General features: G+C 56.1%; 110 protein-coding genes, 2 other RNA genes, 3 pseudogenes and 1 riboswitch (1 of these 116 only partly in view). Of the genes and pseudogenes, 59 read left to right on the plus strand and 56 right to left on the minus strand.

From position 1 onward, the window contains the following. The first annotated feature begins 16 nt into the window (after positions 1-16). The 4 genes from AAE045_RS08320 (at position 17) to pnuC (ending at position 2251) form a co-directional block, all read left to right on the plus strand. Positions 17-141: non-coding RNA, RtT sRNA (locus AAE045_RS08320), on the plus strand. Between the two features lie 8 nt (positions 142-149). Further along, positions 150-273: non-coding RNA, RtT sRNA (locus tag AAE045_RS08325), on the plus strand. Positions 274-449: 176 nt separating this feature from the next. Continuing rightward, positions 450-1511: a quinolinate synthase NadA gene (gene nadA / locus AAE045_RS08330; protein ID WP_455547308.1), complete on the plus strand. Its 1062-nt coding sequence runs from the start codon at positions 450-452 to the stop codon at positions 1509-1511. A 23-nt stretch (positions 1512-1534) separates the two neighbouring features. Further along, positions 1535-2251 (plus strand): nicotinamide riboside transporter PnuC, encoded by a 717-nt coding sequence (gene pnuC / locus AAE045_RS08335; RefSeq protein WP_455547309.1) that lies wholly within the window; start codon positions 1535-1537, stop codon positions 2249-2251. Here the strand turns inward: pnuC and zitB are convergent, their stop codons facing one another. Continuing rightward, complete coding sequence (gene zitB / locus AAE045_RS08340) at positions 2252-3184, minus strand: CDF family zinc transporter ZitB (protein WP_455547310.1); 933 nt, start codon at positions 3182-3184, stop codon at positions 2252-2254. Between the two features lie 121 nt (positions 3185-3305). Then, the gene (locus AAE045_RS08345; RefSeq protein WP_455547311.1) at positions 3306-3674 is read right to left on the minus strand and encodes a YbgS-like family protein; all 369 of its coding nucleotides are present in this window, start codon (positions 3672-3674) and stop codon (positions 3306-3308) included. Between the two features lie 323 nt (positions 3675-3997). Between AAE045_RS08345 and aroG the strand changes: the two genes are divergently transcribed. Beyond that, positions 3998-5050: a 3-deoxy-7-phosphoheptulonate synthase AroG gene (gene aroG, locus AAE045_RS08350; RefSeq protein WP_455547312.1), complete on the plus strand. Its 1053-nt coding sequence runs from the start codon at positions 3998-4000 to the stop codon at positions 5048-5050. A 60-nt stretch (positions 5051-5110) separates the two neighbouring features. Here the strand turns inward: aroG and gpmA are convergent, their stop codons facing one another. The 7 genes from gpmA to modE all read right to left on the minus strand — a co-directional run bounded on the left by gpmA (position 5111) and on the right by modE (position 12886). Beyond that, the gene (gpmA, locus tag AAE045_RS08355) at positions 5111-5863 is read right to left on the minus strand and encodes a 2,3-diphosphoglycerate-dependent phosphoglycerate mutase (protein WP_455427421.1); all 753 of its coding nucleotides are present in this window, start codon (positions 5861-5863) and stop codon (positions 5111-5113) included. 208 nt (positions 5864-6071) lie between these two features. Continuing rightward, entirely contained in the window at positions 6072-7112 is a 1041-nt protein-coding gene (gene galM / locus AAE045_RS08360; RefSeq protein ID WP_455547313.1) for a galactose-1-epimerase, read from the minus strand. Next, a complete protein-coding gene (gene galK / locus AAE045_RS08365) occupies positions 7106-8254 on the minus strand; it encodes a galactokinase (protein ID WP_455547314.1) in 1149 nt (382 codons plus the stop codon). The genes galM and galK overlap by 7 nt, the downstream gene beginning before the upstream one ends. Positions 8255-8256: 2 nt before the next feature. Continuing rightward, entirely contained in the window at positions 8257-9303 is a 1047-nt protein-coding gene (gene galT, locus AAE045_RS08370) for a galactose-1-phosphate uridylyltransferase (protein WP_455547315.1), read from the minus strand. Positions 9304-9312: 9 nt separating this feature from the next. Further along, positions 9313-10329, minus strand: coding sequence for a UDP-glucose 4-epimerase GalE (gene galE, locus AAE045_RS08375; RefSeq protein ID WP_455547316.1), 1017 nt, complete (start codon positions 10327-10329; stop codon positions 9313-9315). A 220-nt stretch (positions 10330-10549) separates the two neighbouring features. Then, a complete protein-coding gene (gene modF / locus AAE045_RS08380; RefSeq protein ID WP_455547317.1) occupies positions 10550-12019 on the minus strand; it encodes a molybdate ABC transporter ATP-binding protein ModF in 1470 nt (489 codons plus the stop codon). 75 nt (positions 12020-12094) lie between these two features. Then, a complete protein-coding gene (gene modE, locus AAE045_RS08385) occupies positions 12095-12886 on the minus strand; it encodes a molybdenum-dependent transcriptional regulator (RefSeq protein WP_455547318.1) in 792 nt (263 codons plus the stop codon). A 129-nt stretch (positions 12887-13015) separates the two neighbouring features. Here modE and AAE045_RS08390 point away from each other — a divergent pair, with 129 nt between their 5' ends. The 4 genes from AAE045_RS08390 to modC all read left to right on the plus strand — a co-directional run bounded on the left by AAE045_RS08390 (position 13016) and on the right by modC (position 15835). Beyond that, the gene (locus AAE045_RS08390; RefSeq protein ID WP_455547319.1) at positions 13016-13168 is read left to right on the plus strand and encodes an AcrZ family multidrug efflux pump-associated protein; all 153 of its coding nucleotides are present in this window, start codon (positions 13016-13018) and stop codon (positions 13166-13168) included. A gap of 143 nt (positions 13169-13311) precedes the next feature. Continuing rightward, the gene (gene modA / locus AAE045_RS08395; protein ID WP_455547320.1) at positions 13312-14088 is read left to right on the plus strand and encodes a molybdate ABC transporter substrate-binding protein; all 777 of its coding nucleotides are present in this window, start codon (positions 13312-13314) and stop codon (positions 14086-14088) included. Beyond that, the gene (modB, locus tag AAE045_RS08400) at positions 14085-14777 is read left to right on the plus strand and encodes a molybdate ABC transporter permease subunit (RefSeq protein ID WP_455547321.1); all 693 of its coding nucleotides are present in this window, start codon (positions 14085-14087) and stop codon (positions 14775-14777) included. The genes modA and modB overlap by 4 nt, the downstream gene beginning before the upstream one ends. After that, complete coding sequence (modC, locus tag AAE045_RS08405) at positions 14777-15835, plus strand: molybdenum ABC transporter ATP-binding protein ModC (RefSeq protein ID WP_455547322.1); 1059 nt, start codon at positions 14777-14779, stop codon at positions 15833-15835. The genes modB and modC overlap by 1 nt, the downstream gene beginning before the upstream one ends. Before the next feature lie 55 nt (positions 15836-15890). Here modC and AAE045_RS08410 read toward each other — a convergent pair whose 3' ends face one another. Then, positions 15891-16709 carry a pyridoxal phosphatase gene (locus tag AAE045_RS08410; RefSeq protein ID WP_455547323.1) on the minus strand — a complete coding sequence of 273 codons (819 nt, stop codon included), beginning with the start codon at positions 16707-16709 and terminating at the stop codon, positions 15891-15893. A gap of 141 nt (positions 16710-16850) precedes the next feature. Here AAE045_RS08410 and pgl point away from each other — a divergent pair, with 141 nt between their 5' ends. Beyond that, complete coding sequence (pgl, locus tag AAE045_RS08415) at positions 16851-17849, plus strand: 6-phosphogluconolactonase (protein ID WP_455547324.1); 999 nt, start codon at positions 16851-16853, stop codon at positions 17847-17849. Between the two features lie 66 nt (positions 17850-17915). On the opposite strand, the gene AAE045_RS08420 is transcribed toward pgl, so the two are convergent. From AAE045_RS08420 to bioA, 3 genes are all read right to left on the minus strand, one after another. Continuing rightward, complete coding sequence (locus AAE045_RS08420) at positions 17916-19214, minus strand: putative acyl-CoA thioester hydrolase (RefSeq protein ID WP_455547325.1); 1299 nt, start codon at positions 19212-19214, stop codon at positions 17916-17918. Between the two features lie 112 nt (positions 19215-19326). Then, positions 19327-19803: a kinase inhibitor gene (locus tag AAE045_RS08425; protein ID WP_455547326.1), complete on the minus strand. Its 477-nt coding sequence runs from the start codon at positions 19801-19803 to the stop codon at positions 19327-19329. Positions 19804-19867: 64 nt separating this feature from the next. Then, positions 19868-21157, minus strand: coding sequence for an adenosylmethionine--8-amino-7-oxononanoate transaminase (gene bioA / locus AAE045_RS08430; RefSeq protein WP_455547327.1), 1290 nt, complete (start codon positions 21155-21157; stop codon positions 19868-19870). A gap of 89 nt (positions 21158-21246) precedes the next feature. Between bioA and bioB the strand changes: the two genes are divergently transcribed. The 6 genes from bioB to AAE045_RS08460 all read left to right on the plus strand — a co-directional run bounded on the left by bioB (position 21247) and on the right by AAE045_RS08460 (position 25825). Continuing rightward, a complete protein-coding gene (gene bioB, locus AAE045_RS08435; RefSeq protein ID WP_455547328.1) occupies positions 21247-22287 on the plus strand; it encodes a biotin synthase BioB in 1041 nt (346 codons plus the stop codon). Next, the gene (gene bioF / locus AAE045_RS08440) at positions 22284-23438 is read left to right on the plus strand and encodes an 8-amino-7-oxononanoate synthase (protein ID WP_455547329.1); all 1155 of its coding nucleotides are present in this window, start codon (positions 22284-22286) and stop codon (positions 23436-23438) included. Before bioB ends, bioF begins: the two co-directional genes overlap by 4 nt. Beyond that, the gene (bioC, locus tag AAE045_RS08445) at positions 23419-24177 is read left to right on the plus strand and encodes a malonyl-ACP O-methyltransferase BioC (RefSeq protein WP_455547330.1); all 759 of its coding nucleotides are present in this window, start codon (positions 23419-23421) and stop codon (positions 24175-24177) included. Before bioF ends, bioC begins: the two co-directional genes overlap by 20 nt. After that, positions 24170-24853, plus strand: coding sequence for a dethiobiotin synthase (gene bioD / locus AAE045_RS08450; protein ID WP_455547331.1), 684 nt, complete (start codon positions 24170-24172; stop codon positions 24851-24853). The genes bioC and bioD overlap by 8 nt, the downstream gene beginning before the upstream one ends. Positions 24854-25026: 173 nt before the next feature. Continuing rightward, positions 25027-25287, plus strand: coding sequence for a hypothetical protein (locus AAE045_RS08455; RefSeq protein WP_455547332.1), 261 nt, complete (start codon positions 25027-25029; stop codon positions 25285-25287). 16 nt (positions 25288-25303) lie between these two features. After that, entirely contained in the window at positions 25304-25825 is a 522-nt protein-coding gene (locus AAE045_RS08460; RefSeq protein ID WP_455547333.1) for a helix-turn-helix transcriptional regulator, read from the plus strand. Positions 25826-25837: 12 nt separating this feature from the next. On the opposite strand, the gene AAE045_RS08465 is transcribed toward AAE045_RS08460, so the two are convergent. Then, positions 25838-26548 carry an ABC transporter ATP-binding protein gene (locus AAE045_RS08465; protein WP_455547334.1) on the minus strand — a complete coding sequence of 237 codons (711 nt, stop codon included), beginning with the start codon at positions 26546-26548 and terminating at the stop codon, positions 25838-25840. 874 nt (positions 26549-27422) lie between these two features. Between AAE045_RS08465 and uvrB the strand changes: the two genes are divergently transcribed. Next, entirely contained in the window at positions 27423-29438 is a 2016-nt protein-coding gene (gene uvrB, locus AAE045_RS08470) for an excinuclease ABC subunit UvrB (protein ID WP_455427444.1), read from the plus strand. Between the two features lie 70 nt (positions 29439-29508). On the opposite strand, the gene AAE045_RS08475 is transcribed toward uvrB, so the two are convergent. Next, positions 29509-30417, minus strand: a complete 909-nt coding sequence (locus AAE045_RS08475) for a gluconeogenesis factor YvcK family protein (protein WP_455547335.1) — start codon at positions 30415-30417, stop codon at positions 29509-29511. A 202-nt stretch (positions 30418-30619) separates the two neighbouring features. Further along, positions 30620-30754: riboswitch (molybdenum cofactor riboswitch) on the plus strand. Between AAE045_RS08475 and moaA the strand changes: the two genes are divergently transcribed. From moaA to AAE045_RS08505, 6 genes are all read left to right on the plus strand, one after another. Continuing rightward, a complete protein-coding gene (gene moaA, locus AAE045_RS08480) occupies positions 30742-31731 on the plus strand; it encodes a GTP 3',8-cyclase MoaA (RefSeq protein WP_455547336.1) in 990 nt (329 codons plus the stop codon). It overlaps the preceding riboswitch by 13 nt. A gap of 24 nt (positions 31732-31755) precedes the next feature. Beyond that, entirely contained in the window at positions 31756-32268 is a 513-nt protein-coding gene (moaB, locus tag AAE045_RS08485; protein ID WP_455547337.1) for a molybdenum cofactor biosynthesis protein B, read from the plus strand. A 3-nt stretch (positions 32269-32271) separates the two neighbouring features. Continuing rightward, positions 32272-32757, plus strand: coding sequence for a cyclic pyranopterin monophosphate synthase MoaC (gene moaC / locus AAE045_RS08490; RefSeq protein WP_455547338.1), 486 nt, complete (start codon positions 32272-32274; stop codon positions 32755-32757). Next, positions 32750-32995: a molybdopterin synthase sulfur carrier subunit gene (moaD, locus tag AAE045_RS08495; protein WP_455547339.1), complete on the plus strand. Its 246-nt coding sequence runs from the start codon at positions 32750-32752 to the stop codon at positions 32993-32995. The genes moaC and moaD overlap by 8 nt, the downstream gene beginning before the upstream one ends. Position 32996: 1 nt before the next feature. After that, entirely contained in the window at positions 32997-33452 is a 456-nt protein-coding gene (gene moaE / locus AAE045_RS08500) for a molybdopterin synthase catalytic subunit MoaE (RefSeq protein ID WP_455547340.1), read from the plus strand. A gap of 89 nt (positions 33453-33541) precedes the next feature. Next, positions 33542-34252 carry a Bax inhibitor-1/YccA family protein gene (locus AAE045_RS08505; RefSeq protein ID WP_202303864.1) on the plus strand — a complete coding sequence of 237 codons (711 nt, stop codon included), beginning with the start codon at positions 33542-33544 and terminating at the stop codon, positions 34250-34252. A 59-nt stretch (positions 34253-34311) separates the two neighbouring features. Here the strand turns inward: AAE045_RS08505 and AAE045_RS08510 are convergent, their stop codons facing one another. Genes AAE045_RS08510 through AAE045_RS08520 form a run of 3 tightly spaced genes read right to left on the minus strand, consistent with a single transcriptional unit; the run spans position 34312 to position 37282 of the window. Beyond that, the gene (locus AAE045_RS08510) at positions 34312-35280 is read right to left on the minus strand and encodes a lysylphosphatidylglycerol synthase domain-containing protein (RefSeq protein ID WP_455547341.1); all 969 of its coding nucleotides are present in this window, start codon (positions 35278-35280) and stop codon (positions 34312-34314) included. Beyond that, positions 35280-36524, minus strand: a complete 1245-nt coding sequence (gene clsB / locus AAE045_RS08515; protein ID WP_455547342.1) for a cardiolipin synthase ClsB — start codon at positions 36522-36524, stop codon at positions 35280-35282. The genes AAE045_RS08510 and clsB overlap by 1 nt, the downstream gene beginning before the upstream one ends. Further along, positions 36521-37282 carry an endonuclease/exonuclease/phosphatase family protein gene (locus AAE045_RS08520; protein ID WP_455547343.1) on the minus strand — a complete coding sequence of 254 codons (762 nt, stop codon included), beginning with the start codon at positions 37280-37282 and terminating at the stop codon, positions 36521-36523. Before AAE045_RS08520 ends, clsB begins: the two co-directional genes overlap by 4 nt. Before the next feature lie 134 nt (positions 37283-37416). On the opposite strand from AAE045_RS08520, the gene AAE045_RS08525 reads away from it, so the two are divergent. Next, positions 37417-37824: a YbhQ family protein gene (locus tag AAE045_RS08525; RefSeq protein ID WP_455547344.1), complete on the plus strand. Its 408-nt coding sequence runs from the start codon at positions 37417-37419 to the stop codon at positions 37822-37824. Here the strand turns inward: AAE045_RS08525 and AAE045_RS08530 are convergent. From AAE045_RS08530 to hlyD, 4 genes are read right to left on the minus strand one after another with little or no spacing between them, the layout of a single operon-like run. Beyond that, positions 37786-38892, minus strand: coding sequence for an ABC transporter permease (locus AAE045_RS08530; protein WP_455547345.1), 1107 nt, complete (start codon positions 38890-38892; stop codon positions 37786-37788). The two genes, AAE045_RS08525 and AAE045_RS08530, sit on opposite strands and share 39 nt — an antisense overlap. Before the next feature lie 9 nt (positions 38893-38901). Further along, the gene (locus AAE045_RS08535; protein WP_455547346.1) at positions 38902-40041 is read right to left on the minus strand and encodes an ABC transporter permease; all 1140 of its coding nucleotides are present in this window, start codon (positions 40039-40041) and stop codon (positions 38902-38904) included. After that, the gene (locus AAE045_RS08540; protein ID WP_202303872.1) at positions 40028-41776 is read right to left on the minus strand and encodes an ATP-binding cassette domain-containing protein; all 1749 of its coding nucleotides are present in this window, start codon (positions 41774-41776) and stop codon (positions 40028-40030) included. The genes AAE045_RS08535 and AAE045_RS08540 overlap by 14 nt, the downstream gene beginning before the upstream one ends. Further along, positions 41763-42770, minus strand: coding sequence for a secretion protein HlyD (gene hlyD, locus AAE045_RS08545; RefSeq protein ID WP_455547347.1), 1008 nt, complete (start codon positions 42768-42770; stop codon positions 41763-41765). The genes AAE045_RS08540 and hlyD overlap by 14 nt, the downstream gene beginning before the upstream one ends. A 305-nt stretch (positions 42771-43075) precedes the next feature. On the opposite strand from hlyD, the gene rhlE reads away from it, so the two are divergent. Both rhlE and dusC read left to right on the plus strand, forming a co-directional pair. Continuing rightward, positions 43076-44446: an ATP-dependent RNA helicase RhlE gene (rhlE, locus tag AAE045_RS08550; RefSeq protein ID WP_202303874.1), complete on the plus strand. Its 1371-nt coding sequence runs from the start codon at positions 43076-43078 to the stop codon at positions 44444-44446. Positions 44447-44520: 74 nt separating this feature from the next. Then, positions 44521-45453: a tRNA dihydrouridine(16) synthase DusC gene (gene dusC, locus AAE045_RS08555; protein ID WP_455547348.1), complete on the plus strand. Its 933-nt coding sequence runs from the start codon at positions 44521-44523 to the stop codon at positions 45451-45453. Positions 45454-45553: 100 nt separating this feature from the next. Here dusC and AAE045_RS08560 read toward each other — a convergent pair whose 3' ends face one another. The 3 genes from AAE045_RS08560 to AAE045_RS08570 form a co-directional block, all read right to left on the minus strand. Continuing rightward, positions 45554-46450: a LysR substrate-binding domain-containing protein gene (locus AAE045_RS08560; RefSeq protein ID WP_455547349.1), complete on the minus strand. Its 897-nt coding sequence runs from the start codon at positions 46448-46450 to the stop codon at positions 45554-45556. Positions 46451-46557: 107 nt separating this feature from the next. After that, entirely contained in the window at positions 46558-46641 is an 84-nt protein-coding gene (yohP, locus tag AAE045_RS08565; protein ID WP_124023456.1) for a small membrane protein YohP, read from the minus strand. 113 nt (positions 46642-46754) lie between these two features. Continuing rightward, complete coding sequence (locus AAE045_RS08570) at positions 46755-47492, minus strand: class I SAM-dependent methyltransferase (protein WP_455547350.1); 738 nt, start codon at positions 47490-47492, stop codon at positions 46755-46757. Between the two features lie 305 nt (positions 47493-47797). Between AAE045_RS08570 and mdtQ the strand changes: the two genes are divergently transcribed. Beyond that, positions 47798-49231, plus strand: a complete 1434-nt coding sequence (gene mdtQ, locus AAE045_RS08575) for a multidrug resistance outer membrane protein MdtQ (RefSeq protein ID WP_455547351.1) — start codon at positions 47798-47800, stop codon at positions 49229-49231. A 71-nt stretch (positions 49232-49302) separates the two neighbouring features. Then, positions 49303-50076: an SDR family oxidoreductase gene (locus AAE045_RS08580; RefSeq protein WP_455547352.1), complete on the plus strand. Its 774-nt coding sequence runs from the start codon at positions 49303-49305 to the stop codon at positions 50074-50076. Here AAE045_RS08580 and AAE045_RS08585 read toward each other — a convergent pair. Then, positions 50073-50642, minus strand: coding sequence for a DedA family protein (locus AAE045_RS08585; protein ID WP_455547353.1), 570 nt, complete (start codon positions 50640-50642; stop codon positions 50073-50075). The two genes, AAE045_RS08580 and AAE045_RS08585, sit on opposite strands and share 4 nt — an antisense overlap. A gap of 167 nt (positions 50643-50809) precedes the next feature. On the opposite strand from AAE045_RS08585, the gene AAE045_RS08590 reads away from it, so the two are divergent. Then, a complete protein-coding gene (locus AAE045_RS08590) occupies positions 50810-51397 on the plus strand; it encodes a Yip1 family protein (RefSeq protein ID WP_455547354.1) in 588 nt (195 codons plus the stop codon). 149 nt (positions 51398-51546) lie between these two features. Then, complete coding sequence (gene pbpG, locus AAE045_RS08595) at positions 51547-52491, plus strand: D-alanyl-D-alanine endopeptidase (protein ID WP_455547355.1); 945 nt, start codon at positions 51547-51549, stop codon at positions 52489-52491. A 140-nt stretch (positions 52492-52631) separates the two neighbouring features. Here pbpG and AAE045_RS08600 read toward each other — a convergent pair whose 3' ends face one another. Together AAE045_RS08600 and dld are read right to left on the minus strand one after the other, a co-directional pair. Then, a complete protein-coding gene (locus tag AAE045_RS08600; protein WP_455547356.1) occupies positions 52632-53198 on the minus strand; it encodes an N-acetyltransferase family protein in 567 nt (188 codons plus the stop codon). A gap of 117 nt (positions 53199-53315) precedes the next feature. Further along, positions 53316-55061: a D-lactate dehydrogenase gene (gene dld, locus AAE045_RS08605; RefSeq protein WP_455547357.1), complete on the minus strand. Its 1746-nt coding sequence runs from the start codon at positions 55059-55061 to the stop codon at positions 53316-53318. Between the two features lie 200 nt (positions 55062-55261). Here dld and bglX point away from each other — a divergent pair, with 200 nt between their 5' ends. The 5 genes from bglX (at position 55262) to AAE045_RS08630 (ending at position 61746) form a co-directional block, all read left to right on the plus strand. After that, a complete protein-coding gene (gene bglX / locus AAE045_RS08610; protein ID WP_455547358.1) occupies positions 55262-57559 on the plus strand; it encodes a beta-glucosidase BglX in 2298 nt (765 codons plus the stop codon). A 174-nt stretch (positions 57560-57733) separates the two neighbouring features. Beyond that, positions 57734-58645 carry a glycine betaine ABC transporter substrate-binding protein OsmF gene (osmF, locus tag AAE045_RS08615; RefSeq protein ID WP_455547359.1) on the plus strand — a complete coding sequence of 304 codons (912 nt, stop codon included), beginning with the start codon at positions 57734-57736 and terminating at the stop codon, positions 58643-58645. A 287-nt stretch (positions 58646-58932) separates the two neighbouring features. Then, positions 58933-60090: an ABC transporter permease gene (locus tag AAE045_RS08620; RefSeq protein ID WP_455547360.1), complete on the plus strand. Its 1158-nt coding sequence runs from the start codon at positions 58933-58935 to the stop codon at positions 60088-60090. After that, complete coding sequence (locus tag AAE045_RS08625; RefSeq protein WP_455547361.1) at positions 60087-61031, plus strand: ABC transporter ATP-binding protein; 945 nt, start codon at positions 60087-60089, stop codon at positions 61029-61031. The genes AAE045_RS08620 and AAE045_RS08625 overlap by 4 nt, the downstream gene beginning before the upstream one ends. Beyond that, positions 61015-61746 (plus strand): ABC transporter permease, encoded by a 732-nt coding sequence (locus tag AAE045_RS08630; protein ID WP_455547362.1) that lies wholly within the window; start codon positions 61015-61017, stop codon positions 61744-61746. The genes AAE045_RS08625 and AAE045_RS08630 overlap by 17 nt, the downstream gene beginning before the upstream one ends. On the opposite strand, the gene AAE045_RS08635 is transcribed toward AAE045_RS08630, so the two are convergent. From AAE045_RS08635 to AAE045_RS08645, 3 genes are all read right to left on the minus strand, one after another. Further along, on the minus strand, positions 61727-61834 hold the full coding sequence (locus tag AAE045_RS08635; RefSeq protein ID WP_237391380.1) for a hypothetical protein: 108 nt from the start codon (positions 61832-61834) through the stop codon (positions 61727-61729). The genes AAE045_RS08630 and AAE045_RS08635 overlap by 20 nt on opposite strands. Before the next feature lie 59 nt (positions 61835-61893). Next, positions 61894-62661 (minus strand): MerR family transcriptional regulator, encoded by a 768-nt coding sequence (locus AAE045_RS08640; protein ID WP_455547363.1) that lies wholly within the window; start codon positions 62659-62661, stop codon positions 61894-61896. A 165-nt stretch (positions 62662-62826) separates the two neighbouring features. Continuing rightward, positions 62827-63951, minus strand: a complete 1125-nt coding sequence (locus AAE045_RS08645) for a ribosomal protein uL16 3-hydroxylase (protein ID WP_455547364.1) — start codon at positions 63949-63951, stop codon at positions 62827-62829. A 168-nt stretch (positions 63952-64119) separates the two neighbouring features. Between AAE045_RS08645 and dinG the strand changes: the two genes are divergently transcribed. Together dinG and ybiB are read left to right on the plus strand one after the other, a co-directional pair. Continuing rightward, the gene (gene dinG, locus AAE045_RS08650; protein ID WP_455547665.1) at positions 64120-66276 is read left to right on the plus strand and encodes an ATP-dependent DNA helicase DinG; all 2157 of its coding nucleotides are present in this window, start codon (positions 64120-64122) and stop codon (positions 66274-66276) included. Positions 66277-66291: 15 nt separating this feature from the next. Further along, a complete protein-coding gene (ybiB, locus tag AAE045_RS08655) occupies positions 66292-67263 on the plus strand; it encodes a DNA-binding protein YbiB (protein WP_455547365.1) in 972 nt (323 codons plus the stop codon). Positions 67264-67401: 138 nt separating this feature from the next. Here ybiB and ybiJ read toward each other — a convergent pair whose 3' ends face one another. From ybiJ to AAE045_RS08685, 6 genes are all read right to left on the minus strand, one after another. Beyond that, complete coding sequence (ybiJ, locus tag AAE045_RS08660; protein ID WP_455427482.1) at positions 67402-67662, minus strand: YdgH/BhsA/McbA family protein; 261 nt, start codon at positions 67660-67662, stop codon at positions 67402-67404. A gap of 318 nt (positions 67663-67980) precedes the next feature. After that, on the minus strand, positions 67981-69282 hold the full coding sequence (locus tag AAE045_RS08665) for a TRAP transporter large permease (RefSeq protein ID WP_455547366.1): 1302 nt from the start codon (positions 69280-69282) through the stop codon (positions 67981-67983). Continuing rightward, positions 69282-69779, minus strand: coding sequence for a TRAP transporter small permease (locus tag AAE045_RS08670; RefSeq protein WP_455547367.1), 498 nt, complete (start codon positions 69777-69779; stop codon positions 69282-69284). Before AAE045_RS08670 ends, AAE045_RS08665 begins: the two co-directional genes overlap by 1 nt. Positions 69780-69829: 50 nt before the next feature. Then, the gene (locus AAE045_RS08675) at positions 69830-70816 is read right to left on the minus strand and encodes a TRAP transporter substrate-binding protein (RefSeq protein WP_455547368.1); all 987 of its coding nucleotides are present in this window, start codon (positions 70814-70816) and stop codon (positions 69830-69832) included. A gap of 337 nt (positions 70817-71153) precedes the next feature. Continuing rightward, positions 71154-71414 carry a DUF1471 family periplasmic protein McbA gene (gene mcbA, locus AAE045_RS08680; protein ID WP_455547369.1) on the minus strand — a complete coding sequence of 87 codons (261 nt, stop codon included), beginning with the start codon at positions 71412-71414 and terminating at the stop codon, positions 71154-71156. A 180-nt stretch (positions 71415-71594) separates the two neighbouring features. Further along, positions 71595-72221, minus strand: a complete 627-nt coding sequence (locus AAE045_RS08685; protein WP_455547370.1) for a flavin reductase family protein — start codon at positions 72219-72221, stop codon at positions 71595-71597. A 90-nt stretch (positions 72222-72311) separates the two neighbouring features. Between AAE045_RS08685 and rlmF the strand changes: the two genes are divergently transcribed. Further along, on the plus strand, positions 72312-73250 hold the full coding sequence (rlmF, locus tag AAE045_RS08690) for a 23S rRNA (adenine(1618)-N(6))-methyltransferase RlmF (protein ID WP_455547371.1): 939 nt from the start codon (positions 72312-72314) through the stop codon (positions 73248-73250). Here rlmF and ybiO read toward each other — a convergent pair whose 3' ends face one another. From ybiO to rhtA, 6 genes are all read right to left on the minus strand, one after another. Continuing rightward, positions 73251-75512: a mechanosensitive channel protein gene (gene ybiO / locus AAE045_RS08695; RefSeq protein WP_455547372.1), complete on the minus strand. Its 2262-nt coding sequence runs from the start codon at positions 75510-75512 to the stop codon at positions 73251-73253. Between the two features lie 181 nt (positions 75513-75693). Further along, on the minus strand, positions 75694-76416 hold the full coding sequence (glnQ, locus tag AAE045_RS08700; RefSeq protein WP_455427486.1) for a glutamine ABC transporter ATP-binding protein GlnQ: 723 nt from the start codon (positions 76414-76416) through the stop codon (positions 75694-75696). Next, positions 76413-77072, minus strand: a complete 660-nt coding sequence (gene glnP / locus AAE045_RS08705; RefSeq protein ID WP_455427487.1) for a glutamine ABC transporter permease GlnP — start codon at positions 77070-77072, stop codon at positions 76413-76415. The genes glnQ and glnP overlap by 4 nt, the downstream gene beginning before the upstream one ends. A gap of 82 nt (positions 77073-77154) precedes the next feature. Beyond that, entirely contained in the window at positions 77155-77901 is a 747-nt protein-coding gene (glnH, locus tag AAE045_RS08710; protein WP_455547373.1) for a glutamine ABC transporter substrate-binding protein GlnH, read from the minus strand. 361 nt (positions 77902-78262) lie between these two features. After that, positions 78263-78766 (minus strand): DNA starvation/stationary phase protection protein Dps, encoded by a 504-nt coding sequence (dps, locus tag AAE045_RS08715; RefSeq protein ID WP_455547374.1) that lies wholly within the window; start codon positions 78764-78766, stop codon positions 78263-78265. Positions 78767-79075: 309 nt separating this feature from the next. After that, on the minus strand, positions 79076-79963 hold the full coding sequence (rhtA, locus tag AAE045_RS08720) for a threonine/homoserine exporter RhtA (RefSeq protein WP_455547375.1): 888 nt from the start codon (positions 79961-79963) through the stop codon (positions 79076-79078). A 369-nt stretch (positions 79964-80332) separates the two neighbouring features. On the opposite strand from rhtA, the gene ompX reads away from it, so the two are divergent. After that, positions 80333-80833 carry an outer membrane protein OmpX gene (gene ompX, locus AAE045_RS08725; protein ID WP_455547376.1) on the plus strand — a complete coding sequence of 167 codons (501 nt, stop codon included), beginning with the start codon at positions 80333-80335 and terminating at the stop codon, positions 80831-80833. A 78-nt stretch (positions 80834-80911) separates the two neighbouring features. Here the strand turns inward: ompX and AAE045_RS08730 are convergent, their stop codons facing one another. Together AAE045_RS08730 and mntS are read right to left on the minus strand one after the other, a co-directional pair. Then, positions 80912-82495: a phosphoethanolamine transferase gene (locus AAE045_RS08730; protein WP_455547377.1), complete on the minus strand. Its 1584-nt coding sequence runs from the start codon at positions 82493-82495 to the stop codon at positions 80912-80914. A 322-nt stretch (positions 82496-82817) separates the two neighbouring features. Next, entirely contained in the window at positions 82818-82946 is a 129-nt protein-coding gene (gene mntS, locus AAE045_RS08735; protein WP_455427493.1) for a manganase accumulation protein MntS, read from the minus strand. 191 nt (positions 82947-83137) lie between these two features. Between mntS and mntR the strand changes: the two genes are divergently transcribed. From mntR to AAE045_RS08765, 6 genes are all read left to right on the plus strand, one after another. After that, positions 83138-83608, plus strand: a complete 471-nt coding sequence (gene mntR, locus AAE045_RS08740) for a manganese-binding transcriptional regulator MntR (protein ID WP_202307525.1) — start codon at positions 83138-83140, stop codon at positions 83606-83608. Continuing rightward, a complete protein-coding gene (locus AAE045_RS08745; RefSeq protein ID WP_455547378.1) occupies positions 83609-84721 on the plus strand; it encodes an SLC13 family permease in 1113 nt (370 codons plus the stop codon). It begins immediately after the preceding gene. A 101-nt stretch (positions 84722-84822) separates the two neighbouring features. Next, entirely contained in the window at positions 84823-85932 is a 1110-nt protein-coding gene (locus AAE045_RS08750) for an HlyD family secretion protein (RefSeq protein ID WP_455547379.1), read from the plus strand. Next, complete coding sequence (locus AAE045_RS08755) at positions 85929-87509, plus strand: DHA2 family efflux MFS transporter permease subunit (RefSeq protein ID WP_202307541.1); 1581 nt, start codon at positions 85929-85931, stop codon at positions 87507-87509. Before AAE045_RS08750 ends, AAE045_RS08755 begins: the two co-directional genes overlap by 4 nt. Position 87510: 1 nt before the next feature. Beyond that, on the plus strand, positions 87511-89040 hold the full coding sequence (locus tag AAE045_RS08760; RefSeq protein ID WP_455547380.1) for an efflux transporter outer membrane subunit: 1530 nt from the start codon (positions 87511-87513) through the stop codon (positions 89038-89040). Between the two features lie 122 nt (positions 89041-89162). Continuing rightward, positions 89163-90200 carry an aldo/keto reductase gene (locus AAE045_RS08765; protein ID WP_455547381.1) on the plus strand — a complete coding sequence of 346 codons (1038 nt, stop codon included), beginning with the start codon at positions 89163-89165 and terminating at the stop codon, positions 90198-90200. A 77-nt stretch (positions 90201-90277) separates the two neighbouring features. On the opposite strand, the gene AAE045_RS08770 is transcribed toward AAE045_RS08765, so the two are convergent. Together AAE045_RS08770 and AAE045_RS08775 are read right to left on the minus strand one after the other, a co-directional pair. Next, the gene (locus AAE045_RS08770) at positions 90278-91090 is read right to left on the minus strand and encodes a Cof-type HAD-IIB family hydrolase (protein WP_455547382.1); all 813 of its coding nucleotides are present in this window, start codon (positions 91088-91090) and stop codon (positions 90278-90280) included. 19 nt (positions 91091-91109) lie between these two features. Continuing rightward, on the minus strand, positions 91110-92324 hold the full coding sequence (locus AAE045_RS08775) for an MFS transporter (protein ID WP_455547383.1): 1215 nt from the start codon (positions 92322-92324) through the stop codon (positions 91110-91112). Positions 92325-92444: 120 nt separating this feature from the next. Between AAE045_RS08775 and AAE045_RS08780 the strand changes: the two genes are divergently transcribed. Next, on the plus strand, positions 92445-92990 hold the full coding sequence (locus AAE045_RS08780; RefSeq protein ID WP_455547384.1) for a TetR/AcrR family transcriptional regulator: 546 nt from the start codon (positions 92445-92447) through the stop codon (positions 92988-92990). Between the two features lie 154 nt (positions 92991-93144). After that, positions 93145-94368 (plus strand): hypothetical protein, encoded by a 1224-nt coding sequence (locus AAE045_RS08785; RefSeq protein WP_455547385.1) that lies wholly within the window; start codon positions 93145-93147, stop codon positions 94366-94368. Positions 94369-94439: 71 nt separating this feature from the next. On the opposite strand, the gene AAE045_RS08790 is transcribed toward AAE045_RS08785, so the two are convergent. From AAE045_RS08790 to AAE045_RS08820, 7 genes and pseudogenes are all read right to left on the minus strand, one after another. After that, complete coding sequence (locus tag AAE045_RS08790; RefSeq protein WP_455547386.1) at positions 94440-94883, minus strand: hypothetical protein; 444 nt, start codon at positions 94881-94883, stop codon at positions 94440-94442. A 327-nt stretch (positions 94884-95210) separates the two neighbouring features. Beyond that, positions 95211-96230 carry a DUF4917 family protein gene (locus tag AAE045_RS08795; protein ID WP_455547387.1) on the minus strand — a complete coding sequence of 340 codons (1020 nt, stop codon included), beginning with the start codon at positions 96228-96230 and terminating at the stop codon, positions 95211-95213. A 179-nt stretch (positions 96231-96409) separates the two neighbouring features. After that, positions 96410-96655: pseudogene (locus tag AAE045_RS08800) on the minus strand (tyrosine-type recombinase/integrase); the annotation flags it as partial. A gap of 533 nt (positions 96656-97188) precedes the next feature. Further along, positions 97189-98169, minus strand: a complete 981-nt coding sequence (locus tag AAE045_RS08805; protein ID WP_455547388.1) for a DUF4917 family protein — start codon at positions 98167-98169, stop codon at positions 97189-97191. Positions 98170-98323: 154 nt separating this feature from the next. Next, a pseudogene (locus AAE045_RS08810) lies at positions 98324-99343 on the minus strand (phage integrase). A gap of 71 nt (positions 99344-99414) precedes the next feature. Further along, on the minus strand, positions 99415-100896 hold the full coding sequence (locus tag AAE045_RS08815) for a hypothetical protein (RefSeq protein WP_455547389.1): 1482 nt from the start codon (positions 100894-100896) through the stop codon (positions 99415-99417). Positions 100897-100975: 79 nt separating this feature from the next. Then, positions 100976-101485, minus strand: a complete 510-nt coding sequence (locus tag AAE045_RS08820) for a phage repressor protein CI (RefSeq protein ID WP_455547390.1) — start codon at positions 101483-101485, stop codon at positions 100976-100978. Positions 101486-101608: 123 nt separating this feature from the next. Between AAE045_RS08820 and AAE045_RS08825 the strand changes: the two genes are divergently transcribed. The 3 genes and pseudogenes from AAE045_RS08825 to AAE045_RS08835 all read left to right on the plus strand — a co-directional run bounded on the left by AAE045_RS08825 (position 101609) and on the right by AAE045_RS08835 (position 103103). Continuing rightward, positions 101609-101830, plus strand: coding sequence for a regulator (locus AAE045_RS08825; RefSeq protein ID WP_455547391.1), 222 nt, complete (start codon positions 101609-101611; stop codon positions 101828-101830). Positions 101831-101868: 38 nt separating this feature from the next. Then, a pseudogene (locus tag AAE045_RS08830) lies at positions 101869-102795 on the plus strand (phage late control D family protein); the annotation flags it as partial. Between the two features lie 89 nt (positions 102796-102884). Beyond that, complete coding sequence (locus AAE045_RS08835; RefSeq protein ID WP_455547392.1) at positions 102885-103103, plus strand: ogr/Delta-like zinc finger family protein; 219 nt, start codon at positions 102885-102887, stop codon at positions 103101-103103. A 239-nt stretch (positions 103104-103342) separates the two neighbouring features. On the opposite strand, the gene AAE045_RS08840 is transcribed toward AAE045_RS08835, so the two are convergent. Further along, complete coding sequence (locus AAE045_RS08840) at positions 103343-105022, minus strand: aspartate:alanine antiporter (RefSeq protein ID WP_455547393.1); 1680 nt, start codon at positions 105020-105022, stop codon at positions 103343-103345. A 297-nt stretch (positions 105023-105319) separates the two neighbouring features. Here AAE045_RS08840 and AAE045_RS08845 point away from each other — a divergent pair, with 297 nt between their 5' ends. Continuing rightward, positions 105320-105709: an inner membrane protein YbjM gene (locus AAE045_RS08845; protein WP_455547394.1), complete on the plus strand. Its 390-nt coding sequence runs from the start codon at positions 105320-105322 to the stop codon at positions 105707-105709. A 22-nt stretch (positions 105710-105731) separates the two neighbouring features. Here AAE045_RS08845 and AAE045_RS08850 read toward each other — a convergent pair whose 3' ends face one another. After that, positions 105732-106004, minus strand: coding sequence for a glutaredoxin (locus AAE045_RS08850; protein ID WP_455427548.1), 273 nt, complete (start codon positions 106002-106004; stop codon positions 105732-105734). A 141-nt stretch (positions 106005-106145) separates the two neighbouring features. Between AAE045_RS08850 and AAE045_RS08855 the strand changes: the two genes are divergently transcribed. The 8 genes from AAE045_RS08855 to potF form a co-directional block, all read left to right on the plus strand. After that, entirely contained in the window at positions 106146-106478 is a 333-nt protein-coding gene (locus AAE045_RS08855; protein WP_455547395.1) for a YbjC family protein, read from the plus strand. Then, positions 106462-107184, plus strand: coding sequence for an oxygen-insensitive NADPH nitroreductase (nfsA, locus tag AAE045_RS08860; RefSeq protein WP_455547396.1), 723 nt, complete (start codon positions 106462-106464; stop codon positions 107182-107184). The genes AAE045_RS08855 and nfsA overlap by 17 nt, the downstream gene beginning before the upstream one ends. Before the next feature lie 149 nt (positions 107185-107333). Next, positions 107334-108164 carry a xanthosine phosphorylase gene (gene xapA, locus AAE045_RS08865; protein ID WP_202302802.1) on the plus strand — a complete coding sequence of 277 codons (831 nt, stop codon included), beginning with the start codon at positions 107334-107336 and terminating at the stop codon, positions 108162-108164. A gap of 43 nt (positions 108165-108207) precedes the next feature. Continuing rightward, complete coding sequence (locus AAE045_RS08870) at positions 108208-109464, plus strand: nucleoside permease (protein WP_455547666.1); 1257 nt, start codon at positions 108208-108210, stop codon at positions 109462-109464. A 66-nt stretch (positions 109465-109530) separates the two neighbouring features. Then, a complete protein-coding gene (locus tag AAE045_RS08875; protein ID WP_455547397.1) occupies positions 109531-110463 on the plus strand; it encodes a LysR family transcriptional regulator in 933 nt (310 codons plus the stop codon). 48 nt (positions 110464-110511) lie between these two features. Then, positions 110512-111414 carry a 30S ribosomal protein S6--L-glutamate ligase gene (gene rimK / locus AAE045_RS08880; RefSeq protein WP_455547398.1) on the plus strand — a complete coding sequence of 301 codons (903 nt, stop codon included), beginning with the start codon at positions 110512-110514 and terminating at the stop codon, positions 111412-111414. A 124-nt stretch (positions 111415-111538) separates the two neighbouring features. After that, the gene (locus AAE045_RS08885) at positions 111539-112018 is read left to right on the plus strand and encodes a YbjN domain-containing protein (RefSeq protein WP_202302795.1); all 480 of its coding nucleotides are present in this window, start codon (positions 111539-111541) and stop codon (positions 112016-112018) included. A gap of 343 nt (positions 112019-112361) precedes the next feature. Beyond that, positions 112362-113269, plus strand: partial view of a type 2 periplasmic-binding domain-containing protein gene (gene potF / locus AAE045_RS08890; protein WP_455427554.1) — the 5' portion only. It continues 202 nt past the right edge of the window; the window shows 908 of its 1110 coding nt (coding positions 1-908); the start codon lies at positions 112362-112364; the stop codon falls past the right edge of the window.

Genomic DNA, 113269 nt, shown 5'->3' on the forward strand with positions numbered 1-113269 from the left:
ATCATTTAGATGGATTGCATAAAGTGAAGCGTGAAGGGTTTGAACCTGCAGCAGGTTCGAGTGGAGCGAAGCGACACAGCGTTGCGCAGCAACGACCCGAAGGGTGAGGCCAAAGGCCGAATTATCCTGCACGCCCCACCATCATTTAGATGGAATGCATATGTGAAGGGTTTGAACCTGCAGCAGGTTCGAGTGGAGCGAAGCGACACAGCGTTGCGTAGCAACAACCCGAAGGATGAGGCCAAAGAACGAATCATCCAGCACGACCCACCAAATTCAGATAAAGGCGCCTTACAGGCGCCTTTGTTGTTTTTCCCCTTTAAATTCCCCACGACAAATCCCTCATAATTGGCTATCTTGTTTAGCATATAAAACAATCTTCGCCGAAAATGGCTTGCGGAAGCCCGGATTGCGTAGATTTTGTTAAGCCCGCAAAACGAGAATGCATAATGAGCGTGATGTTCGATCCCCAGGCAGCCATTTATCCTTTTCCCCCGAAGCCGATGCCCCTGAGCGTTGACGATAAGCAGTTCTATCGTGAAAAGATTAAGCGCCTGCTTAAAGAGCGCAATGCGGTGATGGTTGCTCATTACTACACGGATCCTGAAATCCAGTCTCTGGCCGAAGAAACCGGCGGCTGTATATCCGATTCGCTGGAGATGGCGCGCTTCGGGGCAAATCATCCCGCCACGACGCTTCTTGTCGCGGGCGTACGCTTTATGGGTGAGACCGCGAAAATCCTCAGCCCGGAAAAAACCATTCTGATGCCGACGCTTAACGCCGAGTGCTCGCTCGATCTTGGCTGCCCGATTGAAGAGTTCAGCGCCTTCTGCGACCAGCACCCGGACCGCACCGTGGTGGTCTATGCTAATACTTCGGCTGCGGTTAAGGCCCGTGCGGACTGGGTGGTAACCTCAAGCATTGCCGTTGAGCTGATTGAACATCTGGACAGCCTGGGCGAAAAAATTATCTGGGCGCCGGATCGCCATCTTGGCAACTACGTGCAAAAACAGACCGGGGCAGACGTCCTGTGCTGGCAGGGCGCGTGCATCGTACATGACGAGTTTAAAACGCAGGCGCTGGGGCGCATGAAAGCCCTCTATCCTGATGCAGCCGTGCTGGTGCACCCGGAATCACCGCAGGCGATAGTCGATATGGCGGACGCGGTGGGGTCTACCAGCCAGCTGATTGCGGCGGCGCAGACCTTGCCTAACCGGCAGCTGATAGTGGCGACCGACCGTGGGATTTTCTATAAAATGCAGCAGGCGTGCCCGGATAAAGAGTTACTGGAAGCACCGACGGCGGGCGAAGGCGCAACGTGCCGCACCTGTGCTCATTGTCCGTGGATGGCAATGAACGGCCTTAAAGCCATCGCTGAGGGGCTGGAGCAGGGCGGAGCGGCTCACGAGATTCATGTGGACGCCGCGTTGCGTGAGGGGGCTCTGGTGCCGCTTAACCGGATGCTCGACTTTGCTGCCGAATTAAGACGTTCGATTAAAGGCAACGCGTAAGGACATTACGCTCAGGGGAAAATATGGATTTTTTTAGCACGCAAAACATTCTGGTCCACATTCCGATTGGGGCCGGAGGTTACGATTTATCATGGATTGAGGCGATAGGCACGCTGGCAGGGCTGTTGTGCATCTGGCTGGCCAGCCTCGAGAAAATCAGCAACTACGCGTTTGGCCTGGTCAACGTCACGCTGTTTGCCATTATCTTCTTCCAGATACAGCTCTACGCCAGCCTGCTTCTGCAGCTGTTCTTCTTTGCGGCAAATATTTATGGCTGGTACGCCTGGTCCAGGCAGACCAACGATAACGAAACGGCCCTGCGCATACGCTGGCTCCCTTTGCCGAAGGCCATCGCATGGCTGGCGGTCTGCGTGGGTGCTATTGGCCTGATGACGGTATTCATCGATCCGGTTTTCGCTTTCCTGACCCGCATCGCCGTAAACGTCATGAACGCGCTTGGCATCAGCGTCACAATGCCGGAACTGCAGCCGGATGCCTTCCCGTTCTGGGACTCCTGCATGATGGTACTGTCCATTGTGGCGATGATCCTGATGACGCGGAAGTACGTTGAGAACTGGATCCTGTGGGTGGTAATTAACGTAATAAGCGTGGTGATCTTTGCAAAGCAGGGTGTTTACGCCATGTCGCTGGAGTACCTGTTGCTGACGTTTATCGCTCTGAATGGCAGCCGGATGTGGATCAAAAGCGCACGAGAAAGAGGTTCCCGGGCGCTTTCCTGATCAGTGATGATGATGAGCATGGCCGCTGTGGCCGTGCTCATTCAAATCGCAGTTCGGCCCTTCGCAGGGCTGATATTCCATCTGCACCGTGGCATGTTCAATCTGGTATTCATGTGCCAGGAAATGGTGTATGCGACCCAGAAGCCCGTCATGGTCGTGCGGGGGAATCACCTGGACGTGCAGCGTCATCAGCGGTTTTTCACCCACCAGCCAGACGTGAACATGATGCACATTGCGCACTTCCGGAATACTCCGCGAGAGTTTTCTCTTCAGGGCTTCAATATCGATAGCCCCCGGCGCGCCTTCAAGCAGTTCGTTCACGCTCTCTTTCAACAGGCTCCAGGCGCTGCGTAAGACTAAGCAGGAAACCAGTACGGAAAGAATAGGATCGATGGGCGTCCAGCCGGTCCACAGAATCACCAGGGCGGCAATTATCGCCCCTACGGAACCCAGTAAATCCCCCATCACATGCAGTGCGGCAGCGCGAACGTTCAGGTTTTTCTCTTCACTCCCCCGATGCAGGATCCAGAAAGATGCAATATTTGCCGCAAGCCCGGCAAACGCCACGATTAGCATCATGCCGCCCGCGACCGGCTGGGGCTGATAGAAGCGCTGTATCGCCTCCCAGACTATTAAGATAGTAATGACCACCAGCGCAATGGCGTTCACAAAGGCAGCGAGCGTGGTCAGGCGGAGCCAGCCAAAAGTGTGGCGTGCATTAGGCGGGCGGCGAGCAAACTGAACGGCGACAAGCGCAACCAGCAAAGCTGCGGCATCGGTGAGCATATGCCCGGCGTCGGCCAGCAGCGCCAGGGAGCCGGAAACTAACCCACCAATAACTTCGGCGACCATAAAAAGCGCGGTGATCGCGAATGCGCAGAACAGGCGTCTGGCGTTAGAATCCTGAGGAGTATGTGAGTGTGAGTGAGCCATGTCTTTCCGCAAGCAGAGTTAGCAATGCGGTAATTATAACCCTGTCTCGTTCAACCTCTTGAATATAATCTCATAAAAAAGGAGAGCCTCAGCTCTCCCGTTGATTATTGATACAGCCAGGTTACTGGGTGGTACCGTCAGTTTTGGTATCCACGTTGTTCCCGCTGCCGGTTTCAACTTTTTTGTTCATATCCGGACAGCGACCATCTTTACACATGGTGTTTTTATGGATGTCCTCTTTCGACATATTGTCGCCGGACGTCGCGCCGCTGTTGTCAGGGTGCAGCATGCTGCCGGAATTATTCACGTCATTACCATCCACCCCTTTGGGGGCGACGTTCTGATGCGCATCCGGGGCAACCTGACCGGCCTCCGCGCTTGAGTTAGCCTGGCCGTTGTTGTTACTTGCAGACCCAGAGTCAGCAGCCAGAGCTGCGCCGCTTGCGACAGAGAGAGTTGCTGTTAAGAAAAGAGTGGCTAATTTATTCATCTTTGTGCTCCTGTTCTGGTCGTTATTTTGCTGGATAACTTCTTCCAACAGTGCAAAAACTATGCTGATTTTATCCGTTAAGGCAGAAATTAATATCGATAACGAATGTGTGATCAGAATACAATTTTGAGAAACTAACTATTTTCAGCGTTAACATTAAAAATTGTAGCCTCGATCTCGCTTTTAGCCATGTTTTGCCGCTTAAAGCGACGATTCCAGGAATAATCCGCCGGAAGTGTAAAAGCCCGTTTACACTTCCGGCATGACGAGATAGATTGAAGGCATTGCTAATCAAATAAATTGTCTAATCTCGCGGAATTATCATGAATTATCAGAACGACGACTTACGAATCAAAGAAATCAACGAGCTCCTGCCACCCGTAGCGCTGTTAGAAAAATTCCCGGCTACCGAAAAAGCAGCCCAGACCGTTTCCCACGCGCGCAGCGCAATCCATAAAATCCTTAAGGGCAACGACGACCGCCTGCTGGTTGTGATTGGCCCTTGCTCGATTCACGACATTAAAGCAGCAAAAGAGTATGGCGCCCGGCTGCTGACGCTGCGTGACGAGCTTAAGGGTGAGCTGGAAGTGGTGATGCGCGTCTATTTCGAAAAGCCGCGTACGACCGTGGGCTGGAAAGGGCTGATTAACGATCCGCACATGGACAGCAGCTATCAGATTAACGAAGGCCTGCGCATTGCCCGTAAGCTGCTGCTGGATATCAACGACTCTGGCCTTCCGGCGGCAGGTGAGTTCCTGGATATGATCACGCCGCAGTACCTTGCGGACTTGATGAGCTGGGGCGCCATCGGCGCACGTACCACGGAATCGCAGGTTCACCGCGAACTGGCGTCAGGCCTGTCCTGCCCGGTCGGTTTTAAAAACGGCACCGACGGCACCATGAAGGTAGCTATCGACGCTATTAACGCCGCGGGCGCGCCGCACTGCTTCCTGTCCGTAACCAAATGGGGCCATTCCGCTATCGTTAACACCAGCGGCAACGGCGACTGCCATATCATTTTGCGCGGTGGCAAAGAGCCAAACTACAGCGCTGCGCACGTTGCTCAGGTTAAGCAGGATTTAGCCAAAGCGGGTCTGCCAGCTCAGGTGATGATTGATTTCAGCCACGCCAACAGCAGCAAGCAGTTTAAAAAGCAGATGGAAGTGGGCGAGGACGTTTGCCAGCAGATTGCCGGTGGCGATAAGGCCATCACCGGCGTGATGATTGAGAGCCATCTGGTGGAAGGGAATCAGAATCTGGAGAGCGGCGAGCCGCTGGTCTACGGCAAAAGCGTTACCGATGCCTGCATCGGCTGGGAAGATACGGAAGTTATTCTGCGTCAGCTGGCTGCGGCGGTAAAAGCCCGTCGCGGTTAAGAAGGTCAGCGGCAACAAAAAAGGCGTGGATTGCTCCACGCCTTTTTCACATCTGGCGAATTACTTCGCTTTACCCTGGTTCGCCACGGCCGCGGCTTTTGCTGCGATTTCGTCAGCGTTGCCCAGGTAGTAGCGTTTCAGCGGCTTGAAGTTTTCGTCGAATTCATACACCAGCGGCACGCCGGTTGGGATATTCAGCTCAAGAATTTCTTCTTCGCTCAGGTTATCCAGGAATTTAACCAGCGCGCGCAGGGAGTTACCGTGCGCGGCAACGATGACGCGTTCGCCGCTCTTCATGCGTGGCAGAATGGTTTCGTTCCAGTAAGGGATAACGCGATCGATAGTCAGCGCCAGGCTTTCGGTAGTTGGCAGCTCTTTATCGGTCAGGTTTGCATAACGCGGGTCATGGCCCGGGAAACGCTCGTCGTCACGGGTCAGCTCTGGCGGAGTCACGGCAAAGCCACGACGCCATTGTTTAACCTGCTCGTCACCGTATTTTTCAGCGGTTTCTGCTTTGTTCAGACCCTGCAGCGCGCCGTAGTGACGTTCGTTCAGCTTCCAGGATTTCTCAACCGGCAGCCAGGCCTGGTCCAGTTCGTCAAGGACGTTCCACAGCGTGTGGATGGCACGTTTCAGCACGGAGGTATAAGCAAAATCGAAGGAGTAGCCTTCGTCTTTCAGCAGCTTGCCCGCCGCTTTCGCTTCAGTTTTACCTTTCTCAGACAGATCAACGTCATACCAACCTGTGAAGCGGTTTTCGTTGTTCCACTGGCTTTCGCCGTGGCGAACCAGTACCAGCTTAGTAACAGCCATAGTTAACTCCTTAATAGCCTGCGATTAATGATAACGATTATCATTATATTGCCGTCGGACGACCAGCGGCAATCTAAACGTTTAACATAGCGAAAAAGAACGTTAAGTGTAAGGCAGATGTGATGCGGTCGTTATTTTTTATGTTTTTTTGACGAGATATTCAGCAGCCGACGCTGAAAAAGCCCTCTCCGCAGAGAGGGCGAGGGGATCAGGCGGGAATAAACTGATATTCAGTCACGCTCAGGTATTCATCACCCGGCTGTAGCCAGCAGTCGGGCTGCGGCCATTCTGCGTGATTTGGGCTGTCCGGCAGAAATTCGCTTTCCAGCGCCAGGCCCTGGTAAGCCCTGTAGTCACCCTGCTCGCGAGCCGGGGTGCCGTCCAGATAATTCCCGCTATAAAACTGCAGCGCCGGAGCGGAGGTATAGACGGTCATCTGAAGCTGATTATCGCTCGACCAGACGTGGGCGGCAGGCTGGCTGACATCGCCTTTTGCCCGCAGCAGAAACGCATGATCGTAACCCTTAACCAGCGCCTGATCGTTATCGGCCAGGAAATCATCCGCGATGGTTTTCGGAGTGCGGAAATCAAAGCTGTTGCCCTCTACGCTCTTCAGGCCGGCCTGTGGAATACCGTTCTCATCCACCGGCAGATAGCTGTCGGCAAACAGCTGAAGGCGATGCTGACGAACATCGTTCTGTGAACCATCGAGGTTGAAGTAAGCGTGATTGGTGAGGTTCACCGGGCATGGCTTATCAACCTTAGCGCGGAACTCAATGGCGATTCGGTTATCTTCCGTCAGTGAATAACGGGCCGTGGCGCGAAACTCGCCCGGGAAGCCCTGGTCGCCATCTTGTGAATCCAGCGTATAAAGAACTTCCTGCTCGTTCTGGCGCACGATGCGCCAGCGGCGCGTGTCAAAGCCATCCGGCCCGCCGTGCAGCTGATGCTCACCCTGATTTGGGGTAAGGGCGATCGTTTTCCCGTCGTGAACCAGCGTGCTGTTGGCGATACGGTTCGCGTAGCGGCCCACCGTCGCCCCGAGATAGGCTGTCTGATTGAGGTAGTCTTCCGGCGTTTCACAGCCGAGCAGCGTTTCGCGTACGGTGCCGTCCTTCATCGGGACGCGACACGAAAGAAGCGTTGCGCCCCAGTCCATCATGGTCACCACCATCCCCGAGCCGTTGCGCAGGGTGGAGATGCGGAACGGCAGCCCGTCCGGCGCGAGCTGAGGTGTCTCTTTTAGCATTGTCCTGCTCCCTCCGATGCTTTGCAGACGTAAAAGGTCTCTTTGATCCCGGTTTTCGCTTCGTACTGGTCTGCAACGGCCTTTTGAACCGCGGGCACCAGCACTTCGGGAATAAGCGCCACGATGCAGCCGCCAAAACCACCACCGGTCATGCGTACTCCGCCTTTGTCGCCAATCGTCTCTTTGACGATCTCCACCAGCGTATCGATTTGCGGAACGGTGATTTCGAAGTCATCACGCATTGACGCGTGGGATTCCGCCATCAGCTGGCCCATACGCAGCAGATCGCCTTTAGCCAGCGCGTCAGCGGCTTCCACGGTGCGGATGTTTTCCGTCAGCACGTGGCGCACGCGTTTCGCGACCACCGGATCCAGTTCGTGAGCAACCTCATTGAATTTAGCCAGCTCAACGTCACGCAGCGCTTTCTGAGAAAAGAAGCGGGCGCCGGTCTCACACTGCTGGCGACGAGTGTTGTACTCGCTGCCCACCAGCGTACGTTTGAAGTTACTGTTGATGATCACCACCGCCACACCTTTCGGCATAGACACGGCTTTAGTTCCAAGCGAACGGCAGTCGATCAGTAGAGCGTGATCTTTCTTGCCCAGCGAGGAGATCAGCTGGTCCATGATGCCGCAGTTGCAGCCAACAAACTGGTTTTCTGCTTCCTGGCCGTTAAGCGCCAGCTGCGCGCCGTCCAGCGGCAGGTGATAAAGCTGCTGGAAGACCTTGCCGACGGCCACTTCCAGGGACGCCGATGAGCTAAGGCCCGCACCCTGCGGCACGTTACCGCTGATCACCAGATCGGCACCGCCAAAGTTTTTATCGCGCTTTTGCAGGTGCTTCACCACGCCACGCACGTAGTTCGACCACTGCTGGGTATCGTGGCTGAGAATGGGCTTATCGAGGGAAAATTCGTCGCTCTGGTTATCGTAGTCCGCGGCGATCACGCGCACGATGCGGTCGTCACGCTTGCCGCAGCTGATCACCGTCTGGTAATCAATGGCGCAGGGCAGTACGAAGCCGTCATTGTAGTCGGTATGCTCGCCAATCAGATTCACGCGGCCCGGTGCCTGGATAGTCAACGGGGCAGGGTAGCCAAAAGTATCGGCGAAGATCTGCTGGGTTTTATCTTTCAGACTCATGTTTATTCTCCTGACTGGCGAAAGTGAACGTCGGACACGGCACGCAAGCGTTCTGCGGCTTGCTCTGCGGTTAGATCGCGCTGGGTCTCGGCAAGCATTTCGTAGCCGACCATAAATTTACGCACCGTCGCGCTGCGCAGCAGCGGCGGATAGAAATGGGCGTGCAGCTGCCAGTGACCGTTTTCCTCGCCGTTGAACGGCGCGCCGTGCCAGCCCATTGAATACGGGAAGGAGGTCTGGAAAAGGTTGTCATAGCGGCTGGTCAGCTTTTTCAGCGCCAGCGCCAGGTCGGCACTTTGCCCGGCGCTCAAATCGGTTATGCGCAAAACGTGGGCCTTCGGCAGCAGCAGCGTTTCAAACGGCCAGGCTGCCCAGTAGGGCACCACGGCAAGCCAGTGCTCGGTTTCCACCACGGTGCGGCTGCCGTCTTTCATCTCGCGCTGAACGTAGTCCACCAGCATCGGCGATTTCTGTTCCGCAAAATAGTCGCGCTGAAGCACATCTTCACGAGCCACTTCGTTCGGCAGGAAGCTGTTTGCCCAGACCTGGCCGTGCGGATGGGGATTCGAACAGCCCATCGCCGCGCCTTTGTTCTCGAATACCTGAACCCAAGGGTAGGTTTTACCGAGGTCCGCCGTCTGTTCCTGCCAGGTTTTAACCACTTCTTCGAGCGCAGGCAGCGAAAGCTGCGGCAGCGTCTTGCTGTGATCGGGAGAGAAGCAGATAACCCGGCTTGTTCCGCGAGCGCTTTCACAGCGCATCAGCGGATCGGCGCTAGCCGGTGCATCCGGCGTGTCGGTCATCAGCGCGGCAAAATCGTTGGTAAAGACGAAGGTGCCGGTGTACTGCGGGTTTTTGTCGCCGGTGACGCGGGTGTTACCCGGGCACAGGAAACAATCGGGATCGTGTACCGGAAGCACCTCCTGAGAGGGCGTCTCCTGCGCGCCCTGCCATGGGCGTTTGGCACGATGTGGAGAAACCAGAATCCATTGACCCGTCAAAGGGTTATAGCGACGATGTGGATGATCCACCGGGTTAAACTGCTCCATCAGATTTCCTTAGTCCGGATAGCCTTGTGGATGGCGGGACTGCCAGCGCCAGGTATCATCTGCCATTTCCTGCAGGGTACGGCTGACACGCCAGTTAAGTTCTTTTGCGGCCTTGTTGGCATCGGCCCAGTATGCGGGCAGGTCGCCATCGCGACGCGGGGCGAAGTGATAATTCACTGGCTTACCGCACGCTTTGCTGAATGCGTTAATGACGTCCAGCACGCTGCTGCCGATACCTGCGCCGAGGTTGTAAATATGTACGCCCGGTTTGCCCTGCAGCGTCTGCATTGCGGCAACGTGGCCGTCGGCCAGATCCATGACGTGAATGTAATCACGTACGCCCGTGCCGTCTTCTGTCGGGTAGTCGTTGCCAAACACCGCCAGCGAGTCACGACGTCCAACGGCAACCTGGGCGATATAAGGCATCAGGTTATTTGGGATGCCCTGCGGATCTTCACCCATGTCACCCGATGGATGTGCGCCAACCGGGTTGAAGTAGCGCAGTAGCGCCACGCTCCAGTTCGGCTGGGCCTTTTGCAGGTCCGCCAGAATCTGTTCCACCATCAGCTTGCTGCGGCCATACGGGCTGGCAGGCGTGCCGGTCGGGAAGCTTTCAACGTAAGGGATTTGCGGCTGGTCGCCGTAGACGGTAGCTGAGGAGCTAAAAATGAAGTTGGTGACGTTGGCCGCCCGCATGGCGGAGATCAGGCGCAGCGTGCCGGTAACGTTATTATCGTAATATTCCAGCGGCTTGTTTACCGATTCACCTACCGCCTTCAGGCCGGCGAAATGAATAACGGCGTCAATGCGATGGTCGTGGAAAATTTCCGCCAGCAGGCCTTCGTCGCGGATATCGCCGTCGATAAACAGCGGCTTTTTCCCGCCCAGGCGCTCAATGACCGGCAGCACGCTGCGCTTGCTGTTACACAGATTATCCAGAATGACGACGTCGTGGCCATTTTGCAGCAGTTGCACGCAGGTATGACTGCCAATGTAACCGCTACCACCTGTTACCAGAACTCTCATTTTTCGCTCCATTACGGCTATGGTATGTATTAACCTTAGCATAACAGAGAAGCAAAAAGTGTGACACGGGATAAATTAGTGGAATCGTTTACACTGCCAGTTTCTCAGGGGAATCTGAACGGCAGAAGCAGTATAAAACAAACCGGCGGCGATGTAGCGATGAGGGGAGTCTGAAAGTCATGCAGGCAGGCCGCCAGGGCCGCCTGCTCTGAAGGAAGATTTATAAGTCCTCGAACTCATAGCGATAGTTTTCACCCTCAGCCACAAAACTTAACCGCTTTGTGATGCATTCAGGCGCGTCTTCGGCATGGTGAGAAACAAACAGCAATTGGGTTTCGCCTTCGCCGATCAGGATGTCGACAAAACGGCGAACGAGCTGGCGGTTGAGCGGATCGAGCCCCTGCAGCGGCTCATCCAGAATCAGCACGGTCGGGTGTTTGACCAGCGCTCGGGCGATAAGCGCCAGTCGCTGCTGTCCCCAGGAGAGGCTGTGGAAAGGCGCGTCGGCGATAGCGTTGTCCATGCCCAGCATATTCAGCCATTCGCGGGTGAGTTTCTGCTGGCGGTCCGACACGGCCTGGTAGATACCGATGGAATCAAAAAAGCCGGAAAGAATCACGTTACGCACCGACGTGCTGACGCGATACTCAAGATGCAGGCTGCTGCTGACGTAGCCGATGTGCTTTTTAATATCCCAGATTGTTTCACCGCTGCCGCGGCGGCGGCCAAAAAGCGTTAAATCGTTGCTGTAACCCTGCGGATGATCCCCCGTGACCAGGCTCAACAGCGTAGATTTACCCGCGCCGTTCGGCCCGACAATTTGCCAGTGCTCACCGGGATTAACGGTCCACGAAAGCTTATGCAGGATTGGCCTGTCGTTATAGGTCACTACGCCATCGCGCAGAATAATTCGCGGTTCGCCTTCCGGCAGGGAATGCCGCGCGCTGGGATCGTCTGCTTCCGGAAGCGCCACGCCGGCCAGTTTTTCGCTGTGCGCCAGCTGGGCGATTAGCGCCTGTTCCAGCAGCTTTTTCTTTTCCCCCGTCTCGATAAGCGTGCAGTCGGCCAGCACGCCCGCATGCTGCACAAAATCAGGGATTTCATCAAAGCGGTTTAGCACCAGCACCATGGTATAGCCGTGGCCGCTTAGTTCGCCCAGCAGTGCGGCCAGCTGCTCGCGGGACTTCACGTCCAGACCGTCAAAAGGCTCGTCCAGAATCAGTAGGTCCGGCTTTGGCATCAGCGCCTGACACAGCAGGGTTTTGCGCGTTTCACCGGTAGAAAGGTATTTGAAGCGGCGGGAGAGCAGGTGAGTAATCCCGAACAGCGCGGCCAGCTTTTCACAACGTTCGGCATCTTTCACCTCTTCCTGGATGATTTCGGCGGTCGTCCGTCCGGTGTCGTCTTCGTCCGAGCTGAGCATATCGGTATTGTTGCGCTGCCACTCGTCGCTGACCAGCTTCTGAAGCTGTTCAAAAGAGAGATGGGCGATGCGGGGGAAATCGCAGGTGCGCTCGCCTTTTAACAGCGGTAGGGTGCCTGCCAGGGCGCGAGCCAGTGCGGATTTACCGCTGCCGTTCGCGCCGACAAACGCCCAGCTTTCACCGGAGCGAATAATCAGATCGTTGAGAATTAGAGTTTTAGTGTCACCAAGGCGAAAAGTACCTTGCGAGATTTGCAACGCAGACATGTGTCATCCCATTTTTTGCAGTGATGACCCCAGAATTACGGAATGTCAGCGCGCTTGTCAATTCGCCCGGCGGATTTAGCACAGCGTGGCGACAATCACCCGGTCAGCATTAAAAAATGCTACGACCTCAGAGCCTTCTGCCAGATGCTGATGCTCCACGACGCTGTTAGGCACCGTAGCACACAGCGTCTGGCCGTCAGGAAGATGAACCAGCACTTCGCTTTGTTCTGCACCCTGCTGAATACTCTGTACTTTGCCCGGCAGACGGTTATCCGCATCACCTGCACGCTTGTCATCGGTAGTGATTTCAATCCACGGCGCTTTGATCAGCACCAGCACCTCTTTGCCCTCGCTCAGGCTCAGACGCTCGGCGCTTTGTCGGGTAACGGCGGCTTTCAGCTGCGTTGTGCCATCGGCAAGCAGGATGTCGATATGCTGCTGAACCTGTTCGCTGTCGCGGTGCAGCACGGTGCCAAAAAGCTGGTTACGGGCGCTGGTTTGCAGGGAGAAGCGGGAGATGGCCGCCAGCAGGCTGTCCAGCGGCAGGGCATCATCGCGCAGGACGTCGAAGGCTTTCTGCTGGATTTGCGCGAGCAGTTCATAAAGCTGAATGAGACGTTCACCGTAGCGGGTGACGACGGCACCGCCGCCGCCTTTGCCGCCGGTGGCGCGCTCTACCAGCGTCTCTTCGGTGAGCTGGTTCATTTCGTTGATGGCATCCCAGGCGCTTTTATAGCTGATGCCCGCAAGCTTGGCCCCCTGGCTGATGGAGCCGGTATGCTGAATCTGTTTCAGCAGCGCGATGCGACGAGGATCGGCGAACAGCCGCTGCTGGAGCTTCAGCGTGAGTAAAATTTCAGCCTGCATAACCTCTCCGGTCAAAGAAAAACGCCATTTTCCTCTATTGCGGCGCCGCGGGCAAATGGCACAAAAGGAGGGTGCGTTTTTCTGCGAGGTCGGTAGAATGGACCCTCTCACTTTTCACCTGAGGCAATCATGTTAGAATTACTGAAAAGTCTGCTATTTGCCGTGGTCATGGTGCCTGTTGTGATGGCAGTGATCCTCGGTCTGATTTACGGATTGGGCGAAATCTTCAACGTCTTCTCGAAAGTTGGTCACCGCGACCAGCAGCCAAAACAGCACCATTGATTCTTAAGCGCCCGCATTCGCGGGCGTTTCGCATTAAGGCCCCTGCATTAAAGCCCTTTCTTTTTCTGCCGATAAGTTCTGTATATTCCTGTTCAGTATCGTTATATTAATGGCTACATAACGAAACTCAGTGGAGTAATAACATGGCTAAGCAGTGGGTACGTCTCGCTTTAGGCGCAGCATTGAGCGTCAGTCTTGCCGGTCAGGCAGCTGCCGATAACAGCAAAATCACCGTTTTCGCCGCCGCGTCGCTGACTAACGCGATGCAGGATATCGCCACCCAGTATCAGAAAGGCAAGAATGTTGAAGTGGCCTCTTCCTTCGCCTCTTCTTCCACCCTTGCGCGCCAGATAGAAGCGGGCGCGCCTGCGGATCTTTTTATCTCTGCCGATCAGAAATGGATGGATTACGCGGTCAGCAAAGACGCCATTAAAACCGACAGCCGTGAAACGCTGCTTGGCAACAGCCTGGTTGTTGTCGCACCGAAAGACAGCAAGGTGGGCGACGTAGACATCAACGCCAAAACTGACTGGGCCGCACTGCTGAAGGGGGGAAGGCTGGCGGTGGGCGATCCTGACCACGTTCCTGCCGGGATTTACGCTAAAGAAGCGCTGCAAAAACTGGGTGCCTGGGATACGCTATCACCGAAACTCGCTCCTGCTGAGGACGTGCGCGGCGCGCTGGCGCTGGTGGAGCGCGATGAGGCGCCGCTGGGTATTGTCTACGGCTCGGATGCCGTTGCCAGCAAGGGCGTGAAGGTCGTAGGAACCTTCCCGGAAGACTCCCATAAGAAAGTGGAATACCCTATCGCCATTGTTAAAGGCCACGATAACCCAACCGTTACCGCGTTCTATGGCTACCTGAAAGGACCGGAAGCGGCTGCAATCTTCCAACGTTACGGATTTACGACTAAACAATGATATTGACCGATCCCGAATGGCAGGCGGTGCTGCTGAGCCTGAAAGTCTCCACCCTGGCGGTGCTGTTTAGCCTTCCTTTTGGGATCTTCTTTGCCTGGGTGCTGGTGCGATGCCGCTTCCCGGGCAAGGCCTTACTCGACAGTATTATTCATCTTCCCCTTGTGCTGCCCCCCGTCGTGGTGGGCTATCTGCTGCTGGTTGCCATGGGCCGCCGCGGCTTTCTTGGGGCGTGGATTTACGACGTGTTTGGCATTACTTTCGCGTTCAGCTGGCGGGGGGCCGTGCTGGCCGCCGCCGTGATGTCCTTTCCGCTGATGGTGCGGGCGATTCGCCTGGCGCTGGAAGGGGTGGATATCAAACTAGAACAGGCCGCCCGCACGCTGGGGGCCGGGCGCTGGCGCGTGTTCTGCACAATTACCCTGCCGCTCACCTTACCGGGCATTATCGCCGGGACGGTGCTGGCCTTTGCCCGATCGCTGAGCGAGTTCGGTGCCACTATTACCTTCGTTTCCAACATTCCGGGGGAAACGCGTACCATTCCTTCGGCGATGTACACCCTGATTCAGACGCCGGGCGGCGAGAGTGCGGCCGCAAGGCTGTGCATTATCTCCATCGTGCTGGCGATGGTTTCCCTGCTGGTGGCCGAATGGCTGGCGCGCCAGAGCCGCAAACGGATAGGGGCTGAGTAATGCTGGAGCTTAACTTTGTGCAGACGCTGGGCGACCACCGGCTGGCAATCAACGAAACGCTGCCGGGGCAGGGCATCACGGCTGTGTTCGGGGTATCGGGCGCGGGAAAAACCTCGCTGATCAATGCGATAAGCGGACTGACGCGGCCGGAGCAGGGAAAGATTGTGCTCAACGAGCGGGTGCTTAGCGACGCGGAGAATAAACGTTTTCTCGCCCCTGAAAAGCGCCGCATCGGCTACGTTTTCCAGGATGCGCGCCTGTTTCCGCACTACAAAGTTCGCGGCAATCTGAAATATGGCATGGTGAAAAGCGCGTCAGACCAGTTCGATAAGCTGGTGGCGCTGCTCGGCATTGAAGAGTTGTTAGACCGCTTCCCGTGGAGCCTGTCCGGCGGCGAGAAGCAGCGCGTGGCTATCGGGCGGGCGCTGCTGACCTCGCCGGAGCTGCTGCTGCTGGACGAACCGCTGGCCTCGCTGGACATCCCCCGCAAGCGTGAACTGCTGCCGTACCTGCAGCGGCTTGCCCGTGAAATAAATATTCCGATGCTCTACGTCAGCCACTCGCTGGAAGAGATCCTCCATCTGGCGGACAAGGTGCTGGTGCTGGACGGCGGCGAGGTGAAAGCCTTCGGCAACCTGGAAGAGGTGTGGGGCAGCAGCGTGATGCACCCCTGGCTGCCAAAAGAGCAGCAAAGTAGCGTGCTGAAGGTGACGGTGCTTGAGCATCACCCGCACTACGCGATGACCGCGCTGGCGCTGGGCGATCAGCACCTGTGGGTCAACAGGCTGGATAAGCCGCTGCAGTCCCCGCTGCGCATCCGCATACAGGCTTCAGACGTTTCGCTGATCCTTCAGCCGCCGGTCAACAGCAGCATCCGTAACGTGCTGCGTGCGAAGGTCGCGCAGTGTTACGACGATGAAGGGCAGGTTGAGGTCCAGCTGGAAGTGGGCGGCAGAATGCTGTGGGCGCGCATCAGCCCGTGGGCGCGGGATGAGCTGGCTATTAAACCCGGACAGTGGCTATACGCACAGGTTAAAAGCGTGTCGATAACAACCTGACAGATTCGGTATTAGCTGGGTGGACAAGCGCAGCGTCATCCACCGTTTATTGCAACTATATTAAATGCTTATAAATCGTCCCGGCGATGCCCGCTTCAAGGTTTGTGCCAATTACCAGGTCAGCGCGTGCCTTAATGGCCTCGTCGGCGTTGCCCATTGCGACGCCCAGCCCTGCGGCCTCGAGCATGCTCAAATCGTTAAAGTTATCGCCAAACGCAATGACCTGCTCCATTGACAGCCCTTCGGACTCCACCCACTGCGCCAGGCGTTTGCCTTTGCTGTTGCCGCTCTGCGCCACGTCCACCTGATCGTGCCACGACCATTCACACGCTAATCCCAACTGCTCTTCGACCGAGCGGGCGAAGGTTTGCAGCTTCGGAATATCTTCATCGGTCAGCGCAAATTTCCAGATGGCGTCCACTTCATGCGCGGCTTCACGCAGGGAGCCCACGTGGCGGAACACCGGGCGCTGGGCTTCCGGCAGGGACCGCGCCCAGTTTTCGGTACGGATTACGTGGCCCGTCGGACGCTGATAGAGCATCGCGTTATCGACGTACATCAGCCCGTGAACGTCATGCGCATCGAGTAAATCAATCAGCTGCGTCGCCTGGTCCGGCTGCAACGGATCGGCGGCCAGCACCTTTTTTGCATGATAATCATACAAATAGGTGCCATTACAGCAAATTGCAGGTGTATCTAAAGCCAGTGCCTGATAAAAAGGATGAATGGCAACGTGATGGCGACCGGTCACGATGACCACTTTGTAGCCCGACTCGCGGGCGCGCTCAAGCGCCGCCAGCGACTCCGGCAGAATGGTTTTTTGCGGCGTCAGGAGGGTGCCGTCCAGATCCAGGGCGATTACTCGATAAGTCATTTGTTATTCCAGTCAAATTCAAGCCGTAAGGTCTAAGCCGATGGTACACCGCCTGGCGCATTGTGCAAAATTGTGACCCAGAGCGGCAAAACGGACTACCCTTGTGACTATTACTCAATACGTTGGGAGGAACGAGATTTCATGAAACAAACAGTCTATACCGCCAGCCCCGAAAGCCAGCAAATCCATGTCTGGTCACTGAATTCACAGGGCGAGCTGACGCTCGTTCAGGTGGTGGATGCCCCAGGCCAGGTCCAGCCGATGGTTATCAGCCCCGATAAGCGCTTCCTTTATGTCGGCGTGCGCCCTGAATTCCGGGTGATTGCCTACCGTATCGCACCGGATGATGGCCGCCTGACCGAAGCCGGTGCCGCCGCGCTGCCGGGTAGCCCAACGCATATCTCAACCGATCGCCAGGGTAAATTCCTGTTCAGCGCTTCCTACAACGCAGGCAGCGTCAGCGTGACCCCGCTGGGTCAGGACGGCCTGCCGGGTAACGTCGTGTTCCAGGCTGAAGGGCTGGAAGGCTGCCACTCGGCGAACATCTCCCCGGACAACCGCACGCTGTGGGTGCCCGCGCTGAAACAGGATCGCATCTGTCTGTTTACGCTGTCTGACGACGGCGCGCTGACGGCACAAACCCCGGCTGAAGTGACCACCGTGGAAGGGGCCGGGCCGCGCCATATGGCGTTCCATCCTAATCAGCAATATGCGTACTGCGTGAATGAGCTGAACAGCTCGGTAGACGTGTGGGAGCTGAAAGATCCTAACGGCAAAATTGAATGCGTGCAGACGCTCGACATCATGCCGCCGGACTTTGCGGACACCCGCTGGGCGGCCGATATCCATATTACGCCGGACGGGCGTCACCTCTACACCTGTGACCGTACCGCCAGCGTCATCACCGTATTCAGCGTTTCCGAGGACGGCAGCGTACTGGCTGTCGAAGGCTACCAGCCGACGGAAACCCAGCCGCGCGGCTTCAACGTCGATCACAGCGGGAAATACCTGATTGCCGCAGGCCAGAAATCCCACCATATCGCGGTCTACGAGATTAAAGGCGAGCAGGGGCTGCTGGAAGAGAAGGGGCGCTATGCGGTTGGCCAGGGCCCGATGTGGGTTGTGGTTAACGCCCACTAACCGTGGGAAAGAGCATAAAAAAAACCTCGCGTCTGCGAGGTTTTTAATTTTCAGGAAGCGGTGAAATTATTCACTGACTACCTTGCTGCCCACGCCGCGGTTGTTGTACTCCCACAGGCGGTTAGCGGCAGTATCATTCAGATCGCGCTGCATCTCGCCTTTCTCGCCTTTGGTACCAACGTTGCCAGCAAACGGACGCTTCGATCCCAGCGCATCGCCCCACGGCTTAGCTGAGTTGAAACCTTCGTTGATCGCGCTGTCACGGATGACAACCTGGCCGTTAGAAGTCTGCCCGGCGGTGTAGCCGTTTTCAGACGCTTCCATATCCCAGGTGCGGCCCAGCTGTGCGGTGTTATCGCCAGCAGCGGTAAAGCGGCTATTGATGGCCAGGAAGCCGTAGAACATGTTCGGCAGGGTAGCCGGGGCAAAAACGGAGCCTTCTTTCGTGCGGGTATCGACCAGGCGGAATTCGGTGTTATCGAATACCACGGCACCGCGACCGGCAACCACATCCACATCGCCTTCGATGTAGCTGTTAGTGACCTGAGTGCGTGTCTGGCGGTTCGCTAACATGCGGTTCTGCACGTCGCTGTTGGTCACGAAGAAGGTGTTCTGACGGCCCAGCAGGTGCACATTGTTCAGCTGAACTTTGTCGCCGTCGGTACGCAGCGCAACGGCCTGATGGTTTGATGCGTCAACGCTGTCGCCCAGGGTATTCGCGATGGTCAGGTTCTGCAGCTGCAGACCGCTGTTCTGGGACCAGACGACGGCGGAGCACATCACGCCAACGGTGGCGGCGCGGCGGCTCTGGCAGTTATCAAACATATACCAGGCTGGTTTACCCGGCATATATTTGCCTGAAGGGTTCACGGTGCGACGCCAGGTGGCAACGTCAATTTCAGAATCCAGCGGCTGGACGATTTTTACGTCTGCGGCGTTGTCGGTGGTGCCGTACAGCGTCACGCTACCGGAAGAAGCCGGAATATAAACGGTGCCCGCATATTCGCCCGGCTGAATGGCGATGTACTGACGCGAGCTGCTGTGTTTCGCAATCGCCGCGTCAACCGCTGCCTGAACAGAGGTATGGGTCACGCCCTCACCGCCCGCAGCGCCGACCACGAAATCAGGCTGCTGGGGAAGACGGATAGAAGAAGGTGCCCAGGGCGCTTCGTCTTTATTCATGGAAGAGAAGTAGCGTGCCGGTACGAAGTTCTGCGCTTCATCCGCGGACAGGATCGGACGGGACTGGCTGCCCGGAGCTTCCTGGGTGGACGGACGGTCTTCTGGTGGCGTTGAGCTACAGGCGCTCAAGGCGACGGCAAAAGCGAGCGCGGCGGCCCGACGAGTAACCGATAATGTGTTCAAGGTTGCTCCTTGCTGTGAAAGGGTAAAAGGGGGATGCCAAAGGCCTGCATTTTTATACTAAGTTGAGCGAAACGGGAAGCCGATTTATGCAATCGGCTTCATAAAGACGGGATTAGCTGAACATGGCGGTGATGGAAGCGCTGCCTAACGCGTGGAAATGGACGTTAAAGCCCACCATTGCGCCTGATGCATTTTCATCCACTTCAAGCTTTTCAACGTCCAGAGCGTGAACGGTGAAAATATAGCGGTGGGTTTCACCTTTTGGCGGCGCGGCGCCGCCGTATCCCGCTTTGCCAAAGTCGGTACGGGTCTGAACGGCTGGCTCCGGTAACTCGACAAGATCCGAACCTGAGCCCTGCGGCAGCACGCGGGTATCGGCAGGCAGGTTTGCGACGACCCAGTGCCACCAGCCTGAGCCGGTAGGCGCATCCGGATCATAGCAGGTAACCACAAAGCTTTTGGTTCCCGCTGGCACATCGTCCCATGCCAGATGCGGAGAAATATTATCCCCCTCGTAGCCCATGCCGTTGAACACATGGCGGGCAGGGAGTTTTTCGCCCTCTTTGATATCCTGACTGATCAGTTTCATAAACCGCTCCTTGCAAGTTAAAGATCCACCAATTGTAGTGCATCCGGGCAGGGGATGCAGACGGTTAGCGTCTGAAAAATGCCGGGTTTTTCACGGCCGCGGAAACCGCCGCGATGAGCTTAGCAAGCTGTTCAGAGGCGATAACGTAAGGCGGCATCAGATAAATCAGCCTGCCGAACGGGCGGATCCACACGCCCTGGTCGACGAAGAACGCCTGGAGCGCGGCCATATCCACCGGATGATGCGTTTCCACAACGCCAATGGCTCCCAGCACGCGAACATCTGCAACCTGCTCGCATTGCTGCAAAGGTTTTAACCCGGATTTAAGCTGCTCCCCGATAGCCTGAACCTGTTCCTGCCAGCAGCCCTCATCTAACAGGGCGAGACTTTCCGCAGCGACAGCACATGCCAACGGGTTGCCCATGAAAGTCGGGCCGTGCATGAAGCAGCCCGCCTCGCCGTCACTGATGGTTTCCGCAACTTCGCGGGTTGCGAGGGTAGCCGAAAGCGTCATTGTGCCGCCCGTCAGCGCTTTGCCCAGGCACATAATATCCGGCGAAATACCGGCATGATCGCAGGCGAAAAATTTACCGGTGCGGCCAAAGCCGGTAGCGATTTCATCGGCAATCAGTAGGATGCCCTCGCGCTCGCACATTTTGCGGATGCGGCGCAGCCATTCCGGGTGATAGAAACGCATGCCGCCAGCCCCCTGCACGACAGGTTCAAGGATCACGGCGGCGATTTCCTGACGGTGGGCGGCCATCAGGCGCGCAAACGGCACGATGTCCATCTCATCCCAGTCATCTTCAAAACCGCACTGGGGAGCCGGGGCGAACAGGTGCTCGGGTAAATATCCCTGCCAGAGGCTGTGCATGGAGTTATCCGGATCGCAGACGGACATCGCGCCGAAGGTATCGCCGTGGTAGCCGTGGCGGAAGGTCAGAAAACGTTGACGAGGTTCGCCTTTGGCATGCCAGTACTGCAGCGCCATTTTCATCGCCACTTCAACGGCCACCGAACCCGAGTCGGCCAGGAATACGCATTCAAGCGGCTCCGGCGTCATGGCGACAAGCTTCTGGCACAGCGCCACCGCAGAGGGATGGGTGATGCCGCCAAACATGACGTGGGACATCCGGTCAATCTGCGTTTTCATCGCCTGGTTCAGGCGCGGATGGTTATAGCCGTGAATCGCAGCCCACCACGATGACATACCGTCCACCAGCTGCCTGCCATCTGCAAGCTGCAGCTCACAGCCAGCAGCCGAAACTACCGGGTAGACCGGTAGCGGGCGCGTCATGGACGTGTAGGGATGCCAGATATGTTGTTGGTCGAATGTTAAATCAGCAGGCGTCATAAGGTGACTTGTAAACCATTTTAAAAACATTTAGGTTTACAAGTATAACGTCAATCAACGGCTAACAACACCCCTTTTGGAGACGCCCCATGGCTCACCACGCTCGCTGGTCAATGTCGCAGGTCACTGCTTTATTTGAAAAACCTTTGCTGGATCTGCTTTTCGAAGCGCAGCAAATCCACCGTCAGCACTTCGATCCCCGGCACGTGCAGGTCAGCACGCTGCTGTCGATTAAAACCGGCGCCTGCCCGGAAGACTGTAAATATTGCCCGCAGAGCGCGCGCTATAAAACCGGGCTGGAGTCGGAGCGGCTGATGGAGGTTGAACAGGTTCTGGACTCCGCTCGCAAAGCCCGCAACGCTGGTTCCACCCGCTTTTGTATGGGCGCGGCCTGGAAGAACCCGAACGATCGTGACATGCCGTATCTGGAGCAGATGGTGCAGGGCGTTCGTGAAATGGGGCTGGAAACCTGCATGACGCTGGGCACGTTAACCGATGCCCAGGCGCAGCGGCTGGCGGCGGCAGGGCTGGATTACTACAACCATAACCTTGACACCTCGCCGGAATTTTACGGCAACATCATCACCACGCGCACCTACCAGGAACGTCTGGATACGCTGGGTAAAGTTCGCGATGCGGGCATCAAAGTGTGCTCCGGCGGGATTGTCGGCCTGGGTGAAACGGTCAAAGACCGGGCGGGCCTGCTGCTCCAGCTGGCGAACCTGCCGACGCCGCCGGAAAGCGTGCCGATCAACATGCTGGTGAAAGTGAAGGGCACGCCGCTTGCGGATAACGACGACGTGGATGCCTTTGATTTTATTCGTACCATTGCGATTGCGCGCATCATGATGCCAGCTTCCTTTGTGCGCCTTTCGGCGGGACGCGAGCAGATGAGCGAGCAGACCCAGGCGATGTGCTTTATGGCGGGCGCAAACTCCATCTTCTACGGCTGCAAGCTGCTCACCACGCCTAACCCGGAAGAGGACAAAGACGTTCAGCTGTTCCGCAAGCTGGGGCTGAACCCGCAGCAGACGACCACGGAAGCAGGGGATAACGAACAGCAGCAGCAGCTGGCCGCTCAGCTGCTCAACGCCGACACCGACAAGTATTACAACGCGGCGGCGAGATGAGCTGGCAGGCCAGAGTTGAACAGGCGCTTGCCGACCGGCGGGCCAGCGACAGTTTCCGCACCCGACAGGTAAACGAGCGGGGAAGCGGACGCTTTCTGGTCGCGAATGGAAAGCAGCACCTCAATTTTTCCAGCAATGACTATCTGGGGCTCAGCCAGCATCCGGAAATTATCCGCGCCTGGCAGGCGGGGGCGGAGAAATACGGCGCAGGCAGCGGCGGCTCCGGGCACGTAACGGGTTACAGCGCCGCGCATTACCAGCTTGAGCAGGAGCTTGCCGGCTGGCTTGGCTACCCTCGCGCGCTGCTGTTTATCTCTGGCTTTGCCGCAAACCAGGCCGTCATCACCGCGCTGGCGCAAAAGCAGGACCGAATCCTTGCGGACAGGCTCAGCCACGCCTCGCTGCTGGAAGCGGCGAGGCACAGCCCGGCGCAGCTGCGGCGATTTGCCCATAACGACGTTCACTCTCTTGCCGATCTTCTCGCCCTGCCTTGTGAAGGCCAGCAGCTGGTGGTGACCGAGGGCGTTTTCAGCATGGACGGCGACCAGGCTCCGCTGGAGGCTATCGCCTCGGCTACGCGTAGCGCGGGTGGCTGGCTGATGGTGGATGACGCGCACGGAATCGGCGTGCTGGGTGATGAAGGTCGGGGGAGCTGTCACCACCGGCAGATCAAGCCTGACCTGCTGGTCATCACGTTCGGTAAGGCCTTTGGCGTGAGCGGGGCGGCGGTATTGTGCAGTAACGATGTCGCAGATTATCTGCTGCAGTTTGCCCGCCATCTCATCTACAGCACCGCTATGCCGCCCGCCCAGGCCACGGCGCTTTCAGCAGCGTTAGCCGTGATTCGCAACGGGGATGAACAGCGTTCACGTCTGCGGGAACACATCGCGCAGTTTCGGGAAGGTGCGGCGCGGCTGCCGCTCGCGCTGATAGATTCCCGGACCGCCATTCAGCCGCTGATAGTTGGGGAAAACGCCCGCACGCTGGAGCTTGCAGCGGGAATGCGTGAACGGGGTTTCTGGCTGACTGCCATTCGGCCACCGACAGTACCGAATGGCAGCGCGCGCCTGCGCGTCACGCTCACTGCCAGCCATACAAGCCGTGATATCGAAACGTTACTGGAGGCGCTGTATGACGAAACCCGTGGATAAACTCGCCGTGGCAAAAGCGTTCGGACGCGCCGCGACTACCTACGACAACTTTGCCGAGCTTCAGCGCCTTAGCGGTAACTATCTTATCAGCCGTCTGGCTGGCGTAACGGCGGCAAAAGTACTGGATGCAGGCTGCGGCACCGGCTGGTTCAGCCGTTACTGGCAGGTGCAGGGCAGCAGCGTGACGGCGCTGGATCTCTCGGCAACCATGCTCAGTCAGGCCCGTGAGAATCAGGCCGCGCAGGTCTATCTGGAGGGCGACATTGAGTCGCTGCCGCTGGCAGACGAGCAGGTGGATCTTGCCTGGAGCAACCTGGCCGTGCAGTGGTGCAGTGACCTGCGCAGAGGGCTGAGCGAGCTTTACCGGGTGACCCGCCCCGGGGGGCGAGTCGCTTTTACCACGGTAGCTGAAGGCTCGCTGCCCGAACTGCATGCGGCATGGCAGGCGGTGGACGACCGTCCGCACGCCAACGCTTTTTTATCGCAAAGCGAGATTGAGACTGCCTGCGCAGGCTGGCGGGCGACAGTCCATTTAGAAGAAATAACCCAGTCTTTTCCGGATGTGATGAGCGCCATGCGCACGCTAAAAGGTATCGGCGCTACGCATCTTCACGACGGGCGTAAAAACGCGCTGATGACCCGTCAGCAGCTACAGCGCCTGAGCCTTGCCTGGCCGCAGCAAAACGGCGAATTTCCGTTAACCTGGCGGCTGGTTTCTGGAGTAATTGAACGTGATTAAAAAATGGTTTGTGACCGGCACGGATACCGAAGTCGGTAAAACGGTGGCCAGCTGCGCCTTATTGCAGGCGGCGGGAATGGCTGGCTATCGTACGGCGGGCTATAAGCCGGTGGCCTCCGGCAGCGAAATGACGCCGCAGGGGATCCGTAATGGAGACGCGCTGGCCCTGCAGCGCAACAGCAATCAGGTTCTCCGCTATGAACAGGTTAACCCTATGGCATTTCTGGAGCCGACCTCCCCGCATATCATCAGCGCGGAGGAGGGCAGGCCAATAAAATTTCCTGCGCTTTCGGCTGGTCTCAACGAACTGTGCCGGTTGGCAGATTGGGTGCAGGTCGAAGGGGCAGGAGGCTGGTTTACGCCTCTTTCTGAAAGCACCACATTTGCTGACTGGGTTATCGAGGAGCAGCTTCCCGTGATTCTGGTTGTTGGCGTTAAGCTTGGCTGTATTAACCATGCCATGTTAACGGCGCGGGCCGTGCAAAGCGCGGGGCTGCCGCTGGCAGGCTGGATTGCCAACGACGTGCAGCCAGCAGGCAAGCGCCACGCGGAATATATGGCCACCCTGAAACGCTTGCTGCCTGCGCCGCTGCTGGGAGAGATCCCTTACCTGCCCGCGCTGGAAGAAAATTCAGCCCTTGGTCACTACCTTGATTTATCCCCGCTTGCGGGCTGATTCGCAATTCTGAGCACTACCTCTGCAACGCCCGAAAATAACTTCGGGCGCTATTTCAGAAAGCTTCCCGGCTCAAAAAACACGCTTCCCGACGTGAACAATAACCTATAAATTATCTGCGCATTAGGGTTGTCATATGACAACTGATGTGGGATATTTATAAGGAGATTTTTATGGCGCGTCGCATCCATCCGCAGAAGGAAATCGAAGCAGCATTAACCTACGCGGAAAGCCAGGGCTGGCGGATACTGCCGGGCGGCTCACACTGCTGGGGAAGAATGTTCTGCCCGTGGAATGATAAAGCCTGTCGCTGCGGGGAGTTTTGCATCAGCTGCATCTGGAGCACGCCGCGAAACGCGGGGAATCATGCCCGGTTGATCAGACGCGTGGTCGACAAGTGTAGCCAGAATGCGGCTGAGGCGGTTAAGCATTAACGACAAGGAGAAAGAGATGTCAGAATTCAGTTTTACGCTGATTTTTACCCTGCCCGAAGGCCAGCAGGATCCCGCCGTCTGGGTAGAAGCTCTGGGAGCAAACGGCTGTGACGACGCGCTGATTGGCATCGGCGTCACCGGACGCATTGCGCTGGATTTTATCCGCGAAGCCCCAACGGCGACGGCGGCCGTGGTCTCCGCTATCGAGGACGTCAAACGCACTGTCCGTGGCGCAGCGCTTGTTGAGGTCACGCCAGACCTGGTGGGGTTAACGGACGTCGCCGAACTGCTGGGCTATTCCCGGCAGTACATGCGCAAGGTCATGGTCAACCGTGCGGCGTTTCCTGCCCCGGTACACGACGGAAAGACCGCGCTGTGGCACCTGGAAAGCGTCCTGCGCTGGCTGCGCCAAAACAAAGTCACGCAGGTGCCTTTACCCTTGCTTGAGCTGTCAGCCGTGACACGGCAGTGCAACCTTCAGCGTGAGCTGGCCGCGTTAGATGCCGCGCTGCAAAACCAGCTGGGTAAGCTGCACTAGCCGGGGCTACGGCTAAGGCGCCATCCAGCTGGCGACAAGCTTATCGTCAAGCAGCTCAACCTTGCCCTGCGCCACGTTGCGGCCACGGTGCAGCAGGCAAAACCGGTCGGCGACGCGGCGGATGAACGATAGCCGCTGCTCGACAAGCAGTATCGTCAGGCCAAAGTCACGGTTCAGGCGGCGGATAATTCCGCCCAGCTCCTGGATGAAACGCTGTCCGCTCCCCAGCGTCGGTTCATCCAGGATCAGCAGCTTTGGCTCCGTAACCAGCGCCCTCGCCAGGGCGAGGCGCTGCTGTAAATCATTTTGCAGCTCACCCCCTCTGACGTGGCGCAGGGAATAGAGCTCGGGGAAGAGCTGGTAAACCATATCGGGGATGGCGCGGGCGTGCTCGTTGCCCGCCAGCAGGGCTATTTGCAGGTTCTCCTCCACGCTCAGCTGCGAAAATATTCGCCGTTCCTGTGCCACATAGCTCATCCCCAGCGCGGCACGGTCCTCAACGGGTCTGGTCAGCAGATTCTGGGGCGGCAGGCCCGCCTCATTCCAGATAATGCTGCCGCTTTCCACCGGCAGGTAGCCGGTAATGCAGTTTACCAGCGTGGTCTTACCCATGCCCGGCGCACCCAGCACGCAGGTGCATTCTCCTTTGCTCAGCTCCAGATCGAGATTCCACAGAATGTGGTTCTCGCCATAGAACTGGTTAACGGCGCGTAAACTCAACATGCGTCAGCTCCTCAACACAGGGTTAAACTTCATTAAGCCGCTTAGCGCTTCTGACCTGCTCTGAACCCCTCAAACCCTGGCCTCCTGCATCTCTCCCGAGGGAGGGGTTAAGTTCAGTCGTTAAGCAGTGCAATTCCCTTGCCATCTTCTTAAGGCAGGGCAGGAACGGTGCAAGTTTGAGAATAGCCTCATAAATTCGGGTGAGTGTGCCTGTGCAGGCTAATACTTAGCCGTTTCGCTGCACTTTAGCAGTGCCGATGGGTTATCGATTTTGGTGCAGAAGAACAATGCGAAACGGCGGCGATATATCCCGGATTTGTGAGCGATCTCATACCGCGCCACCGGTCAAAAACCGGGCTTTAAAAGGTAAAAAAATTTGGGAAAAAATTTTTTAGGTCAGAAAACACGGTTTGTGAGGTTTTTTGCGAGCGGCTACCCAAAAGGCCTGGAAGGAGTTATCCACTATTCCTGTGGATAACCTTGTGCATTAGAGTTAGAAAACTAGCGGTGAACGAGAGCGGGCGCGGCCTGCGCGCAAATTGGCGCGAAACCGGTCTTTTGCATTTTATCCTTTTAAATTAGCTGGTTACATAAAAGCAATCCGTGTAAGAAAAGTGTCAAATATCCCGCCCCCGCCGACATGACGCTGCTTGACAAATGTTAAATACCAAAAAAATCTGGGGATAACCGCCTGCTGATAGTGATAAATTCCGCCATTGTAGAAATTGCGCGCAAAGTGCGCCGTTATTTGCGCCGCTAATCCACTTCTGCCTATGCGTAACTGGTTTTTCATCCAGTATTATTTACTGGCAAAATTTCCCGGGGCGAGTAAAATTATCCTCCGGCCCGCGAGTTCTTCACCAGGTAGCCCCGCATGAGTAAAGCGTTCAAACTAAATTCCGCATTCAAACCTTCAGGCGATCAGCCTGAGGCCATTCGTCGTCTGGAAGAGGGGCTGGAAGATGGCCTTGCCCATCAGACGCTGCTGGGGGTAACCGGCTCAGGGAAAACCTTCACCGTGGCAAACGTGATTGCGGATTTGCAACGCCCCACCATGGTGCTGGCACCTAACAAAACCCTCGCGGCACAGCTTTATGGCGAGATGAAAGAGTTCTTCCCGGACAATGCGGTCGAGTTCTTCGTCTCCTACTACGACTACTACCAGCCGGAAGCCTACGTTCCCAGCTCCGACACCTTCATTGAAAAAGACTCCTCCGTTAACGAACACATCGAACAGATGCGCCTGTCGGCGACCAAGGCGCTGCTGGAACGCCGCGATGTTATCGTGGTGGCGTCCGTCTCGGCGATCTACGGTCTGGGCGATCCGGATCTCTATCTGAAGATGATGCTGCACCTTACCAAAGGGATGATCATCGATCAGCGTTCGATTCTGCGCCGTCTCACGGAGCTGCAGTATGCCCGCAACGACCAGGCTTTCCAGCGCGGCACCTTCCGCGTTCGCGGTGAGGTAATAGATATCTTCCCGGCGGAATCTGACGATCTGGCGCTGCGCGTGGAACTGTTCGACGAAGAGGTCGAGCGCCTTTCGCTGTTTGACCCGCTTACGGGCCAGGTCGATCAGGCTATTCAGCGCTTCACGGTTTACCCAAAAACCCACTACGTCACGCCGCGTGAACGCATTCTGCAGGCGATGGAAGAGATCAAGGTCGAGCTGGCGGACAGGCGTAAGGTGCTGCTGGCCAACAATAAACTGCTGGAAGAGCAGCGTTTAACCCAGCGTACGCAGTTTGACTTAGAGATGATGAACGAGCTGGGCTACTGCTCGGGCGTGGAAAACTACTCGCGCTTCCTCTCCGGCCGTGGGCCAGGGGAAGCGCCGCCAACGCTGTTTGACTACCTGCCTGCGGATGGCCTGCTGGTGGTGGACGAATCTCACGTGACCATCCCGCAGATTGGCGGCATGTATCGCGGTGACCGGGCGCGTAAAGAGACGCTGGTGGAGTACGGCTTCCGCCTGCCTTCGGCGCTGGATAACCGTCCGCTTAAATTTGAAGAGTTTGAGGCGCTGGCGCCGCAGACGATCTACGTGTCCGCAACGCCCGGCAACTACGAGCTGGAGAAATCCGGCGATGAAATCGTCGATCAGGTTGTTCGCCCAACCGGGCTGCTGGATCCGATCATTGAAGTGCGCCCGGTGGCGACCCAGGTGGACGATCTGCTCTCGGAGATCCGTAAACGCGTTGAAATTAACGAGCGCGTGCTGGTGACCACGCTCACCAAACGCATGGCGGAAGATCTCACCGAATATCTGGAAGAGCACGGCGAAAAGGTGCGCTATCTGCACTCAGATATCGATACGGTAGAGCGTATGGAAATTATCCGCGATTTGCGCCTTGGGGAGTTCGACGTGCTCGTCGGCATCAACCTGCTGCGTGAGGGGCTGGATATGCCGGAAGTCTCGCTGGTGGCGATTCTGGACGCGGATAAAGAAGGCTTCCTGCGCTCGGAGCGGTCGCTAATCCAGACCATCGGCCGTGCGGCGCGTAACGTTAACGGTAAAGCTATTCTCTACGGTGACAAAATTACCCCGTCCATGGCGAAGGCAATTGGCGAAACGGAACGTCGTCGCGAGAAGCAGCAGCGCTATAACGAAGAAAACGGCATTACGCCGCAGGGCCTGAACAAGAAGGTGGTGGATATCCTGCAGCTTGGCGAAGGGATGGCGAAAACCAAAGGCCGCATGAAGAGCAAAGCGCGCAGCGTGATTGAAGACGATGAAATCATCCTCACGCCGAAAGCGCTGCAGCAGAAAATCCATCAGCTGGAAGCGAAAATGCTGGAGCATGCCCAGAACCTGGAGTTCGAAGAGGCGGCACAGCTTCGCGATCAGCTGCACCAGCTGCGGGATCTGTTTATTGCGGCATCATGAGTACAGTGTCGGGTGACGCTTTCGTTTTCCCCCTCTCCCTTTTAGGGAGAGGGCCGGAATGAGGGTAAAATCATCCCAGCTGCTGAATCGCCTTCTCCAGCGCCTGGCGCAGCAGCAGCCGATCATGGCGGTAGGGGATATCGCTGGCCTCCAGCGGCTCCTGAATAACCACGCGGTCCTGCACGTCTGACACATCCACGTGCGGGCCAACCACCACAGCGTCAATAATCCGCTTGCCGATCCGCTGCTCCATAATTTCCAGCTTCTCTTTCAGGCTCAGGCTGGCCGCCGCCACGCTCAGCTCGCGCCCGAGGTTACCGATATACACCACCGGGGCAGGCGTCCGGCGCAGCGCCTGGTCCATATCCTCCAGCAGCAGCAGCGGCATCAGGCTGGTGTAAAAACTCCCCGGGCCAATCAGAATCAGATCCGCTTCGGCAATGGCTTCCACCGCTTCGCGCGTCGCATGGGCTGTTGGATAAAGCATCAGCTCCTGAGGAGGGGAAGCCAGGTTGTCGATATTCACCTCACCATAGACAAAATGCCCGTCCGCGTCGGTGGCCATCAAATCAACCGGCTGTTCGGACATCGGAATCAACAAAGCATCCACTTTTAACAGGTTGCGAATGAGATTTATGGCCTCAAGAGGCCGCACGCTCAGGTGATCCAGCGCCTTTAACATCAAATTTCCGAGGTTATGCCCCGAAAGCTCGCCGTTACCGCCAAAACGATACTCAAACATCGCCGATGCGACGCTGGGCTCGGTAATTAACTGATTTATACAGTTACGCATATCGCCCCAGGCAATTCCTCCTTCGGAGCGTCGAATGCGTCCCGTGGAGCCGCCGTTATCGGTGGTGGTGACGATACCCGTCAGGCGTGAACCCATGGAGGACAGGGAGGACATCACCCGGCCAAGGCCGTGCCCCCCGCCGAGTGCAACCACCCGATCAAGATCCGCAAATGTGCGACTGCGCATAGCTATTCCTTATGTCGAACTCTCCGGCCTAAGGTAGCGTAAAAGCGTTAAAAAGACGATGCAGGCTCGGAGGTTAATGATGTATATCAAGGTAAAAGTTAGCTTTTCGCGTACTCTGAGGCTAAATTAAACGATTAGTTCGTTATGTATATGTTTATATAGCGAAAGCTGCTATGGCGAACCTCTCGCTGACGCGCTACTATCGTTAAACACACACTAAGCCTCTGGACCTAACTCGCAAGATACGGTGCTTTGGCCGTGGCCCTCCCGGTCACCAGGGTGCAGAAAGAAATGCCTGCATCTCCCGTATTTGGAAAGGTGTTTATGGCTTCACAACTGACCGATGCGTTTGCGCGCAAGTTCTTCTATCTGCGTCTGTCCATTACGGACGTCTGCAACTTCCGTTGCAACTACTGCCTGCCCGACGGCTACAAGCCGCACGGCGTGGCGAACAAAAGCTTCCTTAACGTCGATGAGATTCGCCGCGTTACCCGCGCCTTTGCCGCGCTGGGGACGGAAAAAGTCCGTCTGACCGGGGGCGAACCCTCTTTACGCCGTGATTTCCCCGAAATTATTGCTGCCGTGCGTGAAAACGCGGCTATTCGTCAGCTGGCGGTGACCACCAATGGCTATCGCCTGGCCCGTGACGTGCAGCAGTGGCGCGACGCGGGGTTAACAGCCGTTAACGTCAGCGTCGACAGCCTCGACGCCCGCCAGTTTCACGCCATTACCGGGCAGGACAAATTCCGCCAGGTGATGGAAGGCATCGACGCCACTTTTGCCGCCGGGTTCAAAAAGGTCAAAGTGAACACGGTGCTGATGCGCGGCGTGAACAGCCACGAGCTGGACACCTTCCTGGCGTGGATCAAACCGCGTCCCATCCAGCTGCGCTTCATCGAGCTGATGGAAACGGGCGACGGCGGCGAGCTGTTCCGTAAATTTCACATCTCCGGCACCACGATTCGCGACCAGCTGCTGCAGCGCGGCTGGGTACGCCAGCTCAGCGGGCGCAGCGACGGCCCGGCGCAGGTCTTCTGCCATCCGGACTATCAAGGCGAAATTGGTCTTATCATGCCCTATGAAAAAGACTTCTGTGCCACCTGCAACCGCCTGCGCGTCTCTTCCGTCGGCAACCTGCATCTCTGCCTGTTCGGCGAGGGGGGCATCTCCCTGCGCGACCTGTTAGCGGACGATGCGCAGGGCGAGGCGCTCGAAGCGCGCATCTCGTCGGTGCTGGCCCAGAAAAAGCAGACCCATTTCCTGCATGACGGTCATACCGGCATCACACAAAACCTGTCCTATATTGGTGGATAGCGTCAAAAATTAAGGAGAATAAGTATGAGTCAGGTAAGCGAAGCGTTTATCCCGGCGCGTATTGCCATTTTGACGGTCTCCGGCCGCCGTACCGAAGAGGATGACACCTCGGGGCATTATCTGCGTGAGTCCGCCACCGAAGCGGGGCACGAGGTGGTCGACAAAGCCATTGTGAAAGAGAACCGTTATGCGATCCGCGCCCAGGTATCGCAGTGGATAGCCAGTGAAAGCGTGCAGGTTGTGCTGATCACCGGCGGCACAGGTTTTACCGACGGCGACCAGGTGCCTGAAGCGCTTTTACCGCTTTTTGATCGAGAGATCGAAGGTTTTGGCGAGCTGTTCCGCATGCTTTCCTACGAAGAGATCGGCACCTCCACGTTGCAGTCCCGTGCCGTAGCGGGTATTGCCAACCGTACGCTGATATTTGCCATGCCGGGCTCAACGAAAGCCTGCCGCACCGCATGGGAAAACATCATTCTTCAGCAGCTGGATGCCACCCAGCGTCCCTGCAACTTCCATCCCCACATCAAGAAATAGACTATGTCGCAACTGACCCATATTAACGCCGCTGGCGAAGCGCACATGGTGGACGTTTCCACTAAAAACGAGACCGTGCGCGAAGCCCGCGCCGAAGCCTTTGTCACCATGCAGGCCGCTACGCTTGCGATGATTGTCGACGGTAGCCACCACAAAGGTGACGTCTTTGCCACCGCGCGTATCGCCGGGATTCAGGCCGCTAAGCGTACGTGGGAGCTGATCCCGCTGTGCCATCCGCTGCTGCTGAGCAAAGTGGAAGTTAACCTGGAAGCCGAAACTGAGCACAGCCGTGTGCGCATCGAAGCCGTTTGCCGCCTGACGGGGAAAACCGGCGTTGAGATGGAAGCGCTAACCGCAGCCTCCGTAGCCGCGTTAACCATTTACGACATGTGCAAGGCCGTGCAGAAAGACATGGTCATCGGCCCGGTTCGTCTGCTGACCAAAAGCGGCGGCAAATCCGGCGACTTTAAGGCGGCAGATCATGATTAACGTTTTGTTCTTTGCCCAGGTTCGCGAGCTGGTGGACTGCGACAACCTTCAGGTTGAAGCAGCCTTTGCCGACGTAGAACAGCTGCGTGAGCATCTTGCAGCCAGAAGCGACCGCTGGGCGCTGGCGCTGGAATCCGGCAAGCTGCTGGCAGCGGTAAACCAGACGTTGGTGAGCTTTGACCATCAGCTAAAAGACGGCGACGAAGTGGCCTTCTTCCCACCGGTGACGGGAGGCTGAGATGAGCGAAAACACCCGTATCCGCGTCGGCCATGAAAATTTCAGCGTTGGCGATGAGTATCAGTGGCTGTCGCAGTGCGACGAAGACGGCGCGGTTGTCACCTTCACCGGCAAAGTGCGCAACCACAATCTGGGCGACAGCGTGAAGGCGTTAACCCTGGAGCACTATCCGGGCATGACGGAAAAAGCGCTGGCGGAAATCGTGGAAGAGGCGCGCGAGCGCTGGCCGCTGCAGCGCGTTTCGGTTATCCACCGTATCGGTGAGCTGTGGCCAGGCGATGAGATAGTCTTTGTCGGCGTAACCGGCGCGCACCGCAGCTCGGCGTTTGAAGCCGCCCAGTTCATTATGGATTATCTGAAAACCCGCGCGCCGTTCTGGAAGCGGGAGGCCACGCCGGAAGGGGATCGCTGGGTTGAAGCCCGGGACACGGACAAGCAGGCGGCGAAACGCTGGTAACATGCACCCGCGTGCAGTTGTGTTAATCTTATACATGGTAGGCTTTCTAGCCTGAAATTAGGTCAACGTAATTTACTTGAGGAAGCATCATGGATCGATTCCCCCGCTCCAATGACACTATAGTTCAGCATGCGCGAACTGGTTTGCAGGCCTATATGGCGCAGGTCTATGGCTGGATGACCTGCGGGCTGCTGCTTACCGCGTTTGTTGCCTGGTATGCCGCCAACACCCCGGCGGTGATGGAATTCGTCTTCTCCAGCAAAATCACCTTCTTCGGTTTGATTATTGTCCAGCTGGGCCTGGTGTTCGTGCTGTCCGGCATGGTGCATAAGCTGAGCGCCGGTATGGCGACCACGCTGTTCATGCTCTATTCCGCGCTGACGGGCCTGACGCTCTCCAGCATCTTTATCGTCTACACCTATTCGTCCATTGCCAGCACCTTCGTGGTGGCGGGCGGCATGTTTGGTGCCATGAGCCTTTACGGCTATACCACCAGGCGTGACCTGAGCGGCTTCGGCAATATGCTGTTTATGGCGCTGATCGGTATCGTGCTGGCGTCGCTGGTAAACATCTGGCTGAAAAGCACGGCGCTGATGTGGGCGGTCACCTACATCGGGGTAATTGTGTTTGTGGGCCTGACGGCGTACGACACGCAAAAGCTGAAAAACATCGGCGAGCAGATTGACGTGCGCGACACGCAGAATATGCGCAAGTATTCCATTCTTGGCGCGCTGACGCTGTATCTGGACTTCATCAACCTGTTCCTGATGCTGCTGCGTATTTTCGGCAACCGTCGCTGATCGCAGGCTTATCCGCCCTACGGAGCTGTAGGGTGGATAAGCATTAGCGTCATTCACCGCTAGCTATTCTCTCCGAGCTTCCTTTCGTTCTTCGCCCGCAGCTTTTTCGCCCGGCTTTCCAGCCCTAAATAGCAGACAATCGCCAGCAGCAGCGGGGCGATGAAATAGAGCAGGCGATAGGCCAGCAGCGCGGCGATAATCGTGCCGTGGCTGACGTGTTCACCCGCCAGCAGCGCAATAAATACCGCCTCCAGCACGCCGATACCCGCCGGGATATGCACGATAACGCCCGCGATACTGCTCACCAGCAGCACGCCCAGCACGAAGAAGTAGTTCACCTCCTGGCCCAGCAGCAGCCAGATAATCGCCCCCATCACCATCCAGTTGGCGCTGGAGATAACCAGCTGCGCGAGGGCAAATTTAAAGGATGGCAGGACGAGCCGCTGGCCCCTGATCGTCGCGTGACGATGCTTAGCAAACGCGCAGAACCACAGGTAAACCGCGATAAACGCCAGCAGGACGACGCCCAGAATGCGCAGCGTTCCCTCTTCGATATACCAGTGGTCCGGCAGCTGCACTACGCCGACGGTGAAAATCACCCCTGCCAGCACGATGTAGCCGAGCCAGTTCGTAGAGATGCTTAGCGAGAATATTCGCGTAATGGTGGCGCTGGGCAGGCCCAGGCGGGAGTAGAGCCGGTAGCGCATACCGATGCCGCCCACCCAGGTGCTCAGCGTCAGGTTGAAGGCGTAGCAGATAAACGACACCAGCATAACCTGCCGTTTGGCCAGCTTATGGCCGCAGTAGGCGCGCGCGAGCAGATCGTAACAGCCGTAAAGGAGGTAGCTGAGGATCACCAGCCCGACGGCGCTGAACAGCACGAGGCGGTTATAGTTGCGGATGACCTTCCACACTTCCTCCCAGTCCACTTTGGTGGCGTACACCACGAGCAGCACGATCACCGCGATAAAAAAGAGCCAGGTGAGGATTTTCTTTGCTTTCCGCCATTTAGGGTGCGAGTGAGACATCAGAATTTCACCCCCTGATTATCCGTCTCCACCCGATCCTGCGTCTCGATTTCGGGCTGCACCGGAGGCTTTACTAACGAAAGGCGCGGAGTATGCGCGGGCAGCCAGCCGACCATCGCCGGGAAGTGGCGCAGGAAGTGGAACGCCAGCACGCTTTTCCCCAGGTTCCACCAGGTGCGCTTAGGCACCATAGTTTCATCCACCCGCTTGCTGTCGTTGGCGATAAGCCCGCTGAGGTTTTCACGCAGCTCCGCGTTGAACGCTTTATCGTAGATAATCAGGTTCGCTTCCAGGTTCAGCGACAGGCTAAGGGGATCGAGATTGCTGGATCCCACCGTCGCCCAGTGATCGTCCATAATCGCCACCTTGCCGTGCAGCGGACGCCGGGTGTATTCGTATATTTCAACGTTGGACTTCACCAGATAGTTATAGAGCAGGCGGGCGCCCACCTTCACGATCGGCATATCCGGCTCGCCCTGAACCACCAGCTTCACTTTTACGCCACGGCGTGAGGCATTGCGCATTGCATGCAGCAGGCGGTAACCCGGGAAGAAATAGGCGTTGGCAATAATCACTTCCTGCTTCGCGTTGCTGAGCATCTTCAGGTAGTAACGTTCGATATCGTCGCGGTGCTCGTTGTTATCACGCCAGACAAACAGCGCCTGCGCCTCGCCCGGCGTCAGGTTTTCATGGGCGCTGTTATGGCGACGACCCCACCAGCGGCGAGGATTTTCCTCACCGGGCAGGTTTGAGATCACGTACTGGTAGATGTCCTGCACCACCGGGCCTTCCACCTTAACGGCGTAGTCCTGTTTGGCTTCCGGACCGTAATCAATCATATGCTCAGCGGAATAGTTGATCCCGCCAACAAACGCCAGTTCGCCATCCACCACAACGATTTTGCGGTGCATGCGGCGGAACAGGTTGGTGCGCATGCCAAAAATCAGCGGGCGGGGATCGTAATAGCGGAACATCACGCCCGCGGTGGTTAACTCGCTGACGAAACTGTCGCTCAGATCGGGCGAGCCGTAGCCGTCCAGCAGCACCTCCACGCTCACGCCGCGACGGGCAGCGTCCAGAATCACCTCATGAAGCTGCTTGCCCACGTCGTCTTCAAACCAGATAAACGTTTCCAGGATCACTTTGCTGTTTGCTTGTCGGATGGCCTCGAAGACCGCCGGGAAAAAGGCATCGCCGTTCTCCAGCAGCTCAATACGGTTGCCGTCACGCCAGTTATTTTTCATACATGGATCTCCACGGCGAGGGGGGCATGGTCTGACAGATGCCGCCACTGACGTAAATTAAGCGTGGCGGGCGCGCTGACAGAGGCATGTTTTACGTAGATACGGTCAAGGCGAAGCAGCGGGAAACCCGCCGGGAAGGTGCGCGCGGGGCGACCCCAGGCGCGGGTAAATACCTCGTCCAGGCTGGCTTCTTTTTTCAACATATGGCTCGCTTTCTGACGCCAGTCGTTAAAGTCCCCGGCCACCACAACCGGTTCGCCTTCTGGCAGCTCGTTGACCAGCTTACACAGCATGGCGAGCTGCGCCTGGCGGTGCTCCTCGCGCAGGCCAAGATGCACGCAGATAACGTGCACGCGCAGGTTGCTGTCCGGCACGGTCATCTGACAGTGGAGCATGCCGCGCTTTTCGTGACCCTCAACGGAGATATCCCGGTTGTCGTAATGAATGATGGGGAAGCGGGAAAGTATCGCGTTGCCGTGGTGGCCTTCGGGATAAACAGCGTTCCGCCCGTAGGCAAAATCTTCCCAGACCGTATCCGCCAGAAACTCATAGTGGCTGGTCTCCGGCCAGTGTTCAAAGCGCACCGAGTGGGCCTCATGCGCCCCCATCACCTCCTGAAGGCAGACAATATCCGCAGATACCGTGCGTATCGCGTCGCGCAGCTCCGGCAAAATAAAGCGCCGGTTGAAGGTGGTAAAGCCTTTGTGTGTATTTATCGTGAGCACTTTAAAAGAAAAGCGCGGAGTATGATGTGCCATGCCGCTCCCGGTCTTATTCGTTATCCTGATGAAAATAAAGTGTAGTCTTTGTCACAAAAAGAGGGCGGGATGCGGAATTTTCCGTACACTGGCGTACTCTCAAAGACAGGAAAATATACGCCAGGAGTGAATACATGAAGTGGCAACAGCGGATACAGGTGGCAACCGGCCTGACTTGTTGGCAGATTATGCTGCATTTGATGGTGGTATGCGCGGTGCTGGTTGGCTGGAAAACCAAAACCCTGATCCCGGTCGGCATCGGCCTGTGCGGCCTGTATATCGCGACCGTTATCCTGATGTTCGCCTTTCAGCGTTTCCACAGCGGCAAGCTGCGCGACATCGGCGATTTTCTTGAAGAGCTGACCACCACCTGGTACTTCGGTACGGCGATGATCGCCCTGTGGCTGCTCTCCCGCGTGGTAGAAAACAAATGGCTATTGCTGGCTGCGGGCCTCGCAATGATTGCCGGACCCGCCATCTACTCGCTGCTCGCCAAAGACAAATCAGGCGATTTTGCGACGAAACATCCAGTACGCCGCTGAACCCGTCGTGGCCGCTATCACCAGCAGCGGCCAGACGCTCCCCCAGACGATATCTAAGCTCGCATCCTTCAAATAAATCTGCTTGGTAATGTCGGTGAAATGCCGGATGGGGTTCACCCACGTCAGGTTTTGCAGCCAGACCGGCATGTTCTCCACCGGCGAAACGTAGCCCGACAGCAAAATCGCGGGCATCATAAACACGAACACGCCGATAAAGGCCTGCTGCTGCGTGGCGCAAAGCGACGAGATGAGCAGGCCAAATCCCACCAGCGACAGCCCGTAAATCAGCATCGTGAAATAGAACAGCAGCAGCGAGCCGGAAAACGGTATCTGATAGCCCCAGATGCCCACGCCCAGCACGATGGTCGCCTGGGCAATGGCAACGATCTGCGCGGGCACCGCTTTGCCAACGAAGATCTGCCAGGTGGCGAGCGGTGAAACCAGCAGCTGGTCGAGCGTACCCTGTTCGCGCTCGCGGGCGACCGACAGTGAAGTCACGATCATCACGCCAATCGTAGTGATCATCGCAATCAGCGACGGCACCACGAACCATTTATAGTCCAGATTCGGGTTATACCAGTTGCGCACCACCAGCTCGCTGTTGTTCGGCTTTGGCTGGCCGGTCATCAGCTCCTGCTGGTAGTTCTTGACGATCTGCTGAAGATAGTTGGCGGCAATCTGGGCGCTGTTGGAGTTACGCCCGTCGAGGATAATCTGCAGCTTCGCGGGCTGCTGGCCTGCCAGATTGCGCGAGAAGTCCGCCGGGAAGCGAATCAAAAGCAGCGCCTTCTGGTTGTCTATTGTCGGCTGGATTTCCTGCGGGTTTTTCAGCAGCAGCACGTGGTTAAACGCTTTGGCGCGGGCGAAACGCTGGGTCAGCTCTACGGAGTGGCTGCCGTTATCCTCGTTGTAAATCGCAATCGTCGCGTTGGTGACTTCAAGCGTGGCGGCGAACGGGAACAGCACCACCTGCAGCACCACCGGCAAAAGGAGAATGGCGCGGGTCTGCGGCTCGCGCAGCAGCGACTGCAGCTCTTTGCGAATCAGTGTCCATAATCGATGAAACATGGCTTTTCCTTAATCCAGGCGGCGCTTCGTTTTCAGCGCCGTCAGGCCAATAAACATCACCGCCGAAGCGATCAAGAACAGCACGTTGACCACCAGCACCGTAGCAATGTTGCCCGCCAGAAACAGGCTTTGCAGCGTGCTGACGAAATAGCGCGCGGGGATAACGTAGGTCACGGCGCGGATAATCGCGGGCATGCTGTCTATCTGGAAAATAAACCCGGACAGCATGATCGACGGCAAAAACGCGGCGTTCAGCGCCACCTGAGCGGCGTTAAACTGGTTGCGCGTAATGGTGGAGATAAGTAAACCCATGCCCAGCGTGCTGAGCAGAAACAGGCTGGTGATCAGAAAAAGCAGCAGCAGCGACCCGCGATACGGCACGCCGAGAATAAACACCGATACCAGCATACACAGCAGCATCGCCAGCATGCCCAGCACGTAGTAGGGCAGCAGCTTGCACAGCAGAAGCTCGGTGCGCGTCACCTGCGTCGAAAGCAGCGCTTCCATGGTGCCGCGCTCCCATTCGCGGGCAACGACCAGCGAGGTCAGGATTGCGCCAATCACCGTCATAATAATGGTTATCGCGCCCGGAATAATAAAGTGCTGGCTGATGGCGGCGGGGTTAAACCAGTAGCGTAGCTGGACGTCGATCAGCGGCTGAAACATCTCACCCCGATCTTCCGCCCGCTGCTGCTGCCAGATCTGCCAGATCCCCTCCATGTAGCCCTGCACAAAGTTGGCGGTGTTCGGCTCGCTGCCGTCGGTGATCACCTGGATCGGCGCCGTCGCCCCGGCCCGGGCCATGTTCTGGGCGAAGTCGGTGGGGATGACCACCAGGCCGCGGATCTTCCCGGCCTGCATCAGCTGGATCAGCTGCTGGCGGTTATCGCTGATGGTGGGCTGAATGTAGGGCGAGGCGCTGATGGTATGGGTGAAGTCCAGCGCCTCCTCGCTCTGCTGCTCAATCAGCACGCCGACGTGCAGGCGGCTGGAGTCGAGGTTTATCCCGTAGCCAAAGATAAACAGCAGCAGCAGGGGGATGACCACCGCAATCAGCCAGCTGCTCGGGTCGCGCACAATCTGACGGGTCTCCTTCACGCACAGGGCGCGGACGCGCCGCCACGAGACAAACTGGCTATGCTCGCTCATCGTCATGCTCCTCATCCCAGCGGTGGATAAGCGTAATAAACGCCTGCTCCATGGTCGGATCCGCCTGCTCGTCGTTCGCGGCCTGCTGCTTGAGATCGTCCGGCGTGCCGCTGGCGATAAGCTTGCCACGGTAAACCAGCCCGATGCGATCGCAGTATTCCGCCTCGTCCATAAAGTGCGTGGTGACCATCACAGTGACGCCTTTTTCTACCATGCTGTTGATGTGCAGCCAGAATTCGCGGCGGGTGATGGGATCAACGCCCGAGGTTGGCTCGTCCAGAAACAGAATGTCCGGCTCGTGCATCAGCGAGCAGGCCAGCGCCAGGCGCTGCTTGAAGCCGAGCGGCAGGGCGTCCGTCTGGCTGTTAAAAATCGGCTGGAGGTTAAACGCCTCGCTCATGCGCCCGATCTTCTCCTCCTGTGCCTTACCGCGCAGGCCGTAAACGCCGGAGAAAAAGCGCAGGTTCTGCGCCACCGTCAGGTTGCCGTAGAGGGAAAATTTTTGTGCCATATAGCCCAGGTGCTGACGCGCCTTGCCGGAGCTGGTTTTCAAATCCATATCCAGCACCAGCGCCTTGCCCGAAGTCGGCACCAGCAGCCCGCACATCATCTTGAAGGTGGTGGACTTGCCCGCGCCGTTTGGCCCGAGCAGGCCGAAAATTTCTCCGCGCTGCACGGTAAAATCTACGTGGTCGGTAGCCGCGAAATCACCGAATTTTTTGGTCAGCTGTTTTGCTTCAATGACCGTTTCGTCGTGGCTGCCCTCGACGGTATGCAGGATTTCACCGAGCGGCGACTCCTGTTCGCCCGCGCCGCCCAGCAAATCGATAAACGCATCTTCAAAGCGCGGTTCGGTTTGCGCGATATGTTCAGGAGGTAAATTGAGCGCTTTGGCAAGCTCGTCCAGGGTAGCGTCTTTGGCGAGGATAAGCCGCACCGAGCGGCCCTGAATCACGCCGTCGCTTACCTGCGGCAGCCTGAGCGCCCGTTGCAGCAGCCTGCGGTTGTTTTCCTCGCCGTGGCTGACCAGCAGCGACCTTCCGGCCATTTTCTGCGTCAGCTCCTTCGGCGCGCCGTGGTACAGCAGCTCGCCTTCGTTCATCAGCAGCACATCCCGGCACTGCTCGGCTTCGTCTAGGTAGGACGTACTCCACAGGATCAGCATTCCTTCGCCCGCCAGCTCGTGCACCATCTGCCACAGCTCACGGCGGGAGATGGGGTCAACGCCCACGCCCGGCTCATCGAGCAGCAGCACTTTCGGCTGGCCGACCAGGGTACAGGCCAGGCCAAGCTTCTGCTTCATGCCGCCGGAAAGTTTCCCCGCCAGGCGGGCGGTAAACGGCCCGAGAGAGGTAAATTCCAGCAGCCTTTTGAAGGTTGATTCGCGAGTTTCCCCCGTCACGCCGCGCAGGTCCGCATAGAGGTTTAAGTTTTCCATTACCGTCAGATCTTCATACAGCCCAAACTTCTGCGGCATGTAACCCAGCACGGCGTGCAGGGCGCGGTCGTCTTTAATGGGATCGAGACCGATAACCTGAGCGCTGCCCTCCGTGGGCTTCAGCAGCCCGGCCAGCATGCGCATCAGCGTGGTTTTTCCCGCGCCGTCCGGGCCAACCAGCCCGGTGACCTCTCCGGCGTGAATTTCGCAGTCCAGGCTGGCGACGGCGGGCTTATCCATGCCGGGAAAGCTTTTCATCAGCTGCTGAAGGCGGACGATCCCGTCATTGCTGCTCATGCTGCTGCCCGCCTTCGAAGCTCACGGTCACCGGCATGCCCTGGCGCAGCGAATCGTCGGCATCCGTGACTATGATGCGCAGGCGATAGACCAGGTCGGTGCGCAGGTCGGGCGTTTCGACGGTTTTCGGGGTGAACTCAGCGGTAGGGGAGACGAAGCCGATTTTGCCCCGGTAAGGCTTATCCGGCCGCCCGTCGGTATAAATCTGCACTTCGGAGCCGGGTTTAGCCTGATTCAGGCTGGCTTCGTTGACGTAGGCGCGAACCCAGACGGGGCGGGTGAGGGAAAGTGTGAGTACCGTACTGCCTGCGTTAAGCATGCTGCCCGGCTCCACGGCGCGGGTAAGCAGGGTGCCGTTGGAAGGGGCGATGAGGGTGGTGTCCTGCAAATCAAGCCGGGCCTGGGCAAGCTGCGCTTTGGCCTGCTGCAGGCTGGCCTGCGCCTGGGCAATTTCCTGCGGGCGGTTGCCGGTGCGGTACTGGCTGAGCTTATCTTTCGCGGCCTTCAGGGTGGCTTTTGCCTGCTCGCTCGAAGAACGGGCATTTTCCAGATCGTTTGCGGAAATCACCCGGGTGGCCCACAGCCCCTGCTGGCGCTGATAGAAGTTCTGGGCGTAGTCAAAGGCGGCCTGCGCCTGGTTAACCTGGGCGGCGGCCTGGGCTATCTCTTCATCGCGGTAGCCCGCTATCACCAGGTCGTACTTCGCCTGGGCGGCCGCCACGTTGGCCTCGGCCTGCAGCAGCGCGTTGTCGTAAGGGCCCTGATCCAGCACGCCCAGCGGCTCGCCCGCCTTTATGGCGTCGCCCTCATCAACGTTGAGCGCCGCCAGACGTCCGCCGACGCGGAAGCTCATATTGACGGTGCGAATATCAACGTTACCGTACAGCGTCAGCGGTCTGTCCTGCTGGCTTCGGTACCACATCCAGCCACCCACGCAGGCGGCCAGCAGCGCAATAATAACAATCACAACAACGGCGGGCTTTTTACCTTTCATCCTTGCTCATCCTTATGACGGGTCAGCGGGTAATATTTATTCCGTGAATAGAACATTATACGCTTAACCTTCACTAATGCATGGGCATGACGCAGAGGAAACGCCTGAGCGGCCGCCCTGCGGGCGGGGATTAACGCACCGGCCGGGCATATTTACGAGAATTTGTGCGGAGTATCACAAAAGCTGCTACACTGCGCCCCTTACGGCACCGTGGTTTGTGCCCCTCTACTCGCCAGGAGACTGGCGTCATATGAACCCCTGGAAACTACACCGCGAAGCGCGGTCAGGGCGATTCTGGAGTACCTATGTCTTTTGATTCTCTCGGCCTGAATGCCGATATTCTGCGTGCGGTGGAAGAGCAGGGCTATCGTGAGCCTACCCCAATCCAGCGCCAGGCGATCCCGGTAGTCTTAGCAGGCCGTGACCTGATGGCCAGTGCCCAGACCGGCACCGGCAAAACCGCAGGCTTTACCCTGCCGCTGCTGCAGCGCCTGGTGGACAACCAGCCGCATGCCAAAGGCCGCCGTCCCGTGCGCGCCCTGATCCTGACCCCAACCCGCGAGCTGGCAGCGCAGATTGGTGAAAACGTCCGTGATTACAGCAAATATTTAGATCTCCGCTCGCTGGTAGTCTTCGGCGGCGTGAGCATCAACCCACAGATGATGAAGCTGCGCAGCGGCGTAGACGTGCTGGTGGCAACGCCTGGCCGCCTGCTGGATCTGGAACACCAGAACGCCGTGAAGCTCGACCAGGTCGAAATCCTGGTGCTGGACGAAGCTGACCGCATGCTGGACATGGGCTTCATCCACGACATCCGCCGCGTGCTGGCAAAACTGCCTGCCCGTCGCCAGAACCTGCTGTTCTCCGCAACGTTCTCCGATGAAATTAAAGGCCTGGCAGAAAAACTGCTGCACAATCCTGAAGAAGTGTCCGTGGCGCGCCGCAACACCGCTTCAGAGCAGGTGACCCAGTACGTTCACTTTGTGGATAAAAAACGCAAAAGAGAGCTGCTGTCGCAGATGATCGGCGAAGGCAACTGGCAGCAGGTGCTGGTCTTCACCCGTACCAAACACGGGGCGAACCACCTGGCGGAACAGCTGGGTAAAGACGGCATTACCGCCGCCGCTATCCACGGTAACAAGAGTCAGGGCGCCCGTACCCGCGCGCTGGCCGACTTCAAAAGCGGCGGCATTCGCGTGCTGGTGGCGACCGATATCGCCGCCCGCGGCCTGGATATCGAAGAGCTGCCGCACGTGGTGAACTACGAGCTGCCGAACGTGCCGGAAGATTACGTTCACCGTATCGGCCGTACCGGTCGCGCTGCGGCAACGGGTCAGGCTCTGTCCCTGGTCTGCGTCGATGAACACAAACTGCTGCGCGATATCGAACGCGTGCTGAAGCGTGAAGTGCCGCGCATGGCAATTCCTGGCTATGAAGTGGACCCGTCCATTCCAGCCGAACCTATCGTGAACGGCCGCCAGCAGCAGCGTGGCGGTGGCGGACGCGGTGGTCAGGGCCAGGGCCAACGTCGTGGTGGCAACGGTAGCAGCAGCGCACCGTCCGACCGCAGCGGCGCACCGCGTCGTCAGTCCCGTCCTCAGGGCGACGGCGCGGCGAAACCTGCCGGTGCGAACGGCCGTCGTCGTCCACCGCGCAAGCCGTCAGCCTCTAACTAATTAGTTTTTGGTTCGGCTTTGCCAACTCATTAAGAGGCGCTAACATAGCGCCTCTTTTTTTTACGGAAAATATCATGCGTGTACTGCTCGCGCCGATGGAAGGGGTTCTCGACTCGCTGGTCCGTGAACTCTTAACCGAGGTGAATGATTACGACCTGTGTATCACCGAGTTTCTGCGCGTGGTCGACCAGCTTTTGCCGGTAAAATCCTTCCACAGGCTCTGCCCTGAGCTGCTGCATAACAGCCGTACGCCGTCCGGCACGCTGGTTCGCGTCCAGCTGCTTGGCCAGCATCCGCAATGGCTGGCTGAAAACGCAGCCCGCGCCGTGGAGCTGGGCTCATGGGGGGTAGATCTCAACTGTGGATGCCCGTCGAAGCTGGTCAACGGCAGCGGCGGTGGAGCGACGCTTTTAAAAGACCCCGAGCTGATTTACCGTGGCGCAAAAGCCATGCGCGAAGCCGTGCCTGCTGAACTGCCGGTCACGGTGAAAATTCGACTTGGCTGGGACAGCGGCGCGCGCCAGTTTGAAATTGCCGATGCGGTAGAGCAGGCGGGGGCTACGGAGCTGGTGGTTCACGGGCGGACGAAAGAAGACGGCTATAAAGCGGAGCTGATCAACTGGGCGGCAATCGGCGAAATTCGCCAGCGCCTGACGATTCCGGTTATCGCCAACGGTGAAATCTGGGACTGGCAAAGCGCGCAGGACTGTCTGGCAGCAACGGGCTGCGACTCGGTGATGATTGGCCGTGGCGCGCTGAACGTGCCGAACCTCAGCCGGGTGATTAAGTACCATGAGCCGAGAATGCCGTGGCCGGAGGTCATCAGGCTGCTGCAAAAATACAGCAGGCTGGAGAAGCAGGGCGACACCGGTCTGTATCACGTTGCGCGCATCAAGCAGTGGCTGGGGTATTTACGCAAAGAGTACGCGGAAGCGACGGGCTTATTTGCTGAAATCCGCACGCTGAAGCATTCGGCGGATATTGCACGGGTGATTGGAAAACTTTAATTTTTGGTGGATGACTGCTGTAGCCGCCCCGTAGGTCGGATAAGCGCAGCGTCATCCGACATTTAATCCGACATTCCAGCCGACATTTCATCCGGCGAAATTAACCCACCAAACGCTTTATAAATCCCCGTACCCACATCAGCGCCGCATCGCTGTTGTGCCGCTGATGCCATAGCAATGCCACTTCCAACGGCGCGACCGGCAGCGGTACCGGGCTGGATTTCAGGCCCCATGTCTGCTGCCAGCTCTCGCTTAACCCCTGCGGCACGGTTGTCAGTGCGGGCATCTGCATCAGCAGGCCCGGCAGGGCGGCGAAGTGCGGCGTGGTATAGCAAACCTCTCTTTTCTGGCCCTGCTTCGCCAGCAGTGTATCTATATGGCTGCTGGTGGCGATATGTTCCTGTTCCGTCCAGGTTGCGGCCGTCAGGGGAGCTGTCAGGGATAGCTGTGAAGGATGCCACAGCGTAGCAAACTCCATCTGCGTGAGGACTTCGCGCTCCATCCAGCGCGCGGACTGGTTCGCCACGCTTATCGCCATATCCAGATCGCCGCCTTCCAGACGCTGCGCGTCGGTAAACGGGTCGCTCGCTACCACATTAAGATGTACGCCGGGTGCGGCTTCGCGCAGGGCCGGCACGAGGCGCGGCATCAGCCACATCTCCACCCAGTCGGTCATGCCGACGGTAACGGTCACCTTCGCGCTGGCAGGAGTAAACTCAGCCTGCTGGAACAGGGCGCTTTGCAGCTGCTCAAGCAGCGGCATCAGTTCGGTGTGTAATTCTATGGCGCGGGCGGTGGGCTGCATCCGGTGGCCGCTGCGGATAAACAACTGGTCGTCGAACATTTCCCGCAGGCGGGCCAGGGAGCCGCTCACCGCAGGTTGCCCCAGGTGCAGCTTGTCTGCCGCAAGCGAAACGCTTTGTTCGCGAAACAGCACCGCAAACGCGATCAGCAGGTTGAGGTCTATTTTGCGAAAATCATTCTCTTTGATAGTCATTATTTCTCCAATCAGCTGGAGCGATAATACTGCCTGAAGGGAGAGGGGACAAGGCCGGAGAGTGTGACAGGGTGTTGGGTGCCAGCCTTCGGCACCCCGTTCACGCTTTAGAAAATCATTTTGAATACGCCGGTGACGACCAGTAAGCCAATAATAAAGATGATTAGAATTGCCCATAGCAGAATTTTCATTGGTGCTCCCTTATCTAACGGCTTGTGTTTATTGAGTATAGGCAAGGATGCGCGAAGCGGGGGGAGTTGCCTCCCCGTGAACGGAAAAAGTTGGAAAAAAGTTGGGCTGGCAGTCAGACGGCGGGCTTACGGGCGGCAAGCAGGAAAATCATCGGGCGTTCTTTTTCTTCATCCAGCGCAGGATTGGCGGCGATTTGGTCGGCGTCGGGACCCCATTCGTCCAGCTTTTCGATGACGAAGCCGCTGGCGATAAGCGCGTTAATCCAGGTGGCAAGTTTGCGGTGCTGCTTCTTCACGCCGTCGGCAAACCAGTTGCTGATGCGCTCGCCCTCCTGCTGGTAATGGTTCACCGGCCAGGATTTTTGCCCGGTCTGGTCCGCCAGCCAGCCCTGGCGCAGCGCGGCGGTATAAATCGGGTGTTCGGCGGAAAAGACCAGCCTGCCGCCTGGCGTCAGCGCTTCGAATACCGTGCTGAACAGCGCCGGGATATTTTCCAGATAGTGCAGGGCCAGCGAGCTGTAAACAAGATCGACGCTTTCACTCGGCAGCCGTAGCTGTTCCAGATCTTCACGGCGGTAGATAATCCCTTCGCCTGAAGTCATCTCCCGCGCTTTCTCCAGCATTTTGACCGAGACGTCCAGCCCCAGCACTTCTGCGGCGCCCCGATCGCGGGCATAGCGGCAAAACCAGCCGTAGCCGCAGCCCAAATCCACCACTTTTTTACCTGCTAACTCAGGCAAAAGGGTTTGCATGGTGGCCCATTCCGGCGCGCCGTCCAGCCCCTTTATCGAGCGGTCGAGCGTGGCGTAACCTTCAAAAAACGCCGGGTTGTCGTAGATATTCTGTGTCATTGCCACTCCTGTTTGCATGGCCGTAATTGGCCCAGCCAGTTTAGAGGAGTGTGCGGGGAGAGGAAAGTCAGCGGGTATGTGACGTCGTGTAGTGCAAGGATGAAAATAAGTTAAATATTGGCTTTGAATTGTTATCACATTGAGCATGTTATTTATCAGGATTATGATTTGTAACTATCTAATTTATATCTAAATAATTTCCATGTGTTTCTCTTCTTTTCCGGGTGTGGATTGCCACGGTTTCCTAAAAATTACTGTGTCGATATGCGTAACCTGTGTCTCTCCATTCTTATTTCTGGCTGACTATGACTTCCTCACGTTTCCCCCTGGCGGCGCTCGGCGTAGCGCTGTCGTTTGCTCTATCTGGCTGCGCGTTAATGCATAAAGACGATGCTGAACTGGCGCAAAAAGCTCCTGCCCGACAGATTGAGACCGCCCTGCCTCCTGCCCTGGCGCACGGCTGGCCGGGGTCGGGCTGGTGGCGAAACTATCACGATCCGCAGCTTGACCAGCTGGTCAGCCAGGCGCTGAACGGCTCCCCGGATCTGGCCGTCGTGCAGCAGCGTATCAAGCTTGCCCAGGCCCAGGCGCAGATGGCTGAGTCCAACGGCGGGCCGCGTATGGACTTTTCTGCCGACGTTGAACGCCAGAAAATGTCGGCGGAAGGGTTGATGGGGCCGTTTGCCTATACCGATCCGGCTTCGGGCACCACCGGCCCGTACTACACCAACGGCACGTTCGGGCTGACGGCCGGCTGGGATCTTGACCTGTGGGGTAAAGATCGTGCGGAAGTGGAATCCAGAATCGGCGCGGTGAAAGCCAAACAGGCCGAGCTGGCGCAGGCGCAGCAGGTTATTTCGGCGAGCGTGGTGCGCCTTTACTGGGATATGCAAACGCTTCTGGCGCTGCAGGATGTGCTCCAGCAAACCCTGAAGGCCGAGCAGAATATCGTGAACGTGGATACCCAGCTTTATCAGCAGGGGATCAACTCGTCGGTGGAAGGCGTGGAAACGCACATTGATTTCGCCAAAACCCAGCAGCAGCTGGATGACCTGAGCGGACGCATGAACATTGTCACGGCCCAGCTTAAGGCGATTGTTGGCGACCAGCCGGTGCCGAAAATCCAGCGTAAACCGCTGCCGGAGGTCAAAGCGCAGCTGCCTGATTCGCTGGGCTACGAGCTGCTGGCCCGCCGCCCTGATTTGCAGGAGGCGCACTGGTATATCGAGTCCTCACTGAGTAGCGTCGATGCGGCCAAAGCGGCGTTCTACCCGGACGTGAATCTGACCGCCTTCCTGCAAAACGATGCCCTGCACCTGAGCGATCTGTTCCGTGGTTCAGCCCAGCAGATGGGCGTGGTGGGGGGGCTGACGCTACCTATCTTCGACAGCGGCCGTCTGAATGCCAACCTGGATATCGTGCGCGCCCAGAGCAACCTGTCGATTGCCAGCTACAACAAAGCGGTGGTCGGCGCGGTGGATGACGTTGAGAAAGCAGCCAGCCAGATGACGGCGCTGGCCGCAGAAAATCAGCATCAGCAGGCCGTACTGAAAGGCACGCAAAAGCTCAAAACGCTGGCCAGCGCCCGCTACAGGGCCGGGCTGATCTCCGGCGCCCGCCTCAGCGCCGCGACGCTGCCGGACCTGTCGGAGCAGGCGAAGGCCATTCAGCTTCACGGCCAGTGGCTTAATGCCGACGTGCAGCTCATCAGCGCGCTGGGCGGTGGCTACAAGGCCTGAGCACGGTAACGGCGAAACATTCATCACCTCCTATACTTACCTTTCGTGAATAAAGGTAACGGGAGGTGGTGATGAGCGCAGCGAACAAAGTTGTCATTGTGACGGCGTCGGATTCCGGCATCGGCAAAAAATGCGCGCTGATGCTGGCGGAACAAGGTTACGACGTTGGCATTACCTGGCATTCTGACGAGCAGGGTGCGCTGGAAACCGCCCGTGAGGTGCGGGGGCTGGGGCGGCGGGCCGAAACGGTCCAGCTGGATCTCAGCACTCTTCCCGATGGAGCAAAAGGCATCGACGAGCTGATTGGCCGGTTCGGGCGCATCGACGCGCTGGTCAACAACGCGGGCGCGATGAGCAAAAATCCCTTTCTTGATGTGACCCTTGATGAGTGGCGAAAGCTGTTTACCGTTGACGTGGACGGGGCATTTTTATGCTCGCAGAAAGCCGCGAGGGCCATGGTCAGCCAGGGAAGCGGCGGGCGAATCGTCAACATCACATCCGTACATGAACACTCTCCTCTGCCAGACGCCTGCGCCTATACCGCCGCCAAGCACGCGCTGGGCGGGCTGACAAAATCTATGGCCATGGAGCTGGTGCACCACAATATTCTGGTGAACGCCGTGGCGCCCGGCGCTATCGCTACGCCGATGAATGATATGAAAGAAGGTGAGGGCAAGCGGGTCGAGCTGCCGTCCGTCCCCCTGGGGCGCTTTGGCGAGACGGAAGAGATTGCGAGCCTGGTGGCCTGGCTGTGCTCGGAGCACGCCAGTTACACCACCGGACAGTCGTTTATCGTCGACGGGGGCTTTATGATCGCCAACCCCCATTTCAAGCAGAAAGGCTAATCGTCCTCTTTGCTCTCGCGGCGCTTAAACCAGTAGCGGGCAAGCCAGACGAGAGCAACCACGGCAACCAGCCAGATCCAGTGTTTCGCATGCTCGTTTAACGTATGCAGCCACGGAGCAATCACCTCGCCGCCCACATAGCCCAGCGAGGTGAACAGGGTTGCCCAGATCAGGGCGCCGACGATATTCAGCGGCAGAAAGATTTTCGGCGGCAGGCGGCTGGCGCCAATAAGTATCGGGCCGATGATGCGAAAGCCGTACATAAAGCGCGTGCCGATCACAAACAGGTAAGGGTGGCGGTTGATGAGCTTCTGGGCCTTCGTGATTTTCTTCTGATGCTTTTTAAAGCGGGCAAGGATGTTATCCCCGTAGCGCCGCCCCAGCAGATAGAGCAGCTGATCGCCAATCATGCCGCCAAGGGCGACGGACAGCACCACCAGCGGGAATTTCAGCAGCCCCTGATGGGCAGCCACGCCGCCGAGTAACGTAATTGTTTCCCCTTCCGCCATGCTGCCCAGCAGCAGCGCGGCATACCCGTAATGCTCAATTAAACTGTTGATATCCATCAGACTCAGTCGGTTTCCTTTTTATTTACACCCTTTAAGCATACATGCCTGAGTCCGGCCCGCGGCTCAACGGGGCAGATATTTTTAGTTGATTAAAAAACAATCCGCCGCTGTCGATTATAATTAAGGCACTGCTCACACCGCGGATTTACATGACAGGAGGCCTTATGAACCATGTCTGGGGACTGCTTTCCCATCCCAATCGTGAAATGCAGGAAATTAAGCGCGAGAACGAAACCGTCTCGCATCATTACACCCACCACGTTTTGATTATGGCGGCCATCCCGGTGATTTGCGCCTTTATCGGCACCACGCAAATCGGCTGGAATTTTGGCGATGGCACATTCGTTCAGCTCTCTTTATTTACCGGCTTCGGGTTAGGCGCGCTGTTCTATGCGCTGATGCTGGCGGGCGTCGCCGTGATGGGGCGCGTTATCTGGTGGATGGCGAGGAACTATCCGAGACGGCCTTCCCTTGCGCGCTGTATGGTCTTTGCGGGCTACGTTGCCACCCCGCTGTTTTTGAGTGGCGTCGTGGCGCTCTATCCGCTGGTCTGGCTGTGCGTGCTGGTGGGCGCTGCGGCGCTGATCTACACCGGTTACCTGCTGTATGTCGGCGTGCCTGACTTCCTGAACATCAACAAAGATGAAGGGATGAGCTTCTCCGGGTCGACGCTTGCCATCGGCGTGCTGGTGCTGGAGGTGCTGCTCGCGCTGGCTGTCATCCTGTGGGGATACGGCTACAGACTCTTCTGAGTCTTAAGCGTCTTATAAATGATTACGATTCTCCAGTAGCGATTTTCCGGGGCGCCAGAGTATTATGCTGGCGCCCCGTTCGTTTCATTCAGTCCATGAACCCGTGCAGCGGCAACATCACATAAATGAATAATCACAGAAGCGCCATCATGCCGACTAAAATCCGTCTATCGTTGTTCAGCCTTGCGCTGATGATAACCGTGCCGCTGGCACCGCTTGCCCACGCGAGCAAAACCGTGAGTCAGGCGTCCGGCGCCGGGCAAGAAATTGCTTCCGGCAGCGCAATGATTGTCGATCTGCAAACCAACAAAGTCCTGTATTCCAGCCACCCGGATCTGGTGCGGCCGATTGCCTCCATCACCAAGCTGATGACGGTGATGGTGGTGCTGGACGCGCATTTGCCAATGGATGAACTGCTGAGCGTCGACATCAGCCACACGCCGGAGATGAAAGGGGTTTATTCCCGCGTGCGCCTGAACAGTAAAATCAGCCGTAAAGACATGATGCTGCTGGCGCTGATGTCCTCGGAAAACCGGGCGGCGGCAAGCCTCGCGCACCACTACCCTGGCGGTTACGATGCGTTTATCCGCGCGATGAACGCGAAGGCGAAATCCCTTGGCATGACCCATACCCGCTACGTGGAGCCAACCGGCCTGTCGATTGCTAACGTCTCGACGGCGCGCGATCTCAGCAAAATGCTGATCGCCACGAAGCAGTATCCGCTGCTGGGCCAGCTCAGCACCACGAAGGAAGATATGGCAACCTTCAGCAACCCGCCGTACACGCTGCCGTTCCGCAATACCAACCACCTGGTGTATCGCGATAACTGGAATATTCAGCTGACTAAAACGGGCTTCACCAACAACGCGGGCCACTGCCTGGTGATGCGTACGGTGATTAACAACCGCCCGGTATCGCTGGTGGTGCTGGATGCGTTCGGCAAGTACACCCATTTTGCGGATGCCAACCGCCTGCGCAACTGGATGGAAACGGGCAAGATAACCCCGGTGCCGGGATCGGCCCTGGCGTACAAAAAGCAGAAGGCGGCGCAGATGGCGAGTAATTCCGTGGTGGATGGTTCGCAGGCAGACTGATTTTTGGTGGAAGACGCTTCGCTTTTCCACCCTACAACTGTAGGCCGGATAAGGGCCAGTTCTTGTAGGTCGGATAAGCGCCAGCGTCATCCGACATTAGTGTAGGTTGGATAAGCGCCAGCGCCATCCGACATCTGGTTTCAGATATTCAATGCTTCAGGCGCGCTCCAGTCGCCGTCGTTCAGCGGACGCTGCATAATCAGCGTATCGCGCCAGTCGCCCAGCTTAAACCCCACGCTTTTCAGGCTGCCCACGCACTCAAAGCCAAACTGTTTGTGCAGCCGACACGAGCCGGTGTTGTTCTCTCCGTCGCCAATTACCGCAATCATCTGCCGCCACGGGCCTTGCTCGCAGCGCTCAATCAGCGCGCCCAGCAGCTCCCTGCCGATGCCGCGCCCGGTCATGCTGGCGTCGATATACACGGAATCTTCGAGGGTAAAACGGTAGGCCGGGCGAGGGCGGTAAACCGTGGCGTAGCTGTAGCCGACGACAATTTCCCCGTAGCGGGCCACCAGCCACGGCAGGCCTTGCTCAAGCACGAGGTGTAAGCGCTCTCCCATCTGCTGAACAGAAGGGGGCGTCTCTTCAAATGAACCGCGGCCGTGCAGGACATGCCATTCATAAATGGCGGTGATAGCAGGAATATCGTCGAGGGTAGCTTCCCGAACGTTCAGCTTCGCGAACGGTAACGTTTCAACCACTGACATTTTCGCACCTCTGCGCTGGGAGGCGGGCGGAGCATATATTCCCCGCCCGGGATCCCGCTAATCTAGTACGAAAAATCGCCTGAAAACAGTCCTAATATCGGCAGTTGACAGGGGATCTCAATGGGTATCGTGCGTATGTGTATGGCTGCAAGCGCTCTCATCCCACCACTTGTGCTTGCTGGTTTTGCCAATGCCCGGATTCATGCTGTTTGTCGGGTCGTTCGCCTTATAAAATTGTTTTAACGTCTCTGGCGCCTCGTACAAATGGCCGACGTTGTGCTCTGCCGGATACTGAGCGCCGCGAACGCGCAGCAATTCAAGCATTTGCTCTTTCAGGGCGTGGGCATCCACGCCTTTTTTAACAATGTAATCCTGGTGGAAGACGTGGCACATAAAGTGGCCGTAATAGAGGCTGTGGCTGACCTGACTGCTGATTTCCGGCGGCAGCCGTTCAAACCAATCCTGGTCATTACGCCGCAGGGCAATATCCAGCGCCAGAATATCCTCAACTTCTTCGCTGTGAACGGCCTGATAGCGTATGGCTGCCCCGGCGGCGGCAAAACGGTGCAGGAAAGCTTTTGTCCCTTCTTCCGGGGTACAGGAGAAGTACGCCCCTTCCGCCCGCTGAAAATAGCTTTCCAGCCAGGCCCGCGCCTCCTCGATGCCTTCGCCGGACATTTTCAGCAGCAGGTGATGTTCGTATTTATCGCGCCACTCTTTCATGCGCGCCGGTAAATGGCGGGGGAACAGGGCGCTGAAACGCTGCAGGGCGCGGTCGGTGAAGTGGGGCTTGATGAAAGGCACTTTCTCAAGCATCGCGTCCGTACGGCCCTTCATGGTAAAGAAGAACGGCATTTTATCGGTGCCGAGCCTGTCGATCATCATGAAGGTATCTTTGCCGTAGGTCTCAGCAATATCGTAAATATCCCGGTGCATATATTCACCTGCCACGGGCAGATTTTTGAAGTTTGCCAGCATATGGCGGCGAATTTCGGTCAGCACTTCGGGTTGGTTGGTGCCAATGTAAAACACCTGATTTTGCTTTTCAGCGACGAAGGTATCGAGGCGCACCGCGAATACGGCCAGCTTCCCGGCGCAGCCGGAGGCTTCAAACAAACGGCTCGGGTCGGCGTTAAAGCGCGACGGGGTATCCGCATCCACGTCACGAACCCGCTGCGCATAGTCATGGTCTGAGGCCTGGCGGTTATCGTGCAGGATCTCTTCTGGCTTAATGCGTTCATCGTCAAGCTTGCCGAGAATTTGCTCCGGCGTAACGCCCAGGTCGATACCCAGATGGTTAACCAGCGTCAGCTTACCCTGCTCGTCGATGCGGGCGTACAGCGCCATTTCGGTATAGGCCGGGCCGCGCTGCACCAGCGAACCGCCGGAGTTGTTGCAGATCCCACCAATTACCGAGGCGCCAATGCACGAGGAGCCAATCACCGAGTGCGGCTCGCGGCCCAGCGGCTTCAGGGCTTTTTCCAGCTGATAAAGCGTGCTGCCGGGGAAGGCCAGCACCTGTTTACCGCCGTCCAGCACCTGGAGCTTGTCCAGCCGCAGGGTGCTGATAATCACGATTTCGCGGTCGTAATCGTTGCCGTTTGGCGTTGAGCCTTCCGTCAGGCCGGTGTTCGCCGCCTGCATAAGAATGATTTTATCGGCGCTCACGCAGAGGCTTAACACCCGCCACAGCTCAAGCAGGGAGCCGGGGAAGACCACGGCCAGCGCCTCGCCCTGCCCGGAGCGAAAGCCTTTGCGGTAGCGGGCGGTTTTGGCAGCGTCGGTCAGCACATGGGTGTTACCCACCAGGCGATTCAGTTCGTTTATAAAATTTTTCGTTGTTGAATGTGCAGTTACGGACATGGTCCCACTCCTTGTGATGGCACTAAAATTCTCGCTTTCTAGCATAGCTCGCAAAACGCCATGTATTACTCTGAAATGTTCGAAAAATCAGCATTTAACATTTGTCCGGATCTTCTTACCGGGGGAACCTTGTGGCACACTGCTGGCTTTATTATCAAGCGCCGCCCCCGCCGGGCGGCCTGAGCAAGAGAGTGACGCCCATGAAATGGCTCTGTTCTGTAGGTATTGCGGTCAGCCTTGCGCTGCAGCCCGCGCTGGCCGACGAGATGTTCGGCCCGCATCCCCTGACGCCGGAGGCGCGCGACGCCTTCGTTTCCGATCTGCTGACAAAAATGACCAACGACGAGAAAATTGGTCAGCTGCGTCTGATAAGCGTCGGGCCGGATAACCCGAAAGAAGCCATTCGTGAGATGATCAAAGACGGGCAGGTAGGGGCCATTTTCAACACCGTTACCCGCCACGATATCCGCACCATGCAGGATCAGGTGATGTCCCTCAGCCGCCTGAAAATTCCTTTATTCTTCGCCTATGACGTGCTGCACGGTCAGCGTACCGTTTTCCCTATCAGCCTGGGGCTGGCCTCTTCGTTTAACCTGGACGCGGTGAAAACAGTCGGGCGCATCTCTGCCTATGAGGCCGCGGACGACGGCCTGAACATGACCTGGGCACCGATGGTGGACGTGTCCCGCGATCCGCGCTGGGGCCGCGTTTCTGAAGGCTTTGGTGAGGATACTTACCTGACCGCCATCATGGGGCGCGCCATGGTCGAAGCCATGCAGGGCAAAAGCCCGGCCGACCGCTACTCCGTCATGACCAGCGTCAAGCACTTCGCGGCCTACGGCGCCGTGGAAGGCGGCAAAGAGTACAACACCGTCGACATGAGCCCGCAGCGCCTGTTCAATGACTATATGCCGCCGTATAAAGCCGCGCTCGACGCGGGCAGCGGTGGCGTGATGGTGGCGCTGAACTCCATCAACGGTACGCCCGCCACCTCCAACAGCTGGCTGCTGAAAGACCTGCTGCGCGACGAATGGAAATTCAAAGGCATTACCATCTCCGACCACGGTGCTATCAAAGAGCTGATCAAGCACGGCGTGGCCAGCGACCCGAAAGACGCGGTGCGCGTGGCGCTCAACTCCGGCATCAACATGAGCATGAGCGACGAGTACTACAGCAAATATCTGCCGGAGCTGGTGAAGAGCGGCGCAGTACCCCAGGCCGAGCTGGACGATGCCGCGCGCCACGTGCTGAACGTGAAGTACGACATGGGCCTGTTTAACGACCCGTACAGCCACTTAGGGCCGAAAGAGTCGGACCCGGCGGACACCAACGCCGAAAACCGCCTGCACCGCAAAGAAGCGCGCGAAGTGGCCCGCGAAAGCCTGGTGCTGCTGAAAAACCGTCAGCAAACCCTGCCGCTGAAAAAGTCCGGCACCATTGCGGTGGTGGGCCCGCTGGCGGACAGCAAGCGTGACATGATGGGCAGCTGGTCCGCGGCGGGCGTGGCGGATCAAACCGTTACCGTGCTGCAGGGTATCCAGAGTGCGGTGGGCGACAAGGCGAAAATTGTCCACGTACAGGGTGCTAACGTCACCGATGATAAAGGCATCGTCGACTTCCTCAACGAATACGAGAAAGCCGTCAGGGTTGACCCGCGCACCCCGAAAGAGATGATCGATGAGGCGGTTGCGACGGCAAAAAACGCTGACGTGGTGGTTGCGGTTGTGGGGGAAGCACAGGGCATGGCGCATGAAGCGTCAAGCCGTACCGACCTGGTGCTGCCGCAGAGCCAGCGTGATTTAATCACCGCGCTGAAGGCGACCGGTAAACCGCTGGTGCTGGTGGTGATGAACGGCCGTCCGCTGGCGCTGGTGAAAGAAGATCGGCAGGCGGACGCGATGCTGGAAGCCTGGTACAGCGGCACCGAGGGCGGTAACGCCATTGCCGACGTGCTGTTTGGCGACTACAACCCGTCCGGCAAACTGCCGATGTCCTTCCCGCGTTCCGTGGGCCAGATCCCGACCTATTACAGCCACCTGAACACCGGGCGTCCGTATAACCCTGAAAAGCCGAACAAGTACACCTCCCGCTACTTCGACGAAGCGAACGGCCCGCTCTATCCGTTTGGTTACGGCCTCAGCTACACCACGTTCAGCGTGTCCGACGTGAAAATGTCCGCGCCGACCATGACGCGCGACGGCAAAGTAGAAGCGAGCGTAACGGTACAAAACACCGGCGACCGCGAGGGCGCAACGGTAGTGCAGATGTACCTGCAGGACGTCACCGCCTCCATGAGCCGTCCGGTCAAGGAGCTTAAGGGCTTTAAGAAAGTGACCCTCAAGCCTGGCGAAACCCAGACGGTCAGCTTCCCAATTGATATCGAGGGGCTGAAGTTCTGGAACGCGCAGATGAAGTACGATGCCGAACCCGGCAAGTTCAACGTCTTCGTTGGGCTTGACTCCGCCCGCGTGAAGCGCGGCGAGTTTGAACTGAAGTAATTCCGTCGCTCTGCCGGCCTTTTCCCCCGCCCGGGGGGAGGGCCGGCTAGCATAATCCGAAATAGCCTTATCTATAACTTATTCCCCTTTATGCTTTCCCCGGCCGGTTCAATCTCGGCTATTCTTGTTGTGACTCCCTGATTTTCAAGTAAAGAACAACAACGAGGAATCACCATGAATTTAAAAGCGCGTTTTGGCGTGGCGGGATTACTGATGCTGGCAGCGGGCGCTCAGGCGGCCGAGCCGGTGAAAGTCGGCTCCAAAATCGATACCGAAGGTTCCCTGCTGGGCAACATCATTCTGCAGGTGCTGGAAAGCCACGGTGTAAAAACCGTCAATAAAGTTCAGCTGGGCACCACGCCGGTGGTGCGCGGGGCGATAACCTCGGGCGAGCTGGATATCTACCCGGAATACACCGGCAACGGGGCGTTCTTCTTTAAAGATGACAACGATCCGGTGTGGAAGAATGCGCAAAAGGGCTACGAAAAGGTTAAGCAGCTCGACGCCGAGAAGAATCATCTCGTCTGGCTTACGCCTGCGCCAGCTAACAACACCTGGACCATTGCGGTGCGTAAAGATGTAGCCGAGAAGAACAAACTCACCTCTATGGACGATCTAAGCGCCTGGCTGAAAAAAGGCGGCGAATTTAAGCTTGCGGCCTCGGCGGAGTTTATCGAGCGCCCGGATGCGCTTCCTGCGTTTGAAAAAGCCTATGGCTTTAAGCTGGACCAGAAGCAGCTGCTGTCGCTGGCCGGTGGCGACACCGCCGTGACCATTAAGGCTGCCGCGCAGAAAACCTCCGGCGTGAACGCAGCAATGGCCTACGGCACCGACGGTCCGGTGGCGGCGCTTGGCCTGCAAACGTTAACCGATCCGAAAGGCGTACAGCCGATTTACGCGCCTGCGCCGGTGGTGCGTGAAGCGGTGCTGAAAGCCTACCCGCAGCTCGACGAGTGGCTGAAGCCTGTTTTCGCATCGCTCGATGAGAAAACCCTGCAGCAGCTGAACGCCAGCATTGCCGTAGAAGGGCTGGACGCGAAAAAAGTGGCGGCGGACTACCTGAAGCAAAAAGGCTTTGTGAAGTAATCCGTTAGCGAAATAGCGGTGGATGGCGCTTGCGCTTATCCACCCTACAACACATATCCAGTACGTAGGCCGGATAAGCGAAGCGTCATCCGAAAAAATTAGGGTCGGATAAGCCCAGCGTCACCAGCCAGTACGTAGGTCGGATAAGCGAAGCGTCATCCGACAAAAAACGGTCGGATAAACCCAGCGCCGCCAGCCATACGTAGGTCGGATAAGCGAAGCGTCATCCGACAAAATTCAGGTCGGATAAGCATGGCCTCGTCCGACAAAACTAACAGGATGTAAGTTTGCCGAAAATCCATAATCGCGTCCTGCTGCTGCTGGTGATACTGCTGGTAGCGGCGGGCGCTGCTTTACCCTTTATCAACTATGCTGCAAACCGTCTGGTTTCAGGGGAGCCTATGGCCCTGCGCCAGCTTCCCGGGCATGCGTTTCTCCTGCTGCTAATCCCCACGATTATTCTGGCTCTTCTCACTCTGCTGCCCACGCGCAAGCTCCCGCTCGTGCTGACGCTACTCGTTGGCGAAGCGATGTTTATCGGCGCGCTTTTGGTGATGGGCAAAACCGCGACGCACTTTGCCGAAGAGGGGAGCAGCCTGGCACGAACGTCGCCGGGCAGCGGCCTGTGGCTGTCGCTGGCGCTCTACCTGCTGCTCTGCGCGGATGCCATTAACCGGCTCACGCCGAAAGCGCTGCTGCGGCTGCTGCTGAATCTGCAAATCTGGATTGTTCCGGTGGTCCTGCTGCTGAGCGGCTACTTTGCCGATCTCTCGTTGCTAAAAGAGTATGCCAACAGGCAGGACGTTTTTGATGATGCGCTGACCCGTCACCTGGCCCTGCTCGTGGGGACGCTGGTCCCCGCGCTGATGATTGGCGTGCCGCTGGGCGTGCTGTGCTATCAGCGCCCTAAGTGGCAGTCGTCCGTATTCCCGGTGCTGAACGTTATCCAGACGGTGCCGTCGGTGGCGCTTTTTGGCCTGCTGATTGCGCCGCTTGCCGGGCTGGCAAAAAGCTTTCCGTGGCTTGCGGCTATCGGCGTAAGCGGCATTGGCGTAACGCCTGCGTTGATCGCGCTGGTGCTTTACGCGCTGCTGCCGCTGGTGCGCGGCGTGGTGGCGGGGCTGCAGCATGTGCCGCGTAACGTTGTTGAGAGCGCCGAAGGCATGGGGATGTCCAGGCTGCAAATCTTCTGGCGTGCGGAAGTGCCGCTGGCGATGCCGGTTTTGCTGCGCAGCCTGCGGGTGGTGTGCGTGCAGACCATCGGTATGGCGGTTATCGCGGCGCTGATAGGCGCGGGCGGCTTCGGGGCGATCATCTTCCAGGGGCTGCTCAGCAGCGCGCTGGATCTGGTGCTGCTCGGCGTCATTCCGGTGATAGCCCTGGCCGTGCTGCTGGACGCGCTGTTTAAACTTTTAATTTCATTGCTGGAGGCGAAACAGCCATGATCGAATTTGACCATGTCAGTAAATACTTCCAGGGGGAAGCGGCGGTCAAAGATCTGTCGCTCAACATCCAGGAAGGGCAGTTCACGGTGCTGATTGGCACCTCCGGCTCCGGAAAATCCACCACGCTGAAGATGATTAACCGGCTGGTGGAGCACGACGAGGGGCGTATTCGCTTCTCCGGGGAAGAGATCCGCAATTTTGATACTCAAGCGCTGCGTCGCCGTATGGGCTATGCGATTCAGTCTATCGGCCTGTTTCCCCACTGGACGGTGGCGCAGAACATCGCCACCGTGCCGCAGCTGCTGAAATGGCCGAAGGCGAAAATCAACGCCCGCGTTGACGAGCTGCTGGAGCTGCTGGGGCTGGATGCCAGCCAGTTCCGCGACCGCTATCCGCATCAGCTTTCCGGCGGGCAGCAGCAGCGGGTTGGCGTGGCGAGGGCGCTGGCCGCCGACCCGGAAGTGCTGCTGATGGATGAGCCTTTTGGCGCGCTGGATCCGGTGACGCGAGCGGCGCTCCAGCAGGAGATTATCCGCATCCATAATCTGCTCGGGCGGACCATCGTGCTGGTGACCCACGACATTGAAGAGGCGCTGCGCCTGGCGGACAAAATTGTGCTGATGGACGCGGGCCAGGTGGTACAGCAGGGCACGCCGATGGAGCTGCTGACTAACCCGGTGAATGATTTTGCCCGCGACTTCTTCGGCCGCAGCGAGCTTGGCCTGCGCCTGCTTTCGCTGCGCCAGGTGGCGAACAGCGTGCGGGCCGACGAACATATGGTCGGCGAGGCGATTCCGGCAGAGCTGAGCCTGCGCGAAGCGCTGTCTTTATTTGTGGACAGGCAGTGCGAGCGGCTGCCGGTAGTCGACGCAAAGGGCGCGCACTGCGGGGTGCTCCATTTCAGCGATCTGGTGCGGGGTGAACATGCGTCTGGTTCGTGATCCTTTGCTGTGGCTGATTGCCCTGTTCATCGGGCTGCTTTATGCGATGCCGCATACCGCCGGGCTGTTCAGCTGGCTGTTTCCCGAGCTGGCGAGGCCGATGTATCAGCAGGAGAGCTTCAGCGCGCTGGCGCTGGCGCACCTGATACTGGTGGGCATTTCCAGCGTGGTGGCGATTGTCATTGGCATGGGGCTGGGGATTGCGGTAACGCGCCCGTGGGGCCTGGAGTTTCGTTCGCTGGTAGAGACAATTACCGCCGCCGGGCAGACCTTTCCGCCGGTAGCGGTGCTGGCGATTGCCGTGCCGGTGATGGGGTTTGGGCAGCAGCCCGCGATTATTGCGCTGGTGCTTTACGGCCTGTTGCCGATTGTTCAGGGCACGCTTGCGGGAATTGGTGCGGTGCCGGAAACCACGCGGGAAGTTGCTTTTGGCGCGGGCATGAGCCGCTGGCAGGTGTTGCGTAAGGTTGAATTACCGCTGGCCGCGCCGGTGATTCTGGCGGGGATCCGCACTTCGGTGATTATTAATATCGGTACGGCAACCATCGCCTCAACGGTGGGGGCCAACACGCTCGGATCGCCGATAATCATCGGGCTTAGCGGCTTTAACACCGCTTACGTGATTCAGGGGGCCATCCTGGTGGCGCTGGCGGCGATCGTTACCGACCGCCTCTTTGAACGCCTGCAGGACTACATTACCCGTTATGCAAAATAACGATGTAGCCCATCAGCATAACGCCGCCAATTCCGCCGATGGCCATGACCAGCATGCCGCTGACGAGGGCAATTTTAGACAATTTCATTTTTCTCTCCCTATGTTACGGAAGGGATTATAAGTCGAAGCCGGCTTGTTAATGAACCTTTAAATGTCCTGAATGATGCGGGCGGGGTCACGACCGCTGGCGTTTAGCGGGAAAACAGGCAGCCCCTCGCAGCGCCACTGCTCCAGCTGCGCCAGCTGCTGGTGGCTGGGCGAGTCGCCGCACCACACCAGAATAGTCTGCTGGGGAAAGAGTTCAGGCCGCACGCTGGTCAGCGGTTGCGCCAGCACGTCAACGCGCCAGCCCTGCTGAATCGCCATCCACGCCGCCATCCACAGGCGTGTCGTGTCCTGGGTGTTCCAGCCGATCAGCAGCGCATCTTTCCCGCTGTGTTTGCGGGCGGAGGCCAGGCAAAGCGCAATATAGTTAATCAGCGCGCCGTCGAGCAGGCTCAGGAGCGTATTGAGGGTGACCTGCTGGCACTGCAGGCGTCGGCGAAGCGGGGTATAAAGCTGCATGACGAGGGTTTCGGCGGGGTAGTCGCGTCCGACGTCGGCCATCCACGCCCGCAGCCGGTTAGGGTTCCCGCACTGCAAATAGTGCAGCAGCGTCTCCTGGCGCTCTCGCCAGCCGGTTTCCAGATCCAGCTCTTCGCCGCAGAGCAGCGCTTTCACCTTGCTGACCTGGACGCCGTTTTCTATCCAGCGTTTGATCTCACGAATGCGGTCGATGTCGGCGTCGTCGAACAGCCGGTGCCCGCCGTCGGTGCGCTGTGGTTTCAGAAGTCCGTAGCGCCTTTGCCAGGCGCGTAACGTCACGGGATTGATATCGCAAAGCGCGGCCACTTCACCAATGGTATAAAGCGCCATGTTGTCCCCAAAGCCAGCCCGGGAGGTCCCCGTATAACTGTAGACAGTGCGGTCGACTCTGGGAAATTTTACTGATTTATTTCTGTGCCGGGGGAAGAAGGTTCACCCTGCGGCAAGCGTGCAGGGCGGATAAGCCAGCGCCATCCGCCGCTGCCGTGCTGCAAATTAATCTTCGAAGTACCAGTAGCCCTGGTTCACCAGCCCGGTCAGCACCTCGATAAACTCTTCGTCCTGCAACGCCTCGCCCAGCTCACTTTTCCCGACCGTGGTGTAGCGGCACAGAACATCTGCGGCCTTGGCGTTTTTGGTATTCAGCGGTTCGCTGTTCACGAAGAAACGTTCGCCGACGTTGAGCACGCGCAGGCCGCTCAGGCGTGTCAGGGAGTCGCCCTGCATCAGCGCATCCAGAATTTCACTTTGCTCATAGGCAGGCTCTGCCGGGGCAATGTCCAGCTCGTGGCGTGGCGTTGTGGCAAAGCGACCAAACCACTGTCGGAAGTCTTCCGGCTGGTTGAGCATCTCCATCATCATGCCGCGCAGGCGATCCAGCTCGTACTCTTCAACCTTGCCGGGATGGTCGCGCAGGGCCAGATCCGGGTCGCTGTAGTGCTCGCCGCCCAGGTCGTTTTCCAGCGCGTAGTCCGCAAAGCTGCTTATCAGATCGCGGCCGTTTGGCCCACGGAAACCAACTGAATAGTTGAGGGCGGTTTCGTGCGTGAAGCCATCGTGCGGGAAACCCGGTGGGATATAGAGAATATCGCCCGGTTCAAGATCTTCATCGATGATTGGCGTAAACGGATCGACGTGCAGCAGGGCAGGATGCGGGCAGAACTGACGCATCGGCAGCTTGTCCCCTACGCGCCAGCGGCGGCTGCCCATGCCCTGAATGATAAAGACATCGTACTGATCGATATGCGGGCCAACGCCGCCGCCCGGCACGGAAAACGAGATCATCAGATCGTCGAGACGCCAGTCCGGCAGCACGCGGAACGGGCGCACCAGCTCGGCGGAAGGTTCATGCCAGTGGTTCACGGCCTGCGCCAGCAGGGACCAGCCGGTTTCGCCCAGGCCGTCGAAATCCTCGAACGGGCCGTTGCTGGCGTGCCACTGGCCGTCTGCGGTATGGCTCACCAGGCGACTGTCCACTTCGGGCTCCATCGCAAGCCCTGCCAGCTCGTCCGGCGTAATAGGGTCGATAAAATTCGGGATAGCATTTTTCAGGACCACCGGCTGTTTCTGCCAGTATTTTTCCATGAATTCTTGCCAGTCAAAGGTCAGTTGATAAGCCATATTTTCGCACCAGTGGGAGGACAAACGGCGGTAATTATAAAGAGCGGCGGGGCGTGGCCGCCTTGTCATTGGTCAAGGTGGAGGGGATGACTTAAAAACAAAAAAGAATGCCGTCCGGGGGCGAAAAGTGGGAGAATAGTGGCTGTTTATACAGTAGAAGTGAGAGTCATGGCCCTGTCCCCGGCGCAAAAAGCGCAAATCGCCGCCTGGTATAAGGCGCTCCAGCAGCAGATACCGGACTTTATTCCCCGCGCGCCGCAGCGGCAGATGATTGCCGAAGTGGCAAAAACCCTGGCGGGAGACGAAGGGCGACACCTGGCGATCGAGGCCCCCACAGGCGTGGGGAAAACACTGTCCTACCTGATCCCCGGCATCGCTATCGCCCGGGGCGAACAGAAAACGCTGGTGGTCAGCACCGCCAACGTCGCGCTTCAGGATCAAATCTACAGCAAAGACCTGCCGCTGCTGCGCAAAATCATCCCCGATCTGAAATTTACCGCCGCCTTCGGGCGCGGGCGCTACGTCTGTCCCCGCAACCTGGCCGCGCTGGCAACGGATAGCCTCGCGCAGGGGGATCTGCTCGCCTTTCTGGATGATGAAATGGCCCCGGCCAGCAAAGACGAGCAGCAGCGCTGCGCAAAGCTGAAGGTTGAACTGGACGGCTATAAGTGGGACGGCATCCGCGACCACAATGCCCAGGCGATAGACGACGATCTCTGGCGGCGCATGAGCACCGACAAAGCCAGCTGCCTGGGGCGCAACTGCCACTGGTATAAAGAGTGCCCGTTCTTCGTGGCGCGCCGCGAAATCGACGATGCGGAGGTGGTCGTCGCCAACCACGCGCTGGTGATGGCGGCCATGGAAAGCGACGCGGTACTGCCGGAAGCCAAAAACCTGCTGCTGGTGCTCGACGAAGGCCATCACCTGCCGGACGTGGCGCGCGATGCGCTGGAGATGAGCGCGGAAATTACCCCTGGCTACAGCCGCCTTCAGCTCGACCTGTTCGCGAAACTGGTTGAAGGGATCATGGCGCAGCTCCGCCCGAAAAGCCCGCCGCCGCTCACCTCGCCGGAACGCCTCACCAACCACTGCGACGAAGTGCATGAGCTGCTCAGCTCGTTTTGCAGCATTGTAAAGCTGTGGATGCCGGGCGACCACGAGAGCGAACACCGCTTTGAGATGGGCGTTTTGCCCGAAGAGATCATGGTTATCTGCCAGCGCCTGGCAAAATTGACCGAAGGGCTGCGCGGCCTGGCGGAAGCGCTGGTTAATGATTTAAGCGAAAAGACCGGCACCCATGACGTGGTGCGCGTGCATCGTGCTTTATTACAGATGAACCGCGCGCTGGGCTATTTCGAATCCCAGAGCAAGCTGTGGCGGCTGTCGGCCATGGAGCAGGCCTCCGGCGCGCCGGTCTCCAAGTGGGTAACCCAGGACGTCCGCGAAGGCCAGCCGCACCTCTACTTCCACTGCGTCGGGATCCGCGTCAGCGACCAGCTGGAAAAGCTTGTCTGGCGCAACGTGCCGCACGTGATTATTACCTCCGCCACGCTGCGCTCGCTGAATAAGTTCGAGCGCCTGCAGGAGATGAGCGGCCTGCGCGAAAAAGCAGGGGACAGGTTTATTGCCCTGGACTCGCCGTTTAACCACGTTGAGCAGGGGAAAATCATTATTCCCCAGCTGAGCGTTGAACCAACTATGGAAAACGAGCCGCAGCATCTTGCTGAGATGGCCGCGTTTTTCCGTGCGGAGCTGGCGAAAGGCGAGCATAAAGGGATGCTGGTGCTGTTTGCCAGCAACCGCGCCATGCAGCAGTTTCTCTCTCACGTAACCGATTTGCGTTTGACCCTGCTGGTGCAGGGTGACCAGCCTCGTTATAAGCTGGTCGAACTGCACCGCAAGCGGGTTGAGGAGGGCGGCACCAGCGTGCTGGTCGGGCTGCAATCTTTCGCGGAAGGGTTAGATTTAAAAGGCGACCTGCTAAGCCAGGTGCATATCCATAAAATCGCCTTCCCGCCGGTGGACAGCCCGGTGGTGGTGACCGAAGGCGAATGGCTGAAAAGCCTGAAGCGCTATCCGTTTGAAGTACAGAGCCTGCCTGCCGCATCATTTAACCTGATCCAGCAGGTCGGGCGTTTAATTCGCAGCCACGCCTGCTATGGTGAAGTGGTGATTTACGACCGCCGCCTGCTGACCAAAAACTATGGTCAGCGGCTGCTGGGCGCGCTGCCGGTGTTTCCGATAAGCCAGCCGCCGGCACCGGCGGCCAAAGCACTCGCCGTCGAGCCGAAAAAAACCGTGCGGCGAAAGCGGGCGAGAAAATAATTCAGGGGAGCAGAGATGGACTATCGCAAAATAATCAAAGAAGTCGGGCGCGGTAAGAATCACGCCAGGGATCTGGATTTCGACACGGCGCGCGGGCTGTACAGCCACATGCTGAAGGGCGAAGTGCCGGAGCTGGAGCTGGGCGGAGTGCTGATTGCCCTGCGCATTAAAGGCGAAGGCGAAGCGGAGATGCTCGGTTTTTACGAGGCGATGAAGCAGCATCTTATCTCGCTTACGCCGCCGCTAAACAAGCCGATGCCGATCGTGATCCCCTCCTACAACGGCGCGCGCAAGCAGGCGAACCTGACGCCGCTGCTGGCGATATTGCTCAACCGGCTGGGCTACCCGGTGGTGGTGCATGGCGTGAGCCACGATCCAACCCGCATCCTCACCGAAACGATTTTCAAGCTGATCGGCATTGAGCCAACCCTCCATGCGGGCCAGGCCCAGGCGAAGCTGGAAGCCCACCATCCGGTTTATATACCAATTAGCGCCCTCTGCCCGCCGATGGAAGATCAGCTGGCAATGCGCTGGCGTATGGGCGTGCGTAACAGCGCGCACACGCTTGCCAAGCTTGCCACGCCGTTTGAAGAAGCAGCCGCGCTGCGTCTGGCGAGCGTCTCCCATCCGGAGTATGTGACCAAAGTGGCGAAATTCTTCGGTGATATCGGCGGACGCGGTCTGCTGATGCACGGCACGGAAGGCGAGGTTTATGCCAATCCGCAGCGCTGCCCGCAAATCACGCTGATTGACGGTAAGGGAGCGCGGGTGGTCGTGGAGCGGCAGGCAGAGGCAGTTGAAAATGTCATTCTGCCGGATTCTAAAGATCCTGACGTTACCGCACGCTGGATAGAGCGCTGCGCGGCGGGCGTTGAGCCTGTTCCTGGATCGTTAAAAATTCAAATGGCCTGCTGTCTGGTGGCAACGGGCGACGCCCTGACTTACGAAGAGGGGATGGCGCGGGTAGAACAAACCTTCCCGGCCTGACGGCAGACAAAAAAAAGCCTGCGGTAGGGACCGCAGGCAGCAAGGGTATATCAAGGGTAAATCAGTGTCGAAGCAGCGCTTCAATGAGGGTTGTGGCAATACATCTCACAGGGTCAAACGAAAATCTTTGTCTACAGATTAGTTGTAGATTACAGCGGTACCGCTCATTTTGCCGTTAGTGTTAGCAGAAGTGATGGAGTACGCTTTTGCACCCGCCTGTTCTGCTTTAGAAGCCAGCTGCGCTTCCAGACCGTCCAGCGTAGTTGCGCCCTGGGCAGAAACCACGCCGACTTTATTCAGGTTCTGAGCTTCGCTTGCGCTAACGGACTGTGCGGCAAAAGCACCGAAAGAAAGGGTAGAAAGGGCGATAGCGGCTACAGCATATTTGATGGTTTTCATAGTTAATTTCTCGCAGGTTATTCTGTTTAAGGTGACGTTGTTCCGTCGATGTGATTATGGTCACACTTTTGAGCAGAAGATTAAATCGAAGAGAATTGATGGCGTTGTTCAAATAAATTGAACACCAGCTAATTCATTGAAAACCGTGATGGTTAGCTTGCGAATTATCATCAGGGATACTATCACCCTGTCCCCGCCTCGTTTACAGCACCTTTTGCTAATCTTTTTTGCAAAGCTGGAACACCGGTGGGCAATCGCTTGCGGTGAAAATTCAGGCGGATCCGCAATGGAGATCCGCCCGAAGGAAACTGCTGCGAACTACATTAATCCCAGCAGCTTTGGTACAAACAGAGAAATTTGCGGGAGATAGGTAATCATCATCAGCGACACAAACAGCGCGGCGTAAAAGGGCAGCAGCGGTTTAATCAGATGCTGAATTTTCACGCCGGTTATCGAGCAACCTACGAACAGCGCGCTACCGACCGGCGGGGTCAGCAGGCCCACACAGAGGTTGGCGACCATCATGATGCCGAAGTGAACCGGATCCATGCCCAGCTGCTGGGCAATGGGCAGGAAGATGGGCGTGAAGATCAGCACCGCCGGGGTCATGTCCATAAAGATGCCGACAATCAGCAGCACGATGTTAATCAGCAGCAGGATCACCAGCGGGTTATCCGAGATGCCCATCAGGGTGTCGCTGATCATATAAGGGATGTCGGCGTTGGTCATTGCCCAGGACATACCCACCGAGAAGCCAATCAGCAGCAGGACGATAGAGGTGGTGACGACCGATTCCAGGATCAGCTTTGGCAGGTCGCGCCATTTCACCTCGCGGTAGATAAGCACCGACAGCACGAAGGTGTACACCACGGCGATGGCGGAGGCCTCGGTTGCTGTAAAGATACCCCCCAGAATTCCCCCCATAACGATAATCACCAGCAGCAGGCTGGGCAGCGCGTCCAGAAACGCTTTCGCGGCCTGGGCGCAGGTTGGTCGCGCTGAAACAGGGTATCCGCGCCGCTTCGCAATAACCCAGCACACCAGCATGATGGACAGCCCCATCAGGATGCCCGGCAGATAGCCTGCCATGAACAGCGAGGCCACCGAGACGCCGCCTGCGGTCAGTGAAAAGACGATCAGTACGTTTGAGGGCGGGATCAGCAGACCGGTAATGCACGACGACACGTTAACCGCCGTGGAAAACGCCGGGTCGTACCCTTCTTTAGTCTGTATCGGTGACAGCGTGCCGCCCACGGCTGCGGCTGCCGCCACGGCGGAGCCGGAAATAGATCCGAACATCATATTTGCCAGCACGTTGACGTGGCCGAGCGAGCCGGGCACGCGGCCCACCATAATCTGCGCCAGGTTAATCAGCCGGATGGCGATGCCGCCGCTGTTCATCAGCGTCCCGGCAAAGATAAAGAAGGGGATGGCGAGCAGGGCAAAATTGTCCAGCCCGTTAGCCAGCCGCTGGGAAACGGTGATCACCGCAATATCCCAGGGAAACATCAGCAGCATGGAGGTCACGGTAGCGATGCCGATGGCAAATGAAATCGGCAGGCCAATAAACACCAGCGCGAAGAACGCGCCGAACAGCGTCAGGGCGATGTAGCTTTCCATTATCTGGCCCCTTTATTAAGCAATGCCCGGGCATCGCTGAGGATGAAGTAAAGCGAATAGAGCATCATGATGGCGCCGCTCAGCGGCAGCACGATGTAGACGTAGCCCATGGGAATTTGCATCGCAGCCGACAGCTGCCCGGTAGCGAGCGTTTTATCAATGAGCTTCAGACCGCCGCTGACGATAACCAGACCGGCAAACAGCAGGATCAGCGTGTTCACCACCATGCTCAGCAGCGGCTTTTTCTGCTCCGGCAGCAGCATGGCCAGAAAGTCGATGGAAAGATGACGCTGGGCGCCGACGGTGTAGGAGGCACCGAGCAGGCCGACCCAGATCATCAGGAAGCGGGCAAGCTCGTCGGTCAGGGTGCTGGGCTGGTTTAGCACATAGCGGCTGAACACCTGCCAGACCACGCAGACAACCAGCGCGACCATTACCAGCACCGAGAAGGTGGCAATAGCCCGGTCTACCGCAAGCTTTAAGGGCTTCAGTATCATGATTAAGTACCTGTCAGAAAAGGGCGGGCAGCGGCCCGCCTGAAGGGGGACTATTCGGCGGCGGCTTCAAACTTCGCAAGCAGCGCGGCCTGCTTTGGATCTTTGGCAAACTCGTCGAACAGCGGTTTTACAACTTCACGGAACGGAGCTTTATCAACGGGCAGGATAGTGGCGCCCATGGCTTTGGCCTGCTCACGGGATTCGGCATCAACTTTATTCCACAGTTTTTGCTGGTAGGCCTGAGAGTTGTCCGCCGCCTTCATCAGGATCTGCTGCTGCTCGGGGGTGAGCCTGTCCCAGGTTTTGGTGGAGATCACCAGGAAGTCGGGGATAGAGGTGTGCTCATCTTCAGAAAATACTTTGGCGATTTCGATATGGCGGGTCTGCACCCAGGAAGGGATATTATTTTCCGCACCGTCCACCACGCCCTGCTGCATGGCGGTATACACCTCGCCGAAAGAAACAGGGGTTGGCGAGCCGCCCATCAGTTCAACCATTTTCAGGGTTGTCGGGCTGGCCTGAACGCGAATTTTCAGCCCTTTTAAATCTTCAGGTCTGGTAATCGGCTTTTTAGCGTAAAAACTACGGGTGCCGGCAACATAGGCGGAAATAGCAAAGAAGCCTTTGTCTTTGGTGGAGTCCATTATTTGTTTGCCAGTTTCGCCAAAGACGACCTTATTAAAATGATTCTGATCTTTAAACAGATACGGCAAATTATAAATGGCGTAGGTATTGTCAAATGATTCCAGATCGCTCGCCGAGCCTTTGGTCATATCCAGCGCGCCGTTTTGCAACAGCTCCAGCGTTTCCCGGGCGCTGCCCATCTGGCTGCTGGGATAAATACGAATGCGCATATTGCCGTCGGAAAGTTGTTGGACCTCTTTCGCTAATTCTTCAAAGGCCTGGTGAACGACATGGCTCCGCTCGAGGTTATGCGCCAGTTTTAACGTGACTTTTTCTGCGGCGTTCACGCCTGCCGCACACAGCGATAATACCGAAACACAAAGCAACTGACGAGGTAAAGAGAATAGTTTCATGATTGCAAGCTCCCTGCTATTAGGATGAAAGTCGGAACGGGTATTCGTGATTTCTGTATGACATCTTAATATATTTGTCTGATAACTATGGCGTGCTGGCTTCACACTTTTTTAGCTCTTCGCAGGCAAAATGACATTTTTGTGCTCTTCCTCACCGTGTTGCGCCGAGCCGTTTAATAAATGTTTTTAGTCAATATCATGGGGATAAGAAATTAGCGGGTTAAACAAAGAAAATACCGAGTTATTAATTCGGGAATACCAGTGATGAAATAAAAAACGGTTTCCAGAACTGGAAACCGTCAGGGGTTGATAGTCAGCATTTGGCTATTGTTCGCGGTTATTTATAAATGGTGGCGGTGCCGTACATATGGTTATCGCCGCCGGCGGAGTTAATCACATAGCCCGTTGCGCCCTGCTCTTTAGCTTTGGCGGCCAGTTTGTCTTCCAGGTCGTCCAGGTTGCGGGCGTTGTTGGCCGAGACGGTGCCCGCTTCACGCAGCTGGCCGGTCTGGCCACTCATCAATTCCTGGGCTGCCATGCTGGCAAAGGGCAGTGCTGCAAGGGTGACTACAGCAGAAAAATACAGCAGCTTTTTCATCATCACATCCTCATAAGCTTAGGGAGGGTCGATTAAAATTTCATCAACACTCCAAGTGTAGGCGGTATGTGATAATAAAAGAACGCAAAAAATTGATTGAGTTGTGCGTGTTTTTTGAACAACAAATACTGACGAAAAGCTGACAAATCAGCCACATACAGGTGGCTGATTTTGTTTAGATTATCGCGCGTCCGGGCGAGTAAGGTCGAAACGGTGAGATTCTTCGATGGTGTAATAGGCGGAGGGACCCCCGGCCCGCAGGACCGGCTTCGCCAGTGCGGTCTGATATATGCCGTCTTTCAGCAGCGTTTCATCAATGTGAACGGCCACCACTTCACCGAGCACCAGCCAGGTATCGATCTCCACGCCGTCGGCGGACGTCAGCTGGATGCACTGGGAAAGCCGACATTCAAAGTTGACCGGGCTTTCCGCCACCAGGCTCGCCTTTACTTTACGGCCCGGCAGCGGCGTTAAGCCCGCGCGTGCAAACTCATCCTCACCGCGAGGCAGCGTTGCGGAAGTTTCGTTCATTTGCTCTGCCAGCCCGCGGGTGGTGAGGTTCCAGACGAATTCTTTGGTGTCGAGGATGTTCTGCACGCTGTCTTTCCAGCCGCTGCTGGCAAAACCAATTATCGGCGGGCGGTAGTTAAAGCAGTTAAAAAAGCTGTACGGCGCAAGGTTGCGCTGGCCCTGCGCATTGCAGGAGGCTATCCAGCCAATCGGCCGTGGGCCGACAATCGCATTCAGCGGATCGTGCGGCAGACCATGCCCGTTTGCAGGCTCGTAGTAATATCTTTTCGCGGACATATAACCTCTTTCGTTGATGAAAACGGCGCGGCGTATTTACCCCGTGGTCCGCACAGAGTATCTTACGCGCCCACACAAGGAGAAGCCGCGATGAAAACCCCTGCCACCAAACCGGGCCTGCACCCGCGTAACCGCCACCGTGAACGCTATGATTTTGCTGCTCTGCAGCAGAGCAGCCCGGCGTTAACGGCATTCGTGATAACTGGCCCGCACGGTGAGCCAACGGTTAATTTCGCCGATCCGCTGGCGGTAAAAGCCCTGAACCAGGCGCTTCTGGCACATTTCTATGGCGTCCAGAGCTGGGATATTCCGGACGGTTTTCTCTGCCCGCCCGTACCGGGGCGCGCGGACTATATTCACCATCTGGCGGATTTACTGGCCGAAGGCAACGGCGGCAACGTGCCATCGCAGGCCACGATTCTGGACGTGGGCGTCGGGGCAAACTGCATTTATCCGTTAATCGGGCAGCATGAATACGGCTGGCGCTTTACCGGCTCCGAAATCGATGCCGACGCGCTGCGCAGCGCAACGATGATTATAGATGCGAACCCGGGCTTAACGCGCGCGATCCGTCTGCGCCGTCAGAAAACGAAGGATGCGATTTTCCCCGGCATCATCCATAAAAATGAAACCTTCGACGCCACGCTGTGCAACCCGCCGTTCCATGATTCAGAGGCCGCCGCCCGCAGCGGCAGCGAGCGCAAACGCCGCAACCTGGGCCAGGACGAAAAGGGCGCGCTGAACTTTGGCGGCCACGAACATGAGCTGTGGTGCGAAGGCGGAGAAGTTGCCTTCGTCAGCCAGATGATCAACGAGAGCAAAGCGTTTGCGAAGCAGGTGATGTGGTTCACTTCGCTGGTTTCCCGCGGCGAAAACCTGCCTGCGCTGTACCGCGTCATGCAGGAGGCTGGCGTGGAGAAAGTAGTGAAGAAAGAGATGGCCCAGGGTCAGAAGCAGAGCCGCTTCATCGCCTGGTCCTTTATGAACGACGCCCAACGCGCACGCTGGGCCGCCACGCGCTTTAAATAGCTATACCGTAGGGTTTGCCGGCGGCAGCGTACCGGCTGCTGCCTCGGAGGCCTGGAGCGCCTGAGCGGCATCCGGGCCTGGCTGCATGACCTGCACGGTCTGCACCGGGGGACGTATACCCGCCGCGTCGAAGTGCTTCTTCACCATCCCGTCCAGCGCAAAGCGCACCGTCCACTGCTTCAGCGGCTGGGTGGTGAACGACACGCGTACCGTAAACGCCTGGTTAGTCAGCCCGACGATGCCCGCAAACGAAGGCTCGCCGATGACCAGCATGCGGATATCCTGCTGCTCCATCAGCTCCGCTACCGCCTCTTTCAGAATGCGGTTCGCCTTGTCCACGTCCTCCTGCCGGTCCACATCGTAGTTCGCCACAAACGAACCTATGCCGCGCACGAAGTTGGCGAAGGTGGTGATCGATGACCACGGAATAATGTGATAGGCCCCGGTATCCTGGCGCACGCCCACCGAACGAATCGACATGCGCTCCACGGTGCCGGTGATCGGCCCGATGGTAACCAGGTCACCCGTATTCATGCCGTTTTCAAACTGGATAAATACCCCGGTAATAATATCCTTCACCAGCGTTTGCGACCCGAAGCTCACCGCCAGCCCCAGGGCACCGGCCCCCGCCAGCAGCGGCGCAATGTTCACGCCGATTTCAGAAAGCAGGATCATGATGGTGATGGTGCTTATCACTACGGCGAGGGCGTTACGAAACAGCGTCAGTAGCGTGCGGGTACGCGCGCTGGGCATCGGGCGGCCATGTATATCCGACGCCAGCCGGTTTTCTATCAGGCTTGCCAGCAGCGTCCAGCCAACCGCCGAGAAGAAGAGGATCAGCACGATGCGGATCAGTATATCGACGGTTTTCTCTCCTGCGCCGTTGGTCAGCCACGCCCACATGTCAAACAGGCTCCAGGCGTTGAGCAGCAGCATCACCGCCACGCAGACGGTGAGAATACGCGCCAGCTTTAACGAGGCGGATATCCAGCTGTTAATGCGCTTTTGCAGTTCGGGATAGCTGCGCTGGACCTGCGGCGAGAGCGTGATGGTTTTGGCAATCCAGCGCGACAGCATGCCGGAGAGAAACGCCGCGATGCCGATGATTGCCAGGCTGCGCAGCGAGGCGCCCATCATCCACTTCAGGCTGTTGCCCGGGTCGAACAGCGAGAAGAAAAACAGCACCACGAAGTAGGCGCTCGCCAGCCAGTGCCACACCAGCGCAAAGGCGCGAATGAACAGGCTGAAAAAGGCCATTGAGCGGTCGGCCAGGTGAATCAGGCTTTGCTGGATGTGGCGTTTGTTGCGGAAGATTAAATACAGCGCCCACAGGGTGATACACAGCATGATGGCAACGTTGGCCATCGCGCCAATCTGCACGTTGATCTGGTTGGAGATAATCGGCACCGCGACCAGGATCCCGTAGCCTATCAGGCTGCTTAAGCCCGACAGACGAACGCTCCAGTAGTTTGCGCTCTGGTCGCTGATGGGGAAGGGGCGCAGATCCGGTATGCGCGGGCAGAAAATCAGCCGCAGAATAGCCTTGAAGAATTCAATCAGCGCAAAGGCGTTGAGAAACAGCCCCTGCTGGCGGGCAATGGTGCGGCTGCCCGCGTTCATCATATCGCTGAAGATCTGCCCGACGAACAGCGTCAGCGCCAGTAGCAGCATATCAATAACAAAGGCCGCGACGATCATCAGCGGCAGGTGGAACCAGCTTGAGCGGTCGCGATTCTTCCTGCGGCCCCATTTCCCCATGCGCCGCCAGACCGGCGTCATGCACAGCCGAATCAGCAGGTAGAAGGCGAAAACGGCGGCCACGAGCATCGCAAAATGGGTCAGGGCGTTAATAAAAGTCTGCTGGTTAAAAGCCTTGTGCGGCGCGTTGGTGATATTGCGGTGCAGCTGGGCAAAGCGGTCGGCAAGCTCGCCACCGTAGTGGCGGCTGACGTCGGTGACGTTCTCCAGCACCGTTTTGTCTTCGCTGAGCTGCTCCGGCGGCGCAATGGCCGGAACGGGCTCCGGCGGCGGCGTGGCGGCAACTTTGCGCAGCTGTTCGATCAGCTCGGTACGCGATTTGTCGTTATCCAGCACATCCGCCAGCGCCGAATAGGCTTTCTTTTTTTCTTCAACGTCGGGTTCTGCGGGAGGAGCGGTGCTGCTGTTCTGGGTAGCGCTGGCGGCAACGGCGGCGGCGGGCAGCGTAACCGCCGCGGCCTGAAAGCTAAACAGGCTGCATAGCAGCAAAAGTATCCACGGCACGGCACTCCTCCAGGCTGAGAAAGTCAGGCAAAGGAGTAAGTATAGTCGGCGGGGATCAAGGGGTTAGAAATGGGGATTAATCTGGGAGTGAACCCTCACCCCGGCCCTCTCCCTTCCAGGAAAGGTTATCACCGACAGTTCCCTCTCCCCTTTGGGGAGAGGGTTAGGGTGAGGGGAAAAATTACGAGACGTGCTGTAAAAATTCCTGCAGGCGCTGGCTTGGCGGGTTGTCGATAAGCTCCTGCGGGTTGCCGTCTTCCGCCACGCGACCTTTATCAATAAAGATCAGGCGGGAAGCGACCTTCGCAGCGAAGCCCACCTCGTGCGTCACGATAACCATCGTCATGCCTTCTTCGGCGAGATCCTGCATAACCTTCAGCACTTCGTGGCGAAGTTCCGGATCCAGCGCCGAGGTTGGCTCATCGAACAGCATCATTTTAGGCTTTACCGCCAGCGCACGGGCAATCGCCACGCGCTGCTGCTGGCCACCGGACAGTTCGGAAGGATAGTGGTGCGCACGCTCCGCCAGGCCCACTTTCGCCAGCAGCTCTTTTGCCAGCTTGTCGGCGTCTTCTTTCTTCATGCCGCGAACGCGGATCGGGCCAAAGGCCACGTTTTCCAGCGCGGTAAGATGCGGGAAGAGGTAGAACTGCTGGAACACCATGCCCGCTTCCTGACGAATCAGGCGTTCGTCTACCTTCGGATCGTTGACCTTCAGGCCGTCAACAATCAGGTCGCCGCTGGTGATATCTTCCAGCTTGTTAATGCAGCGCAGCAGGGTGGATTTGCCGGAGCCGGACGGCCCGATGATCACCACCACTTCACCCTGTTTAATATTCAGGTCGATATTGTGCAGCACCTGGGTTTTACCGAAGTGCTTGGAGACGTTTTTAAATTCAATCACAGGATTTTCATCCTTCTTTCAAGGCGACGCAGAACAAAGCTCAGCACCAAAGTAATAATCAGATAGAAGACCGCAACGGCGCTCCAGATCTCCAGCGCGCGGAAGTTACCGGCGATAATCTCCTGGCCCTGACGGGTCAGCTCGGCGACGCCGATAACGATAAACAGCGAGGTATCTTTGATGCTGATGATCCACTGGTTGCCCAGCGGCGGCAGCATGCGGCGCAGCGCCAGCGGCATAATCACGTGGCGAATGGTCTCGCGTTTGGACAGGCCCAGCGCCAGACCGGCTTCCTGGAAGCCTTTATGAATCGACAGCACCGCACCGCGGGTGATCTCCGCGATGTACGCACCGGAGTTGATCATAATGGTGACGACGGCCGCGCTGAACGGGTCGATGCGCAAATCGTTAAAGGCCATCGGCAGCGCGAAGTAAATAAACATGACCTGCACGACGATTGGCGTACCGCGGATCACTTCAATGAAAACGAGGGCGATGTGGTTGGCGATCCAGCCGCCGTAGGAACGGGCAAAGCCCGCTACCAGACCAATCACCAGGCCGCCGCAAAGACCGAGGACCGAAATCCACAGGGTCATTTTGGCGCCTTCAAATAACAGCGGAATTGCTGGCCAGATGGCGCTCCAGTCAAACTGCATGATGTGTTCCTGTATACCGTGGTTCAAAAATAGGAGGGGCGAACGCCGCCCCTCAGGTCTTACTTAAACTTGCTGAATCTTATTATTTTGGCTCGGTACCGAACCATTTTTTGTAGATTTCGTTATAGGTGCCGTTCTCTTTCAGGGTTTTCAGCGCGCCGTTAACTTTGGTACGCAGGTCATCGCTGCCTTTCGGGAACGCGATGCCGTACTGCTGAGCTTCCAGAGACTCACCTACCGCCTTGAACTTACCGTTGCCGGCAGTTTTGATGAAGTAGAGGATGTTTGGCGTGTCGTGCAACACCGCGTCGGCACGGTTGGTGCCCAGTTCCATATAGGCGTTATCGATGTTCGGGAACTGGCGCAGGTCTTTGGTTTTGATGTTCGCTTTCGCGTAATCAACGGACCCTGTACCGCCCTTAACCGCAACGACTTTGCCGTCGAGGTCTTTCACGCTTTTTACGCTGTCGTTATCCGCTTTCACCATCACCAGCAGGCCGCTTTTGTAGTAGCCGTCGGAGAAGTCGATCGCTTTCTGACGCTCAGGGGTAATGGTGATCCCCGCCAGCGCCAGGTCAATGTTTTTGGTTTGCAGCGCCGGGATGATACCGCTGAAATCCATCGGCTTCAGGGTGTAGTCCAGCTTCAGCTCTTTCGCGATGGCGGCCCATAAGTCAACGTCGAAGCCGACGTACTTATCGCCCTGCTTAAATTCAAAAGGAACGAATGCGGTATCGGTCGCAACGACCAGTTTCTTCTCAGCGGCGTGGGAAGTAACCGCTAAAGCCAGGGTGAGTGCAGCCAGTGAAACTTTCAAAATCGACTTCATAGCATTTCCTTTGTTAATCCATGGGGCTATCCCCTGCATGCCAGCGCAACATGGAAGAATCGTGCCAGATTTACAACATATTGTTTTGCAAGGATGAGGATTTGTAACATTGCACAATATCAGTTGCAAGTCAGTCATAATGCACCCTTATGGTGCTCCATCATGGTGCAAAAACCGGGCCTACAGGTCGGAGGGTATTATTAGCGCGAATTATGGCGGCGAAACAACCACTCGTTAACGATTGTGTGATGTGATTATTACAGGGATGCAACTTTTGCAGGGGAATCAGACGATTTTGCGCACTATTTTGGTGCGGGTTCCTTCCCCGGGCGGGGAAGGAAACATAAGTATTGACTATGGATTAATCAATATTGGATTCGATGAACCACAGGAACTTGTCCAGGTCGCGGGATGCCGCAGTCAGGATATCCGCCGTGTCTTCATCTTTCGCTTCGTTAATCGCCTTACGCACGTCATTTGCTACAACGCCATAGCGATCCGCCAGCTCTTTCAGGTGATCCTGAACGGTATGGATATCCAGCGGGTAGCTTTTCAGCGGGGTTTTGCTGTTGATGACCTGAGTGGTCCCCAGCGCCACGCCCCCAAGCTGTACGGCGCGCTCTGCCATGGTATCCAGATGGTCGGTCAGCGCCGTGCGGAAGCCGTCCAGCATTTCGTGAACGCCAATAAAGTTAGCACCGCGCATGTTCCAGTGGGCCTGTTTGGTAATCAGTGACAGATCAATAAACTGGATTACCTGACGATTCAGCAGCTCGATGGTGGCTTTTTTCTCACTGTCTGCAACATCGTTACGGGTATACAGCAGATTTGTAGATTTGGTTTTTACCAGTTTAGCGGTACTCATAATCTTTCATCCTCTTGATGTGTGTTTCCTGATTTGTTACCGGGAATAAGTATAGCACCGCTTTTTTATCCTGCCGGAATGGGCAGTACCTATTAAACCGATAGCGAAGGCTGACTGGTAATATCACAGCCTTTGTATATCAAGGGGTTGCAAAGAAAAATTGAGATATATCGGAAAGCGTAAAAGGATAGAAAAGCTAAAGGGAAATAGTTCTTATTTGGCTCAGGAAATAACCAGCAATATAAGTCTTTGATCGTAAGTTTTATTTCCCGTGGGGGAATTGTTCCACGGGAAATAAATTGACGCACATCAATTCACATCGACACTGGTAATTTGCGTTTCGCGCTTAAGGGTCAGGGTTGAGCCCACGGAGGCGGCAATGATCGACAGCAGCGCCAGCCACTGAACCAGCGTAAGGTGTTCGCCCAGAAACAGCATGCCCGACAGTGCCGCAAGGCCCGGCTCCATGCTCATCAGCGTGCCGAAGGTCCGCGTCGGAATGCGCGTCAGAGCAATCATCTCCAGCGAGTAGGGCAGAGCGGTGGACAAAATGGCTACCGCCAGGCCCAGCGGCAGCAGCGACCAGTGCCACAGCGCGCTACCTGCTTCAAATGCACCAATCGGCACAAATACGATAGCGGCAATCAGCGACCCCATCGCGACCGTTGCCGGGCCGTGGTCAGCCCCGGCCTTTTGTCCAAACAGAATATATACCGCCCAGCAGGCCCCGGCGCCCAGAGCGCAGGCGGCTCCGGTTAAATCGACGTGGGAAATGCCCTGGCCCAGCGGTAGCAGGAACCACAACCCCAGCACCGCCAGCACCACCCAGACAAAATCCACGGCGCGGCGGGAAGCGAAAAGCGCCACCGCCAGCGGGCCGGTGAACTCGAGCGCCACCGCAATGCCCAGCGGTATCGTCTGGATAGATAGATAAAAGAGATAGTTCATCGCGCCGAGCGATAAGCCGTACATCAGCAGCGGGAAGCGCTGCTCGGCCTTAAAGCGCAGTCGCCAGGGCTTGAATACCGCCACCAGAATCAGCGTGCCCAGCGCCAGACGGATGGCGGTCACGCCCGGCGCGCCGACCAGCGGGAAAAGTGATTTCGCAAGGGATGCGCCACTTTGAATCGAGGTCATGGCGATAAGCAGTATTACGATGGGCAGCCATACGGGCATTTTACGGGAAGATAACGGCATCCTGCGTCCTGTCAGTTAATGTCGGGGTCGGTCAACTTATGAAAAGTTCCCTAGTGTAATGGAATAAGTTAGCGGCGGTTGAGTTTTCATTGAGATTAATCTGCCCCGCCTGAGGTAACATCTGCCACGGTTTTGTAAGTAAGTATCATAAAAAATCCGGAATAATCTGAATGAACGTTTTGTTAAAACCGTTAATATTTGCGCGGTTTTCATGATAAATCGTCCAGATTTTAGTGACATAGCATGTAGTGGAAATGTTGTGTTACATGAAAAGAATCGTTAGACAACACAAATGTCGAAGAGTTTCTCAGTAAATTTTGTTATATTTAAATCTTAGGACTTACTTGAAGCACATTTGAGGTGGATATTATGAAAAAAATTGCATGTCTTTCAGCACTGGCTTGTGTTCTGGCCGTTTCCGTAGGTACCGCATCTGCAACTAGCACCGTAACCGGTGGTTATGCCCAGAGCGATATGCAGGGCTTTATGAATAAAGCTAACGGTTTCAACCTGAAATACCGTTACGAAAACGACACCCCACTGGGTTACATCGGTTCCTTCACCTACACCGCTAAAAACCGCACCGAAGAAGGCGCTTATAACAAAGGCCAATACTACGGTATCACCGCTGGTCCTGCTTACCGTCTGAACGACTGGGCAAGCATCTACGGTGTTGTCGGTGTAGGCTACGGTAAGTTCCAGACTACTGGCGCAACCGACACTAACACCAGCGACTACGGCTTCTCCTACGGCGCAGGTATGCAGTTTAACCCAATCGAAAACGTTGCTCTGGACGTTTCCTACGAGCAGAGCCGCATCCGTAACGTTGATGTTGGCACCTGGATCGCAGGCGTGGGTTACCGCTTCTAATTCCCCGTCTTCGGGTGAAATAAAAATCCGCCTCTTCAGGCGGATTTTTTTATGTCTGCTGTTCACCCATCCCGCGAGCTAACGGGATTTCGTTTCAAAAATATCCGTCTGCAGATGAGTATAGTCCACCTTCTTCAGTTTGAAGTTGGTCACCCAGGTGGTGCCTGCCTTCTGCTCCGAAATAAATTTATATTTCGAAGCCAGCTCTTTGGTTTTGATCCCCGTCCAGTCGGCAAAAAAGTTCAGGAAGTCGTTAGCGGAGCGGCGCGCTTTAATCAGGCGATGCTTTTTATCGTCGCTCGAGAGCACCATAAATGGCACCTGAAAGTTCTGCTGAAACTCGTCGTCATGGGCTAGATACTGCACCTTTGTGCCGCGCTCTTTAAAGGCAAGGCCGTGGTCAGAGAAATAGACCATCGAGAAGGTTTCGCCGGTATTCTGCAGCTGGGTGTAAAGCTGCTTTAGCAGATCGTCCGTCTGGGTCATGCTGTAGATGTAGCAGGAGGTCTCTTTCGACTGGACGAACTCGGTATATTTTCCCTGGGTGCGGTCGCAGGCCTGCGGATGCGAGCCCATCAGGTGCAGAACGATCAGCTGCGGCGTAGCGCGTTGGGTGGCAAACACCTGCGCCGTCATCTTCAGCAGCGCGTCATCACGGGTATTCTTATCCGCCTCAAAGTCCCCGTTTTTTAAGAAATGCACCTCATCGGCCCGCTTCGCGATGCTGGCGATGGCGGTATCATATTCGCCGATCTGCCCCTGGTTGGAGAACCACCAGGTCTGGAAGCCCGCGCGGTTGGCGAGCGTCACAAAATTATCCTGATATTGCGGCTTGCCGTCGATAACGCGGTTGAGCGTCAGCCCAAGGGATTTTTGCGTGGAGCCGCTCGCCGCCACGTAATCCATAAACAGATTACCGTTTACCGAGCTGGCAAAAGGCGTGTTGTTCCAGTGGCCGCCAAAAGCGCCAAGCGCGTCGCGCCGCGCGCTTTCGCCGATCACCACGACATAAGTGTGATATTTCGGCTTCACCGCCAGCACGTTCCAGGTGTCCTTCATCTTCGCAAACGCCTGCATGCGGGCCTGCTCGTCGAGCACTTCCTGATTGTTGACCACCACGTCTTTCACGAAGCGGAACACCGGGTAGCCGGTATCCTTAAATTTAAATACGCCGCCGTAGGCCAGATTTTGCGCCGGGGCGACGAAGAAACAGACCATGCTTACCGCCAGGCAGCAGCTGTCGAAATGATTCCATGCACGCTTCGGCGTGGCTTTGCGGCGAACGGCGATAACGCCGAGCGCGAAGATAAACACCGAGACGATGTAGCTGTACCACGGGAAGATGGTCATGATCTCCGTGGACTCTTCGAAGTTGGTGGAGTGCAGGGCAAGCAGGGTATTAAAGTTTGGCGCGCCGTAGGCCTGGCCGAACGGGAAATACATGGCTGCGACCAGGCTACAAATCCCAATTAACGTTTTTTGTACGCGTGGGGCGCTGCGCCAAAGAATGAGCAGCACGCAGCTGAAGGCCACCGCGTAAAGCAGGCTGAATTCGTAGCCTAAAGCAAAGTTAATCAGAAGTGATTGCAGGAAGTAAAACCCCGTCCACGGATTGAGCGCAATGCCGCGTGCCGTCAGGGTATCTTTAGCCGTTAAATTCATGTTTACCGAGATCTACAAAACGCCATGCGATAACCCTGGCGAGAAGGGTGAAAAAAACCGGCCTGACAGACTAAGTGAAGGAGGGCTGGAGCGCACTGGCGAGCCGCTTCCTGTGCAGGGCTGCAAGAAGATAGAGCGCAACGAATTGAAGATCAACAGATAAGAAAGCCGCATTTTGCGAGCAGGGCTGCAATTCTGACAGATAGTGTGGGTTTATAACGGATGAGGGACGTATCAGCGGGAATGATAGAAAAATGTTGTTACAAAAAAATGACGCAGGCATAGCCTGAACGTCTGGCTGCGGAAAAGGCAGGGCGGCTGCCTACGGCTTCGTCTGTTCGCCCTGCTGCGGTTTCCCGTTGACCCAATCGCATAACATATTTAACAGCATCAGGCGTACCTGGAAGGGGGAATGTGTAAACACGTTCATGCACCTCTTAAATTCTTTCATGGCGGTCCTCCTCGTTAATTCTGCGGCTCCGGTTCCCTGTAGAGCTGTCTGCATTACAACCAGATATAGCACAGGCTATATTGTATAGCCATTGCTATTTCGTTAATTTTTTGTGGATGCACGAGGCTGGTTTACAATGGGCGCTCTCGCCGTCGCAGAACGGCACAGCGCCACTGTTATGAGGAAGCTCCATGAGCCGTCAGGCCGATAAAAAAAACAGCGAAAAAGTGACGCAATTACTTAACGTTGAAGAGCATGTTGAAGGATTTCGTCAGGTGCGGGAAGCGCACCGTCGCGAGTTGATTGATGACTATATAGAGCTTATCTCCGATTTGATTCGTGAAGTGGGCGAGGTGCGCCAGGTGGACATGGCCGCGCGCCTGGGCGTCTCCCAGCCTACGGTAGCAAAAATGCTCAAACGGCTGGCGACGCTGGGCCTGATTGAGCAGATCCCCTGGCGCGGGGTATTCCTGACCCCCGAAGGGGAAAAGCTGGCGCAGTTCAGCCGCGAGCGTCATCAGATTGTTGAAAACTTTTTCCTCGCCTTAGGCATCAGCCCGGAAACCGCCCGCATCGACGCGGAGGGGGTTGAGCACCACGTCAGCGAAGAGACGCTGGAAGCGTTCCGGTTGTTCAGCGAACAGCGCGGGATACAGTCATAAATGCTGACGGCGCTGCTCCGCCCCTTTCTACGCGATCGCTTTCTTCATCTGCTTCTGATAGTCGGGGCGGCGCTTTGTCTGGCCGTTCCCTTTCGGCCCAGTGAGTGGCCTGGCGCCATTGACTGGCACACCATTATTACGCTTGCCGGATTAATGATGCTGACCAAAGGCGTGGAGCTGAGCGGCTATTTCGACGTGCTGGGCCGCCGGATGGTTAAACGCTTCGCAAGCGAACGCCAGCTGGCGATGTTTATGGTGGCATCGGCGGCGCTGCTGTCGACCTTTCTCACCAACGACGTCGCGCTGTTTATTATCGTTCCGCTGACCATCACGCTGAAAAAACTCTGTTCGATACCGGTGACGCGGCTCATCATCTTTGAGGCGCTGGCGGTGAACGCCGGGTCGCTGCTGACGCCGATTGGCAACCCGCAAAACATTTTGCTGTGGGGGCGCTCGGGGCTCTCCTTTGCGGCCTTCACCTGGCAAATGGCGCCGCTGGCGTTAGCCATGCTGGCAAGCCTGCTGGTGCTGTGCTGGTTCTGCTTCCCGAAAAAAGCGCTGCGCTACCACGGTCACGATAAAATCCATGACTGGCAGCCACGGCTGGTGTGGGCGAGCGTGGCGCTCTACATGATTTTTATCGTCTCTCTTGAGCTGAAGCAGGAGCTGTGGGGCCTGGGCCTGGTTGCCCTGGGCTTTGCAATTCTGGCGCGGCGTACTTTGCTTAGCATCGACTGGAGCCTGCTGCTGGTGTTCGTGGTGATGTTCATAGATGTGCATCTGATAACCCGGCTGCCGGTGCTGGAACATGCGCTGCACGGCGTGAGCCAGCTCTCCGAAGGCGGTTTGTTCGCGCTGGGCGTTGGCCTTTCGCAGGTCATCAGCAACGTGCCTGCCACCATCCTTTTGCTGAATTACGTGCCCGCCTCGCTGCTGCTCGCGTTTGCGGTGAATATCGGCGGCTTTGGGCTGCTGCCCGGCTCGCTGGCTAATCTTATCGCCCTGCGCATGGCGAACGACCGCCGCATCTGGGTTCGTTTCCACTACTATTCCCTGCCCATGCTGCTCTGGGCGGCGCTTGTCGGCTACGGCCTGGCGCTGCTGCTCCGTTAAGAAAAGTACCAATTGTCAGTTTTTCCTGGCAAATGTATAGCAAGGTCCTAAGTTTACTAAACGGTAAATTTTTTTGTGACGCACAGCGCGAAACAGGACTTATGACAGAGCAAAACAACAAGCCGGAGAGCGGCGAAGAGCGGCAGGGTGATAAAGAGCAGAATCAGGAGCGCAAGAAGCCCGGCAAGAAGCCGCTGATAATCCTTGGGATTGTCGTGGTGATCATGGTGATTGTCGCCGCCGTATGGTGGTTCATGACCCGCAATGAAGAAACCACCGACGATGCCTTTACCGAGGGCAACGCCGTCACCATCGCGCCGAAGGTGGCGGGCTACGTGACGGAACTGCACATCAGCGATAACCAGCGCGTGCATAAAGGCGATCTGCTGGTGGTTATCGACCCGCGCGATGCAAAGGCGCAGCGCGACCAGGCCCTGGCCCAGGTTGGCCTTGCCGTTTCCCAGCTGCATCAGGCGCAGGCGCAGCTTGATCTTGCGAAAGTGCAGTATCCCGCCCAGCGTGATCAGGCGCTGGCCCAGGTTGCCAAAGCCGAAGCGGACTTAGCCAACGCTCGTGCGGACTATAAACGTCAGCGCGGCGTCGATCCGCGAGCCACCTCGCAGCAAAACATCGATACCTCCAATGCCCAACTGCGCTCCGCCGAAGCCGGGGCTGCCAACGCCCGCGCGCAGATGGAAGTGGCAAATCAGGTCAGGCTCCAGATTCGCCAGCAGGAGACGAACGTGGAGGCCCGCGCCCGCCAGGTCGATCAGGCCAAAGCCCAGCTCGAGACGGCGGAGCTGAACCTCTCTTACACCGAAGTGCGCGCGCCGTTTGATGGGTTTGTCACCTTGCGTAACGTGCAGCTTGGCACGCTGGTGCAGGCGGGTACGGCGCTTTTCTCCGTTGTTTCCCCGGACATCTGGGTGACCGCCAACTTTAAAGAATCGCAGCTCGAACGCATGCGCCCCGGCAACAAAGTCACGCTCAGCGTGGATGCTTACCCGGATATGGAACTGGAAGGGCATATCGACAGCATCCAGCAGGGCAGCGGCTCGCGCTTCTCGGCCTTCCCGGCGGAAAACGCCACCGGAAACTTCGTGAAAATCGTCCAGCGCGTGCCGGTTAAGATCGTGATTGATAAAGGGCTTGATGCGGACCATCCGCTGCCGCTGGGCCTCTCCGTTGAGCCGAAGGTGACGCTAGAATGAGCGACCAGGCCGCTGAACATCACGAGAACTGGAAGCCCGCCAGCAACCCGTGGGCCGTGGCGATTGTCGTCACGCTCGCGGTGTTTATGGAGATCCTCGACACAACCATCGTCAACGTGGCGCTACCGCACGTGGCCGGTTCGCTCTCCGCGAGCTACGACGAGTCGACGTGGGTGCTCACTTCCTATCTGGTTGCCAACGGTATCGTTCTGCCCATCTCGGCGTTCCTGAGCCGACTGTTCGGACGCAAGCAGTTCTTCTTAATCTGCATCGTGATGTTCACCATCTGCTCATTCCTGTGCGGCATCGCCACCGAGCTGTGGGAGATTATTCTGTTCCGCATCATGCAGGGCTTTTTCGGCGGCGGGCTGCAGCCCACGCAGCAGTCGGTGCTGCTGGACTACTTTAAGCCGGAAGATCGCGGCAAGGCGTTCGGCCTGTCGTCGATTGCGATCATCGTCGCGCCCGTGCTCGGCCCGACGCTGGGCGGCTGGATCACCGATAACTACTCCTGGCGCTGGGTGTTCTTTATCAATATTCCGGTGGGGATTGTCACCGTGCTGGCGATTTATCAGCTGCTGGAAGATCCGCCGTGGGAGCGCAAGTCAGAAGAAAAGCTCTCCGTGGACTGGACGGGCATCGGCCTTATCGCCCTTGGCCTCGGCTGCCTTCAGGTCATGCTTGACCGGGGTGAGGACGACGACTGGTTCTACTCCAACTTTATTCGTACCTTTGCGGTGCTGACCCTCATCGGCATCATCGGGGCGATTTTCTGGCTGCTGTACGCCAAAAAGCCGGTGGTGGATCTGCGCTGCATGAAGGATAAAAACTTCGCCGTGTCCAGCCTGCTGATGGCCGGAATGGCGCTGATTCTTTACGGCAGCTCGGTGGTGATCCCACAGCTCGCCCAGCAGGACCTGGGCTACACCGCCACCTGGTCCGGGCTGGTGCTCTCCCCCGGCGCCATACTGATCGTGCTGACCATCCCGCTGGTGATAAAACTCATGCCGCTGGTGCAGACGAGGTGGATTATCGCCTTTGGCTTCACCTGCCTTGCGGCTTCGTTCTTCTGGACGAGGAACCTCACGCCGAATATCGATTTTGAAACGCTGGTGCTGTTCCGCAGCGCGCAGTCGTTCGGGCTGGGCTTCCTGTTTGTGCCGCTGACCACCATCGCGTTTATTACCATTCCGCGAAGGCTCAACGCCGATTCGGCGGCGCTGTTTACCATGTTCCGCAACGTGGCGGGCTCGATTGGGATTTCGCTGTCAACGGCGGCGATAACCGAGCGATCCCAGGCGCACAGCGCCCATCTCAGCACGCATATGAACCAGTTTGACGAACAGTTCCAGCAGGCGATTCGCAGCGGCGCCGAAGCCATCCGCAACTTTACGACGCAGGTTGGCGATCCGCTGAGCATCGCCACGGGCAACATGTATAAAACGATGATCGAACAGTCCCGTTTCCTGGCCTATATCGACGTCTTTACGATGCTGAGCGTCCTCGCCCTGGTTCTGATTCCATTTTGTTTATTGCTTTCGCCGGTGAAGAGCGAAGGCGCTGCAGGAGCACACTAAAATGAACGGGAGAATATGGTTGTCATCGCTTGCGCTGCTGGTGGCGGGCTGCGCCGTTGGGCCAGATTATCAGCCGGCAAAACCCCAGACGCCGGCAAGCTTCAACGATACGGCAAACCAGAATCAGCCGGGCGTCACTTCGCGAGCGCAAACTACGGCAACGGATCCGCGCTGGTGGCGGAGCTTCAACTCGCCGCAGCTCGACAGCCTTATTGAAAGAGCGATCGCCGGGAATCTGACGCTGCAGCAGACCGTGCTGCGCATCGCCGGGGCACGCGAGCAGATAACCCAGGCGGGCGGGGCGTTCTACCCGAGCGTCAACGGCAGCGCCAGCGCAACTCGCCAGCAGCTTGGGCTGGATGGCGAGCTGAAATCCCACGGCGTATATGACCAGCTAAACGAAGTTGACCCGTCGCTCGGCGGCGCGCTCGACCCGCTGACCAAGCCGATCACGCTTTATCAGGGCAGCTTCGACGCCAGCTGGGAGCTGGATCTGTGGGGCAAGGTGCGCCGTCAGGTTGAGGCGGCGAAGGCCCAGCAGGATGCGGCCATTGAACAGCGTAACGACGCGCTGGTTTCCCTGGAGGCGGAAGTCGCTCGTGCCTGGCTGCAGCTGCGCGGGGCGCAGAGCGTGATGCAAACCCTGCAAACGCAAATCGACACCGCTCAGCAAACGCTGGAGCTGACGGAGAGCCGCCAGAAAAGCGGGCTGGCACCGCAGATGGACGTAGAGAATGCCCGCGCCCAGCTCGGCAGCCTTCAGGCCCAGCTGCCGCAGTATATGGCGCAGGAGCGCCAGGCGATGAACGGCCTGGCCGTGCTGCTGGGTAAACCGCCGGGCGCGCTGGACGGCGAGCTGGCAAGTAAACAAGAACTGCCGAAGCTGCCGGATATCTTCTCCGTAGGCATTCCGTCGAATCTTGCACGCCGCCGCCCGGACGTGCGCGAAGCCGAAGCTAATCTTCATGCCGCCACGGCGCAGATTGGCGTGTCCGTCGCGCAGCTGTTCCCAAGCCTTTCGCTGACCGGCCAGCTCGGCCTGCGTAACGATGAGTCGGGGTATCTTCTCGACTGGGCGAGCCACTTTTACAGCGTCGGCCCGCAGGTTTCGATCCCCATCTTCCAGGGGGGCAGGCTGGTGTCGAGCGTAAAAGTTGCCCGGGCGCAGCAGGGGGCTTCGGTATTGCAGTATCGCCAGACCGTGCTGACCGCATTGCAGGACGTAGAAAACGCGCTGGTGAGCTACCGCACGGACCAGCAGCGTGAAGCCGGGCTTGCGCAGACGACGGAGTCATTACAAACCGCGTTCAACCTGGCCACCGACAGCTACCGCCAGGGTATTGCGACCTTTATCGACGTGCTGGATGCCCAGCGGCAGCTTGCCCAGGCCGAACAGCAGCGGGCGCAGGCCCGGGTTCAGAGCAGCATTGATTTGGTCGCGCTGTATAAGGCGCTCGGCGGCGGCTGGGAGCCGTATCAACAGGTTAACCTGCCGGACTACGACGTTTTTGGCGATGCACCGCGCGGTTAACGGTTTGCAGAATCAGGCAAGAAATGGGTAGAAATCCCCCATTAATTGCCTGATAACTGCGCGTATAACTGACAGGCCGTCTAAGAAAAACCTTCTGAAACCCTGAATATGAGGTCATCACGATGCGTTATAAAAAACTAGGTCACACCGGTCTGTTTGTTTCGGAACTCTGCCTTGGCACCATGACGTTCGGCGGCGAGGGCGGCATGTGGGGAAAAATCGGCAATCTTGCTCAGAATGAGGCGGAAAAGCTGGTCGGCGGCGCGCTGGACGCCGGGATAAACTTTATCGATACCGCCAACGTCTATTCGGAAGGGCGCTCGGAAATCATCACCGGCCAGGCGCTCAAAAATCTTAAAATCCCGCGTGAGAACGTGGTGGTGGCAACAAAGGTGTTTGGAGAAACCGGCACCGCCGGGGCCAACTCTCGCGGCTCGTCGCGCTATCACATTATCAACAGCGTAAAAGACAGCCTGCAGCGCATGCAGCTGGACCATATCGACCTGTATCAGCTGCACGGCTTCGATCCGGCAACCCCGATTGAAGAGACTCTGCGCGCGCTCGATACTCTGGTGCAGCACGGGCACGTGCGCTACATCGGCGTTTCTAACTGGGCGGCGTGGCAAATCATGAAGGCGCTGGGCATTTCAGAACGTCTGGGGCTGGCGCGCTTCGCTTCCCTGCAGGCTTACTACACCATTGCCGGGCGCGATCTTGAACGCGAACTGGTGCCGATGCTGCAAAGCGAAGGGGTGGGGCTGATGGTCTGGAGCCCGCTGGCGGGCGGCCTGCTGAGCGGTAAATACGACCGTGACGGCAAAGCGGAAGAGGGCAGCCGCCGCATCGAGTTCGACTTCCCGCCGGTCAATAAAGATCGCGCTTTCGACTGCGTGGACGTAATGCGCGAAATTGCCGGAGGCAAGGGCGTTTCCGTGGCGCAGGTAGCGCTGGCCTGGCTGCTGCACCAGCAAGTAGTCAGCAGCGTGATTATCGGCGCGAAGCGGGTGGATCAGCTTAACGACAATATTGCCGCGACCGACATTCGTTTCACGGAAGAAGAGCTGAAGCGGCTGGATGCGGTGAGCGAGCTGCCGCGCGAGTATCCGGGCTGGATGCTGGAGCGGCAGGGGGAATATCGTCGTAATCAGCTGAAAGGGTAGGTTTGCTACGGCGGCTGACGCTGTCGCAAGCCGTTGTAAGGCGGATAAGCGCAGCGTCATCCGCCGTGTAGCCAGGCTCAATGGAAAGGAGCTTCCCCGTTGAGCACCTTATCAATAACGTCCAGCACGCCTTCCCGGTTGTTGTGCCCGGCCTGGAAGCGTGCGATCTTCTTAATCTTCTCCGGGGCGTTTTCCATCGCGAAGCTGTAACCCGCCTGGCGCAGCATTTCAGCGTCGTTGCCGCCGTCGCCGAAGGTCACCACCTCGCTGTCTTTGATGCCCCATTTTTCCTGCAAAATCCGCAGTCCGTTGGCTTTATGAACGCCCGGAATAATTAAATCCACGGAGCCATGGCCGCTGGAGACCGGCACCATCACGCCGTTCAGCACCACCGCCAGCGAATCCAGCAGATCCTCAACCATGTCGTCCGGCAGGTTCAGGGCGATTTTGAAAATCACGTCGTCCGGGTGGCCGAAATGTTCCACCAGCTCAAGGCGGTGATAGTACATGGCCGCCATCTGCTTAAAATCTTCGCTGTAGCTTTTGAGCGTGTAGCCGTTGCGCTTGCCACAGGTGATGATATCGACGTGGGGCAGGCTCAGCAGATGATCGATAACCGTGTTGTACTCCTGGCGGGACAGCTCCGCGTTGAAAATATCTTTATCTTCGCTCACCACCCAGCCGCCGTTATCTGCCACGAACGAGATTTCGCGGTCGATATCCGGGAAGAAGGACTTCAGCTGAAAATACTGGTTGCCGCTGGCGACAACGAAGCGAATGCCCTGCGCCTTCATCTGCTCGTACTGTTTTGCGAAGCGCGCCCGGTTGTAGTTTTTGCTGTCGTCGAGAAAAGTGCCGTCCATGTCTACGGCAATCAGTTTGATACCCATTAAATCCTCCTTTAACTGTTTATTCTGTTTCGCCAGCGAGCTGCGGGCTTTGCGAGGGTTTGGCGACGGCTTTGGCTATCAGCGCGGCAACAACCATCAGCGCCAGCACGACCAGCATGGCAAGCCGCAGGCCGTAGTGTTCGCCCAGGAAGCCAAGCAGCGGCGGCCCGACGAGAAACGCGACGTAGCCCGAAGCGGCAACTACGCTGACGCGCGTCGCCGGGTCCGGCCCGGTATCGCCCGCGGCGGAGATGGTCAGCGGGAAGCCCAGCGACGTGCCAAGCCCCCATAAAATGACGGAGACGCCAGCCAGCAACGGGCTGTCGATAAAGATAATCATCCCGATGCCCAGAATACCCATCAGGGCGCACGCGCGCACGACGGTAACCCGGCTGTAGCGGTCGATAAACCAGCCGCCGGTGAAGCGCCCCACGGTCATGCCCAGCGTGAAGCCCACGTAAATCAGCGAGCCGGAGGTGGGGCTGAAGCCGTGCCCGTCGACCATCAGCAGCGGCAGCCAGTCGTTGGCGGAGCCTTCCGCAAAAGCCATCGCCAGCACGATGGTGCCAATCAATAACAGCTGAATATCTTTATAAAACGGCGGGTGCGGCTCGTGGGCATTTGCGGCATCGTCCGCATTATCCTTGCCAACGCCGTGAGGTATCGCCCGAATGGCAATGGCAATCGGCACTATCACCAGCAGCCCAATCAGGCCAAGATGCCCGTAAGCACCAAACTCAATCGCGGTCAGGCCCATGCCGACGCCCGCGCCCGCCAGCGTTCCCAGGCTGTAGAAACCGTGCATCATCGGCAGCACGGTTTTTTTCAACAATCCTTCGACTATAGCGCCTTCGACGTTCATCGCCACTTCGGCGGAGCCCAGCCCCATGCCGAGCACGGCAAGGCCAAGCGCAAAAAGTACCGGGGACGAGAAGTACAGCGCCACGCTCATGATCAGCATGCCGGTGACCATCAGCGTCATGCCGCTGCGAATAATGCTGTGGGTGCCGAAGCGCTTAACCAGCCAGCCGGAGCAGAGAATGCCGCTCATCGAGCCGACGGACAGGCCGAACAGCACGATGCCCATGCCCGCCGTGGAGACGCTGAGCGTATCGCGGATGGCTGGCGTGCGGGTTGCCCAGGAGGCCATGACCAGGCCGGGAAGAAAGAAGAAGGCGAACAGTGCCCAGGTGCGGTGCAGCAGAGCTTTTCTTGATGGTTTTGCGGCTGGCATGGAGAGGACCGTAGCGATGAAGAACAATAAGAATCACACTATCAGGGATGTGTACATATGTACACATTCAGGGGTAGACTCTTTGCATTCTCATTTAAACGGCTAATGCCCGGGCGAAGCATGACCCTCTCCCCACGTCGTAACGACCCCGATCGCCGCGCGCGTATATTGCAGGCCACGCTGGATATGCTCGTTGAGCACGGCATCAGCCATATTACGCACCGTAAAATCGCCGAAGCGGCGGGAGTTTCGCTGGGATCGATGACCTACTATTTCGACGGTATCGAATCGCTGCTCAGTGAAGCGTTCACCCAATTCGCAGTGGAAATGTCCAATAGCTATCGCAGCCGACTGGAGCAGGCACGCAGTGCCGATGAAGCCTGCGAGGCCGTGGTTGATATGATTTGCGGGGAAGAGATCGCCACGTCCTGGAATTTACAGGTGATGTATCAGCTATATGCTTACGCCAACCGCACCCCGGCGCTAAAAATCATCATGCAGGACTGGATGAGCCGCAGCCAGCAGGCGCTGGAAACCTTCTTTGATCCCATCACTGCCCGCACGCTGGACGCCTTTGTCGAAGGCATGACCCTGCATTACGTCACCGATCGCCAGCCGATGAGCCGGGAAGATCTCACCCGCATGGTGGCGAAGATCGTCCGCTAAATATGGCAGGTGAAATTTCTGGATTTGTTAGCTACAGTTTGAAGCACTTTATCTGACGAGCAGCCTGCCAATGTAGTTTTTCTCTTATCGATAAACACATAACCAACCGACTTTTTGTCGGCATCAACCTGTGCTTGTTAATAAGGGATATCCCATGCTTTTTCTTTTACTGCGCTGCCTGCGCCGGTATCGCTGGTTCGCGTTACTTGGCGGTGCGCTGCTGCTTTCATCCGTCGGTAACGGTCTCACGTATGTCATTGTGTTTGGCAAACTCCTCGGCTCAGAGGCAAGGCCCTCCGCGCTGACTCTTGCCTATATTCTTGCTCTTGCTCCGGGAATCCCGGGCAGCCTGCTTGCGGAAAAACTCCTCACCAGAATGCCGCTGATGGCAATTCTGGTGCTGAGTGAGGGCATCGGCCTTGGCGGCCTGGCGTTTCCGTTAGGGTCGCTTTACAGCGATAGTCAGCTCCTGCTGCTGTCCAGTCAGGCCGTGTCAGCCTTCGCGGGGGGCATGATGGTGCCGGTGCTCAGCCAGATCCTTAAAAACGGCCTGAGGCCCGGCGATCTGCCAGCGGCTTCCGGCCTGGAAACGCTGATTTTTGCCGCGAACGTCATACTGGGCATCGGGATTGGCACTTTGCTTTACGGGCATGTACCGCCGTCAGGCCTTCTTGCTTTGGATGCAATAAGTTTTGTTTTATCCATCGGGCTGCTTATTGCTGCACATCGGGTATTTCGGGGCGTGGCGCAGCATACGGTGGAGGCTTCCACCGGGAAGATCCGCTGGCGGGCGCTACCGCTGCAGCGCAAACGTAGTTTATTGATGCTGCCCGCTCTGGCACTGGTGGGCGCACCGGCAATGGCGCTGTTGCCCGCGCTGGCCCCGCAGTTTGGGGGTGAAGCAACCAGTGCCGGATTGATGCTGCTGCTGGCCCGCAGCCTGGGCCAGCTCATTGGCCCGCTCTTACTCACCGAAGCGCAGCTTGAGCGGCAGAGCGGTAAATTCAGCCTGCCGATCCTCTTCCTCACACTCTTCATCAGCTGCTATGTGCTGGTGGCGCTTACCGATAAACAGTGGCTGGCCATGCTGCTGATAATCCTGGCCCATATCTTTACTAACATCGTCTACGTGCTGGCAACGCTAACCATCATGCGAACATTCCCCACCGCGCAGACGGGTATGGCAATGGCAAAATCCTGGCGCATCCAGCTTATCATCACGCTGATTTTGCCGGTGTTAGCGGGCCTGGCCGCGGACAGCTACGATCCTGCTTTGGTGTTATATCTCTTTTCAGGCGGAGGACTGATTCTGGTAGGGGTTGGGGGCTGGATAGTTAAATGGAACAGGAAAAAGCCGCTGAGCAGAGAGCTCAGCTAATCTGGCCGTCATAGCGTAAATAAAATGAAAGGCACCGTTCGTGCGGTGTCATTCAGAGCCTGTAACGAAAATTAGTGGGCGACCTGTGGCACACCGTTAGCGATAATACTGATGACTGGCATGAAGGCTGCGCCATCGGAATAAAACACTATGCTATTGGTAAAGGAATAAATCCGACCCGTCAGGGTAACGTTAATGCGGTTGCCATCGCCGGTGACTTTAGCATTACCTGCATCGCTCACCAGAAAAGGAGTGCTTTCGCCGAGGTGTTTCAGCGGATTCGCAGCAAGCCTGCCGTCAAGGTAATACCGGTAAACGTCGGAGACCGTCGCCCCGCCGCCGTTATACTTCGTGACATAAAGCCAGGTGCTTTCATTCACCTTTTGACTTGATACCAGCCCGTCATCGGGTGGTCCGTTGAAAAAGATCTGAAAGCCCACATAACCCAGCACCAACAGCAGAAGAACTGCCGTCAGTATCCTGTGTCCCCATTTAATAACCGTGTTGCCTGGCATAATCTATTCCCTGTTTAATCCAGAACTGGTCGCGCGGATCGTCCCCATAGGGGAATTTACCGTACCATGATCAAGCACCAAATTTAAACTTGCCTAAAATAGAATTTCCTGAGAGCAGTAGAACAGAGACTAACTTCCTGATATGAAAGGTTATAAATCGCAGGCAATAAAAAACCAATTTATATAAATGGGTTAGTAAAAACAATGAGTTACTTTTTTATCAATGCCTTAATCAGGCGGTGAGTAGGGAGGATATAGGGGGATTGCCAACCTCTGCCGCCATCGTTACGCTATATCAAATGGTTAGGTTGATGTGAATCTATATACTCATGAAGTCCAAACGTTTGCACTTTGAGCATCAAAGAAAAATACTTCGAGATTTTTGCGACCTCTATTGAGGCTCATTCGTTCTGCTCTCTTAATTATTTTCATGTTATCGAAGGATTCAGGATCTCCATAAATTCCAACATAAAGCTGACGTAATGTACCTGTCTCAATTTTTCTCAAAATATGTTCATCATTTTCAGCTAATGAATGACCGTACACAAATAAACAACCTGAGATACTACTAAAGCTTCGTAATGCCTTCGCTAAATAATCATTATGCCTAATTCTTTCAACTTTCTCTGTGCTTTTACCCTCTGATACAAATATTGGAAAGTAGTTTCTGCTTAAAGCACCGCGAACCTGATCTATTAATCTTATATTCGTATTGCTCCATGTGAATTTACGCATTTCATAACCAGCATCATAAAGATGTAATGCACCATGTAAAAACCACATGTTTTGATTTCTATTATTGTCTGGTTCCCATGTGACATACGAAGCATCATAATTATCTTCAGGCTTACGAAATCCATCATCTACATTTGGTTGTTCCCCTTCCTCGGTATGCATACAAACCCAGTAAAGTAATAAATCATAATTGAGGGTATATATTTTTTCGAAATTCTCTAAAAAAGACTTACAGTGCTGATATTCTGATTCTGTTAGTTCTCCAGGCCAACCAGGATGGCTAACAGCAAGGGTTTGCACCAGTAATTCACGAAGTGCTGCGGCGTCATTACCAAGCTTTTCTAACAAAACATGATCCTTTGTATATGCCCTAAGAGCAGCTTCAGAATCAGTCAGAACTGATATTACTTTTTCGAAATCTTCTGTTTTTAATTCCTTAAAAACGTCCTTAACAGATGGCGATAGTTTTGAAAAATCTGCTTGTTCGAATAGTTTTCCATACAGAAAGATATTTGGACGGCATGCTATGCTAAACCCATTGCCAAGTAATAAGTGCCTTTTACTTTGTCCACTGGAGTTTAGTAAAGCTTCTTTAAATGACAACAAATGCATTATAATCCCTTAGTGTGATATATAGCATAATTCGCTCTGCATTTATATATACACCTTTAAGGATTTGTTGGCAATTAACTTATATGCATTTTTCGTGAAATATTAATCATTTTGGGATGCTTAATACGGTTTTGTTGAATAAATTGAGTTTTTGGTGTTTAATTTTTGTTCCTGCGTAATTATAAAGTTGCTAAGGGGTTAAATCTCAGTGCAGTTTCTAAATGGTCAGGTGCCCGGTTAGCATAACGTATCGTCATTTTGATATCGTGGTGACCAAGGATGCATTGCAGCGCCAGAATGTTGCCGCCTGACATCATAAAGTGTGCTGCAAATGTATGGCGCAGAACGTGGGTGAGCTGGCCGCGAGGTAGTTTGATAGATGTTGAACCTACGGCGCCAATAAACTGGAAGTAGCATTCCTTGAAAAGCTTGTCCGTTTTGCGAGCTGTCAGCTTTTCATCGGCGGTAATGCAACCATCGGTTGGAACGCCGGGCGGAATCAGTTGAAACCACTAAAATAAACTCCATTAACCGCAGGGACTGGCGTTGGTCGTGCCACGACCTCTTTTCTGCAGTAGGTTTTTTCGGGTTCAAAAATCAAACATGCACAGTCAGGACTTGCCCTCATTTTTTCCTCGATTCTATTCGATTGCCCGAGGAACTACTTCCAGAGAGCGCGAATCCAGGCGCTGCCGACATTGGCTAAGGTGTTTTAGGGTAAGTTGCTGATATGAAAGGTTATAAATTGCAGGCAATAAAAAACCCATTTATGTAAATGGGATAGTAAAAACAATGACTTGTAATATATTCAATAAGTTAGGTTGGTGATGAAATGTGGCGATTAGGGGGTACTGCCAACCGCTGTCGCCACTTGAGATACATCTCAGGCTAAATCAAATTTGTAGGTACACTTATTACTAGCCCAAATTAATTGGATGTCATAAATGATGAACTCATATCAAGCATTCCATATAGGAGTACTTCCTGCGTCAAAAAAATCAACCACACACCCAGCTTTGGAAAGAAATCTGTGGGCATTGGCTTTTGCTCTTCTATTATCTACCGAATCCTCATCGCCGTAAATGCTAACAAAAACTCGTGTGATTTGGCTGTTTTGAATTTGACTAAATATATGGCTGTCATTATCATCCATAGAATGACCGTATATGAATAATGTGCCTTTCAACTTTCTTAAAGCCGAGTAACAATAGTTAAGATAAGGGTTGTGTAAAATTCTATCTAATTTTTTATCACTTGTTGGTTCTGACACGAATAATGGAAATGCATCTTGATAAAGATTTATTTGTACATTCTGAATTATGGTGTTCCCATTATCACCATTAGCGTGTTTTTTTATTAAGGAACCCTGTTCGTAAAGATGTATAGCTCCGTGCAAGAAAAAGACTTCTTGATCTGTATCATAACGTTGCCAGGTACGTCCAGCCCTAAATCCATCATCGGTATCGAATCCACGAGGTTCAAGGTCATTCTTATTTCTAGCCCAATACATCAACAAATCATAATTCAAAGTAAAAAGTCCTTTGAATTTTGATAAAAATGTTCTTGCGCAAGAAAATTGTTCATCTGATATTTCATTAGGATTCAAAGGGTGTGATTCTGAAATGGCATTAATTAATGCTCTTTTTAAGGAATCTTGGTGCTCACTGATTAATGGTAGGATAGCGCTCTGTGGATCGTAATGTTGGAGTATTCTACTTGCATATGATAATTTATCCATTACAGATTCAAAATCATAAGTATCTAATTCCACAAACAATCGTCTAATTAATTCGTCATGATCGCCAAAATTAGACTTGTCGAAAATACTATGATAATTAAAAATTGCTGAAGACCATGCTTGAGAGAAACCATTACCCATCAATAATGATGGTTTTTCTCCATCTGGTAAAGTTTCTAAAGCCTGTTGATATGTATACATCGATGCTTCTCGTGCTGTTAGTTTATTTTCTATCCAGTCTATTGAAATGTCGTTAGTTTTAAAAGAATGAACGTCACATTTTGTGACTTACGCATGGCTTACTACAATATCAAATTGGAAATTGCAGTCATTATTTATATTTACTAAAGCTAAATTATGGATTGACCATTGTTGCTAATGGGTTGAAGCGTAGAGCTGTTTCAAGATGGTCTGGTGCTAAGTGAGCATAGCGCATAGTCATTTTTATGTCGTGGTGGCCCAGGATTTTCTGGAGGGTAAGGATGTTCCCACCTGACATCATAAAGTGTGCTGCAAATGTATGGCGCAGAACATGGGTAAGTTGCCCACGTGGAAGCACGATGTAGGTTTTATCCATCACTGATAAAAACTGGAAGTAGCAATCCGTAAAGAACCTGAAGCCATCCAGGGCAATGATTTCTTCATACAGGTCTTTGCTGATCGGAACGCTACGGTTCTTTTTGCCTTTGGTCCTGACAAAAGTGATTCGGTACTAAGTGACCTGGCAACGAGTGAGATTCACAGCTTCGCGCCAGCGTGCTCCGGTACTCAAGCAGATTTTAACGATCAGTGCAAGGAGGGCGCTTTGGCGTTGGCAGTCGTACAGAAGCTCTGTGATTTGTTCATGCGTCAGCCAGGCCATTTCCTTTTCGGCAATAGTGAACTTGCGCATATTCTCCAGCGGGTTCGGTGCTGCCCATTCTCCGAGTCGGGCCAGCTCGCTAAAAACGCCACTCAGGTAGCTTTGCTCGAGGTTGATTGTTACCGGGCTGGCACCTTTCTTCCACTTCTCACTGAAATAGATTTCACCCGTTAGGCGTTTGTCACGGTAATGCGCGAACAATTTCGAGCAGAGATCAGTAGCAAGAGGGTTTCCGAGTGCATCGACCATCAGGACCAGCTTGTCGTAAATATGTTCACCAGCGGTAAGAGATTTGCCGTGCAGTTTGAACCAGAGTTCAACTACGTCTTTCAAAGTTCGACGGTCAACCGATTCGCCGAGCCTGGGCTTAGATTCCGTTTCATCCATTGTGTGACGTTCAAAAGCCAGTGCTTCGCCTTTGGTAGCGAATTGTTTACGTACGCGACGCCCACTACGTCCGGAGGGGTAACATTCGCAAATCCATTTTCCTGTGGTGAGTTTACGTACTGCCATAAAAAAAACCTCATGTTGAGGGCTAAATTTAACTGTATATATATCCACTTTTAATGTTTATCTTTTTAAAATCAAACATCAAGGCCTTGCTCTGTGATTGAATCATTTAGATGCCGGGTCCTGAAGCCTAAACTATAAAAATCATTATAAAAATCAGAAAGGTCATAGATTCTTAAAATAATTCGATTGCATAGAATTCTCAATATTTTAACTTCGCGAACGATTGGGATGATTTCACTCTCTTCAGATTTATTTCCATGTGCTGAGTTGTTCCGCTGTTTGAAACTAACTAACTCTAAATCTCCTAAGGAAAGATCTAGAATCTCGTAAAATTTATTCGTCAAAATAGATTGTGGAGCTTGATTTAGACTTGATAATTTATTTAACAATAACTTTCTATCATGCTCATTTAGATATTCTGCATCTTCAAGTATTTTACTCAGCGATTTTTGAAGAGGTTTCCATAAACTCTTTTCAATGATCTTTGCGCTGAACTTAGTGGGGTTTTTCTCTATATACTTTCTTTGGATGAATTCTAATGTTGCTCCAAACCCAACTCCCTTAAGATGGAGGGGAGAAGCAACTGCATGCCAGTATAGCCACGAGAAATGTGAAAAATCATAGTCATCATAGAAGGTTATGATTTTTTCTACCATTATCCCAATTTCGTTTTCCCCAAGAATTAAATACTTTGAATCAAGTGAATGTAAAGGCGATGGAGGTAATCTATAAGAAGAGTGAAATAAATCATTCATTGCTGATTGCGTATGGATTTCGTATTCAGTCGAGTTGTAATTCTGGTCTTTCAAAACGCTTGAAATATGAATTAATTTACACCCCAAAATAAACGATAACGCGTTTCTTATTTTTTTTCTAAGTTCGTCATCACACTGCTTACTATAAAGTATGAATCCTGTATTGTATTTTTTATCAATACTGGAACAGTCGGTATGTCCAAAAAAAATATCTAAGTCGTTTACGCGTATACTACAGCATTTTGAATTATTTGAATTAAGGCCGTTGCTTTCAATAAACGAAATATTTCCTCTTGTAGATTTGAAATTTCTTGTGATTGTATTATCAGTTTTTTCATTTATCCATGAACTCCAGGCGTAATTTCCTTTATCTAAATTTGTGATCCAATCAATTGTGAATTTTTCTTTTTCTATGTGTTCTTTTGAATAGTCACATTTCTTTATGATTGATAATGAGCATTTTATGGTTGCAATGGTTTCATGTTGGTTGTTTGTTATATTTGTATTTATAAGGGTTATACCAGACATTTCCAATGTAACGTACTTATTGTAAATATGCTCTAAAATAAAATATCCATCTGTTTTGTATACCTCACCTTCTTTTCTCTCAGGCTCATTGAAAAAATCGCTATCGGATGAACGCTGTTTAATTGGTTTGTAAGTTATTTCTAATATTAAATTAAGTTTGTCATCCCGAAATATTCTGAATGAATGGAAGCTGTCCATTACCCGATCACTATCTTTGAATTTCCAATAACTGTATCGAATGTTTTCTAAATCTTCCCATCCAAGATCCATAACCTATGATTCCTACATTATATTTGAGTTTCGATGGTTGATACAACGCGACCTTTCAATGAAATGTCATTAATACTACTTATAAAACTCGTGAAGTTATTTTCAATCTTAGCTGGCCTGCAGGCATACGATAGAAATTCCTAAACGACAAGCATTCATCAATTGATATTAACCATACTCCATCTGTAGGGTTAGCGTTGGAATAATCAACGAAATAAAATTTCTCTGCATCTCTGATTACATGAAGATTTTTAGTGTCTAATGGTAATAATTTATAGTCAAAAGAAACAGCTCCATCTTCAACAAGAATACCATTGTTTAATGTATAGGACTGCAATTCCTTTAAAGTATTAGCCGATAAAGAACCAAAGTTTTTCGAACCTTTTCCAGTTACGAGCCATTCTAGGGAGACTCCTGTCTCTAAAGCGCACTGAATTACGTAATCTGCTGGAAATGTATCCCGCAGATAGCGGTTCGCCAAAGTGCTACTACTGATACCCAGTTGATCACACAAAGCCTGCTTTGTCGTATATCCATATGCTTCCACCATACGTTCAATTGCTGCTTTTCCGCCTTTGCGTAAGTCCATAAGAATCCCGAAATGTGATTAAACACCTTGAGGACCACGTTTCGTGAGTCTAAATTCATCTCGAAACGTGAGTTTTCCACTTGTTATCCCGGCTCACCACAAGCCAATAGGAGATGTTGCATCATGACCCCTAATATTTCAATCACACTGACTACGCCACATGTCACGATTGAACGCTATAGCGAGTTAACAGGCCTGCCAGTTGACACCACAAACGACATGCTTGTAGATGGCCGCTTGCCTCGTCATCGCCTGCGCAAAGATAAGAAACGCGAAAAGGTGATGATTAACATCGTCGCTCTAACCGTTGAAGCACTCTCAGATTGCAATGTGACTATTAACTAGTTCCATTCTGAGACTTCACGGAGCAACTGACTATGTTTGACTATCGCGTAATCCTGCCGCGCCGTGGGGCGGTCATCACGCTTGCGCTGGGCTGGAAAGGCCAGCCGCTATTCCCGAAAGGGGCCTTTACCGTGGATGAAATTGAATACGCGGGCGCACCGGACCGGCTGACTATTCGCGCCCGCAGCGCGGATTTCCGTGAAACTCTCAATACCCGTCGTGAAAAGTCATGGCATCAGACCACTGTGGGGGAGGTGGTAAAAGCTATCGCCGCCCGGCACAAGCTCAAGATGGCGCTGGGTAAAGACCTGACGGACAGGGCCGTTGACCATCTGGACCAGACTAACGAAAGCGACGCAAGTTTTCTGATGAAGCTGGCCCGCCAGTCCGGCGCAATTGCCTCAGTGAAAAACGGCAATCTGCTGTTTATCCGGCAGGGGCAGGGCAGAACCGCCAGCGGCAAACCGCTGCCGGTCATCACGATTACCCGAAGCGCCGGTGACGGTCACCGCTTCACCCTGGCAGACCGTGGCGCCTATACGGGGGTGATTGCCAGCTGGCTGCATACGCGGGAGCCTGCGAAGAAGCAAACCACAACCGTTAAGCGCCGTCGTAAAACCGCCGCGACTAAAGCACCGGAGGCAAAGCAGGGTGATTACCTGGTGGGAACGGATGAGAACGTGCTGGTGCTGAACCGCACCTATGCCAACCGCTCTAATGCGGAGCGTGCCGCAAAAACGCAGTGGGAACGCCTGCAACGGGGCGTGGCCTCTTTCACGCTGCAGCTGGCAGAAGGACGGGCCGATCTCTATACGGAAATGCCGGTCAAGGTGACAGGGTTCAAGCAGCCGATTGATGATGCGGAATGGACCATTACCACCCTGACGCATTCCGTCAGCCCGGATAACGGCTTTACGACAAGCCTGGAGCTTGAGGTGAAGATTGATGATCTTGAGATGGAATAATTAGTTCACATTTGAGAACTTTAAGTTCACATCGTGAAATAATAAGGTATGATTATTGCGAATAGTGGAAAAATAGTGAGGGCGTAAAAATGATGAATTGTCCTTTGTGTGGGAACTCCGCCCACACCCGCAGCAGCTTTCAGGTCTCTTCGACTACTAAAGAACGTTACAATCAGTGCCAGAACATAAACTGCAGCCACACCTTTATCACGCACGAGACTTTTGTCCGTTCGATTGCTTGTCCGAAAGAAGCCCACGCGGTGCAGCCACATCCTACCCGTTCAGGCCAGGTGGCTATGTCACTTTAGGCGCTGCCGCCATTTTGTCGCCATTGGCTTAGGTAGGGTAGGGTAAATTACTGATATGAAAGGTTATAAATTTCAGGCAATAAAAAACCCATCAACCTTGAACCAAAAGAGGCGGGGTTGATGGGCTCCACAAATTGGGGACATCAAAGAAAAGCAGTGGCATTAATTAAGACTGGCACCTTAGGAAAAAGTTCGGCCTGTCATAAAAAATAATTATTTTTCTTTGTCTGTGGTCCTCGTCACATTCCGGGCCATATGATGACAATCAGCGTACCTGCTAAGGTTAACAGCACGTTAGCGATGGCGTAGGTGCCCGCGTAGCCCAGCGCCGGGATGTTGCTGCGGGAGACGTCGCTTATGATTTCCATTGCCGGTGCGCAGGTGCGGGCACCCATCATGGCGCCGAACAGCAGCGCACGGTTCATGCGCAGCACGTAGGCGCCGAACAGGAAGCAAATCACGACCGGAATGAGGCTGACGGCCAGCCCGGCAATCAGCATTTGTCCGCCGACTGCGCCGACGTGGCTGATGCCGCTGCCCGCGCTCAGGCCAACACCTGCCATAAACACCATCAATCCAAACTCTTTCACCATGTTCAGCGCCCCCTGCGGGATATAGCCGAAAGTAGGGTGGTTAGCTCGCAGGAAGCCCAGCATGATGCCCGCAAACAGCAGCCCCGCCGCGTTGCCCACGCCGAAGCTGAAGGAGCTGAACTGGAAGGTGACCATGCCGATCATCAGGCCGATAATAAAGAACGCGCAGAAGGCGAGCAGGTCGGTGATCTGGCTGTGAATCGAGATAAAGCCGATGCGTTCGGCAACGGTTTTAACGCGCCTGGCATCGCCGCTGACCTGAAGCACATCGCCCTTATTCAGCACGATGTTGTCGTCGATAGGCATTTCAATCTGGCTGCGGATCACGCGGTTCAGGAAGCAGCCGTGGTCCGTCAGCTTTAGCTGTGCCAGGCGACGGCCAACCGCATTATGGTTCTTAACCACGATCTCTTCGGTGACGATGCGCATATCCAGCAGGTCGCGGTCGAAAACTTCTTTACCGTTGCGGAAGCTCGGGTCAAGGCGTGAGTGGGCATCCGGGTAGCCAACCAGCGAGATCTCATCGCCTTTTTGCAGCACGGCGTCACCGTCCGGGCTGGCCAGAATGCCGTTACGACGAATACGTTCGATATAGCAGCCGGTCTGGCGATAGATGCCCAGCTCGCGCAGATTTTTGCCGTCCGCCCAGGCGACCAGCTCGGAGCCAACGCGATACGCGCGGATAATGGGCAGGTAGACCTTGCGCGCCGCATCGGTGTCCAGACCGCGCTCGCGGGCAATCTGCTGGGCGCTGGTTTGCAAATCCTGGTGCTGCAGCTTCGGCATGTAGCGCGCGCCGATAATCAGGCTGACCAGGCCAATCAGATAGGTCAGCGCATACCCAAGGCTCAGATGGTCCAGGGAGTCAGCCAGCATCTCTTTCGACATGCCCGAATGGCGGAGCGTGTCTCCGGCACCCACGAGCACGGGGGTTGAGGTCATGGATCCGGCTAGCATCCCCGCCGTCAGGCCGATATCCCAGCCGAACAATTTGCCAAAGCCAAAGGCCAGCAGCATGGCGGTGCCGACCATCACCAGCGCCAGCATGAGGTAGTTCTTACCGTCGCGGAAAAAGATAGAGAAAAAGTTAGGCCCGGCTTCCACGCCGACGCAGAAAATAAACAGCATAAAGCCCAGATTGAGGGCGTCGGTGTTGATGGCGAAGTGCTGCTGTCCCAGTAATAAAGAGACCACTAAAACACCAATGGAATTACCCAGTTGGATTGAACCAAGGCGTAATTTACCCAGGCACAACCCTAAGGTCAGCACCACAAATAATAACAGGATGTAATTCCCGTTTAACAAATCTGCGACGTTTATATTCACGAAGGCTAACTTCTTGTTTACCAGTAAGCTGTTGAAAGAAAGGGTTTTTTGAGCTAAGGTTTTTACTTAAAACGAATTGTAGTCATTCTAAACAATCGTCGTGAAATATCACGAGCCGCACCCTGACGCTGGCCGCTAGTTTAATCTTAATGAGGTTCAACAGCCAGTAAGAATATTGTGCTTATTTGAGCGCGCTTTTTTGGCACGGACTGCCACAGCTTTATCAGACTGGGCTATCTCTGCGCAGCAGAGTTCTACCTGCAAATGGTTCGATACAGATGACGGAAAGGAGAGGGTATGTACAGGCGTGGCCAACGCGGATTGGGGGTGATCTGCTGCTTTTTGCTTTTCATACTGGTTTTTTTATCGCTGCACCTGAACGTCGCGGAGGGCATGATGACCTCCGGCCATCTTCAACTTGGGCTGCTGCTGTTTATCCTGCCTGGCGCGATTGCCAGCTTCTTATCTAAACAGGATCAGGTTATCGGACCACTGCTCGGTGCAATGCTGGCGCTGCCGCTTTGCCTCGTGATCCTGCATACCTTATTTACCCCGACACGCTCGTTCTGGCAGGAAATTGCCTGGCTGTGCGGCGCGGTGTTCTGGACCTCTCTCGGGTCGCTGTGCTTTCTGATGATAAGCATGGTGCGCAGGCGACGCGAAGACGAAAAAAAACCGGCTGAGTAGCCGGTTTTTTTCTGTCTGAAACTTATTCTGCGTTCTGGAACAGGTTCAGGTGCTCTTTCGCGTAAGCTTCGAAATCGGTGCAGCCGCCAATGTGCTGCTGATCGAGGAAGATCTGCGGAACGGTTTCCACCGGCTTACCGACGGTTTTTTCCAGATCGGCTTTGGTGATGCCTTCCGCGTGGATGTCCACGTAGCGGAAGTTGAAGTCGTCACGCTCGGCGGTCAGTTTCTCAGCCAGCTCTTTAGCACGAACACAATACGGGCAGCCAGGGCGCCCAAAAATAACTGCAAACATGGAATCTCCTCAGTTTTTGTGGCCGAACGAACCGGCGAATGGGGACTATAATGCCGATAACCGGGGGGAATGAAAAGAAGGTCCTGCCTCTTAGTTTGATATCCGCAGGCTATAGTAAATGACGGGGCAAGGTTTTCGCTGGTGTATACTGATCCGCTAATTGCCTTCGGAGACAAGCAGATGCGTTCATTAGGAGCCTTACCTAAGCCGGTACTTATTCTGGAAGTTTTCGGTATCGCTTTTTTGTTGCTTTCGTACCTTTCCCTGAACGGCTACGTTTCATTGCCCGCACCAATAGGTACAGCCACCGCAGCGATAGTCATGGTATTTTTGGGCGTTGCGCTGATGATACCGGCGGCGGCGTGTATGGTCTGGGCCATGGCGCAAAACGTTGCGCCGCTGCTGACCAAAGGCCCGGCACCAGAATCAAAATCAGATAAGACAAAGGAAAAACGAGATGACGCCGACTATTGATCTGCTCCGCTCACATCGCTCTATTCGTAAATTTACCGATGAGCCCATCACAGACGAACAGCGTGCGGCGATTATCGCCAGCGCCCAGTCGGCTTCCAGCTCCAGCTTTTTGCAGTGCAGCTCTATTATTCGCATTACTGATAAAGCGATGCGCGAGCAGTTTGTTACCCTGGCGGGCGGCCAGCCGCACATTGCCCAGGCCGCTGAGTTTTGGGTCTTCTGCGCCGACTTTAACCGCCTGCTACAGATTTGCCCGGACGCGCAGCTTGGCCTGGCCGAACAGCTGTTATTGGGCGCGGTGGACACCGCCATCATGGGGCAGAATGCCTTCACCGCTGCGGAATCGCTTGGCCTCGGCGGCGTCTATATTGGCGGCATTCGTAATAATATTGAGACAGTTACGGAGCTGCTGGGCCTGCCGCAGCACGTGCTGCCGCTGTTCGGCCTGTGCCTGGGCTGGCCGGATCAGGATCATGGCGTGAAGCCGCGCATGCCTGCCGCCATGCTGGTTCATGAAAACCACTATCAACCGGTCGACCCGGAGGTGCTGGCAGCGTATGACGAAGAGATGGCGCAGTATTATCTCTCCCGCGACAGCAACGCGCGCCGCGACACCTGGAGCGACCATATCCGCCGCACGGTGATCAAAGAGAGCCGTCCGTTCATTCTGGACTATCTGCACAAGCAGGGCTGGGCAACAAGATAATATAAGCGGCGACTTCGGTCGCCGTTTTTAATTGATACATTTTCGCTATGAATCCGGGGTGCAAACGGTATTGGTGAGGGGCCGCCGTCGGTCGGTATAAAGGTTGTCGTGAAGACAAATTTTAATCCGAGCATGACAAGGAGCCCCTGATGCCGACCACCCTGGACAATTCCCCGTACTACGCCGCAGATATTATCCGCTCCCGCATTAACGGCCTGATCCCCCGCGTTGCCTTTATCCTTGGCTCCGGGCTTGGGGAGCTGGCCGATAAAATCGAGCAGCCCGTTGTTTTTCCTTATGACCAGCTGCCGGGCTTTCCGGTCAGCACCGTTCATGGCCACGCGGGCGAGCTGGTTGTCGGCACGCTGGCCGGTGTTCCGGTCGCGTGCATGAAAGGGCGTGGCCACTTCTATGAAGGGCGGGGCATGTCGGTCATGACCAACGCGGTACGCACTTTCAAACTGCTGGGCTGCGAAATCCTGTTCTCAACGAATGCCGCCGGTTCGCTGCGTCCGGACGTCGGGCCTGGCTGCCTCGTCGCGCTGAACGACCATATCAATACCATGCCGGGCACGCCGACCGTCGGGCTGAACGACGACAGGTTCGGCGAACGTTTCTTCTCGCTGGCTAATGCTTATGACGCGGACTATCGCGGCGTACTTCAGCAGGTTGCGAAAGAGCAGGGCTTCCCGCTGAGCGAGGGGGTGTTCGTCTCTTATCCTGGGCCTAACTTTGAAACCGCGGCGGAAATCCGCATGATGCAAATCATCGGCGGCGACGTGGTGGGCATGTCCGTTGTGCCGGAGGTGATCAGCGCCCGCCATTGTGGCCTGAAGGTGGTGGCGGTCTCGGCTATCACTAACCTTGCCGAAGGGCTGGGCAGCGTGCAGCTTTCCCACGCGCAGACGCTGGCTGCGGCGCAGCTCTCCCGTCAGAACTTCATTAATCTAATCTGCGGCTTCCTCGGCAAGCTGGCCTGAGGCACACCCACCAAACCGGATAAAACACATGGCGATTAACTCCGTGGCGATAAAACCCCGCCTGAAAATCATGTTGTTTTTGCAGTACTTCATCTGGGGTGCCTGGCTGGTGACGCTGGGCTCTTATATGATCAACACCCTCGGTTTTAACGGGGCGGACGTGGGCATGGTCTACAGCACTAAGGGGCTGGCGGCAGTGCTGATGCCGGGGCTGGTGGGGATCATTGCCGATAAATGGCTGCCGGCAAACCGCGTGTATGCCCTGTGTCACGCGACCTGCGCGGTGATGCTGGTCTGGGCGGCCAGCGTCAGCCAGCCGGGGCTGATGTTCTGGATCATGCTCGGCAATGCGATGGCCTTTATGCCGACCATTGCGCTGTCTAACACCATCTCCTACGCCAGCCTGGAAAAGGCGGGGCTGGACACCGTTAGCCAGTTTCCGCCCATCCGCGTCTTTGGCACCCTTGGGTTTATCGCCGCGATGTGGGCGGTAAGCCTGCTGCGCCTTGAGCTGAGTAATATTCAGCTCTATATCGCGGCGGGGGCGTCTTTGGCGCTGGCGCTTTACGCTCTGACGCTGCCCACCACGCCGGTTGCCCGAGGCCAGGCATCCCGCAGCTGGGTGAGCCGCCTGGGTCTGGATGCCTTTGTGCTGTTCAGAAATCCTCGTATGGCAGTGTTTTTCCTCTTCGCCATGCTGCTGGGCGCGGTGCTGCAAATCACTAATACCTTCGGCAATCCGTTCCTGCATGACTTTGCCCGCCAGCCGGAGTTTGCCGACAGCTTCGTGGTGCGCTACCCGTCGATACTGCTGTCCGTTTCGCAGATGTCGGAAGTGGCGTTTATCCTCACCATTCCCTTTTTCCTGCGTCGCTTTGGCATTAAGCAGGTGATGTTAATGAGCATGGTCGCCTGGGTGCTGCGCTTTGCGCTCTTTGCCTGGGGTGACCCGTCGGCCTTCGGTTTTGTTCTGCTGCTGCTCTCCATGGTGGTGTACGGCTGCGCGTTCGACTTCTTTAACATCTCCGGTTCGGTGTTCGTGGAGCAGGAGGTGGATTCGCGTATCCGGGCCAGCGCGCAGGGGCTGTTTATGACCATGGTCAACGGCGTAGGGGCTTATGCGGGTGCGATACTGAGCGGTTACGTGGTGGATTATTTCACGGTAGGAGGGATCAAAGACTGGACGACGATCTGGCTGGTGTTCGCGGCTTACGCGCTGGCGCTGGCGGTTATCTTCCACTTCAGCTTCCAGTACCGGCACACCCCGAAGCTCAACTCTTCGGCACCGCTCGCACATTAGCCCCGCAGGCGTTGCATGCGCGGCGCGGGGTGGTAGCTTATGGGGCGTCCACCAACAAGGAGCCCCATGAACACTTCCCAGCGCGTCTACCGTACTGACCTGAAACTTCTGCGTTATTTTCAGGCGGTCGCCGAAGAGCTGCATTTTGGCAAAGCGGCCGTGCGGCTGAACATGTCCCAGCCGCCGCTCAGCTTCCATATCAAAGAGCTGGAATCCCAGCTGGGCACGATGCTGTTTATTCGTCATTCCCGCAGCGTGGCGTTAACGCATGCCGGGGAGGTGCTGCTTCAGGAAACCCGGCAGCTGCTGGATAACGCAACTATGGCCTTTGCCCGCGTGGAGCAAATTGGCCGCGGGGAGGGCGGCCGCATTCATCTGGGCATCGTCGGCACCGCTATCTGGGGCGGGCTGCGCCTTGCGCTGCAGCGCTTTATCACGGATTACCCGGCCATCGACATACTGTTCCGCGAAAAATCGCCGGGGGATCAGCTGGCCCTGCTGGAGCGTCACGATATCGACGCGGGCATCTGGCGCATGGAAACCAGCCCGCCAGCCGGGCTGAAAAGCGAAAAGCTCCACGAAGCCACTTTCATGGTGGCGCTGCCGGAGCAGCATCCGCTGGCAAAGCAGGCCACCGTAGAGATAGGACAGCTGCGCCACGAAGCTTTTGTCACCATGACGGCAGTCCATTCCGACTGGACGTTTCTGCAGCGGGAGTGCCGTGAGGCAGGCTTTACGCCGCGCGTGGTGCGTGAAGCGGTGGAGCCGCAAACGGTGCTGGCGCTGGTCAGCATCGGACTGGGGCTGACGATTATGGCGGACAGCTACGCGCAGATGAACTGGCCCGGCGTTGTGTTTCGCCCGCCCAGCAAGCCGATCCCGGCAGATCTCTATGCCGTCTACGATCCCGGTCAGATCACCTCGACAACAAGGCAGCTTATAGACGCGTTAAAGAAATCCCCCGACACGCTGCCCATCGTTGAAAGCGCAGGGCGGTGATATGATAGCCGGGCTGTTATTATCGGTCCGGAAACGCTGAGGTGCAGGGTGAAAATCGCCATTTTATCCCGGGATGGAACGCTTTATTCTTGTAAACGCCTGCGTGAGGCGGCGGTGCGCCGTGGCCACACGGTGGAAATTATCGATCCGCTGTCATGCTATATGAACATCAACCCGCTTTCCCCGTCGGTGCACTATAAAGGGCGCCAGCTGCCGCATTATGATGCGGTTATCCCCAGGATTGGCTCGGCCATTACGTTTTACGGTACCGCCGTGCTGCGCCAGTTTGAAATGCTGGGCAGCTATCCGCTTAATGAATCGGTGGCTATTACCCGCGCGCGGGACAAGCTTCGTTCGCTGCAGCTGCTCGCCCGCCAGGGTATTGACCTGCCGGTGACCGGGTTTGCCCACTCCCCGGACGACACCAGCGACCTGATTGATATGGTAGGCGGCGCGCCGCTGGTGGTGAAGCTCGTGGAAGGCACCCAGGGCATAGGCGTGGTGCTGGCGGAAACGCGTCAGGCGGCAGAAAGCGTGATTGATGCCTTCCGCGGCCTGAATGCCCATATCCTGGTGCAGGAATACATTAAAGAGGCGAGGGGGCGGGATATTCGCTGCCTGGTGGTAGGCAACAAGGTTGTTGCGGCCATTGAGCGGCAGGCCAAGCCCGGCGATTTTCGATCCAACCTGCACCGTGGCGGACAGGCTAACCAGGTTATGATTACCGATCGGGAGCGTGACATTGCGCTGAAAGCAGCGGCGACGCTGGGGCTGGACGTTGCCGGGGTCGATATTCTACGCGCCCATCGCGGCCCGCTGGTGATGGAGGTAAACGCCTCGCCCGGCCTGGAGGGGATTGAAAAGACGAGCGGGGTGGATATCGCCACGCTGATGATCGAATGGATTGAGCATCAGGCCCAGCCGGGCTACTGTCTGAAAACGGGCGGATAATCGACGTTAGCCGGTCATTTGAGGGGATAACCCCCGCCAAATGGACGCATAGTAATAGTATGACGCGCCGTTTTTGCGTAAGCTATGGCGCGACTTTCACCATCTCTAAGAGGCATCTGCATTTATGGATTCACTCGTTGTCCCGACGCTGGACATCTTACGCCGCTGGCTCGATGAGATCGGCGTGACTATTTTCGAGTGCGATACCTGCCAGGCGCTGCATCTGCCGCATATGCAGAATTTCGATGGGGTTTACGATGCCAAAATCGACCTGGTGGATAATATCGTGCTGTTCTCGGCGCTTGCCGAAGTGAAGCCCTCCGCGCTGCTGCCGCTGGCTTCCGACCTCTCCTCCATCAACGCCAGCTCCCTGACCGTGAAGGCCTTTCTCGACGTGCAGGACGATAACCTGCCGAAGCTGGTGGTTTGCCAGTCTCTGCAGGCTTCGGTCGGCATTACCCGCGAGCAGTTTGCCGCCTTCGTGAAGCAGAGCGAAGAGCAGATCTCGATGGTTATCCTCGAAGCGTGCGCAAATCAGCTGCTGTTTATCGCGGAAGAGGAAGAGCCGGTTGGCATAACCACGCAGGCTCACTTCCTGCACTAAACGTTGCATCGTCAGGCGCAGTGGCTGCCAGGCTCGCTGCGTTCAACGATTTTTTATCCTGCCATAAAGCACTCTCTACAGCACTATCCTCTGGTACTGCCGCCCCTCCGGGGGATCTCATAGACCACATATCCTTCAAAAATCGATAAATGACGTTTTTTTCTCTGCTCACTGTTCGCTCACGCGGGCTACAGTTATTCTTGCGGGGCTGTCACAAACGTGCAACGTCGACGGGGTTCGTCGTCCTTTTTTTACTACAGTTTGCATAGAGATGCATGATTCTTGCATGGCACGCAGCGTGGGAAGGTCACGCCTGATAACTTTTATTCAGAAGGAATGAGATATGCTCGCCAATAAAAAATGGTTGTCGGCTTTGGTCGCCGGTGCGCTGATGGCGGTTTCTGCCACCTCGTCTGCGGCAGAGCAAAAGACGCTGCACGTTTACAACTGGTCCGACTATATTGCGCCGGACACGCTGGCAAACTTCACCAAAGAGACCGGCATCAAGGTCGTTTATGACGTTTTCGATTCCAACGAGGTGCTGGAAGGCAAGCTTATGGCAGGCAGCACCGGGTACGATCTCGTGGTGCCTTCGTCGCAGTTCCTCGAGCGCCAGGCGCAGGCCGGGATCTTCCAGCCGCTCGATAAAAGCAAGCTGCCAAACTATAAAAATCTCGATCCGGAAATGCTCAAGCTGGTGGCGCAGAACGATCGCGATAACAAGTACGGCATCCCTTATATGATGGTCACCACCGGCATTGGCTATAACGTCGAAAAGGTGAAGGCCGCGCTGGGTAAAGACGCGCCGGTAAACAGCTGGGACCTTGTCTACAAGCCGGAAAATCTGGAAAAGCTGAAAAGCTGCGGCGTGTCGTTCCTTGACGCGCCAAGCGAAATCTACGCCAGCGTGCTGCACTACCTGGGTAAAGATCCCAACAGTTCCGATCCGAAAGATTACACCGGAGCGGCGAACGACCTGCTGATGAAGCTGCGTCCGTTTATCCGCTACTTCCACTCCTCCCAGTACATCAACGATCTGGCGAACGGCGACATCTGCGTGGCGATTGGCTGGTCCGGCGACATCCTGCAGGCGGCTAACCGGGCGAAAGAGGCAAAAAATGGCGTGGATATTGCTTATACCATTCCGAAGGAGGGGGCGATGGTCTACTTCGATATGTTCGCGATGCCAGCCGACGCGAAGAATAAAGAAGAGGCGTATCAGTTCCTTAACTACCTTATGAAGCCGGACGT

Source organism: Dryocola clanedunensis, assembly GCF_038405435.1.
In the GTDB taxonomy this organism is placed as follows: Bacteria; Pseudomonadota; Gammaproteobacteria; order Enterobacterales; family Enterobacteriaceae; genus Dryocola; species Dryocola clanedunensis_A.

Excerpts from the sequence above, each read along its gene's own strand:
- AAE045_RS08770 (WP_455547382.1), bottom strand. The coding sequence starts at position 91,090 with ATGGGTATCAAACTGATTGCCGTAGACATGGACGGCACTTTTCTCGAC.
- dusC (WP_455547348.1), top strand. The coding sequence starts at position 44,521 with ATGCGTGTACTGCTCGCGCCGATGGAAGGGGTTCTCGACTCGCTGGTC.
- rhtA (WP_455547375.1), bottom strand. The coding sequence starts at position 79,963 with ATGCCGTTATCTTCCCGTAAAATGCCCGTATGGCTGCCCATCGTAATA.
- AAE045_RS08825 (WP_455547391.1), top strand. The coding sequence starts at position 101,609 with ATGACCCCTAATATTTCAATCACACTGACTACGCCACATGTCACGATT.
- AAE045_RS08520 (WP_455547343.1), bottom strand. The coding sequence starts at position 37,282 with ATGGCACATCATACTCCGCGCTTTTCTTTTAAAGTGCTCACGATAAAT.
- uvrB (WP_455427444.1), top strand. The coding sequence starts at position 27,423 with ATGAGTAAAGCGTTCAAACTAAATTCCGCATTCAAACCTTCAGGCGAT.
- AAE045_RS08625 (WP_455547361.1), top strand. The coding sequence starts at position 60,087 with ATGATCGAATTTGACCATGTCAGTAAATACTTCCAGGGGGAAGCGGCG.
- AAE045_RS08820 (WP_455547390.1), bottom strand. The coding sequence starts at position 101,485 with ATGGACTTACGCAAAGGCGGAAAAGCAGCAATTGAACGTATGGTGGAA.
- galK (WP_455547314.1), bottom strand. The coding sequence starts at position 8,254 with ATGAGTCTGAAAGATAAAACCCAGCAGATCTTCGCCGATACTTTTGGC.
- xapA (WP_202302802.1), top strand. The coding sequence starts at position 107,334 with ATGCCGACCACCCTGGACAATTCCCCGTACTACGCCGCAGATATTATC.
- dinG (WP_455547665.1), top strand. The coding sequence starts at position 64,120 with ATGGCCCTGTCCCCGGCGCAAAAAGCGCAAATCGCCGCCTGGTATAAG.
- bioA (WP_455547327.1), bottom strand. The coding sequence starts at position 21,157 with ATGACGCCTGCTGATTTAACATTCGACCAACAACATATCTGGCATCCC.
- AAE045_RS08645 (WP_455547364.1), bottom strand. The coding sequence starts at position 63,951 with ATGGCTTATCAACTGACCTTTGACTGGCAAGAATTCATGGAAAAATAC.
- rlmF (WP_455547371.1), top strand. The coding sequence starts at position 72,312 with ATGAAAACCCCTGCCACCAAACCGGGCCTGCACCCGCGTAACCGCCAC.
- AAE045_RS08630 (WP_455547362.1), top strand. The coding sequence starts at position 61,015 with ATGCGTCTGGTTCGTGATCCTTTGCTGTGGCTGATTGCCCTGTTCATC.
- ybiJ (WP_455427482.1), bottom strand. The coding sequence starts at position 67,662 with ATGAAAACCATCAAATATGCTGTAGCCGCTATCGCCCTTTCTACCCTT.
- moaD (WP_455547339.1), top strand. The coding sequence starts at position 32,750 with ATGATTAACGTTTTGTTCTTTGCCCAGGTTCGCGAGCTGGTGGACTGC.
- dps (WP_455547374.1), bottom strand. The coding sequence starts at position 78,766 with ATGAGTACCGCTAAACTGGTAAAAACCAAATCTACAAATCTGCTGTAT.
- AAE045_RS08670 (WP_455547367.1), bottom strand. The coding sequence starts at position 69,779 with ATGATACTGAAGCCCTTAAAGCTTGCGGTAGACCGGGCTATTGCCACC.
- AAE045_RS08530 (WP_455547345.1), bottom strand. The coding sequence starts at position 38,892 with ATGTTTCATCGATTATGGACACTGATTCGCAAAGAGCTGCAGTCGCTG.
- nfsA (WP_455547396.1), top strand. The coding sequence starts at position 106,462 with ATGACGCCGACTATTGATCTGCTCCGCTCACATCGCTCTATTCGTAAA.
- gpmA (WP_455427421.1), bottom strand. The coding sequence starts at position 5,863 with ATGGCTGTTACTAAGCTGGTACTGGTTCGCCACGGCGAAAGCCAGTGG.
- AAE045_RS08465 (WP_455547334.1), bottom strand. The coding sequence starts at position 26,548 with ATGTTGAGTTTACGCGCCGTTAACCAGTTCTATGGCGAGAACCACATT.
- AAE045_RS08750 (WP_455547379.1), top strand. The coding sequence starts at position 84,823 with ATGACAGAGCAAAACAACAAGCCGGAGAGCGGCGAAGAGCGGCAGGGT.
- pnuC (WP_455547309.1), top strand. The coding sequence starts at position 1,535 with ATGGATTTTTTTAGCACGCAAAACATTCTGGTCCACATTCCGATTGGG.
- AAE045_RS08745 (WP_455547378.1), top strand. The coding sequence starts at position 83,609 with ATGCTGACGGCGCTGCTCCGCCCCTTTCTACGCGATCGCTTTCTTCAT.
- ybiB (WP_455547365.1), top strand. The coding sequence starts at position 66,292 with ATGGACTATCGCAAAATAATCAAAGAAGTCGGGCGCGGTAAGAATCAC.
- AAE045_RS08535 (WP_455547346.1), bottom strand. The coding sequence starts at position 40,041 with ATGAGCGAGCATAGCCAGTTTGTCTCGTGGCGGCGCGTCCGCGCCCTG.
- moaA (WP_455547336.1), top strand. The coding sequence starts at position 30,742 with ATGGCTTCACAACTGACCGATGCGTTTGCGCGCAAGTTCTTCTATCTG.
- AAE045_RS08540 (WP_202303872.1), bottom strand. The coding sequence starts at position 41,776 with ATGAGCAGCAATGACGGGATCGTCCGCCTTCAGCAGCTGATGAAAAGC.
- modE (WP_455547318.1), bottom strand. The coding sequence starts at position 12,886 with ATGCAGGCTGAAATTTTACTCACGCTGAAGCTCCAGCAGCGGCTGTTC.
- bioB (WP_455547328.1), top strand. The coding sequence starts at position 21,247 with ATGGCTCACCACGCTCGCTGGTCAATGTCGCAGGTCACTGCTTTATTT.
- AAE045_RS08510 (WP_455547341.1), bottom strand. The coding sequence starts at position 35,280 with ATGTCTCACTCGCACCCTAAATGGCGGAAAGCAAAGAAAATCCTCACC.
- AAE045_RS08685 (WP_455547370.1), bottom strand. The coding sequence starts at position 72,221 with ATGTCCGCGAAAAGATATTACTACGAGCCTGCAAACGGGCATGGTCTG.
- mcbA (WP_455547369.1), bottom strand. The coding sequence starts at position 71,414 with ATGAAAAAGCTGCTGTATTTTTCTGCTGTAGTCACCCTTGCAGCACTG.
- AAE045_RS08475 (WP_455547335.1), bottom strand. The coding sequence starts at position 30,417 with ATGCGCAGTCGCACATTTGCGGATCTTGATCGGGTGGTTGCACTCGGC.
- AAE045_RS08730 (WP_455547377.1), bottom strand. The coding sequence starts at position 82,495 with ATGAATTTAACGGCTAAAGATACCCTGACGGCACGCGGCATTGCGCTC.
- AAE045_RS08640 (WP_455547363.1), bottom strand. The coding sequence starts at position 62,661 with ATGGCGCTTTATACCATTGGTGAAGTGGCCGCGCTTTGCGATATCAAT.
- AAE045_RS08455 (WP_455547332.1), top strand. The coding sequence starts at position 25,027 with ATGGCGCGTCGCATCCATCCGCAGAAGGAAATCGAAGCAGCATTAACC.
- AAE045_RS08635 (WP_237391380.1), bottom strand. The coding sequence starts at position 61,834 with ATGAAATTGTCTAAAATTGCCCTCGTCAGCGGCATGCTGGTCATGGCC.
- ompX (WP_455547376.1), top strand. The coding sequence starts at position 80,333 with ATGAAAAAAATTGCATGTCTTTCAGCACTGGCTTGTGTTCTGGCCGTT.
- AAE045_RS08665 (WP_455547366.1), bottom strand. The coding sequence starts at position 69,282 with ATGGAAAGCTACATCGCCCTGACGCTGTTCGGCGCGTTCTTCGCGCTG.
- bioF (WP_455547329.1), top strand. The coding sequence starts at position 22,284 with ATGAGCTGGCAGGCCAGAGTTGAACAGGCGCTTGCCGACCGGCGGGCC.
- AAE045_RS08560 (WP_455547349.1), bottom strand. The coding sequence starts at position 46,450 with ATGACTATCAAAGAGAATGATTTTCGCAAAATAGACCTCAACCTGCTG.
- galM (WP_455547313.1), bottom strand. The coding sequence starts at position 7,112 with ATGCTAAAAGAGACACCTCAGCTCGCGCCGGACGGGCTGCCGTTCCGC.
- AAE045_RS08845 (WP_455547394.1), top strand. The coding sequence starts at position 105,320 with ATGTACAGGCGTGGCCAACGCGGATTGGGGGTGATCTGCTGCTTTTTG.
- dld (WP_455547357.1), bottom strand. The coding sequence starts at position 55,061 with ATGTCCGTAACTGCACATTCAACAACGAAAAATTTTATAAACGAACTG.
- AAE045_RS08785 (WP_455547385.1), top strand. The coding sequence starts at position 93,145 with ATGCTTTTTCTTTTACTGCGCTGCCTGCGCCGGTATCGCTGGTTCGCG.
- modB (WP_455547321.1), top strand. The coding sequence starts at position 14,085 with ATGATATTGACCGATCCCGAATGGCAGGCGGTGCTGCTGAGCCTGAAA.
- AAE045_RS08675 (WP_455547368.1), bottom strand. The coding sequence starts at position 70,816 with ATGAAACTATTCTCTTTACCTCGTCAGTTGCTTTGTGTTTCGGTATTA.
- rhlE (WP_202303874.1), top strand. The coding sequence starts at position 43,076 with ATGTCTTTTGATTCTCTCGGCCTGAATGCCGATATTCTGCGTGCGGTG.
- mntS (WP_455427493.1), bottom strand. The coding sequence starts at position 82,946 with ATGAAAGAATTTAAGAGGTGCATGAACGTGTTTACACATTCCCCCTTC.
- moaB (WP_455547337.1), top strand. The coding sequence starts at position 31,756 with ATGAGTCAGGTAAGCGAAGCGTTTATCCCGGCGCGTATTGCCATTTTG.
- AAE045_RS08505 (WP_202303864.1), top strand. The coding sequence starts at position 33,542 with ATGGATCGATTCCCCCGCTCCAATGACACTATAGTTCAGCATGCGCGA.
- mdtQ (WP_455547351.1), top strand. The coding sequence starts at position 47,798 with ATGACTTCCTCACGTTTCCCCCTGGCGGCGCTCGGCGTAGCGCTGTCG.
- moaC (WP_455547338.1), top strand. The coding sequence starts at position 32,272 with ATGTCGCAACTGACCCATATTAACGCCGCTGGCGAAGCGCACATGGTG.
- AAE045_RS08755 (WP_202307541.1), top strand. The coding sequence starts at position 85,929 with ATGAGCGACCAGGCCGCTGAACATCACGAGAACTGGAAGCCCGCCAGC.
- glnP (WP_455427487.1), bottom strand. The coding sequence starts at position 77,072 with ATGCAGTTTGACTGGAGCGCCATCTGGCCAGCAATTCCGCTGTTATTT.
- AAE045_RS08805 (WP_455547388.1), bottom strand. The coding sequence starts at position 98,169 with ATGTATACATATCAACAGGCTTTAGAAACTTTACCAGATGGAGAAAAA.
- AAE045_RS08585 (WP_455547353.1), bottom strand. The coding sequence starts at position 50,642 with ATGGATATCAACAGTTTAATTGAGCATTACGGGTATGCCGCGCTGCTG.
- bglX (WP_455547358.1), top strand. The coding sequence starts at position 55,262 with ATGAAATGGCTCTGTTCTGTAGGTATTGCGGTCAGCCTTGCGCTGCAG.
- AAE045_RS08885 (WP_202302795.1), top strand. The coding sequence starts at position 111,539 with ATGGATTCACTCGTTGTCCCGACGCTGGACATCTTACGCCGCTGGCTC.
- pgl (WP_455547324.1), top strand. The coding sequence starts at position 16,851 with ATGAAACAAACAGTCTATACCGCCAGCCCCGAAAGCCAGCAAATCCAT.
- bioC (WP_455547330.1), top strand. The coding sequence starts at position 23,419 with ATGACGAAACCCGTGGATAAACTCGCCGTGGCAAAAGCGTTCGGACGC.
- galT (WP_455547315.1), bottom strand. The coding sequence starts at position 9,303 with ATGGAGCAGTTTAACCCGGTGGATCATCCACATCGTCGCTATAACCCT.
- hlyD (WP_455547347.1), bottom strand. The coding sequence starts at position 42,770 with ATGAAAGGTAAAAAGCCCGCCGTTGTTGTGATTGTTATTATTGCGCTG.
- AAE045_RS08790 (WP_455547386.1), bottom strand. The coding sequence starts at position 94,883 with ATGCCAGGCAACACGGTTATTAAATGGGGACACAGGATACTGACGGCA.
- nadA (WP_455547308.1), top strand. The coding sequence starts at position 450 with ATGAGCGTGATGTTCGATCCCCAGGCAGCCATTTATCCTTTTCCCCCG.
- aroG (WP_455547312.1), top strand. The coding sequence starts at position 3,998 with ATGAATTATCAGAACGACGACTTACGAATCAAAGAAATCAACGAGCTC.
- AAE045_RS08590 (WP_455547354.1), top strand. The coding sequence starts at position 50,810 with ATGAACCATGTCTGGGGACTGCTTTCCCATCCCAATCGTGAAATGCAG.
- osmF (WP_455547359.1), top strand. The coding sequence starts at position 57,734 with ATGAATTTAAAAGCGCGTTTTGGCGTGGCGGGATTACTGATGCTGGCA.
- modF (WP_455547317.1), bottom strand. The coding sequence starts at position 12,019 with ATGTCTGCGTTGCAAATCTCGCAAGGTACTTTTCGCCTTGGTGACACT.
- modC (WP_455547322.1), top strand. The coding sequence starts at position 14,777 with ATGCTGGAGCTTAACTTTGTGCAGACGCTGGGCGACCACCGGCTGGCA.
- AAE045_RS08410 (WP_455547323.1), bottom strand. The coding sequence starts at position 16,709 with ATGACTTATCGAGTAATCGCCCTGGATCTGGACGGCACCCTCCTGACG.
- AAE045_RS08345 (WP_455547311.1), bottom strand. The coding sequence starts at position 3,674 with ATGAATAAATTAGCCACTCTTTTCTTAACAGCAACTCTCTCTGTCGCA.
- AAE045_RS08835 (WP_455547392.1), top strand. The coding sequence starts at position 102,885 with ATGATGAATTGTCCTTTGTGTGGGAACTCCGCCCACACCCGCAGCAGC.
- moaE (WP_455547340.1), top strand. The coding sequence starts at position 32,997 with ATGAGCGAAAACACCCGTATCCGCGTCGGCCATGAAAATTTCAGCGTT.
- AAE045_RS08600 (WP_455547356.1), bottom strand. The coding sequence starts at position 53,198 with ATGTCAGTGGTTGAAACGTTACCGTTCGCGAAGCTGAACGTTCGGGAA.
- glnH (WP_455547373.1), bottom strand. The coding sequence starts at position 77,901 with ATGAAGTCGATTTTGAAAGTTTCACTGGCTGCACTCACCCTGGCTTTA.
- AAE045_RS08765 (WP_455547381.1), top strand. The coding sequence starts at position 89,163 with ATGCGTTATAAAAAACTAGGTCACACCGGTCTGTTTGTTTCGGAACTC.
- AAE045_RS08570 (WP_455547350.1), bottom strand. The coding sequence starts at position 47,492 with ATGACACAGAATATCTACGACAACCCGGCGTTTTTTGAAGGTTACGCC.
- AAE045_RS08390 (WP_455547319.1), top strand. The coding sequence starts at position 13,016 with ATGTTAGAATTACTGAAAAGTCTGCTATTTGCCGTGGTCATGGTGCCT.
- yohP (WP_124023456.1), bottom strand. The coding sequence starts at position 46,641 with ATGAAAATTCTGCTATGGGCAATTCTAATCATCTTTATTATTGGCTTA.
- AAE045_RS08850 (WP_455427548.1), bottom strand. The coding sequence starts at position 106,004 with ATGTTTGCAGTTATTTTTGGGCGCCCTGGCTGCCCGTATTGTGTTCGT.
- AAE045_RS08525 (WP_455547344.1), top strand. The coding sequence starts at position 37,417 with ATGAAGTGGCAACAGCGGATACAGGTGGCAACCGGCCTGACTTGTTGG.
- AAE045_RS08760 (WP_455547380.1), top strand. The coding sequence starts at position 87,511 with ATGAACGGGAGAATATGGTTGTCATCGCTTGCGCTGCTGGTGGCGGGC.
- modA (WP_455547320.1), top strand. The coding sequence starts at position 13,312 with ATGGCTAAGCAGTGGGTACGTCTCGCTTTAGGCGCAGCATTGAGCGTC.
- AAE045_RS08580 (WP_455547352.1), top strand. The coding sequence starts at position 49,303 with ATGAGCGCAGCGAACAAAGTTGTCATTGTGACGGCGTCGGATTCCGGC.
- clsB (WP_455547342.1), bottom strand. The coding sequence starts at position 36,524 with ATGAAAAATAACTGGCGTGACGGCAACCGTATTGAGCTGCTGGAGAAC.
- galE (WP_455547316.1), bottom strand. The coding sequence starts at position 10,329 with ATGAGAGTTCTGGTAACAGGTGGTAGCGGTTACATTGGCAGTCATACC.
- AAE045_RS08795 (WP_455547387.1), bottom strand. The coding sequence starts at position 96,230 with ATGCATTTGTTGTCATTTAAAGAAGCTTTACTAAACTCCAGTGGACAA.
- mntR (WP_202307525.1), top strand. The coding sequence starts at position 83,138 with ATGAGCCGTCAGGCCGATAAAAAAAACAGCGAAAAAGTGACGCAATTA.
- AAE045_RS08425 (WP_455547326.1), bottom strand. The coding sequence starts at position 19,803 with ATGAAACTGATCAGTCAGGATATCAAAGAGGGCGAAAAACTCCCTGCC.
- AAE045_RS08875 (WP_455547397.1), top strand. The coding sequence starts at position 109,531 with ATGAACACTTCCCAGCGCGTCTACCGTACTGACCTGAAACTTCTGCGT.
- pbpG (WP_455547355.1), top strand. The coding sequence starts at position 51,547 with ATGCCGACTAAAATCCGTCTATCGTTGTTCAGCCTTGCGCTGATGATA.
- AAE045_RS08775 (WP_455547383.1), bottom strand. The coding sequence starts at position 92,324 with ATGCCAGCCGCAAAACCATCAAGAAAAGCTCTGCTGCACCGCACCTGG.
- AAE045_RS08780 (WP_455547384.1), top strand. The coding sequence starts at position 92,445 with ATGACCCTCTCCCCACGTCGTAACGACCCCGATCGCCGCGCGCGTATA.
- zitB (WP_455547310.1), bottom strand. The coding sequence starts at position 3,184 with ATGGCTCACTCACACTCACATACTCCTCAGGATTCTAACGCCAGACGC.
- AAE045_RS08815 (WP_455547389.1), bottom strand. The coding sequence starts at position 100,896 with ATGGATCTTGGATGGGAAGATTTAGAAAACATTCGATACAGTTATTGG.
- AAE045_RS08460 (WP_455547333.1), top strand. The coding sequence starts at position 25,304 with ATGTCAGAATTCAGTTTTACGCTGATTTTTACCCTGCCCGAAGGCCAG.